The organism is Micromonospora musae (assembly GCF_003626635.1).
Taxonomy (GTDB): Bacteria; Actinomycetota; Actinomycetes; order Mycobacteriales; family Micromonosporaceae; genus Micromonospora; species Micromonospora musae.
Genome location: NZ_RAZT01000001.1, coordinates 1 through 113,320, shown reverse-complemented (window position 1 = coordinate 113,320; position 113,320 = coordinate 1). Strand labels below are relative to the sequence as shown.

Sequence of the window (113,320 nt, the reverse complement as noted above, 5' to 3'; positions counted from 1 at the left end):
GTACCGGGGTGGCCGGCGCGGTGACCCTCCGGCTGGCCATCTCCGCCGTGCTGCTGCTCGTCGTCTGCCGGCCGCGGCTGCGAGGCCACGAACGGGCCGACTGGATCGTGGCCGGGACGTTCGGGCTGACCCTCGCGGCGATGAACTCGATCTTCTACCAGGCAATCGAGCGGATCCCGCTCGGCCCGGCCGTGACCCTGGAGGTGCTCGGCCCGCTGGCGCTCTCCGTCTTCACCGCCCGCCGGGCGGCGAGCTGGGCGTGCGCCGGGTTGGGCCTGGCCGGGGTGGCTCTGCTCGGCCAGGGCGGCTTCGCCCGGCTCGACCCGCTCGGCGCCGCCCTCGCCCTGGTCGCGGGTGCGACCTGGGCGGCGTACATCGTGCTCAGCGCCCGGGTCGGGGCCCGCTTCCGGGGCGCCGACGGGCTGGCCGTGGCGCTCGTCGTCGCCGCCGTGCTGACCCTGCCGGCGGGGCTGGCGACCGCCGGGCGGGTGCTGCTGGACCCGTCGGTCCTGGCGCTCGGGGTCGTGCTCGCCGCGCTCGCCTCGGGACTGCCGTACACCCTCGAACTGGTCGCGCTGCGGCGGCTGCCCACCGCCACCTTCGCGGTGCTCATGAGCCTCGGTCCGGCAGTCGCCGCGCTCGCCGGCTACCTGGTGCTCGGGCAGCGGCTGACCGCGCTGGAGGTGGTGGCGATCGGCCTGGTCATCGCGGCGAGCATCGGTGCGGTACGGGTCAACGCAGCAACCGCAGCGCACCCGGCACGGCGGTGACGGTCACCGGCAGCTCCAGCGCCCGCTCGCCGTCGGCGTACGTCGTGATGCCCTCCGCGGCCAGCTCCACCGTGCGTACCCGGTGGCTGCTCACCAGCGGGTGCCGCAGGTGGGTGCCCTGGTAGATGCTCGGCTTGACGCGGATCAGGGTGCGCCGGTCGAGCCGGCCGCCGACGACCACGTCGAGCAGTCCGTCGGTCGGGTCGGCGTCGGGGCAGATCCGCATTCCGCCCCCGTAGCTCGGGCAGTTGCCCACGGCGACCAGCACCGCGTCCAGCTCGTACGGCACACCGTCGAGGCGCAGCTTGTAGCGACGCGGACGGAGCCGGGCCAGCTCGACCATGATCGCGAGATCGTACCGGCGGCCGCCGCGCGGCCACCGCATCCGGTTGGCCCGCTCGTTGACGATCGCGTCGAAGCCCGCGGCGAGCACCGCCCCGTACCAGCGTGGCGGGCCGGTGGGGCCGGTCAGGCGGGCCAGGTCCACCGGGCGGGTACGACCGGCGCGCAGCGCCTCGGCGATCACCTCGGCGGCGGCGAGCGGGTCGGTCGGGAAGCCGGTGTCGCCGGCGAAGTCGTTGCCGGTGCCCGCCGGGACCGGCCCGAACGGGATCGACGTCCCGGCCACGGCCTGCAACGCCCGGTGCACCGTGCCGTCGCCGCCGACGGCCACCAGCGCGGCCACTCCCCCGGCCACGGCGGTGCGGCACACCGTCTCGGCCTGGTCGGCGCTCTGCGCCTCCAGCAGCCGCACCTGCCGGCCGGCGCCGGCCAGCCTGGAGATCACCGGTGTGAGCAGGCCGCGGTGCCGACCCCGGCCGGCTGTCGGGTTCACGAGCACCGCGACCGGGCCTTCGGGATCGACGGAGGGGTGATCGGCCGCGGTCATGGCGAGCAACCTACCGGTACGGCGAACGCCGCCCTAGCTGGGCGGCGTTCGTCGTATCCGAGCTGTGCCACGGGCGGCTGAACCCGTGCGGAACACCGGTCAGGTCATGTCGTCGTAGCGGCGTTCGATCGGCGTCGGAGCGGTGATCGGCTCCGGCGCGTCGATCGGATCGCTCGCCTCGACCCGCGCCCCGGCCTCGACCGGCTCCGGGGTCGTGTCCAGCGGCGACACCTCGTCGTCGCCGACCCCGGCGTAGATCTCCTTGCCCCGCCCGCGACGCTTGTCGTTGATGAACGCGACGCCCACCGCGACGAAGTAGAGCAGGGAGAGCGACGCCGCCAGCAGCGTCATCCCGAACGGCCCCGGGTCGGGCGTGGCCACCGCCGCGAACGCGAACGACACGAAGATGACCACCCGCCACCAGCTCAGCAGCCGGCGGGCGCTCGCCACCCCGGTGAAGTTGAGCATCAGCAGGATGAGCGGGAACTCGAACGCCACGCCGAACAGCAAGATCATGTTCGTGACGAAGGAGATGTAGCGGGTGACCTCCAACTGGGTGTCGGTGCCCGTCACACCCGCTTCCAGCAGGAACGCGAGGCCCTTGTCCACCACCAGGTAGGCGAGGACCGCGCCGGCGGCGAAGAGCGGCGCCGCGATGGCGACGAAGACGTACGCCCACTTGCGCTCGTGCCGGTGCAGGCCGGGCGCGATGAACGCCCAGAGCTGGAAGAGCCAGACCGGCGCCCCGATGATCAGGCCGATCCAGAGCGCCAGCTTCAGCTTCAGGATGAAGCCGTCGGCCGGCGAGAGCAGCAGGAAGTTCTGGCACTTGCCGAAGGCGTCGATCGCGCCCGGCAGGCTGCAGTACGGCTCCTTCAGCAGGTTGAACGCCGGTTGCGCCAGGAAGAAGCCGACGAGCAGACCCGCCACGATGCCGAGCGAGGCACGGAAGAGCCGGTTACGTAGTTCCCGGACGTGCTCGATGAGGGTCATCGAGCCGTCGGAGGCCCGTTCGAAATTGCTCGGAGCGCGCTTGCGCAACGCGAAGGCCGCCACGGTCTTCGGGCCCCTCGATCAGTTGTCGCGGACGCGCTGCACCGGGTCGACGACCGGCTGCTGCTGCGGCGAAGCCTGGTAAGGGGCCTGCTGCGGCTGGGCGGCCTGCGGCGGCAGCGTCTGGTAGCCGGACTGCGCGTCGGCCTTCTCGGCCAGGTCGCGGTCGTCGTCGTGCAGGCTCTTGGTCTCCGCCTTGATGATCCGCAGCGAACGGCCGAGCGAGCGGGCCGCGTCGGGGAGCCGCTTCGCGCCGAAGAGCAGGATCAGCACGACCACGAGTACGGCGATGTGCCACGGCTTGAGGGCACCCATGGGAAGCTCCAGTCGCTTGTGAGACAGCAGGGGTGTAACGCAGCCATCGTACGTGCGTATCGGCCCGTTGCCACCCGCCGGGGCGGGGGTGGTTCGTCCCGGCGGGTGAAGTCTTGACCAACCCAGGACGTCTCGTCAACAGCCGGTGAGAGATCCGTTCCGGCACCGCGCCGGATCGTGTGCGGGTCGGCGGAGACGCGGTGACCTGCGAACCGGCCTCAACCGTGCCGCTTCGCCTTGACGAGCTCGATCCGCCGCTGGACGACGGTGAGCTGCCGCTGCAGCGCCTCGGACCGCTCCTGGAGCGTCTGGGCGGCCCCGGCGAGTTCGAGGGCTTCGTCCTGCCGCCGCTGCAGCTTCACGGCGGCCCGGCGCAGCCCGGGCAGGCGCGCGAGCACCCCTCGCACGGCCGCCGCGAGCAGGACGAGGGTGGCCAGCACCACCGCGAGCACGATCCACCACAGCACGGCGGTCAGCCTACCGGGAGCCCGCGGCCAGCGCCGGGTCGGCGGCGGTCGGCGCCGGGGCGCGTCGGGCGTCCGGCGCCGGCTGGGCGTACGCGTCGAGCGCGGCGCTCGCCGCGTCCCGTACCTGCTCGGCCAGCTCGGCCGGCGCGACCACTGTCACGTCCGGGCCGAGGCCGAGCACGAATCGGCGCGCCCAGCCCAGGTCGGTGACCCGCAGCGACACCAGCCAGTGGTCGGCGTCCCCGGCCCGGACCTCCTCGCACGGGTAGTACTCGGTGATCCACCGTTCGCCGCGACCGACCCGCAACGTGATCAGTGGCAGGTCCGGAGAGGGCCGGAACGCCCCGTCGCTGAGATCGTGCGGGCGGGCCTGCGGCGGCACCACCGCCGACTCGTCCAGCTCGGTGACCGCGTCGATCCGGTCGGCCCGGAACAACCGGACCGCCTCCGCCCGGCGGCACCACGCCTCCACGTACGCCCGGCCGCTGACCATCAGCATGCGCAGCGGATCGATGACCCGCTCGGTGGTCTCGTCCCGGGCCGCCGTGTAGTAGGTGATCCGCAGCGCCCGGCCGCCCTCGACGGCCCCGCGCAGCGCCTCCACGCGCCCGACGTCCGCCGGCAGCCGCACCTCCACGGGAGCGCCGACCAGGTCACCGGCCGCATTCTCGATCTTGGCGAGGGCGCGCTCCACCGCCTCCCGGTTGGCCACCCCGGGCGTCTCGGCGAGCATCCGCAGCGCCACCACCAGGGCGAGCGCCTCGTCCGGGGTGAGACGCAGCGGCCGGTCGATGCCGGCGTCGTAGGTGATGGTCACCCGATCACCGTCGAAGGCCATGTCGATCAGGTCACCCGGCCCGTAACCGGGCAGCCCGCAGACCCAGAGCAGCTCCAGGTCCTCGCGCAGCTGCCGTTCGGTGACGGCCAGGTCCCCGGCGGCCTCGGCGATCTCGATGCCGGGGCGGGCCAGCAGGTAGGGCACGAGGTTGAGCAGTCGCGCCAACCGGTCGGCGGAGGTACGGGAGCCGCCCTTGGCGGTGGGACGGGTCATCTGCTGCCTCCGGCGGTCGCCAGGTCGTCGTGCCGGGACGCGATCTCCTTCAGCCGCTGGATCACGGCCTCACGCACCTCCGGCGGGTCGAGCACGCGCACGTCCGGGCCGTAGCCGACGAGGTGGCGGGCGAGCGACTCCGGGTCGGCGTACGGCAGGACCAGCCGGTCCCCGTCCGGCCCGGCGACGACCTCCACCGCCCAGCGGCGCAGCCCGGCGGCCCGGCCCGGCGCGGCGAGGACGGTCGCCCGCCCGGTCCGCTCCACCGGCCCGGACCAGCGGGCGACATGACTGATCAGGTCGACCCCCGCCGGCGGCTCGTACGCGCTCGGGTCACCGGTGACCCGCACCGCGCCGACCACCCGGGAGAGCCGGAAGCACCTGGTCGCCTCCCGGTCCAGGTCGTGGCCGACGACGTACCAGCGGCCGCGCCAGCAGACCACGCCCCAGGGCTGGAGGCGGCGCCGGGTCGGCGCGTCCTGGTCGGGCACCCGGTAGTCGAAGCCGACCTCCCGGCGGTCCCGGGCGGCGGCGGTCAGCGGGGCGAAGGCCGGGTCCACGGTGACCATCGGCTCCAGGCCGAGGGTGGCCTGCGGGTCGACGTCCACCCCGGCGGCACGCAGCTTCGCCAGCCCCGAGGAGGCCGCGGCCGCCAGCCCGGCGTGCTGCCAGAGCCGCGCGGCGATCCCCACGGCGGCCGCCTCGTCGGGTTCGAGGGGAATGTCGGGCAGAGCGTACTCACGGCGGGCGATGCGGTAACCCGGCTCGGAGTCGAAGACGCTCGCGGTGCCGGTCTCCAGCGGGACGCCCAGCTCGCGCAGCTCGGCCTTGTCCCGCTCGAACTTGCGCTGGAACGCCTCGTGGTCACGGGCGTCGTCCGGATCGTGTTCGTAGCCGGGCACGGTCGCGGCGATCTGCGCGGCGGTCAGGAACCGGCGCGTGGAGAGTAGACAGATCACCAGGTTGACCAGGCGTTCGGTGCGGGTACGGGACACGCATAGACGCTAGCAGTCGACCCGACGCGGGCGCGCACCCACGCGGGCGCGGCGTGTGGTGGGCAACCACACCGTGGGTGCGGCTCCCGTCCGGCGGTCGACCGGCCGGGGCCATAGTGTTTTGCCATGGCACAACCGGAAGCCAAGAGCGAGAGCGTCGGCACCGTGATCATCGCCGGTGCGGCGAACCTCGCCATCGCGGCAGCGAAGCTGGTCGCGGGCCTGATCTCCGGCTCCGCGGCCATGCTCTCCGAAGCCGCCCACTCGGTCGCCGACACCACCACCGAGCTGCTGCTGTTCATGGCCCTGCGCCGAGGTGCCCGGCCGGCGGACGCCCGGCACCCGTTCGGCTACGGCAAGGAGAGCTACATCTGGGCCTTCTTCGCGGCCCTGTTCACCTTCGTCGCCGGCGCCGGCTTCGCGATCACGCACGGGATCACCACGATCCTCGTGCACGAACACAGCGGCGACTTCCTGGTCTCGTACGTCGTGCTCGCGGTCTCCTTCGTCATCGAGGCGATCTCGCTGGGCCGGGCGGTACGCCAGGTGCGCCGCGAGGCCCGCAGGTGGGGCACCACCGGGCGCCGCTACCTGCGCCTGACCGCCGACACCACGGTCAAGGCGGTCGTCCTCGAGGACAGCGCCGCGCTCATCGGCCTGATCCTGGCCGGGTGCGGCGTCGCGCTCTCCGAACTCACCGGCGACGAGCTGTGGGACGGGATCGCCTCGGTGCTGATCGGCGTGCTGTTGCTGGTGGTGGCCGCCACGCTGGCGTACAGCAACCTGTCGCTGCTGGTCGGGCGGGCGGTGCCGGAACGCCTGCAGGGCGAGATCGAGCGCTCCCTGGCCGGGCTGCCCGAGGTGACCCGGGTCGGCACGCTCTTCACCATGCAGCTCGGCCCGGAGGACATCCTCGTCGCCGCCAAGGTCGACTTCCGGGACGAGGCCACCGGCGCGGACATCGAGGCCGCCGCCGACGAGGCGGAACGGCGGCTGCGGGAGCGCTACCCGGAGGTCCGGTACCTCTTCCTCGACCCGACCCGGTCGATGCCCGGCGGCGCCCGGGCGGCCCGGGAACCGGAACCCCCGATCGAGGACGGCCCGGTCGACCCCGGCCTGCGCTGACCCGGCCCGGACAGACACACCGCCGGACGGCGGACACGATCCGCACCTGGACCCGGTGCCGGGCCGGCCGGCCCGCGGACGCTAGCGTGCCCGTCATGGTGCGATGGCGGTCCGGAACGGTGACGGCGCTGCGACGGCAGTGGGCCGGGGCGGTGGAGCTGGACGTGACGCTCGCCGACGGTTCGCCCATGCGGGCGCTGGCCTACCCCCACCTGGTCGGCCGGCCCGAGCCGGGCGACCGGGTGCTGCTCAACGCCGGCGCGCTGCTGATGGGCCTCGGCACCGGCGGGTACGCCCTGGTGGTGGCGCTGCCGGACCGGCTGCCGCCGGACCCGCCGCAGGCCGACGACACCCGCGACAGCGGTCACCTGGTCAAGGCCCGCTACACCCCGCTGCAGCCGATCCTGCTCGGCGTGGACGAGGAGGCCTCACCGCACCGGGCGCTCCTCGAGACCGCCGAGGACCTGGGCGGCATGCCCGTGGTCACGGCCGACCTGCACTCGGCCCTGCCGGCGATCGTCGCCGGCGTCCGCGCCGACGCCCCACACGCCCGGATCGCGTACGTGCTCACCGACGGCGGAGCCCTCGCCGCCTGGTTCTCCCGCACCCTCGCCGGGCTGCGCGACGAACTGGCCGGCACCATCACCGTCGGGCAGGCCTTCGGCGGCGACCTGGAGGCGAGCACGCTGCACAGCGGGCTGCTCGCCGCCCGCCACGTGCTCGACGCCGACGTGGCGGTCGTCTCCCAAGGCCCCGGGAACCTCGGCACCGGTACCCGCTGGGGCTTCTCCGGGGTGGCCGTCGGCGAGGCGGTCAACGCCATCGCCACGCTGGGCGGACGCCCCGTCGGGTCGCTGCGCATCTCCGACGCCGACGCCCGCCCGCGCCATCGCGGCGTGTCCCACCACAGCCTCACCGCGTACGGCCGGGTGGCGCTGGCCCCGGCCGAGCTGGTGGTGCCCGACGGTCTCGACCCGACGCTCGCCGCCGACGTCGACGCCGAACTCGCGCCGCTCGCCGCGCGGCACCGGATCGTCCGGGTACGCACCGACGGTCTCGACGCCGCGCTGCGGGCCACTCCGGTGCCGCTCTCCACCATGGGACGCGGCCTCGACGCCGACCACGCCTACTTCCTCACCGCCGCGGCCGCCGGTCGCCACGCCGCCACCCTGCTGGGCTGACCGCCACCGCCGCCGGACGACCGGCGAGACGGTGACACCCGCGGCGGTCAGCGGACCACGGGACGCTTCTCCTGCGGCAGCCCGGCGATCACCTCGGGTGGCAGGTTGACGGTGTCCGCCACCACCTCGGCCGGCGTGTTCGCCATCCACTGGGTCAGCGAGATGTCGGCGAACCGGGGTTTGCGGAACATCTCCAGGTAGACCAGCGGCTCCGAACCAAGGTTCTCGATGTAGTGGCCATAGGCGAACGGCACGTATCCCACGTCACCGGCCCGGAAGTCGAACGTCCGCGCCACGCCCGTGCTCGCGAAGACCCCCATCCGGCCCTGCCCGGAGATGTAGTACTGCCACTCGTCGTCGTTGGGGTGCCAGTGCATCTCGCGTAGGCCGCCCGGCTCCACCTCGACGAGGGCGGCGCAGATGGTGGTGGCCGCCGCGAAGGTGGAGACGTCGGCGACGCGGACCGTGCCACCGGGGAACCGCTGCGGTTGCTGGGCGAGCATCCGGTGGCTGAAGCTGCTCGGCACGTCGCCGGTCGGGCTGATCACCCGGTCCCGCTCCAACGGCGGCGGCAGCTGCCCGGCGAAGATGTACTTCTCCCGCTCCGGCAGCCGGTCCAGCAGCTCCGGGGCCCAGCCGAAGTTCTTCGCCAGCACCTCCCGCGGGGTGTGCGCGAACCAGTCGCTGATCAGGAACGTGCCGTTCTCCGAGAACGCCCCGTCGTCGAAGACCAGCAGGAACTCCACGCCCTCGTCGAGGGCCTGGATGTGGTGCGGCACGCCCTTCGGGAAGAACCACAGGTCCCCGGCGCGCACGTCGTCGAGGAAGTTGCGCCCCTCCTGGTCGACCGCGCTGATCCGGCAACTGCCGCTCAACACGTACGCCCACTCGGACTGCTTGTGCCAGTGCAGCTCCCGGTACGCCCCCGGCTCCAGGGCCATGTCCACGCCGCTGAGCTCCGTGGCGATCGGCAGCTCCCGCTGGGTTATCTCGCGGGTCCAGCCGCCCTGCTCGATGCGGGTGTGCGCGTCCGCGAAGGAGAACCGCAGGTTCGGTACGGTTCCGGCGTCCGTGGCGGGCGGAACGAGCAGGTCCGGGTTCTCCCGGTCCCGCGTCACGTCCCGCGGCCCGGGATCCCGCCAGCCCCCGCCGCCCCGCTCCGGCTGCGGCACCCTCATCTCGTTCATGATCGCCTCCCGCGTCGTGGCGTGCCCGGTCATCGCCGGGCCGACGGGCAGGCGCGCGCTGACCGTGCGGCGGCGACGACGGGGCCTACCCGACACCGCGACCCGGACGGGCCATTCGCTGGCCCGCCCGGGTCACCCGAACAGGAGGCCCGCCACGGAGGCGGGAGGAGGCGGCGCGGTGCGGCTCAGACGAGGAAGATCAGGGCGAGCCAGCCGCCGACGATCAGCAGCAGCGCGAGCGCGAGCACCCACGTCGGCACTCTGTACTCACCGCGCCGGTTCCGTTCGATCTCGTCGCGGATCTTCGTCCGGCGGCGCTCCACCCAGTTCTGGCGCTGCCGGCCACTGTCGGTGGGCTCTCGGCCCGACTGCGGGCCCGGGGATGTCGTCATGGCCCGGCCAGCCTACCGGGCGGTCCGGGCCGGCGGCGCGCCACCGCCGGCCCGGCCCCTCCACGGGGCTCACATGCTGGCGATCAGCCGCTCGACCCGCTCGTCGTACGCCCGGAACGGGTCCTTGCAGAGTACGGTGCGCTGCGCCTGGTCGTTGAGCTTCAGGTGCACCCAGTCGACGGTGAAGTCACGCCGCTTCTCCTGCGCGTGCCGGATGAACTCCCCGCGCAGCCGGGCACGGGTCGTCTGCGGCGGCGTCTCCTTCGCCTCGAAGATCTCCGGATCCGTCGCCACCCGGTCCACGTCGCCGCGCCGCTCCAGCAGCGCGTAGAGGCCCCGGCCGCGACGAAGGTCGTGGTAGGCCAGGTCCATCTGAGCCACCCGCGGATGCGACAGCGGCAGGTCGTGCTTGCGCTGGTAACGCTCGATCAGGCGCAGCTTCGTCACCCAGTCGATCTCCCGGGCCACCGGATCCAGGTCGCCGGTCTCCACCGCCCCCAGCACCCGACCCCACAGCTCCACCACCCGCTTGGCGGTCTGGTCGCCACCACGCCGCTCGACGAACTCGGTCGCCCTGGAGAGGTACTCCTGCTGGATCTCCAGCGCGCTGATCTCCTTACCGGAGGCGAGGCGCACCTTGCGCCGCCCGGTGATGTCGTGGGACACCTCGCGGATCGCCCGGATCGGGTTCTCCAGCGACAGGTCCCGCATCACCACCCCGGCCTCGATCATCCGCAGCACGATGTCGGCGGAGCCGACCTTGAGCAGTGTGGTGACCTCGTTCATGTTGGAGTCGCCGACGATCACGTGTAGCCGGCGGTAACGCTCGGCGTCGGCGTGCGGCTCGTCCCGGGTGTTGATGATGGGACGGCTGCGCGTCGTCGCCGAGGAGACCCCCTCCCAGATGTGCTCGGCCCGCTGCGAGAGGCAGTAGACGGCGCCCCGCGGGGTCTGCAGCACCTTGCCCGCACCACAGATCAACTGCCGGGTGACCAGGAACGGGATCAGCACGTCGGCCAGCCGGCCGAACTCGCCGTGCCGGGACACCAGGTAGTTCTCGTGGCAACCGTACGAGTTGCCGGCCGAATCGGTGTTGTTCTTGAACAGGTAGATCTCACCCGCGATGCCCTCGTCGTGCAGCCGCTTCTCCGCGTCGACGAGCAGCCCCTCGAGGATCCGCTCACCGGCGCGGTCGTGGGCCACCAGGTCGACCACCGAGTCGCACTCCGGAGTGGCGTACTCCGGGTGGGATCCGACGTCCAGGTAGAGCCGGGCCCCGTTACGCAGGAACACGTTGCTGGACCGGCCCCAGGACACGACCCGGCGGAAGAGGTAGCGGGCCACCTCGTCCGGGGAGAGCCGCCGCTGTCCGCGGTAGGTGCAGGTGACGCCGTACTCGGTCTCGAGGCCGAAGATTCGCCGCTCCATGGTGTGACATTAGCCGCCCGAAGCCCGGATTGGGCAGCGCTCAAGAGCGTGGCCTTCCCACGCGGCCGGCCGCCCACCGGACCGCCACCCGCGGACCCGGCCCCGCGCCACCGGCCGACCGGCACCTCGACAGCCGCGCAGACCCTCGTCGCCGGCGGCGCCGCGCCCCTCGACTCGGCGTCGAACCTGCGGCCGCTCACCGGCGCCGAGCCGCTACCGCACCCTGGCACCGCCACCCCTGATCGTCCACTTCGCCGCCGGGTCGCACGTCGCCGCCGAAGCCGCCCCGGCCGCCGAAACCGGGCGAGCCGCCGGCCGAGCCGACCGCAGGGCGGTCGACCGGGCCGGCGGCTCGTCGCGGACTCAGGCGCGGGCGTCGCTCAGGACTCGCCCTCGGACTCCCGGCGCTCCAGATCTGCCGAGGCGGCGGACGTGGTCGGCTTGTGCGCCTCCCCCGTCGGCGCCGTCGGCGTCTGCGGGCCACCCGCCGGCTCCTCGGCCACCCCACCGTCCAGCAACGCCGTCAGCGCCGCCCCGGTGATCCGGCGGAACGTACGGCCGATGCGGCGGCGGTCGAGGACCGCCACCTCCAGCTGGTTCGCGGCGATGGTCCGGGCGGCGCCGCCCTCGCCGCCGACGCTGCCCAGCGCCTTCACGGCCACCTTCACCGCCTCGCCGAGCGTCATGTCCGCCCGGTGCTCCGCCTTGAGCACACCGGTGATCGCCTCCGCCTGGCCGCCCATGGCCATCCGGCCGGGCTCGTCGTTGACCGAGCCGTCGTACGTGAGCCGGTAGAGCTCGTCGTCGTCGGGCGCCGCGCCGACCTCCGCCACGCAGATCTCCACCTCGAACGGCTTCGACTGCTCGGTGAAGATGGCGCCCAGGGTCTGCGCGAACGCGTTCGCCAGCGCCCGGCCGGTGACGTCGCGCCGGTCGTAGGAGAGCCCGTTCAGGTCGGCCATCCGCACGCCGGCCCGGCGCAGGTTCTCGAACTCGTTGTAGCGGCCCACGGCCGCGAAGCCGATCCGGTCGTAGATCTCACTGACCTTGTGCAGGGCGCTGGAGAGGTTCTCGGCGACGAAGAGCACCCCACCCTCGTAGCTCAGGACCACCGCGCTGCGCCCGCGGGCGATGCCCTTGCGGGCCAGCTCGGAGCGGTCGCGCATGATCTGCTCGGGCGAGGCGTAGAACTGCATGGCCACGGCGGCTGGTTCTCCTTAGCGCTGTGCGGAACGACTGCTGACGACTGCGGACGGCCGGTCAGCCGCCCGGGTTCTCCATCCGGGCGGAGACCACGGCCTCCGCGATCGCCCCCGTCTCGGCGTCGGTGAGCCGGTGCGTGCCCTCCGCGGTCGCGGTCATCACCACGGGGTAGATGCGGCGGGTCAGGTCGGGACCACCGGTAGCCGTGTCGTCGTCGGCGGCGTCGTAGAGCGCCTCGACCGCGAGCTTGGTGGCGTCGTCGATCGACAGCCCGGCCCGGAACCGCTTCTTGAGCGCGGACTTGGCGAACAACGAGCCGGAGCCGATGGCGTCGTAGCCGGTCTCCTCGTACGGGCCGCCGGTCACGTCGAAGCTGAAGATCCGACCGGCCCTCGCCGGGTCGGCGGCGGCCAGATCGAAGCCGGCGAAGAGCGGGATCACCGCGAGCCCCTGCATGGCGGCGCCGAGGTTGCCCCGGATCATCGAGGCGAGCCGGTTGGCCTTGCCGTCGAGCGAGAGCATGGCGCCCTCGATCTTCTCGTAGTGCTCCAGCTCCACCTGGAACAGCCGCATCAGCTCGATGCCGATACCGGCGGTGCCGGCGATGCCGACCAGTGAGTACGCGTCGGCCGGGTGCACCTTCTCGATGTCCCGCTGGGCGATCAGGTTGCCCATCGTGGCCCGCCGGTCGCCCGCCATCACGACGCCCCCGGCGGCGGAGATCGCCACGATGGTGGTCGCGTGCGGCGCCATGTCGGCCGCCATGCCCGGGGGCAGCGGCCGTCGGCCGGGCAGCATCTCGGGTGCCACCTTGCTCAGGAACGAGGTGAAGGAGGACGTCCCCGCGTTGGTGAACACATCTGGTAGACGCCCGGATGGATCAAAACCCGCTGCCACGTGGTTCCTCTCAGGTACGTGATCGCCCTGGCCAGCCGCTCTGGACTGTCCCGGAACTGGCCAAGACCACCGTTGCAGTTGAAGCAGAGTATCCCGCGCACCCACCCGGTGCGATGATCGTGGTCCAGATGTTCCGGATCGGGGGTACCGCAGACGGCGCACACCCCACCTTGCTCGGTCAGGAGTTCATCGAACTCCTTCTGCCCGACGCCGTACCGCCGCCGCAGGTGGTATTCACGACTGCCGCCGTAGAGCCGCTGCTTGGATTCACGGCCCCGCGCGTTGTGGCAGGGCTTGCAGTAGCTGTGCCGTCCGCTGGCATTGGTGGTCCGTGGAAAGTCCGCCAACGGCTTGATCTGCTGGCAGTCCGGGCAGCACTTCAGTCCATCCACGACCGGCGCGGCGGTCGTCCGCTGTGCGGCGATCCCGCGTTTACGGCGGCTCGCCGCGGAGCGGGCGGCCGCGCAGGTCTTACAGTAGAACGCGAGCCCGTCGGGCCGACGTTTGTTGCGGTGGAACGCCGACGCGGGAAGCGATTGACCGCACTGGGGACAGACCTTGTCCGTCGCCTCGGGCGAATCGGACATACCCCCTATTGTCCCCCTTTCTGGACGTATCCTCTCACAAACTCCTCGGCGTTCTCTTCGAGGACGGAGTCGATCTCGTCGAGCAGGTCGTCGACGTCCTCGGTGATCTCGGCGTGCCGCTCGGCGACCTCCGGGTTCGCCTCGGTGGTGACGTCCTCGATCTCCTCGTTCTGGCGGGACTTGCCCGACTGCGACTGACCGCCGCTGTCACGAGTGGCCATCTGGTGCCTCCTCCAACGATCTCTTGCGAGAAACTTACCTCGCGCGGGCGACGAAAAGCCCGCCGCGCGCCGTAGTCGACGCGCAGCGGGCTCGGCCGCGATCCGGGTCAGCCGCCGGTCAGCGTCTCCAGCAGGTCCTTCGCAGAGGCACACCTGTCGAAGAGGGCGCCGACGTGCTTACGGGTGCCCCGCTCCGGCTCCATCATCGGCACCCGTACCAGCGACTCCCGGCCCACGTCGAAGATGACCGAGTCCCAGCTCGCCGCGACCACCTCGGAGGCGTACTGGGCGAGGCAGCGGCCGCGGAAGTAGGCCCGGGTGTCCTCCGGGGGCTCGGTCATGGCGGTGCGGGTGTCCTCGTCGCTGAGCAGCGTCTTCATCGCGCCCCGCGAGACCAGGCGGTGGTAGAGGCCCTTCTCCGGCCGGACGTCGGAGTACTGCAGGTCGACCAGCTGGAGCTTGTGCGCCCCCCAGCCGAGCTTCTCCCGCTCCTGGTAGCCGTGGAGCAGCCGCAGCTTCGCCACCCAGTCCAGCTCGTCGGCGCAGAGCATCGCGTCCCGCCCGAGCCGGTCCAGCACGCTCTCCCAGCGGGCCAGCACGTCCTCGGTCTGGGCGTCCACATCGTCGCCGTAACGGTCGTCGACAAAGGAGCGCACGCGCTCGTAGTACGCCCACTGCACGTCCAACGCCGTGAGCCGCCGCCCGTCCCGCATCCGCATCAGGTGGGTGAGCGACGGATCGTGGCTGACCGCGCGCAGCTCGTTGACCGGGTCGGCGATGCCCAGGTCGGGGCCGAGCGCCTTCTCCTCGATCATCGTGAGGATCAGCGCGGTGGTGCCGACCTTCAGGTAGGTGGAGATCTCGGAGAGGTTGGCGTCACCGATGATGACGTGCAGCCGCCGGTACTTGTCCGCGTCCGCGTGCGGCTCGTCGCGGGTGTTGATGATCGGCCGCTTGAGGGTGGTCTCCAGCCCGACCTCGACCTCGAAGAAGTCGGCCCGCTGGGAGATCTGGAAGCCGTTCTGGCCGCCGTCCTGGCCGATGCCCACCCGTCCGGCGCCGCAGACGATCTGCCGGGTGACGAAGAACGGGGTCAGGTACGCGACGATGTCCGCGAACGGCGTCTGCCGCCGCATCAGGTAGTTCTCGTGGGCGCCGTAGCTGGCGCCCTTGTTGTCGGTGTTGTTCTTGTAGAGGTGGATGGGCTGGGTGCCGGGGATGGTGGCCGCCCGCCGGGACGCCTCGGCCATCACACGCTCGCCGGCCTTGTCCCAGCGCACCACGTCCAGCGGATTGGTGACCTCCGGAGTGGAGTACTCCGGGTGGGCGTGGTCGACGTAGAGGCGCGCACCGTTGGTCAGTATGACGTTGGCGAGCCCCAGGTCCTCGTCGGCGAGGGCCTCCGCGGGGTCGTACGCGGCGCCGGAGTAGGTGAAGCCCCGGGCGTCGCGCAGCGGCGACTCCTCCTCGTAGTCCCAGCGGGCGCGGCCACCGCGGTTGAGTTCCGGACGCGCCCCGTAGGCGTTCACCACCTGCGAGGAGGTCACCATCGGGTTGGCTCCGGCCTGACCGGGCACGGAGATGCCGTACTCGACCTCGGTGCCCATGATCCGTCGTACGCTCATCGACCTGCTCGCTCCGCTCGCCCGTCCGGTCCCCCGTCCCGTCGAGCGTAGTCGGCCACACGGCGTACGGGGGCGTGCCAGACGTCGCGCCGTCTGCAAATGGCGGGGAGGGTGCGCCGCGGCCGGGCCCGGCGGGCCGAGGCGGTCCGGCCGGGAGCGGACGTGGCGGTGGGGTCGGGCGCGGCGATCCACGGGGCCCGGGGCGTACGCCACCCCGAGCCCCGTCGTGTCGCGCTGCCGGTCAGAGGTACTGGCCGGTGTTGCTGGCGGTCTCGATGGACCGTCCGGCCTCGGCGCCCTTGCCGCCGGAGACGAGCGTGCGGATGTAGACGATCCGCTCGCCCTTCTTGCCGGAGATGCGGGCCCAGTCGTCCGGGTTGGTGGTATTGGGCAGGTCCTCGTTCTCCCGGAACTCGTCGACGCAGGCGTCGAGCAGGTGCTGCAGTCGCAGTCCCTTGCGGTTGGAGGTGAGGAACTCCTTGATGGCCATCTTCTTGCCCCGGTCGACGATGTTCTGGATCATCGCGCCGGAGTTGAAGTCCTTGAAGTAGAGGACTTCCTTGTCGCCGTTGGCGTAGGTGACCTCGAGGAAGCGGTTCTCCTCGGTCTCGGAGTACATCCGCAGCACGACCGCGTCGATCATCGCCGCCACGGTGGCCTGTGGGTCACCGCCGTGCTCGGTCAGGTCGTCGGCGTGCAGCGGCAGACCCGAGAGGATGTACTTGGAGAAGATGTCCTTGGCCGCCTCGGCGTCCGGCCGCTCGATCTTGATCTTCACGTCGAGCCGGCCGGGGCGCAGGATGGCCGGGTCGATCATGTCCTCGCGGTTCGAGGCGCCGATGACGATGACGTTCTCCAGGCCCTCCACACCGTCGATCTCGCTGAGCAGCTGCGGAACGATGGTGTTCTCGACGTCCGAGGAGACACCGGAGCCGCGGGTACGGAAGACCGAGTCCATCTCGTCGAAGAACACGATCACCGGGGTGCCCTCGCCGGCCTTCTCCCGCGCCCGCTGGAAGATCAACCGGATGTGCCGCTCGGTCTCACCGACGTACTTGTTGAGCAGCTCGGGGCCCTTGATGTTGAGGAAGAAGCTGGTGTGCTTCTCCTCGCCGCGCCGCTCGGCGATCTTCTTGGCCAGGGAGTTGGCCACCGCCTTGGCGATCAGCGTCTTGCCGCAGCCGGGCGGGCCGTAGAGCAGGATCCCCTTGGGCGGGCGGAGCTGGTGCTCCCGGAACAGGTCGGCGTGCAGGAAGGGCAGCTCCACCGCGTCGCGGATCTGCTCGATCTGCGACTGGAGGCCACCGATGTCGGAGTAGTCGACGTCGGGCACCTCCTCCAGGACCAGCTCCTCGACCTCGCTCTTCGGGATCCGCTCGTACGCGTACGCCGAACGGGGCTCGATCATGAGCGAGTCGCCGGCCCGGATCGAGGACCCGATCAGGCTCTCGGCGAGGTGCACGATGCGCTCCTCGTCGGAGTGGGAAACCACCAGCGCCCGGTCACCGGGACCGCCGCCGGGGCTCTCCAGCACCTCCTTGAGCATGACCACCTCGCCGACCCGCTCGTAACCGAACGCGTCGACGATGTTGAGCGCGTCGTTGAGCAGGACCTCCTGGCCGCGCCGCAGTTCGGCGACGTCCAACGACGGCGACACCGCGACCCGTAGCTTGCGGCCGCCGGTGAAGACGTCGACGGTCCCGTCGTCGTGTCGGGCGAGGAACACTCCGTAACCGCTCGGTGGTTGGGCGAGGCGGTCGATCTCCTCCTTGAGCGTCACGATCTGCGCGCGAGCCTCCTTGAGGGTGCTCACGAGCCGGTCGTTGTTCTCGGTCAGCCGCGCCAACTGCGCCTGGGTGGCGGCCAGCCGCTCCTCGAGCTGCCGGACGTGTCGGGGGCCTTCGGTCAACTTGCGCCGCACCAGGGCGAGTTCCTCTTGAAGGAACGCGACCTGCGTGGAGAGATCGTGGGCCTCCTTCTCCCACCGTGCGGCGCGCGAGTCCGCGTCGTCGCTGCGTGCCACGTCCCACCTCCCCGGGGGGCTTGAACGTTCTGCCCTAACACTAGCCGCTATGAGCCCGATTCGGTCCCGCGCAACGCCCCTGTCACTGAACCTTGATCGCTACGGGTGGGTCATCAGGACCGTTGCGGGCATTCGGGTACCGTCGGGGCGTGGGACGGGAGAACATGGGGGGTGCGCCGGTGGCGCAGGTCGCGACGGACCAGCTTCAGGTCTGGGTGGACCAGGATCTCTGCACGGGCGACGGGCTCTGCGTGCAGTACGCGCCGGAGGTCTTCGAGTTCGACGTCGACGGGCTGGCCTACGTCAAGGGCTCCGACGGTGAGCTGTTGCAGGCCCCCGGCAGCCGCGTCGACGTTCCGGAGCACCTGCGCCTCGAGGTGATCGACTCGGCGAAGGAGTGCCCGGGCGAGTGCATCCACGTCGTACGCGCCGGCGACGGCGTCGAGGTGGCCGGTCCCGACGCCGACTGAGCAGATACGAAGAGATGCCCGGCGGCGTGCCGCCGGGCATCTCTTCGTATCTGCCGCTGAGAGCATCGGCCGGTCTCCGGCCGGTCAGCGCATCGGCCGGTCTCCGGGCGGTCAGAGCATCGGTCGGCCGACGACCGAGGCGACCAGCCGGGCGAACTCCTCCAGCCGGGCGATCTGCCCGGCGCCGCCGTCGTCGAGGGTCTTGCCGAACCGCAGCGCGTCGTGCCGGGGCCCGCCGACCACCTCCTCGGGTGGCGGCGCCTCGTCGAGCGAGGTGAGCAGCAGGTAGACGTCGATGCTGTCGACGCGGACCGTACCGTTGTCGGCGCGGGTGAGCCGGCGGCGGCAGCCGACCTCGGTGACCGTGGAGACCGGCACCACCCGCAGCGACGAGGTCATCGACCCGGGCGGTCCCTCGCCCGGCGGCACGTCCTCGCCGTGCCAGAGGATCAGCCGGCTGCCGTCGCAGACGACGACCTCCTGCCAGACACCGTTGACCTCGTTGACGAACCGTTCCAACGTGAAGCCGAGCACCGACGCGCCGCGCAGCACCCCGCCGAACGCCTCCAGGGCGATGTCCGGGTCCCGCAGGTAGGCCCGCGCGGCCGACTCCAGATCCTGGTACGGCGACCAGTCCGGGAAGACCGCTGGCAGGTCACCGCCGCCGTAGCCCGGGCTACTCATGCCGCATCCTCCCTCTGGTCGGCGCCCCCGTGAACCGTTCGCGGACGGAACAACCGTGCACTCATGCCGGGCCGCCCGTCACGGCGTGTCCATCTCCTCCGCTGCGTCGGGACCTGTCACCGCTGCCTGGGCAGCTGCCTGCCGGGCGGCCTCCGCCTCCCGCAGCACCTGGCGGCGCTGCACGTACGCCTCGGTGCCCTTGCTCGGCTTGCGTCGCCGCGGCGGCGCGGTGACGCCGGGAGCGAGCTTGCGGGCGGAGACCAGGAACGCGGTGTGGGCGACCATCCGGTGGTCCGGGCGGACGGCGAGGCCCTCGGCGTGCCAGTCGCGCACCAGCGACTCCCAGGCTCGGGGCTCGGTCCAGCCGCCCCGCTCGCGCAGCGCCTCGACCAGTTCGGAGAGCTGCGGGGTCGTCGCCACGTAGCCGATGAACACCCCGCCGGGCAGCAGCGCCCGCTCGACCATGTCGAGGGTCTCCCAGGGGGTGAGCATGTCGAGGATGATCCGGTCGAAGCCGGTCTCCTGACACTGGGCGACGTCGCCGACGTGCAGGTTCCAGGCCGGGTGCGGGCCGTTGAAGAAGGACTCCACGTTGCGGCGGGCGATCTCGGCGAAGTCCTCGCGCACCTCGAACGAGTGCAGCTCCCCCTCGGCGCCGACCGCCCGCAGCAGCGAGCAGCTGAGCGCGCCGGAGCCCGCGCCGGCCTCGAGCACCTTGGCGCCGGGGAAGATGTCGCCCATCGCCACGATCTGCGCCGAGTCCTTCGGGTAGATCACCTGGGCGCCGCGGGGCATGGAGAGCACGTAGTCGGCGAGCAGCGGGCGCAGGGCGAGGAAGGCGGTGCCGCCGCCGGTGGTGGTGACCACGCTGCCGTCGGGCTGACCGATGAGCGCGTCGTGGTCGAGGATGCCGCGGTGGGTGTGGAAGGCCTTGCCGGGCTCCAGGGTGATGGTGTGCATCCGCCCCTTCGGGTCGGTCAGCTGCACCCGGTCGCCGACCTGGAAGGGGCCTCGGCGCGCCGGGGCCGGCCCGGGGCGGTCGGCGGGCACCGGGGTGCCGGGGGCGGCGGAGGGAGTTGCGCTCACGTGTTCATCTTCCGGTCGGGTTCGAGGAGCTGGGCGAGATCCGCGATGTGCAGAACGCCGACGACATCTTCGCCTGAGGTCACCACGTACCGTGCGCCCGGGTGGGTCTGCACGGCCTCCATCACGCGTTCCCCGTCGAGCCCGAGGGGAAGGGTGGGCAGCGCGGCGAGCGGCCGGGACACCGCGTCGACGGCGAGCCAGGGTCGACGCTCGACCGGCACCGCCGCCACCTCGGCCGGGTCGACCAGGCCGACGGGTCGACCGGTGCTGTCGGTGACGAGCAACGCCGCGTCGGCCCGGGCGTGCTCGGCTCGGCGCTGCGCCTCGGCGAGCGGGGTGCCGGTCGGCACCGGCCAGACCGGTCGGGCCAGGCGGGCCAGGTCGATCAGGGGGAAGCGCCGGCTGATCTTCGCGTACCGGATCGACTGGCCGGCGCCGCGCCAGAGGGTGAACGCCACCAGCAGCATCAGCGGCAGCGCCAGCGGGACCAGCCGGTGGGTGAGGGTGAGCACGGCGACCAGCGCCGCGGTGCCGGCCGCCACGATCCGGCCCACCCAGCCGGCCACCTCGGTGCCCCGGTGCCGGTCGCGGGTGACCGCCCAGACGGCGGCGCGCAGCGCCCGCCCGCCGTCGAGCGGCAGGCCGGGCAGGGCGTTGAAGACCGCGACGATCACGTTGCTCACCGCCAGCTGGAACGCGAGCTGGTTGGCGACGGTGTGGTCGGGCAGGGCGAGGGTGACCACGACGGCGACCGCGCCGAGGGCCGCGGAGACCGCCGGGCCGGCGAGCGACACCAGCAGGTCGACGCGGGGGGACGGGGCGTCGCGGTCCATCTCCGTGTAGCCGCCGAGCAGTTCGAGGGTGATCCCGCGTACGCCGATACCGTAGCGGCGGGCGGTGAGCGCGTGACCGAGCTCGTGCAGCAGCACCGAGCCGAGCAGGGAGACCACGAACCCGACGCCGATGACGTAACCGCTGAGCTGCGACAGGGCGAGCTGATTGCGGGCGAACTCGGCGTACAGGACGGTGACCAGCAGGGCGAGCAGGAGCATGGAGGCGTTGAGGCGCAGCGGCACGCCGAAGACCCGTCCCACGGTCAGGGCGAGGCTGCCGAGGGGCCGGCGCCGGGGCCGGGACGTCTGCTCCATCGGGTCGATGCTACGGACTGCACCTGAGACGGCGCGCGGCACGGCGGGCGCGGGAGGTGTCACACCGGTGCCCTAATCTTCCGGACATGACGGCGGATCAGGTGACCACCCGACAGCCCACGCCCACGGCGGGGGCGCCGGCGACAGTGCGGGCGTCGTTGTCCCCGTCGCGGGCGGCGGATTTCAAGACCTGTCCCCTGCTCTACCGCTTCCGCAGCATCGACCGGCTGCCCGAGCGGCCCACCGTCGAGCAGGCCCGGGGCACGCTGGTGCACGCGGTGCTGGAGCGGCTCTTCGACCTGCCCGCCGCCGGCCGGCATCCGGACGCCGCCGGCGACCTGGTCGCCCCGCAGTGGGACCGGCTCGTCACCGAGCAGCCGGAGCTGGCCGGGCTCTTCCCCGCCGACGGCGACCCGGCCGCCCTCGCCGAGTTCCTCCGGTCGGCCGCGGGGCTGCTGGAGGGCTACTTCGCGGTGGAGGATCCGCGCCGGCTGGAGCCCGCCGAGCGGGAGAGCCTGATCTCGGCGGTGGTCGACGACGAGCTGCTGATCCGGGGTTACCTCGACCGGCTCGACGTGGCGCCGGACGGGGCGCTGCGGGTGGTCGACTACAAGACCGGCGGCGCGCCGCGTGAGGCGTTCGAGGCGCGGGCCCTGTTCCAGCTGAAGTTCTACGCGCTCGTGCTGTGGCGTACCCGGGGGGTCGTCCCGCGGGTGCTGCGTCTGCTCTATTTGCGCGACGCCGAGGTCTGCGACTACACCCCCGACGCCGACGAGCTGGTCCGGTTCGAGCGGACCGTGGTGGCGTTGTGGCGGGCGATCGAGCAGGCCACCGCGCAGCAGGACTTCCGGCCCCGGCCGAGCCGACTCTGCGACTGGTGCAGCCACCAGGCGCTCTGCCCGAGCTTCGGCGGCACACCCCCGCCGTTTCCGGCGCACGCGGCGAGCGCCGACCCGCTGCTCGACGCGCGATCGCGGCCCGCGCAGCCCGGGGCGGACGAGTGAGCCTCCTCCCCGGGGAGGAGATCGGGCTCGTCTTCGACGACGATCAGCGCCGCCGGAAGGCGGCTAGCGTCTCGGTATGACCGAGCGCGTGTGGGTGCCTCTGCGTCGGCGCCCGCTCGCCGCCGACGCGCTGCTCGCCGCCGCCCTGGTGGCGATGGAGCTGGTGTTCGCGCTGATCACGCCGCGCGAGCTCTGGTCGCGGTCGCTGCCGGTGACGGTGGCCTGGAGCGTGGCGTGCGCGGCGCCGTTGGTGCTGCGCCGGGTGGCGCCCTGGCCGGCGATCGGCGCGGCGGTGGCCACGCTGGGGCTTCCGGCGGTGACCGGGCTGGGCGCCGGGGTGCAGGGGTTGACGTTCGCCGTGCTGACCTTCACGGTGGCGGCGCGGTGGCAGGCCCGGCGGGCGGCGGCCGCCGCAGCAGTGCTGTGGGTGCCGGTGGCGGTGGCCAACGTGGTCGCACCGGTCGACGGCCTGCTGGCCGTCAGCCCGACCCTGCTGGTGCTGAACAACCTGCTCGTGGGGCTGCTGTCGTACGCGGTGGGCCGGGTGGTGCAGGCCCGCCAGGCGGCCAACCGGGCGCTGCGGGAGCGGGCCCGGGTGGCCGAGGAGCGGCAGCGGTCGCTCGCGGAGCAGGCGGTCGCCGACGAGCGGCGCCGAATCGCCCGCGAGCTGCACGACGTGGTGGCGCACCACGTCAGCGTGATGGGTGTGCTGGCCACCGGGGCGCGGCGGGTGCTGCGCCGGGACCCGGACGCGGCCGACGAGGTGATCGGCACGATCGAGGAGACCGGCCGGGCCACCCTGCGGGAGCTGCGCCGGCTGCTGGACGTGCTGCGGACCGACGCGGAGCCGGACGCCGACCTCGCCCCCCAGCCGGGGCTCGCGGGCATCGAGACCCTGACCGAGCAGGTACGCGAGGCGGGCCTGCCGGTGACGCTGCGCGTCGACGGTGACCCGGTCGTGGTGGAGGAGGGCGTGGCGCTGGCGATCTACCGGATCGTGCAGGAGGCGTTGACCAACGCGCTCAAGCACGCCGGCGCGGCGACCGCCGAGGTGCGTATCGGCTACGACGGGGCCGCCGTGGTGGTGGAGGTCACCGACGACGGGCGGGGACCGGTTCCGGGTTCCCGCGGCGTGGGGCACGGTCTGGTGGGCATGCGGGAGCGGGTCGGCCTCTACGGTGGTGTCCTACAGGCCGGCGCGCGGACCGGCGGCGGGTTCCGGGTCCACGCGAGGATTCCGGTGGAGCAGCCGGGGCCGGTGCCGGCGTGACGGGTGAGCAGGGGGCGGCATGACCGATCGGACGGCCCGGCCGGTACGGGTCCTGCTCGTCGACGACCAGCCGCTGCTGCGTACCGGCTTCCGGATGGTGCTGGGCGCCGAGGAGGACCTGGACGTCGTCGCGGAGGCCGGTGACGGCGTGGAGGCGGTGGATCTGTCCCGCCGGCTGCTGCCAGACGTGGTGCTGATGGACATCCGGATGCCGCGGATGGACGGGGTGGCGGCGACCCGCGCGATCGTCGACGCCCGCCTCCCGGTGCGTGTGTTGATCCTCACCACCTTCGACCTCGACGAGTACGTGGTGGGGGCGCTGCGCGCCGGGGCCAGCGGCTTCCTGGCGAAGGATGTGCCCGCCGAGGACCTGGTCACCGCGATCCGCACGGTGGCCGCCGGGGAGGCGGTGGTGGCGCCGCGCATCCTGAAGCGGCTGCTGGACCGGTTCGCGGACGTGCTGCCCGACCCGTCGGCCACGCCGCCGCGTTCGCTGGCCGCGCTCACCGAGCGGGAGCGGGAGGTGCTGGTGCAGGTCGCCCGGGGGTTGTCCAACTCCGAGATCGCCGCGGAGCTGTCGGTGAGCGAGACCACGATCAAGACCCACGTCGGGCACGTGTTGACGAAGCTGGGGCTGCGCGACCGGGTGCAGGCCGTGGTGCTGGCGTACGAGACGGGTCTCGTACGCCCCCGGGGGTAGCGGGCACGTCCGGCTACTCCCTCCGTCGTATTCGAAGATCCGCCCTCGGCGCGAGGTAGCTTTTGCCGTCGTCACCTACCGTGACCGCAGACGGCCCGACGGGGTTGACTCTCACGCGGCGTCAACCCATAGCGTCCGGCCGGGCTGGTCGGCTGCGGCGACCCACCGTGCTCGATCAGCCCCGTCTCAGGGGCAACCCTGAGTCGGCATGGGGGGCACCCGCAGCACGGAAATCCGCACCGGCTCCGACCAAGGTCGGAGAGAACCGGGGTGACGAACGCGGAGGATGAGAGGGTCGCGCCGAATCCAGCGGGGGGCGGCGCGGACGGACCGAACGACAGAGGGAGAAGACGTGACCGCGACGGTAGGCCGGCAGGCGCAGGCCGCGGCCCGGGCGAACGACGTGTGGAAGGTGTACGGCAGCGGCGAGGCGCAGGTCATCGCGCTGCGGGGGGTCAGTGCCGAGTTCGAACAGGGCCGCTTCACCGCGATCATGGGCCCCTCGGGGTCGGGCAAGTCGACGCTGATGCACTGCCTGGCGGGGCTGGACACGGTGACCCGGGGGACGGTGTCGATCGGCGACACCACGGTCACCGGTCTGGGCGACGCCGGGCTGACCAAGCTGCGCCGGGACAAGGTGGGCTTCATCTTCCAGCAGTTCAACCTGCTGCCCACGCTCAGCGCCAAGGAGAACATCCTGCTGCCGTTGTCGATCGCCGGGCGCAAGCCGGACCCGGCCTGGTACGACATCGTGATCGACACGGTCGGGCTGCGGGACCGGCTGGACCACCGGCCGGCGCAGCTCTCCGGCGGGCAGCAGCAGCGGGTGGCGTGCGCCCGGGCCCTGGTCTCCCGCCCGGAAGTGATCTTCGCCGACGAGCCGACGGGAAACCTCGACTCCCGCGCCGGCGCGGAGGTGCTGAACTTCCTGCGCAACTCGGTACGTGAGCACGGCCAGACGATCGTCATGGTCACCCACGACCCGACCGCCGCCGCGTACGCCGACCGGGTGGTGTTCCTGGCCGACGGGCAGATCGTCTCCGAGTTGATCGAGCCGACCGCAGACACCGTGCTGGACACCATGAAGAAGCTGGACGCCTCGGCCGAGGTGAACGGCTGATGTTCCGGGCGACACTGAAGAGTCTCCTGGCGCGCAAGCTGCGGCTCACCCTCTCCGGGCTGGCCGTGGTCCTGGGAGTGATGTTCGTCTCGGGCGCGTTCGTGCTGACCGACACCCTCGGCCGGACCTTCGACGCGATCTTCGCCGACGCGTACGAGGGGGTGGACGTCAACGTCGCGGCCAAGCCGAAGATCGCGATGTCGGAGATGGAGGGCGAGCAGGCTCCTCCGCCGTTCCCGGCGAGCACGGTCGAGAAGGTCCGCGCGGTGCCCGGGGTGGCCGACGCGACGGGCGTGGTCGCCATCGACGGGGCCCGCCTGATCGGCAGCAACGGCAAGGCCGTCGCCTCGTTCGGTCCGCCGCAGCTCGGCGAGAACTGGACCGGCGAGACGGACCTGATCCAGCTGCGTGAGGGGCGCGGCGCGAACGCCGCCGACGAGATCGTCATCAACAAGGGGCTCGCCGACGCGGGCAAGGTGAAGCTCGGTGACCGGGTCGGGGTGCTCACCCCGCTGGAGCCGAAGCAGCAGTTCACCATCGTCGGGATCTTCGGCTACAGCGGTGGCCGGGACTCGATCGGCGGCTCCAACGAGATCATGTTCACCACGCCGGTGGCGCAGCGGCTCATGCTGGGCGAGCCCGACACCTTCAACAGCGTGAGCGTGCAGGCCGCCGACGGTGTCTCCCCCGAGTCGCTGCGCGACTCGGTGGCCGGCGCGGTCGGCGGCGGGTACGACGTGAAGACCGGCGAGCAGCTGTCGGAGGAGGCGGCGGCGGGCTTCAAGGAGGCCCTGTCGTTCTTCAACCGGATCCTGCTCGGCTTCGCGGCCGTGGCGCTGCTGGTCGGCACGTTCCTGATCCTCAACACCTTCTCGATCATCGTGGCGCAGCGCACCCGGGAGCTGGCGCTGATGCGGGCCATCGGCGCCAGCCGGAAGCAGATGATCGGCTCGGTGGTGCTGGAGGCGATCGCGGTCGGCCTGATCGCCTCGGTGCTCGGCCTGGGCGCCGGCATCGGCATCGGCGCGCTGCTCGCGTGGGCGTTCGGCAACCTGGCCGGCGGGCTCACCCTGGCCGGGCTCGGCATACCGATGAGCGCCGTGATCAGCGCGTTCGCGGTCGGCCTGGTCATCACCGTGGTGGCGGCGCTGCTGCCGGCGCTGCGGGCCTCGCGGATCCCACCGATCGCGGCGATGCAGGACGTGGCCACGCCGGACCGCCCGCTGACCCGGATCACGGTCACCGGCGGTGTGGTCAGCGCGATCGGCGCGGTGCTGCTCTTCCTCGGCCTCTCCGGCAACGCGGGGGACAGCACGCTGGTCACGATCCTGGGCGGGGTGCTCTTCGCGTTCATCGGTGTCGCGTTGCTGACCCCGCTGATCAGCCGACCGGTGGTCAGCGTGCTCGGGGCGATCTTCGCCTGGTCGGTGCCGGGCAAGCTGGGACGGCTCAACTCGGGGCGCAACCCGCGTCGCACCGCCATCACGGCGGCGGCCCTCATGGTCGGCATCGCCCTGGTGACCGGCGTGACGGTGATCCTGGACTCGGCGAAGAGCAGCATCAGCGGCCTCGCCCAGGACACCATCAAGGCCGAGCTGGTCATCGCCGGCGTGCAGAGCGGCCCCCGGCCGCCGACGTTCGACCCGGCGGTGCTGGAGAAGGCCGCGGCGATTCCCGGCGTCCAGCTGGTCGACGGCGAGTACGGCGACCTGGCCGTGGTCGGCGGGGAACGCACCTGGGTCGCCGCGAGCAGCGACGACGCCGCGCTCCGGCAGATCTTCGGGGTGCAGCCCACCGCCGGGAACATCGACCGGCTCGGACCGAACGAGATGCTGGTCAGCACGGACACCGCGGCGGACCGCGGACTCTCGGTCGGTTCTACGGTGCCGGTGCAGCTGGCCCGTGGCGAGCCCAGCACCTACACGGTCACCGGCATCTACGGCAGCAGCCAGCTGACCAACGGTGTCATCCTCCCGGCGGAGGCGGCCCGCGACTTCGCCATCCCGCAGCCGATCCAGGGCTTCATCCAGTTGGCCCCCGGCACCAACGTCGCCGACGTGCAGCCGCAGGTCGAGGCGCTGCTCGCCGACTCCCCGGAGGTGTCGGTGGCCGACCGGGACGCGTTCATCGAGCAGCAGGCCGGTCAGGTCGACGGGCTGCTCACGATGATCCAGATCCTGCTGGCGCTGGCCATCGTGATCGCGGTCCTCGGCATCGTCAACACCCTGGCGCTGTCGGTGCTGGAACGCACCCGCGAGCTGGGGCTGCTGCGGGCCATCGGGCTACGCCGGGCGCAGACCATGCGGATGATCACCGTCGAGGCGGTGGTGATCTCGGTGTTCGGGGCGCTGCTCGGCGTGCTCGTCGGCGCGGGCCTGGGCGCCGCCGTGGTCGAGGCGTTGAAGGACGAGGGCATCACCGACCTGGTGCTGCCGTGGACGCAGATCGGGGTCGCCCTCGGGCTCGCCGCGATCGTGGGGGTGATCGCGGCGATCCTGCCCGCGGCCCGGGCCGCCCGGATCAACGTGCTGGGCGCGATCGCCCACGACTGATCCGCGACCCGACGGTTGCCCCCGCACTCGGTACCGCGGGGGCAACCGGCACCGATCCGCACGAAGCACGACATCCGTGAGGGGCCGCGCCGACCGGCGCGGCCCCTCACCGCTTCAGGGGCCGGCGAGCACGGCGTCAGCGGCCGGCCAGCAGCGCGGCGAGGAACTCCAGGTCCACGGTGGTCAGGCTCTTCAACTGGTGTACGCCGTCGGTCGACGGCAGCGGCACCTCGGCCGGCACGGCCAGCACGGCGGCGCCGGCGGCCAGGGCACTGGCCACCCCCGTGGCCGAGTCCTCGATCGCCACGCACCGCTCGATCGGCACCCCCAGCAGCCGGGCGGCGGTCAGGTACGGCTCCGGGTGCGGCTTCGCCGCGACCACCTCGTCGCCGCAGACCACCACGTCGAAGTTCTCCCGGCCCAGGGTCTCCAGCGCCACCTCGACCAGCGGACGGCCGCTGGAGGTGACCAGCGCCGTCGGGATGCCGGCCGCGCGTACCGCCGTCAGCAGGGCCATCGCCCCCGGCCGCCAGCTCAGCCCGGTGCGGAACAGCTCCAGGATCCGGGCGTCGATCCAGTCGGCGCTGACCTTCAGGTCCCGCTCCGGCTGGCCGAGGTCCTCGTGCAGGATCCGCATCGAGTCCGCCATGACCGTGCCGACGATCGACCGGCGCGCGTCGTCGGAGAGGGTCCCGCCGTAGACGGCGGCGAGCTCCTGCAGCGCGACGTCCCACAGCTTCTCGCTGTCGACCAGGGTGCCGTCCATGTCGAAGAGCACGGCGGCGGGATGACGGCTGGTGTGCGGATCGCCCAGGGACATGCCGGGATCCTCTCAGGGGCACGGCGGGACGCTCGTCCCGGTGCCCGCCCGGGTGACCCACGCAATCGCCGGGCCCACCGCGGCCCGGCCGCCGGGATCAGCCGAGGTCGCAGGCGGCCAGCGACCGCTCGTAGCCGCGGAAGAAGGAGTCGGTCCGCTGCTCGGCGGTGCCGTGCGAGCCCTCGGCGAACCAGGGCTGGTCGGGGTCGTCGCCGACCGCCGCCAACCCCTCCCGGAACTCCTCCAGGTCACCCTCGCCGAGGGTCAGGGCGCCCGAGCGCACCGAGTCGCCGAGGTACGCCCCGGCCATGCAGTCGGCCTGCAGCTCCTGCTGGATGGTGAAGTCGTAGCGGATGCCGAGGCGTACCTGGATGCCGTGCGCGTACTCGTGGCCGAGCAGGTAGAAGACGAACGCGTCGCCGACCTGCCGGAACGCGGCCACGGACCAGGCGACGTCGTACGCGATGAAGTCGCCCTGCGAGCAGTAGACGGCGTTGTTGCGCGGCAACGCCTGCCCGCCACAGTAGACCTCCCCGGCCCGCTGGTAGGAGACGATCCGCCGGATCGGTCGGAACCCCTCCCCCGACGCCCGGAACTGGGCCGCCCAGTACCGCTCGGCCACCGCCTGCGCGTCGGCGACGTCCTGGGCGAACTCCTCGACGCTGGTGGTGCCGTCGGCGCGGGTGGCGGCCGTGCCCGGCGCCACCGTCGGCTCCGGCGGCGCGGGCTCACCGCCCTGCGGATCGCTCACCCCTCCGACGAAGCAGCCGCCGGCCGCCACGAGCGCCACCAGCAGGCCCGCCAGCGGCCCTCGGAACCGACCTGTCGCCCGTCTGTCCACATCGCCCTCCCCGGCAGCCCGCTCGCGCACGCGATACCCCGACGGTACGTGCTCCCTGCGCGCCGAGCGGCGCCACGGTGCCGGGATTCGAGGAGTGCGGCTGGGGCCGCTGTCGAAGTCGTCGGTGGAGCTGCGCCCGCCCGCCGCAGGCCGGTCCGGGTCTTTGACACCCGCAATAAGGTCACGTCGATGACCGACTTCGACGATCACGAACGTGGGCGGTGGGCCGGGCGCGCCGAGGCGTACGCCCGTAGCTTCGGCCGGCTCTGCGCGTACCCCGCGCCGGCCCTGCTGGATGCGGCTGGGGTGACCGACGGCGCCCGGATGCTGGACGTCGGCACCGGCCCGGGCACCGTGGCGGCGCTCGCCACCGCGCGCGGCGCGACCGTGACCGCCGTGGACGCCGAGGCCAGCATGATCGTCACGGCCCGTACGGCCCGCGCCGCGGGCCACTTCGCGCGGGCCGCGCTGCCCCTGCTGCCCTTCCCCACCGGCGCCTTCGACGTGGCGGTGGCGAACTTCGTGATCAACCACGTCGGCGACCCGCTCGCCGCCGTGTCGGAGCTGCGCCGGGTGGTACGCCCCGGCGGTCAGGTGGCGATCACCATCTGGCCGTACCCGCGGCCGCCGCTGCAACGACTCTGGCGGCAGGCGTACGAGGCGGCCGGCGGGCCACCCCGACCGGCGCTGCCGCAGGTCGACGCCGAGCGGAACTTCGACCGTACGCCGAAAGGGCTGACCGGGCTGCTGCGTGGCGCGGGGCTGGACCCGCTGCGGTGCGAGACGCTCTCCTGGGTGCACCGCACCGACCCGCAGGAGTGGTGGGCCGGACCGGAGGCCGGCATCGGAGAGCTCGGGCTGCTGCTCGACGGCGCACCGGCCGATCTCCGCCGGCGGGCCCGCGACGCCTACGACCGGCTCACCGCCGAGTACCTCGGCCCCGACGGGCTGCTCGGTCTGCCCACCGCGGCCCTGGTCGCGGCGGGTCGAACACGATGACCCGGGGCCGGGTGTCCGGAACCGGTGGACGGCTTCGACGTCACCGGTGAGCGGCGCCGCGGCGGCGCCGACGGAAGGAGCAGACCGTGAAGTACATGATCCTCCTGTACGGCTCGCAGCAGGACTACGACGTGCTCAGCGGGCAACCGGGCGACCGCCCAGCCATGACCCCCGAGCAGGTCGCGGCGATGCACGCGCACATGGAGAAGGTCCACCAGGCGCTCGTCGACTCCGGCGAGCTGGTCGACGCCCAGGGGCTCAGCGCGCCGGTGCACGCCCGCCGGGTCCAGGTCGACGGCGGGCTGCCGGTGGTGACCGACGGCCCGTACCCGGAGACGCAGGAGGTGCTCGCCGGCTACACGATCGTGGAGTGCGCCAGCTTCGACCGGGCCACCGAGATCGCCTCCGGCTTCGTGAACCCCGACGCCCCCGGCGAGTACGTCGACGTGCGGCCAGTGCTCGACGGCGTCGAGGACCTGGCCGGCTGACCAGTGCCCGAGCCGCGTGTCGAAGACCTGCTGCGTCGGCTGGCGCCGCAGGTCCTCGGCGCGCTCGTACGCCGCTACGGTCACTTCGACACGGCCGAGGACGCCACCCAGGAGGCGCTGATCGCCGCCGCGACCGGCTGGCCGCGTGACGGCGTACCGGAGAACCCTCGGGCCTGGCTGATCGCGGTGGCGGCCCGCCGGCTCACCGACCTGCTCCGCCGGGAACAGGCCCGGGCCCGGCGGGAGGACCTCGTCGCCCGCCGGGTGCTGCCCGCCGACCGGGTGGCGCCGGCCGCGGACCGGCCGCCCGACGACGGTGACGATAGCCTGATCCTGCTCTTCCTCTGCTGCCACCCGGCGCTCTCCCCCGCCGCGCAGATCGCGCTGACGCTGCGCGCGGTGGGTGGGCTCAGCACCGCCGAGGTGGCGCGAGCCTTCCTGGTGCCCGAGGCGACCATGGCCCGGCGGATCAGCCGCGGGAAGCAGCGCATCCGCGACAGCGGCTTACCGTTCCGCATGCCGACGGGCGTCGAGCGCCGCGAGCGGCTCGCCGTCGTCCTCCACGTGCTCTACCTGATCTTCAATGAGGGGTACACCCGCACGGCCGGGCCGGGCCTGCTCCGCGCCGACCTGGCCGCCGAGGCGATCCGGCTGGCCCGGCTGCTGCACCGGCTCCTGGCGGACGAAGCCGAGGTGGCCGGGCTGCTGGCGTTGATGCTGCTCACCGATGCGCGAGCACCGGCCCGGATCGGCGCGCACGGCGAGCTCGTGCCGATGGCCGAGCAGGATCGCAGCCGCTGGAAGGCCGACCAGATCGCCGAGGGCGTCGCCCTGGTCAGCGCGGCGCTGCCCCGCGGGCCGGTCGGCCCGTACCAGCTGCAGGCGGCCGTCGCCGCCGTGCACGACGAGGCGCGCAGCGCCGCCGAGACCGACTGGGCGCAGATCACCGCACTCTACGAGGTACTGCGAGACGTCGCCGACAGCCCGGTGGTGGCGCTCAACCACGCGGTGGCGGTGGCCATGAGTCGGGGCGCACCCGCCGGGTTGGCCCTGCTCGACGGCCTCGCCGCCGACAGCCGCCTCGCCGGCGATCCCCGGCTGCCCGCCGCCCGGGCGCACCTGCTGGAGCTGGTCGGTGACCGGGCCGCCGCCGAGGAGGCGTACCGGACGGCGGCCGGACGGTCGACGAACCTCGCCCAGCAGCGCTACCTCCACTCCCGCGCCAACCGCCTCACCGACTGACCCACTCCCGCCTCACCTCGCCTGACAGGCCCGTCGAGATCTTGGTGCGCCTCGCTGAGATCTTGGAACCTTTCGGCCCTCTTGGGGGCCGTTTCCTACCAAGATCTCGTGGCCAGGGCGCGGGGCGCTAGCTAGCACTCCCGACGCCGATCATCACCCGTTCCGCCCCGCGATCTTGGAAGGAAGCGGCCCTCAAGAGGGCCACAACGTTCCAAGATCTTCACGCTCACCTCACGGCGGAGAGACTGACATACCTCTGCGGCATGATCGCGTCTCGTGACGGACTACACCGACCTTCTGGCCCGCATCGCCGCACGGGCTCGCGAGGACGAGCCACTGACGCCAGTTGCCACCGGCCTGCCGGCTCCGCTTGCCCACGAGAAGGTCACCGACGCCGAGGAGCGACTGGGGTTCCAGCTACACCCCTTGCTGGCGGCGATCTACCGAGACTTCGCGAACGGCGGCTTCGGCCCGGATTACCAGCTACTCAGCCTGACCGAGGGACCGACGTCCGAACAGGCCGTCGACTGTTACATCGAAGCGAGACGCAGCTCCGCCAACACCGAGTGGGCCTGGCCTGAAGGAGTTCTTCCGATCCTGGACTGGGGTTGCGGCATGTACGCGTGCGTCGACTGCCGAAGCGAGCAGGGAACCGTCCTCCTCTTCGAACCCAACCCGGGAGACCCCGACGCCGCCTGGTGGATCGACTCTCCCAGCCTGACGACGTGGTTGGAGCACTACGTCAACGACACCGGGTGGTGGGTCAAGGCCGCGGAAGGTGACGACTTCGACGAACTGCCACCGTGGCCGGACGCCAAGGAACGCGCGGCCGGCTGATCATGAGGCCGTACTTGGCGTTGTATCGATTGTGGGCCCGAATATAGCCGATCAAACCGGACGAGACGTCCTGCGAATTGGGCCTGACCCCGTCAAGGAACTCCTCAGATGGGCACCTCAACGGCCTGAAGACTGGCATGATCTTGGAGGCTCACACGTCGTCGCCCGGCAGGTGAGCCGAACGCGGGTGTGCAACGATGATCGGCATGTCGACTCCCCGAAAGGGCAATGCCGCGTAGGCGCCCAGCACAACTGCGTGCCGACTCCATCTACCGGCGACCGCTTAACGGGTCGACCTCCGTCATCCCTGGGCTCTCGGCCCGCGGCTTGAGAACCATCGCCTACCTCGAACGCACCCGCCTCTGGAACCAGGCCGTCTCTGATGCACTGCGGACCTGGTCATGGTTCGTACGCCACCCCTGGCATCGCTTGTGGGACCCGACGGCCGGCTGCGGAGTGATGCAGTGCTGTCCCAACCCGCCCGAGTTGCGCTGGATCCTGGACGTCGCCGTTGCTGTTCTTCCACCACAGGACGCCCGGACCCTTCGCAAGCAGATCGCGGCGCTCGATGAGCTGTGGTGACCCGCCGGCCCCTGGCCTGCCCGGCGACTGCGGGCGTTGACGAAAATAGGGAGCGTCCGCATCGTGGGCAGCCGGCTGTCCTGCGCCGGTTGATGGTTGCACTGCGGCCTCGGTTGATGCTTGGCGTACGCGCGTCTCCTACCAGCGGAGTGTCAGTTGTTGCTGGGGCTCGCGATTCCGCGTCGGGCGAACGATCGGGCAACCTGATCGAAGATCGAGACGGCAAGGTGTGGTTGGTCGGCTGCTTCGGCCACGGCAAGTCCAACCTGCCCGTCGTAACCCACCAGTCGCGTGTGGCGCTCGACGATGAGGCCGAGTTGATAGATCAGTTTGACGATCGCCGCAGCGTCAGGGCCCTGGTACCAGTACGGAACGGTAATCCCTGCCTCATCGCCGTACAGGCTCAACTGGATGCCGGTCGGTTCATGGTCCAGTTGCAACAATTGCGCGTCAACGTCGCCCAGGAGTTGCCGCGCTTCGGCCACGATGTGCGCCCACGCTTCCGCGTCCGGCGATCCGGTGTCCGCGTCGTCCTCAACCCGTTCCTCCAAGGCATCAAGCGCTTGGTCCCAGGACTGGTCGTCATCCTTGGACAGGAACGTGATGTCGTAGCTCATGGGCGCGCACGATACCCATCCCGCAAGTGTTCTGCGACGCCCAGGTCGTTTCGCGGACGTCAGCGACGGCCGATGCTGATAGCCCGGGTGACGGCCTGTACGCCGGTGACGACCTGGAGACGGCACGATCGTGGTTCTAAGAGCGCCGCAGGGGGTGAAAGTGCTGGTCAGAGCACTCGCTCGGACTATTTGGCGTTGAAGTAGCTCGCCTCCGGGTGGTGCACCACGATCGCGTCGGTGGCCTGCTCCGGCATCAGCTGGAACTCCTCCGACAGCTGCACGCCGATCCGCTCCGCTCCGAGCAGCTCCACGATCTTGGCGCGGTCCTCCAGATCGGGGCAGGCCGGGTAGCCGAACGCGTACCGGCAGCCCCGGTAGTCGGTGCGCAGCAGGCCGGCCAGGTCCGCCGGATCGTCGGCGGCGAGGGTACGCCCACCGGGCAGCGTCAGCTCGGCACGGACCCGCTTGTGCCAGTACTCGGCGAGCGCCTCGGTGAGCTGGACGGAGAGTCCGTGCACCTCCAGGTAGTCGCGGTACTCGTTGCGGGCGAAGAGCTTCGCGGCGTACTCGCTGACCGGCTGGCCCACCGTGACCAGCTGCAACGCCACCACGTCCAGCTGGTCGCCGCGTGGCCGGAAGAAGTCGGCCAGGCAGAGCCGCCGCTCCTGCCGCTGCCGGGGGAAGGAGAACCGGGCCCGCTCGCTCTGCCCGTTCTCGTCCAGCACCACCAGGTCGTTCCCCTCGCTGTACGCGGGGAAGTACCCGTACACCACGGCCGCCTCGAGCACCTGGTCGGCGATGAGCCGGTCCAGCCAGTACCGCAGCCGCGGCCGCCCCTCGGTCTCCACCAACTCCTCGTACGACGGTCCCTTGCCGCCCCGGGCACCGCGCAGCCCCCACTGCCCCAGGAACGTGGCCCGCTCGTCGAGCAGCGACGCGTAGTCACCGAGCGGCACGCCCTTGACCACCCGAGTGCCGAAGAACGGCGGGGTGGGGACCTCCACGTCCCGGGCCACGTCCGAGCGGACCGACGCGTCGTTCAGCTCCGGCAGCGACTCGACGACCATCGTCCGCTGCCGTTCCCGGCGGGCCCGCCGCGCCGCCAGAGCCGCCTCCCGCTCCGGGTCGACCACCGGCGCGCCACCGCGCTTGGCGGTCATCACCCGGTCCATCAGGGACAGCCCCTCGAAGGCGTCCCGCGCGTAGTGCACCTGCCCGGGGAACATCGACCGCAGGTCGTCCTCGACGTACGCCCGGGTCAGCGCCGCACCGCCCAACAGGACCGGCCAGCGGTCCGCGACCCCGCGACTGGCCATCTCGGCCAGGTTCTCCTTCATGATGACCGTGCTCTTGACCAGCAGCCCGGACATCCCGATCGCGTCGGCGCGGTGCTCCTCGGCGGCGTCGAGGATGGCGCTGATCGGCTGCTTGATGCCGATGTTCACCACGTCGTAGCCGTTGTTGGACAGGATGATGTCGACCAGGTTCTTACCGATGTCGTGCACATCGCCGCGCACGGTCGCCAGGACGATACGGCCCTTGCCGCCGTCCTCGACGGCCTCCATGTGCGGCTCCAGGTGCGCCACCGCGCTCTTCATCACCTCGGCCGACTGGAGCACGAAGGGCAGCTGCATCTGACCGGAGCCGAACAGCTCACCGACGACCTTCATCCCGTCGAGCAGGATGTCGTTGATGATCGACAGCGGCGCCCGTCCCTCGGCCATCGCCGTGTCCAGGTCGGCCTCCAGGCCGTTGCGCTCACCGTCGATGATCCGCCGCTTGAGCCGCTCGTCCAGCGGCAGCGCGGCCAACTCCTCGGCCCGACCGGCGCGCGCCGAGGCGGCGTCGACCCCCTCGAAGATCTCGATGTAGCGCTGCACCGGGTCGTACCCCTCGCGGCGCCGGTCGTAGACCAGGTCGAGGGCCGCCTCGCGCTGCTCGTCGGGGATCTTCGACATCGGCAGGATCTTGCTGGCGTGCACGATCGCCGAGGTGAGCCCGGCCTGTACGCACTCGTGCAGGAAGACCGAGTTGAGCACCTGCCGGGCCGCCGGGTTCAGGCCGAACGAGACGTTGGAGACGCCGAGGGTGAAGTTGACCCCCGGATACCGCTGCGCGATCTCCCGGATCGCCTCGATCGTCTCGATGCCGTCGCGGCGGGTCTCCTCCTGACCGGTGGCGATCGGGAAGGTCAGCGCGTCGATCAGGATGTCGGAGCGGTCCATCCCCCAGCGGCCGGTCAGGTCCTCGATCAGCCGCTCCGCGACCCGGACCTTCCATTCCCGGGTACGGGCCTGCCCCTCCTCGTCGATGAGCAGCGCCACCACCGCCGCGCCGTGCTCCTTGACCACCGGCATCACCCGGGCGTAGCGGGACTCCGGGCCGTCGCCGTCCTCGAAGTTCACCGAGTTGACCACGCAGCGGCCACCGAGCATCTCCAGGCCGGCCTCGATCACCGCCGGCTCCGTCGAGTCCAGCATGATCGGCAGCGTGGAGGCGGTCGCGAACCGGCCCGCCAGTTCTCGCATGTCCTGGGTACCGTCCCGGCCGACGTAGTCGACGCAGACGTCCAGCAGGTGCGAGCCGTCCCGGGCCTGGCTGCGGGCGATCTCCACGCAGGCCCGCCAGTCCCCGGCGAGCATGGCCTCCCGGAACGCCTTCGAGCCGTTGGCGTTGGTCCGCTCCCCCACCATCAGCACCGAGGCGTCCTGGGCGAAGGGCACCGGGTGGTAGACCGACGAGACGCCGGCCTCGTGCTGCGGGGTACGCGGCGCGGCGCTGACCCCTTGCAGCCGCTCGGCGAGCACCTCGATGTGTTCCGGGGTGGTGCCGCAGCAGCCGCCGACCAGCGAGACGCCGTACTCGGTGGCGAAGCGCTCCAGCGCGTCGGCCAGCTCCACGGGGGTGAGCGGGAAGTACGCCCCGTCGGCGGTGAGCACGGGCAGACCGGCGTTCGGCATCACCGACAGCGGGGTACGCGAGTGCTGGGAGAGGTAGCGCAGGTGCTCGCCCATCTCGGCCGGGCCGGTCGAGCAGTTCAACCCGATCAGGTCCACCCCCAGCGGCTCGATCGCCGCCAACGCCGCGCCGATCTCGCTGCCCACCAGCATCGTGCCGGTGGTCTCCACCGCGACGTGACAGATGATCGGCACCACCCGGTCGAGCTCGGCCATCGCCCGCTTCGACCCGACGATGGCCGCCTTCACCTGGAGCAGGTCCTGACAGGTCTCCACGATCAGCGCGTCGGCGCCGCCCTCGATCAGCCCGGCCGCGTTCTGCTGGTAGGCGTCCCGCAGGTCGGTGTACGGGGCGTGGCCGAGGGTGGGCAGTTTCGTGCCGGGACCGATGGAGCCGAGCACGAAGCGGGGCCGCTCGGCGGTGCTGTACGCGTCGGCGGCCTCCCGGGCGAGCCGGGCGCCGGCCTCGGAGAGTTCCCGGATGCGGTGCGGGATGTCGTACTCGGCGAGGTTCGGCAGGTTCGCGCCGAACGTGTTGGTCTCGACGCAGTCCGCGCCGGCGGCCAGGTACGCCTCGTGCACGCCCCGGACCACGTCCGGCCGGGTCACGTTGAGGATCTCGTTGCAGCCCTCGAGCCCGTCGAAGTCGTCCAGGGTGAGGTCGGCGGCCTGCAACATCGTCCCCATCGCCCCGTCGGCGATGAGGATCCGGTCGGCCAACGCGTCGAGAAACGAGATCCGCACGGCCTTAAGGCTAGTGCGGGACCGGGCGTCGCGATCCTCCCCGGCGCGCTGTCCCACATTCTGTCGCCGGGATCACTCTGTCCGGTTCGACCCCCGCTGCGCGCCGGCGGCCCCCCTGACCGGCGCGGCCGACGGGCCGCATGCCGGCCCGGGACGTAGGCTGACGGACGTGAAGGAGAACAGGGACGCCACCATGCACCACCGGCGGACGAGCGGGTTCGGCCCGATCCGCCGCAACGAGCACAGCGAGGTGACGGCGTGACCGAGTTCGACGGGCTGCCGGTGCTGCGTTCACCGGTGGCGATCGCGGCGTTCGAGGGCTGGAACGACGCCGCGGACGCCTCCACCGCAGCGGTGGAGCATCTGGAGCAGGTCTGGCAGGCCCGGCAGGTGGCCGAGCTGGACCCGGAGGACTTCTACGACTTCCAGGTGAGCCGACCGACGATCACGATGGCCGAGGGCGAGACCCGCCGGGTCGAGTGGCCCACCACCCGGTTCATGGTCGCCAGCCCGGAGGGCACCGAGCGGGACGTGGTGCTGATCCGCGGCATCGAGCCGAGCATGCGCTGGCGCACCTTCTGTGAGCAGGTACTGGAGATCTGCCACAGCCTGGAGGTCGAGCGCGTCGTGCTGCTCGGTGCGCTGCTGGCCGACGTGCCGTACACCCGGCCGCTGCCGATCAGCGGCAGCGCGTCGGACGCGCAGGCGGCCGAGCGTTACCAGCTCACGCCCACCCGCTACGACGGTCCGACCGGCATCGTGGGGGTCCTGCACGACGCGTGCAGCCGCGCCGAGGTCGACGCGGTCTCGTTCTGGGTGCACGTGCCGCATTACGCGAACAACCCGCCCTGCCCGAAGGCCACCCTGGCCCTGCTGCACCGGGTCGAGGAGGTGCTGGACCTGCCGGTGCCGATGGCCGACCTGGCCGAGGAGGCCGCCGAGTGGGAACAGCGGGTACGCAACGCGGCAGAGCAGGACGCCGAGCTCGGCGAGTACGTCCGTGAGCTGGAGGAACGCGTCGGCGACGCGGGTATCACCCCGCTGACCGGCGACGAGATCGCCCAGGAGTTCGAGAAGTACCTGCGCCGCCGCGGTGGCTCCGCGGGCCCGACCGCCGGCTCCTGGTAGCCGCCACTCCCCCGCGCCAAGCCCGGGCGGTACGACATCTCGTCGTACCGCCCGGGCTTTTTGCTGGCGTCGTCGGCCTGCTGGCGTCGTCGGCCGCGGGTTCGACCGGTGCGTCGTCGTGTCGGGGGCCGATGATTCTGCGTGTCGGGGTGGCGCAGCGCACCACCGCTAGGGCATCCTAGGAACCTAGATGTGATCAAGGAGGCGGGCATGCAGATCAACCCGGGGGCGGCCGAGTTCCCGCACCGGCAGATCGCCGCGCAGCTCACGACGCGCATCCGGCGGGGAGACTGGGCGCCGGGCGAGCGGCTGCCGTCCATCCCGGCGATGGCCGAGATGTTCGGCGTCGCGAAGCAGACCGTGCAGCGCGCCGTCGACCAGCTGCGGGGCGAGGGCGTCCTCATCACCAAGCCGGGCTCCGGCACCTACGTCCGGGGCACCCGCCGGCGGCTCAACCGCCTCTCCCGGGGACGATACGGCGGCTTCCGCGGCTACCACACCGATCTCGCCGCCCGGTACCGACAGCAGCTGGTCTCGGTCGGCCGCTCCCCCGCCCCGCCCGAGGTGGCCGACGCGTTCGGCGTCTCCGACGGCACGGAGCTGGTCTGCCGCAGGCACCTGGTCCGCACCGAGGACTCCCCCGTCGAGGTCGGCGCCTCCTGGTTCCTGCCGGCCGACGCGGCCGGCACCTCGCTGGAGCGCGCGGAGGCCTTCGGCCGGCCGCTCTACCAGGAGGCCGAGGAGGCGACCGGTCGGCGGTACGTCACCGCCACCGACACGATCAGCGCCCGCCAGCCCAGCCGGGAGGAGGCGGAGACCCTCCAGATCCGGCCCGACACCCCCGTGCTGCACCTGCTGCACGTCGCGTACGACGGCGCCCACAAACCGATCGAGGTCGCCCAGGCGACCTGGCCCGGCCCGATGACCACCCTCACCGAGGAGTACCAGGTCCCCGCCCCGGCGGCCGAGCCGGACCCGGACCCGGGGCTCGTCCTCGGCTGAGCCCCGCGCGGCCGCAGTGTCGGCCCGGACCGGAGACGTCGACCCGGATCTGGGGCGGCGGCGCGAACCCGCGAGGCCCGAACCGGTGGCGTCGGCGGGGCGGCCACGGCGCGCCGCGCGGCCGTAGCGTCGGCCCAGACCCGCGGCGTCGGCGCGCGGCCGCGGCGAAGGTCCAGACCCGCGTCATCGGTGCGTAGCCGCGGCGTCGGCCCGAGCCCGCAGCGTCGGCTCGGTCCCCCCGTCGTCGGCGCGCGGCGGCAGCGTCGACGCCGCGCCCACCGGCGGGACGAACCGGCGGGCGCGTGGCGAACGTCGGTCCCCGCCGGCGCGGTCAATACCCGCCGGTGACCTGGTTGCGCAGCGGCTCGCCGGCCAGGTACCGGCGCAGCTGCGCGGCCACCAACCGGTACACGCGCGGCAGCAGGCCGTGCACCTGGGCGCCCACGTGCGGCGTGATCAGGACGTTCGGCAGGTGCCACAGCGGGTCGCCGGGCGGCAGGGGCTCCGGGTCGGTGACGTCGAGCACCGCGGAGATTCGACCGGTGGCGAGTTCGGCGAAGAGCGCCGTCGGGTCGGCGACCGGGCCGCGGGCGGCGTTGACCAGCATCGCGCCGTCGGCCATGGCGGCGAGGAAGCGGGCGTCCACGAGTCGACGGGTCTCGGTGGTGAGCGGCACGAGCAGGACGACGATGTCCGCGGCCGGCAGCAGGCGCGGCAGGTCGGTGACCGCGTGCACCCCCTCGGCCGGGCGCGCGCTGCGTGCGACGAAGGTCAACTCCACCTCGAACGGGGCCAGCCTGGCCGCCACCGCGGACCCGATCGAGCCGGCCCCGATGATCAGAACCCGCTTGCCGGCGAGTTCGTCGGTCGGCAGGTACGGCTCGGTGGTCCAGACGCCCCGATCCTGGGCGCGCAGGAACGACGGGAAGGCGCGCAGCTGCGACAGGATCCCGGTGACCACCCACTCGGCGGTGGAGGAGTCGTGCACGCCCCGGGCGTTGCAGAGGATCACCCCTGCCGGCGTCCGGTCGACCCAGGCTTCCGCTCCCGCACTCGGCAGCTGCACCACCCGCAGGTCCGGCAACTCGGTGATGAGGTGGCTCGTGTCGTGGGGCATACCGATGAACGTCGGCAGCCAGAACTCGACCCCGTCCGGCGCCGAGGGGAGGTTCTGCGGATCGTCGGCGACCTCGACGACCACACTGTCGGGCAAGTCACCAAGAACCGGAATGCCGAACTTGTGAGGAATCCACACCTTCATGTTTGGCGACGCTAGCCAACCAAGGCCGTTCGATCCCTGTGGGGCCGACCGAATGTGCTGGTAAACAGCTTGTGAGGTCCGTCCTAGCGGAATGCCCGAAGCGCCGGACCGACGCCGAAAAGCGGCACCGACGTCCGGTCCCGGGATGGCGGCGCGCCACGCCATCCGACGCCGACGCCCCCGGTCCGAGACGGAACCGGGGGCGTCGGTCTACGACGGGCCGGGCGACCGAGCGGGTCCCCGGCGGGAGAATCAGCTGACGGCGGGGTCAGCGGCGGAACGGGTCAGAGGCGGACGCCGAGGAGGGCGTCGACGGTGTCGGCGAAGAGCGCGGGCGCGCTCGGGTCGCCGCCTGCGCCGGCCAGCGCCTGCTCGGCCCAGGCGTCGGCGAGCTGGAGCGCGCCCGGGCTGTCGAGATCGTCGGCGAGGCGGGCGCGTACGCCGGCCAGCAGCTCGGCCCCGGACGGACCGGCGGGCGCGGCGGCGGCCTGCCGCCAGCGGGCCAGCCGCTCCTGCGCGGCGGTCAGCAGCTCGTCGGTCCAGGTGCGGTCACTGCGGTAGTGGCCGGACAGCAGCGCCAGCCGGACCGCCATCGGGTCGACCTGGTCCGCGCGCAGCCGGGAGACGAAGACCAGGTTGCCCCGGGACTTCGACATCTTCTCGCCGTCCAGGCCGATCATGCCGGCGTGCACGTAGTGCTGGGCGAACGGGGCCTCGCCGGTCAGCCGCTCGGCGTGCGCCGCGGACGCCTCGTGGTGCGGGAAGAGCAGGTCGTTGCCGCCGCCCTGCACGTCGATCCGGTCACCGAGCAGGTCCAGGGCGATCACCGCGCACTCGATGTGCCAGCCGGGACGCCCGGCGCCCAGCTCGCCGCCCGGCCAGGAGGGCTCGCCCTCCCGGGCGCCCCGCCAGAGCAGCGGGTCGAGCGGGTCGCGCTTGCCGTCCCGGTCCGGGTCACCGCCGCGCTCCGGGAAGATCTCCAGCATCTCGGCGCGGCTGAGGTTGGACTCGTAGCCGAAGCGGGGCGAGGCGGAGATGTCGAAGTACACGTCGCCGGTGCCGTCGTCGAGGCGGTAGGCGGCCCCGTCCTTGAGCAGCAGCTGCACCTTCTCGGCGATGTCCGGGATCGACTCGACCGCGCCGACGTAGTTTGCCGGCGGGATGATCCGCAGGGCCTCCATGTCCTCCCGGAACAGGGCGGTCTCCCGCATGGCGAGGACCTTCCAGTCCTCACCGTCGCGCGCGGCGCGCTCCAGCAGCGGGTCGTCGATGTCGGTGACGTTCTGCACGTACCGCACCGTCCGCCCGGCGTCGCGCCACACCCGCTGCACCAGGTCGAACGTGATCATGGTCGCGGCGTGACCGAGGTGGGTCGCGTCGTACGGCGTGATGCCACAGACGTACATCCGCGCCACGTCGGCGGGATCGCTCGGGTGGAGGCCCTGCCGCGCCGAGTCGTACAACGCAAGCGGTCCGCCCCTACCGGGCAGCCGCGGCACCTCATGTCCCGCCCACGGTTCCATTCCGTCAGCCTATCCAGCCGCAGGACGACGGACGGGAGCGCCACCGAGTGATCAACATGACAGCGGCCGTACGCCTCGGCATCCGCGCGGCACCGGCCGGTCGGGGAGTACGCGGGGTCAGATCGGCGGCCAGGGGACCGCGGGCCACTCCTCCGGGGGCAGCGGGAACCGGCCGCTGTCCCGCAGCCGATCGATCCGGGCCGCCAGCTCGACGATCTCGCTGATCGTCAGATGCTCGGCCAGCTCCTCCCCGAGCGCTCCGGCGACCTGGCCGGCGAGCGCGTCGAGCACCTCCAGCGCGTCCGGCGGCAGCTGCCGGCCCGCCCAGCCCCAGAGCACCGTCCGCAGCTTCTCCTCGACGTGGAAACTCACCCCGTGATCCACGCCGTAGATCCGGTCCTCCGTGCCCAGCAGCACGTGCCCGCCCTTACGGTCCGCATTGTTGATCACCGCGTCGAGCACCACGAGGCGGGCCAGTCGGGGGTCGTCGGCGTGCGCCAGGGCGTACGGGGTGCCGTCGTCGTCCCGCGCCGCCGCGATCGGGAACCAGCGGGGCGGCAGCGCGTCGGCCGGCACGAACCCGACCAGCGGCTCCGCGTCGGCGGGCTCGTCGATCCAGAGCTGGCAGGAGCCCGTTCCGAAGGGCCCGTCGCGCAGCACGGTCGGCGGGATCAGGTCCCAGCCGGTGGCCCGGGAGACCAGGTACGCCGCGACCTCACGGCCGGCGAGGGTGCCGTCGGGGAAGTCCCAGAGCGGACGCTCCCCGCGCACCGGCTTGTACACGCAGTGGGCGCTCACCCCGTCGAGGGTCAGCACCCCGCGCAGCGTGGCGTTCGACGCGTCGACGAGCCGCCCCTCGAGGGTCAGCTCGCCGTCGCGCAGCAACCGGAGCGCCGCGCTGCCGTCCTGTCGTGGCTGGATGCCGGACGACGTCACCGGTGGTAACCGTTGTGCCGCGGGCAGAGGTGCCCGGCGGGGTCCAGTGGCTGGCCGCAGAGCGGGCACGGCGGACGGCCGGCATTGACCACCCGGCGGGCGCGCTCGATGAACTCCCGGGTCGCCTGCGGGGTCAGCCGGACCCGAAGACGGTCGAGGTCCTCGTCCGGCTCGTCGTCGGAGTCCTCCTCCTCGTCGCCGAGCTCGACCTCGGCCTCCGCCTCACCGGCGGCGATCGCCTCGATCACCACGGTCGCCGTGTCCACGTCGAAGGCCAGGCCGAGGGTGCCGACGCGGAACTCCTCGTCGACGGGCGTGTCCAGCGGGTCGTTGTCGCCGACCGCCCGGGGCGCCTCGGGCAGCTCCACCCCGAACCGGCGGTGCGCCTCGGTCAGCAGCTCCTCGAGCTTCTCGGCGAGCAGGGACACCTGGACCTTCTCCAGCGCGACGCTGACCAGCCGACCGCCACCGCGGGCCTGGAGGAAGAACGTCCGCTCCCCCGGCGGCCCGACGGTCCCGGCGACGAACCGCTCCGGCGGCTCGAAGGCGTGCACCTGGTGGCTCATACTCACGACCCTATCCGGCCCGTCCTGGCGTCGCGCACCCCACCGACCCGAATCGCCACCGCGCGCCACACCCCGCGCACCGACGTGTGACGCCCGACTCCCGGGGCGTCACCGCGCCTACCGTACGTGATCATCGAGTGCTGCCGGCGCCACCGCCCACCGCCGCGTCCGAGTCGACCCGGCGGGCCGCCCGCCGCCGCTTCGGCCGCGGCGGAACCAGGCCGCTCAGGTCGCCACCGGTGTCGTTGAGCCGGGTCAGGAACGGGCGCAGCGGGGTGTAGCGGATCACCGTCACCGACGCCGGGTCGGCCACGATCCGCTGAAAGAGATCCAGGTGTACGCCGAGCGCGTCCGCCACGATGGCCTTGATCACATCGCCGTGGCTGCACGCCAGCCAGAGCGCCTCGGGACCGTGCTCGGCGGTGACCCGGGCGTCCCAGGAGCGCACCGCCGAGACGGCGCGCGCCGCCATGGCCGCCATCGCCTCCCCCTCGGGGAAGACCACGGCACTCGGGTGCTGCTGGACGACCGGCCAGAGCGGGTCCTTCGCCAGCTTCTTGAGCGGCTGCCCCTCCCAGCTGCCGTACCCGCACTCGATGAGCCCCTCCTCGACCACCGGGGAGGCGTCCGGCAGCGCCAACTCCAGGGTCTGCCGGCAACGGATCAGCGGACTGGTCACCACCGCCGCCAACGGCAGGCCGCGCAGCCGCTCCCCCGCCGCGGTCGCCTGCGCGCGGCCGGTCTCGTCCAACTCCACCGGTTGCCGCCCGGCAAGGCCGCCGTCGGCGTTCGCGGTCGTCCGGCCGTGTCGCAGAAGCAGAAGGGTCGCCACGGTCACCACCCTAGGGCCTCCCCCGTCGCCCCGGGCCACCGCGCGACCGCTGTCCCGACCACGACCCCCCGACTTCCTTTTAGATCGGCTTGATGTCGGGGTGTCCGGGTCGTCCGGATGCCCCGACATCAAGGAACCCGAGTTGACCATGGGGCGCGGATCGGGCGGGCTGCATGTGACTGGATCGCGCTCGCGGTTCACTTCCGTCGAGTCGCTGTCGCGGGTCGCCGTCGGCGCGCTTGCTGGGCTGATCGACGCGAGGTGCCTGATGTCGGGACGCCCCGGCGGGATGATGCGACGACCGTACGGCCCTCGAATGGAACTTCGCGCGGATCAGGCCGGCACCCCCGCGCAGAGCCCGGTCGCTGGCGCCTATCCGCCGCCCCGCCAGGCGCGCAAACCAGACACATCGCGTTCATCGCCCCGTGCGCGCCGATTGATCGACTCGGTTTCCTTGATGTCGGGGTGTCCCGTTCGCGTGATGCCCCGACTTCAAGGACCCCGAGTCGATCACGAGCGGCGCCTGGGGTGATTCGCGAACGGTGTCCGGTTCGCGGCCGCGCGGGCCCTCGAACGGACCTTCGCGCGGATCGGGCCGGCACCCCCGGGCAGGGCCCGGCGCTGGGCACTACCCCGCAGCCCCTCCAGGCGGGCAAATCGGACACATCGCGTTCATCGCCCCAAGCGCGCCAATGATCGACTCGGGTTCCTTGATGTCGGGGTGTCCCGGCCGCGTGATGCCCCGACTTCAAGGACCCCGAGTCGATCACGGGTCGCGCCTGGGGTGAATGGCGCGCAATGTCCGGTCCTCGGCCAGCGCGGTCTGGGACGCGGCCAACCAGCCTGGGCGGTTCCGGGCGGTTTCGGGGTGTGACCGGTGGCATCCTCAGGCCGGAATCGTGGCCGGGTCGCGGGCGTTGAACAGCCCCGACGGCCGAGGTAGCAGCCCGCCGCCCGGTAGCGCATCCGACCGGGCCGGGCACGGCAAAGGCCCCCGGGAATGATGGTGGGCCGCCGGTCGTTGAACACGGTCCCGCCGCACGACCTCTCCGGGTCGCAGCGGGCCACGGTCACCAAGCCCCCGAGACCCCCGGGCATGTCGCCAGGAATGATGGCGGGTCGCCGACCGTTGAACACCGTCCCGGCGTGGTGAAGCCCCCCGCCTCACCCCGGGACCCCGGCCCCGCGAACACCCCCGGTTCGCGCAGGCGCCGACCGACCACAAACTTTTCCCCCTTTCTGTGAAGCGCCCGAGCGTGGCGCTGACCTGCACCCCCCCCGGGTGTGGGTCATCACCCCCGAAGGAGCTTTGACATGAACACGATCATGCGTAAGAGCGTTCTCGGTATCGCTGGTCTCGCGTTCGCCGGTGGTGTCATCGGTGGCCCCGTCGCCGCCCACGCCGCCACCCCCACCATCGACGCCAAGCCCGTCGCTGTCGTGCACGTCGACAAGCCGGCCGTGGACAAGGGCAAGCTGATGCCCAACGGCACCCACGGCACCCAGTCCCGCATCAACCTGAACGACGAGCAGACGGCCAACGTGAAGGCGATCATCGCCGCCACGAAGAAGTCGGACATGAACGAGCGGGCCGCGGTCATCTCCATCGCCACCAGCCTGCAGGAGTCGAAGCTGCACAACCTGGGTCACCTGGGTGACGCCAACGACCACGACTCGCTGGGCCTGTTCCAGCAGCGCCCCACCTCCGGCTGGGGCACCCCGGAGCAGATCACCGACCCGCAGTACTCCACCACCGCGTTCCTCAAGGGCCTCAAGCAGGTCGACGGCTGGCAGGACATGCCGCTGACCGACGCCGCCCAGACCGTCCAGGTCTCCGCCTACCCCGACGCCTACGCCCAGTGGGAGCAGCAGGCCGCCGACCTCGTGGCCCAGTACTGGAACAGCTGACAACCAAACAGCACGACCAACCGCTGGCCGGCACCCCACACGGGCGCCGGCCAGCGGCGTATCCGCCCCACAAAACGGAAGCCCAAGCAGCGCGCCGCGGCGCGTATGAGGGTGCAGAGCAAGACGGAGTGCAGAGCAAGCGGTCGGCAGCGCAACAGCACGACGGCCGGCACCCCAGGGCGGGGTGCCGGCCGTCGGCGTAACGGGTCGGCGGTCAGGTGGCGCTGATGGTGCCGGTCATCAGCAGCGCGAGGACCAGCGTGCCCAGCGCCACCCGGTAGAGCACGAAGACGTACAGGGTGTGGTGGGCGACGTAGCGCAGCAGCCAGGCGATCGCCGCGTACCCGACGCCGAAGGCGATGATCGTGGCCACGACCAGCATGGCGACGGTCGGGGCTGCCGTGCCGGGCGCCGCCGGCTCGAACACGTCCCCGAGGCTGAACACGCCGGAGAGCACCACCGCCGGAATGGCCAGCAGGAACGAGTAGCGGGCCGCCGTCTCCCGGGTGAGGTTGAGCAGCAGGCCGGCGGTGAGCGTGCCGCCGGACCGGGACACTCCCGGGATGAGCGCCATGGCCTGGGCGAAGCCCATGACGACGCCGTCGCGCATCCGGAAGTTCTCCAGGGAGCGGGTCTGGCGGCCCCAGTACTCGGCGAAGGCGAGCACGAAGGCGAAGACGATCAGCGTGGTGGCCACCAGCCAGAGGTTGCGGCCGGCGGTGCGGATCTGGTCCTTGAACAGGAAGCCGAAGATGCCGATGGGGATCGTACCGACGATCACGTACCAGGCCATCCGGTAGTCCAGGCTGGAGCGCACGGACTTGTCCCAGATTCCGACGACCCAGGTACGGGTGATCCGCCAGATGTCCTTCGCGAAGTAGATCAGCACGGCCGCTTCGGTGCCCAGCTGGGTCACCGCGGTGAACGACGCGCCGGCGTCCCGCCCGAAGAAGAGCTCGGAGGTGATCCGTAGGTGCCCCGACGAGCTGACCGGCAGGAATTCCGTGAGCCCCTGGACCAGGCCCAGGACGATGGCCTCAACCCAGGTCACTCGCCAACTCCAGCAAGCTCGAGCGCCTCGGCGACGGTACGAAGGGTCTGCACACCGCTCTCCCGATCCGCCACGAAGAGCGTGACCGACAGCGTGGTCACACCGGCGGCCGCGTACTCCCGCAACCGGTCGGCGATGCGTTCCTTCGGCCCGAGCAGCGACGTACGGTCGATGAACTCCAGCGGCACCGCGGCGGCGGCGTCCCGATGCTGCTTGCCCAGGTAGAGGTCCTGCACCTCGCGGGCGGCGTCACCGTAGCCCATCCGGGTGGCCAACTGGTTGTAGAAGTTCTGCTTGCGGCTGCCCATGCCGCCGACGTAGAGCGCCGCATACCAGCGGACCAGTTCGGCGCAGGCGGCGACGTCGTCGCCGACGACCACCGGCACGGACGGCACCACGTCGAAGCCGGCCAGCTCCTTGCCGGCCCGCTCCCGGCCGGCGCGTACGGCGGCGAGCTGCTCCTGCGCGAACTCGGGGGCGTAGAAGACGGCGAGCCAGCCGTCGGCGATCTCACCGGCGAGTTCGAGGTTCTTCGGGCCGACGGCGGCCAGGTAGATCGGTATGTGGTCGCGGGGCGGATGGAAGCTCAACCGCAGCGCCTTGCCGGGGCCGTCGGGCAGCGGCAGGGTGTAGTGCTCGCCGTCGTAGGCGACCTCCTTGCGCGCCACGGCGAGCTTGACGATGTCCACGAACTCGCGGGTGCGGGCGAGGGGCTTGCCGAAGCGGACACCGTGCCAGCCCTCGGAGACCTGCGGCCCGGACACCCCGAGACCCAGCCGGAACCGGCCCGCGGAGAGAGTGTCGATGGTCGCCGCTGTCATCGCGGTGGCGGCGGGTGTGCGGGCGGGGATCTGCATCACCGCGCTGCCCAGGTCGATCCGTTCGGTCTGCCCGGCGATCCAGGCCAGCATGCTGGGCGAGTCGGAGCCGTACGCCTCCGCCGCCCACACCACCGAGTAACCGAGCCGGTCCGCCTCCTGGGCGAGGGCCAGGTGATCGGCCGGTGTGCTCCATGCCGTCTGGTATCCCAGGCTGAGCCCGAGTCGCAATGGTCCTCCCCCATCGGCTCCACAGGTCGCATCAGGTTACGCAATGCCGGTGAACGACTGGATCACCGGCTCACCGAAACGGCGATGGAGTGGGCGGATTCGGGCGCGACAGCGGCAGGAACACCGGCAGAACCCGGGAGACATGACGGGAGCGAGGATATCGGTTGCGCCGTGTTCGAAATAAGGTTCACCCATGCAACAGCGACCGCTCGGCCGAAGCGGGCTGGCGGTTTCGCGGCTCGCGCTCGGCACCATGACCTGGGGTCGGGACACCGATGCCGACGATGCGGCCGCCCAGCTGAAGAGTTACCTCGACGCGGGCGGCAACCTGATCGACACAGCCGACGTCTACGGCGACGGCGACGCCGAGTCGGTGATCGGGTCGCTGCTCGGCGCTCTGGTGCCCCGCGACGAGCTGCTGATCGCCACGAAGGCGGGACTGCGACCGGGTAACGGCCGCCGCCGCGACAACTCCCGAGGCCATCTGCTGCGTACGCTCGACGCCTCGCTGCGCCGCCTCGGCACCGATCACGTCGACCTGTTCCAGGTGCACGGCTACGACCCGGACACCCCGCTGGAGGAGACCCTGGCCACGCTCGACCACGCCGTGGCCAGCGGCCGGGTCCGGTACGTCGGCGTGTCGAACTTCTCCGGCTGGCAGACCGCCCGCGCGGCGGCCTGGCAGGCGGCCTGGCCGGGGCGGTCGCCGGTGGTGGCCGCCCAGGTGGAGTACTCGCTGCTGGAGCGGGGCGTGGAGCGGGAGGTGCTGCCCGCCTGCGACGCGCTCGGCCTGGGGGTGCTGCCCTGGTCTCCGCTGGGGCGGGGGGTGTTGACCGGCAAGTACCGGCACGGCCGCCCGGCCGACTCCCGGGCCGCCTCGCCGCACTTCGAGCGTTTCGTCGCCACCTACCTGGAGCCGCGCTGCTCGAGCATCGTGGAGGCGGTGGCCACCGCGGCCGGCGGGCTGGGCGTCTCGCCGCTGGAGGTGGCGCTGGCCTGGGTGCGGGACCGGCCCGGCGTGACGGCGCCCATCCTCGGCGCCCGCACGGTGGGCCAGCTGCTCGGGGCGCTTCAGGTGGAGCGGATGACGCTGCCGGAAGAGATCATCACCGCGTTGGAGGATGTCTCGGCGGTGCCGGTCGGCTACCCCGAGCGCGACAGCTGAGGCGGCGAACCGGCCAGGGTGCCACCTGTGGGCACGAAGCGCCCGCGGCAGCGGTGTCGATCACCCCGCCGGGGGTGGCAAACCACCGCCGGCCTGGGCAGCATAGGGAACATGGACTACGAATACGCGCCGCTGCGGTTGCCATCGAACGTCGACCGGCTGACCGCCGCGGCGCAGCTGGCAATCCAGGCGGAGTTCTCCGGATGGGAGCTGGCCCGGGTGCGGCTGTTCCGGGACGGCACGCGGCAGGTGATGCTGCGTCGCCGCCGGGTCAACCAGCCGCAGCCGGGCCTCTCGTACTGAACGAACCGCCAGGCGTACGCCCCGGGGCCCGTGCCGTACGGCCGGACCCCGGGGCGGCATCGCCTAGGGCATATGCCAAAGTCCCTGGCCGGCCTGCGGCGGGCCCAGACGACGACCGGCGGCGTCGGCGCTTCGTCCGGATACAACACCGGTATCCGAACGAATCCCCGCCTTGCCGGACCGCCGCCTGGACTCCGCCTCGGCTCGACCGAGGACTTCGACACACGCCCTAGTGGACGTGGTCGTGCTCGTCGTCGAGCTCGAGGAACGGGTGCTCGTCGAGGCGGCCGATCAGCCGGTCGTCGGCGGCCGGCTGGAACGGGCCGACCGCGTCGTCGTCCTCGAACGACTCCAGGTCGACCGGGGTGCCGACCTCGCTGACCATCACCACCCCGTCGAGCGGTTCCAGCTCGGGGATGTCCAGCGCGCTGAGCGAGCCGTCGCCGCTCTGCAGCAGCTCCAGCACCGCCTCGCCGACCCCCTCGACCGGCGCCGGCTCGTCGTCCTCCGGGGTGCTGTCCCGGCGGGCCACCTCGGCGACCCGCATCAGCGCGGAGACGCTGGGCACCCGGTAGTCGCGGCGCTGGCGTACCGAGATCACCCGCGGGTGCGGGTCGGTGGCCTCGATCGCCTCGGCGCCGCCGGCGAAACGCTCGTCGGCCTCGTCCGGGTCGATCGCCTCGACGTCCCAGGGGGTGACTTCACCGAAGGCGTCCAGGAGACGCTCGTCGTAGGCGTGGGAGGCGTTGTTCAAAGCGACGTACGCCTGCCAGACGTCGTCGTCGTCGATGCGGCCGTCGGCGGCGCGTACCGCGGACAGGTGGCGACGGGCCGCGTCGATCACCCGCTCGAGAGCAGCGTCCAGCTCACCGTGCTGGTCGGTCATGCGAGGTGTTCCCTTCACGATGGGAGGTGCCGCGCGGGCGCAGCAACCGGAGGCGGGTCAGCAGGTACGCAGGAACCGGTCGAGAACCCGCACGCCGAACTGTAGCCCGTCCACCGGAACCCGCTCGTCAATGCCATGGAACAACGCGGAGAAGTTCAGGTCGGCCGGCAGTCGCAGCGGGGCGAAACCGAAGCAGCGGATGCCGAGTTGGGCGAAGGCCTTCGCGTCGGTGCCGCCGGAGAGCATGTACGGCACCGGGTGCGCGCCCGGGTCCTCGGCGCGCAGCGCGGCGGACATCGCGTCGACCAGGTCACCGTCGAAGGTGGTCTCGATGGCCGGCTGGCGCTGGATGTACTCGATGGCGATGTCCGGCCCGATAAGCGCGCGGAGCTGCTCCTCGAGCAGCTCCGACTGGCCGGGCAGGCTGCGGCAGTCGATGGTGGCGGTGGCCCGGCCGGGGATGACGTTGTCCTTGTAGCCGGCGGTCAGGCGGGTGGGGTTGGCGGTGTTGCGGATCGTGGCGCCGATGATGTTGGCGATCGGCCCCAGCTTGGCGATCGCGGCCTCCGGGTCCTCCGGGTCCAGCTCGATGCCGAGCAGCTCGGAGACCTCTTCGAGGAAGGCCCGTACGGTCGGGGTGACCACCACCGGGAAGCGGTGCCGGCCGATGCGGGCGACGGCCTCGGCGAGGGCGGTGACGGCGTTGTCGTCGTGGACCATCGAGCCGTGCCCCGGGCGGCCCTTGGCGTGCAGCCGCAGCCAGTCCACGCCCTTCTCGGCGGTCTCGATGAGGTAGAGCCGCCGGGCGTCGTCGACGGAGTAGGAGAAGCCGCCGACCTCGCCGATCGCCTCGGTGCAGCCGTCGAAGATGTCCCGGTGGTGGCGGGTGAGGAAGTGCGCTCCGTAGTCACCGCCGGCCTCCTCGTCGGCGGTGTACGCGAGCACGATGTCGCGGGTGGGGCGTACGCCGGTGCGCTGCCAGTGCCGCACGACGGCGAGCACCATCGCGTCGAAGTCCTTCATGTCGATCGCGCCGCGACCCCACAGGTAGCCGTCGCGGATCTCACCGGAGAACGGGTGCACCGACCACTCGTCGGCGTCGGCCGGCACCACGTCCAGGTGGCCGTGCACCAGCAGCGCGCCGCGGCCGGGGTCGGTGCCGGGGATCCGGGCGACGAGGTTGGCCCGGCCGGGGGCGGACTCGTGGAGCTGGGATTCGACGCCGACCTCGGCGAGCTTCTCCGCCACGTACTCGGCGGCGGCGCGCTCGCCCGCGCTGGTGTCGTTGTCACCGGTGTTGGAGGTGTCGATCCGGAGCAGGTCACGGCAGAGGTCGACGACCTCGTCGGTGAGGGCGGGTCGGGCGGAGGTGGCGTCGCTCGTCATCGCTTCTTCATACCAGCCGCGGCGTCCGATCGACTCGCCGCGGCCGGGTCGGCGGTCGTGCGCCACCGTCTCCCGCGGCGGGTCGGCGGTGGGCGCGGTTTCGCGATCCGCCGCCCCGGGTACCGCCGCCCGCGACCGCACGTCCCCGATCCGCACCCCCGGCCAGACGAGGAGAGCACGATGACCGTTCCCCTGCCTCCGCTGCCACCCGCCCCCGACGAGGGCTACCGGCCCGGTGGTCGCAGCGTCGCCGACATCGTCGGGCAGGAGCACCGGCAGCTGCTGGAGCTCGTGGCGCGGCTGACCGGGCCGGACCCCACCGCCGACGAGCAGCTGGCGGTGCTGACCGCCGCGCTCTCCCGGCACCTCTCCGCCGAGGAGCAGTACCTGCTGCCGGCGGTGCGGTCGGCGGTGCCCGAATCGGCCGATCGGGTGGACCGGATCCTCGACGCGGACGCCGCGCTGCTGGGCGCGCTGCGCACGCTCGCCGAGGACGACCTCAACGACGTCGCCGAGCGGGTCCGCCGCCACGTCGAGGAGGTGGGCGCGCTGGTCGTGGAGCTACGCGCGGTGGCGACCGAGGAGGAGTTGATCCGGCTCGGCAACCGCCTGGAGATCGCCGAGGAGGCCGCGCCGACCCGGCCGCACCCGGACACCCCGGCCACTCCGCCGTGGAACCGGGTGGTCGAGCCGGCGCTGGGCGTGGTGGACAAGGTCCGCGACGTGGTCAGCGGCAGGCCCACCTACCTCGCCGACCTTCCGGAGCAGCCGCGCGGCTGACCGCCGACCTTCATCCATAATCGCCGATCCATCCGGCTCTTCCGGAGAACCGGAGCGGGGTCATACCGTCACGGTATGAATCTGGAGCTGCGACACCTTCGGGTGGTGTGCGCGATCGCCGAGACGGGAAGCGTGACCAAAGCGGCGTCGACGCTCGGCCTGGCCCAGCCGGCGCTCACCGCCCAGCTCCAACGGATCGAACGCACACTGGGCGGCCCACTCTTCGAGCGGGACCGTCGCGGCGCCCGGCCGACCGCGCTCGGCGAGCTCGTGCTCGCTCGGGCCCGGGTGCTGCTGCCCGCGATGAAGGGGTTGCAGGACGAGGCCGCCCGTCTCGCGGGGGCGACGGACGCGCCCCGGCGGTACCGGTTCGGCGGGGTGAACAGCCCATTCCTCGGCCGGCTCGTGCACCGGGTCGCGGCCGCGCAGCCTCAGGCGCAGATCACCACGTACGCGTCCTGGTCGGTGGACGAGCTGGCGCAGCTGGTCGTCGGCGGTCGGCTGGATTTCGTGCTGACCGGCGTCTGCGGCGACTCCAGCCCGTCGGCCGAGTGCGGGCTCAGCTGGCGGGAGGTGTCGGTCGACCCGGTGCTGGTGCTCTTGCCGGAGTCGCATCCGCTGGCCGAGCGGGAGGAGGTGCGGCTGGTGGACCTGCGGCACGAACAGTGGGTGGCGGCGCCGGGCGACGGCTGCTTCGGCGACTGCTTCGCGGCCGCGTGCGCCCGCGCCGGCTTCACGCCCCGCAAGCTCTACGAGACGGATGTGCGCGGCTGCGTGGACCTGGTGGACGCGGGCGAGGCGGTGGCACTCTGCCAGGCCACCTTCCGGCCACCCGCCGGCCTGGTCACCCGCCGACTGGCCGGGGTGCCGCTGCGCTGGCGGTTGATGTTCGGCTGGCATCCCGACTCCCCCGCGGCGCGGGCCGCCGAGTGGGTACTGCAGACGGCGAAGGCCGCCTACGACGACTCGCTGGCCCCGCACCCGGCGTACCTGGCCTGGTTGGTGGCGAATCCGGAGTTCGGCGTGCGCCGGTCGGCCGTGCTGGCTCCGGTCGCCGACGCGAACGGGGTGCGAACCGCGTAGCGACGGGTATCAGGGCCCCATGACCGACGTTTCTCCCGCCGCGGACGACCGTGACCTGCTGCGCCGTGCCGCCGCCGCGCACACCGCCGCCGCCCAGGACCTCGAGGCCTTTCTGCGCCGGCTGCCGGAGGTGCCGGGGCCGGCGGAGCTGACCGAGTACGCCAACCTGGTGACCCGGGAGGAGCGGATGCGCGCCGACCGGGAGGCGGCCGCCGACGCCGCCGGGCTCACCCTGGGCAGCCTGGAGTCCGACCAGGGCACCTGAGGCGGGGCGGTCGCGGCCGGTCAGCGTTCGATCAGGATGTCGTGGCCGAGGTCCAGCAGGGAGTGCCGCCACTCGTCGTCGGCGTTGCCGCGCGGCGGCCGGGCGTCCACCAGGGCCTGGATCCGGTCGACGGCGTCCTGCATCACCTCGATGTCCTCCGGGGTGAGGTCGACCTTCCGTTTGGTCAGCACCTTGAGGATCTGCCGCCCCGGCTCCGGCAGGTTCAGGTCCGGGTCGGGGCCGAACGCCTCCTCGCCCGAGCCGCGGGTCAGCAGCCACTGTCGCAGCTGTTCGGACGGGACGTTGACCTGGGCGTGGAAGTCGTCCCAGAGCACCGCAACCTCGGGATCGAGCCGCTGCTCGCGTACCATCAGGTCTCCTCTCCGGGTGGCGGCCCGGACGTCTCCGGGTCCCCTTCGTCGGTCTTGCGGCGCCAGCCTTCCGCCGGCATGCGGACCCGCGCCGGGTTGGCCGTGGGCCGGGCCTGGATAGGTTCGGGGTGTTCGGCGTCCTCCCGGGACTCCTCGGTCTCGGCAGGCTGCTCCGCCTCGGGAGGCTGCTGCGGCTCGGGCGGCTCCGGGCGACTCATCGCGGATGCGACGTCGTGGCCGCGGTGTAGCCTCGCTCGCCGGCGCCGACGTCGAAGGTGAGCGCGCCGTCGCGAGCGTCGACAGTGACCTTCTGGCCGGGCGAGATCTCCGACGCCAGCAGCATCCGGGAGAGCTGGTTGTCCACCTCCCGCTGGATCACGCGGCGCAGTGGCCGGGCGCCGAACTCCGGCTGGTAGCCGTGCTCGGCGAGCCAGTCGACGGCGGCGGTGGTGACGTCCACCTCGATGTCCTGGGCGTGCATCCGGCGGCGGGTCTCCTCCAGCAGCAGCTCGGTGATCTGACGCAGCTGCGCGGCCTCCAGCCGACGGAAGATGATCACCTCGTCGATGCGGTTGAGGAACTCCGGCCGGAAGTTCTCCTGCAGCCGGCGCATCAGCCGGTCCCGCAGCTCGTCGCTCTCCTGCTCGCTGCCCGGCTCGCCGGCGCCGAAGCCGACGGCACGCTGCGCGCCGGTGATCAGCTCCGAGCCGAGGTTGCTCGTCATGATCAGGACGGTGTTCTTGAAGTTGACCGTCCGACCCTGCCCGTCGGTGAGCCGCCCGTCGTCGAGCACCTGGAGCAGGATGTTGAACACGTCCGGGTGCGCCTTCTCGATCTCGTCGAGCAACACCACCGCGTACGGGCGGCGGCGGACCGCCTCGGTGAGCTGCCCGGCCTCCTCGTAGCCGACGTATCCCGGCGGCGCGCCCACCAGACGGCTCACGGTGTGCCGCTCCTGGAACTCGCTCATGTCGACCCGGACCATCCGGTCCGACTCGCCGAAGAGCGCCTCGGCGAGGGCGCGGGCCAGCTCGGTCTTCCCGACGCCGGTCGGGCCCAGGAAGAGGAAGCTGCCCATCGGCCGCTCCGGGTCGGCGAGACCGGTACGCGAACGGCGGACCGCCTCGGCGACCGCGGAGACCGCGTCGTCCTGCCCGACCACCCGCTCGTGCAGGTGCCCCTCGAGGCGCAGCAGCCGGTCCCGTTCCTCCTCGGTGAGCTGGTTGACCGGGATGCCGGTGGCACGGGACACCACCTCGGCGATCTCCTGCGGCCCCACCTCGGGCACCTGTGAACCGCCGTTGCCGTCCTCGCCGTGCGCCCGGCGGACCTGCTCCTCCAGCTCGGCGATCCGGTCGCGCAGGGCGGAGGCGCGCTCGTACTTCTCGTCGGAGACCGCCTGCTCCTTGTCCCGGCGTACCTCGTCGAGCTGCCGCTCCAGGTCCCGTACGTCGGCGGCCGGGGTCCGGGTGCGCAGCCGGACCCGGGCGCCGGCCTGGTCGATCAGGTCGATCGCCTTGTCCGGCAGGAACCGGTCGGTGACGTACCGGTCGGAGAGCTCGGCGGCGGCGATCAGCGCCTCGTCGGTGAAGCGCACCTGGTGGTGCGCCTCGTACCGGTCGCGCAGTCCGCGCAGGATGGCGATGGTGTCGTCGACGCTCGGCTCCGGCACCAGCACCGGCTGGAACCGGCGGGCGAGCGCCGCGTCCTTCTCGATGCTCTTGCGGTACTCGTCGAGCGTCGTCGCGCCGATCACCCGCAGCTCGCCGCGGGCCAGCGCCGGCTTGAGCATGTTGCTCGCGTCCATGCCGCCCTCGCTGCCGGCGCCGCCCGCCCCGACCAGGGTGTGGATCTCGTCCAGGAAGATGATCAGCTCCTCCCGGTGGGCCCGGATCTCGTCGATCACCTTCTTCAGCCGCTCCTCGAAGTCACCGCGGTAACGCGTGCCGGCGACGAGCCCGGCCAGGTCCAGCTGGATCACCCGCTTGCCGAGCAGGGTCTGCGGCACGTCGCCGTCGCAGATCCGCTCCGCCAGCCCTTCGACGATGGCGGTCTTGCCGACACCGGCCTCGCCGATGAGCACCGGGTTGTTCTTCGTACGCCGAGAGAGGATCTCGACGGCCTGTTCGATCTCGTCGGCGCGGCCGATGACCGGGTCGATCTGGTCGTTGTGGGCCAGGTCGGTGAGGTCCTGCCCGTACTGGTCAAGGGTCGGTGTGCCGCGGTCCGGCTTCGGGCCGGTCATCGGCCCGCGCTCGGCGTTGGCGGCCTGCAACGACTCGGGTTGGATCCGCCCCGCGGCGAGCATCCGACCGGCCGGCGACTCCGGGTTCAGCGGCAACGCCATCAGGATGTGCTCGGGGCCGATGTAGTTGGCGCCCATCGCGCGGGAGAGCTGGTGGGCGTCGAGCAGCGCCCGCTTCGCCGCCGGGGTGAGCGACAGATTCGGCGGCACCTCCCCACGGGGCGCCCCGTCGCCCTTGCCGCCGAGGGCGTTGAGCAGGGTGTCCGGGTCGGCGCCGGCCCGTCGTACCAGATCGCGCAGCGGCTCGCGTTGCAGCGCCGCCCAGAGCAGATGGTCGGTGTCCAGGTCGGTGCTCTGTCGCTGCGCCGCGCGCCGGGCCGCGTCGGCCAGCGTCTCCCGCGCGTCGGCGGTCATCAGCCGAGTGATGTCGACCCGGTGCGGCGGTCGGCGCCCGCCCTCGCCACGGCCGAAGTACCGGGCCAGGAACTCGTCCCAGGGGTCGGTGCCGAAGTCGCCGGGTCCCATCATCTCTGTCCTCCGCAGTAGCGTGCGGCACGGTCGGCAGGGGCTACCCGGCGGTCGGCCCGACAAACGCCGCGCGGAGGCCGCCGGGGCGGGCACGACGGCCGGTCCCCGCGTCGGTGCGGTGGCGCACGGCGCGCCGGTGGCGGCGGTTCGGCGGCGCGCAGCGCGCCGGTGGCGGCAGCGCGGCGCGCCGGTGGCGGCAGCGCGGCGCGCCGGTGGCGGCGGCAGCCGGGTCGGCGGGCGCCCGCGGTGGCAGGCTGGGGTGATGGACGTACGGCCGCTGCTGATCGTGGACGCCGCGAACGTTGTCGGCTCGCGCCCGGACGGGTGGTGGCGGGACCGGGCCGGGGCGACCGCCCGGTTGCGGGACTCGCTCGCCGGGCTGGGCGAGGTCGGGCTGCCCCCGCAGCTGTTGCCGCCGGTGGTGGTGGTGCTGGTGGTGGAGGGTCGCGCGCGGGACGTTGCGGCGGTGCCGGGCGTCGAGGTGGTCGGCGCCCGGGGCTCGGGCGACGACGCGATAGTCGACCTGGTCCGCGCGGCCCCGCAGCGCCGGCGCGTCGTCGTCACGGCCGACCGTGAGCTGCGCAATCGGGTCGTGGCCGAGGGGGCCGAGGTGTACGGGCCGCGCTGGCTGCGCGAGGGTTCGGAGGGCCGCATGGCGGGTCCGGCGGTCCGGGCGCAAGATGCGGCCAGTCCCGCCAATCGGACTCCCGGCGCTTCAGGGTGACAAGCGGTCACCGGGGCAGGAACACTGACAGGGCGGATGACTTCCCGCCGTACCCATAGGCTCTAATGAAAGCCTCCCTGCCCCCAGGAGGTAACCCCCGTGGCGAGCGTCGCCGAGCTCAAGGCAGCCATCGACGTGGCACTCCAGCAGATCGGCGACGGCCAGAGCGCCGTGCAGGCCGCCGGCGAGAAACTCACCGAGGCGCAGCAGACCCTGGCCGGGGCGCTGGAGGGCAGCGGGCACGAGACGGTCGAGGCGGCACAGGCCTCGCTGACCCAGGCCGGTCAGGAGCTGGAGGAGTGCCTCGCGGCGACCCTGGTCGCCGTCGAGCAGGCGCAGCTCTACGTCGCGGCCCTGTAGGCGACGGCCGTGTCGATCGTCGAGGATGTCGGCGCCCAGGTCCGCGCCGCCGCCGAGGAGCTGCCGCTCGGCCTGGTCGCCCAGGCGTTGGAGAAGTTCGGGTTGGCCAGCGAGCGACTGCGCTGGGTACGTCAGGAGTCGGCCAACCCGATGGGGGTGCCGGAGCTCTCCTCCGCCACCGAGCACATCGAGACCGCCGGATACGCGTTGCGGCTGGCACAGGAGCAGCTCGCCGCGTACCTGGCCGCCATCGGGCTCGGCGCCGGTGGCACCGCCCCGGCCCAGCCACGCGACTCCGAGCGGCCCCGGCACGACGCGCCGCGGGACGCCGCCCCGGTCGTCGTACCACCCGAGCCGGCCGAGCAGGTGCGGCTGCGGCGGTGGTGGTCGGTACGGGTGGCGGAGCTGACCGGCGGCGCGGAGGGCGCGGACGAACCGGACGAGCAGATCAACGACTCCACCGAGCTGCTGCGCCGGGTGGTGCGCGGGGTACGCGCCGGTGACCGGGACCGGCTGCGTACCGAGCTGCGCCGGGCACACGCCGACGTCGGGCTGGGCATGGCCGCGCTCGCCCCCCAGCTGCTGCGGGAGTTCGCCACCGAGCTGCTCGGCCATCCGCCCCGCTCGGACGATCTGGGCCGGCTGCGCAGCGCCCTGGACGGTCGGGTGCGGGATCTGCTGCCCGGCCTACCGGCGCCGGTGCTGGAGACGCTGCTGACCCGGCTGTGCCGGATGCCCCCGCCGCGCCGCTCCGGCGAGGCCCCGCACGCCGCGGACTCGGCGGTGGCCGGCGGTGTGCTGACCGGCGTGCTCCTCGCCCGTCTCGGGCGGGACCTGCCCGAGGCGGCAACGGCGGATCGCCGGGCGACCGGCGACTCGGCGCCGACGGGCGCAGGCAACGGCGGCCGGGCGGGCGAGCGGGTCGGCGCCGACCGTGGTGGGCGTTCCACCCCGGGTCGGGCCGCGCCGGGCGAGCTGACCGGCGCCGGCGCGAACCGGGCGCAGTCGGGTGGGCTTCCCGACCGGACGGCCGCGGGCACCGGTACCCGTCCGCGGCGGCCGGGTCCGTGGGTCGACGCGCCCCGGCGCCGGGGCAGCGATGGCTGACCGGCGCGCGCAGCTGGTCAGCCGGGTCCGGGGCACGCTCGCCGACGCGCTCGGCGCGGCCCGCACCCGGCTCTTCGCCGCGCAGACCGAGCTGGCCGCTGGGCGGGAGCGGCTGACCCGGGTACGCCGGGCCGCCGCCGAGGTGCCGGGGCGGGTCGGCGCGGAGCGCGACCGCCGCCTCGCCGAGATCGACGAGCGGCACGCCGCGCGCATCGCCGAGCTGGCCCGGCGGGCCGCCGACGCCGCCCGCTGGGAGGCGCCCGGCGCCGCCGCCGAGGAGTGGTCCCGCTGGCGCGCCACGCCGGCCGAGCGGTCCGAGCCTCCCGGCGCGCTGCGGATCGGCACCCTCGGCATTGCGGGCGCCGAGCCGGTGCCGGCCCTGGTGCCGCTGCTCGATGCGGGACACGTCGAACTCTCCGGCGCCGACCGGGACGGCTGCGACGCGGTGGTCGGCGCGCTGCTGCTGCGCGCCCTGGGCCGGACGGACGCCGGCACCGTCCGGTTGATGGGGTACGACCCGGAGCACCTGGGTGGCGGGCTGGCCGGTTTCGCCCCGCTCGGCACCGCCGGCTTGCTGACCTTCGTCGGGCCGGGTGGGCTGGGTCGGTTGCTCGACGACCTCGTCGAGCAGATCCGCCGGATCAACGAGACGGTGCTGGCCGGGGAGCACAGCTCGCTGCGGGAGTTGGCCGCCGCGACGGGCCGCCGGCCCGAGCCGTGGCGGGTGGCGGTGCTGCTCGGCGGCGACGAGCTCTCCCGCCACGAGCGCGGCCAGCTCGACCGGGTGGTCCGTACGGGCGCGGCGTGCGGGGTGCACCTCGTGGTGCGGGGCGTGGCGCTGCCGGACGATCCGACGGTCACCCGGGTGGTGGCCGAACCGGACGGCGCGCGAGTCGGCGCGTCGCCGGGGCTGCCGGTCCGGCTCGACCCGCCGCCGCCGGCGCCCCTGGTCACCGAGACCTGCCGGGACGTGGCGGCCCGGGTCAACGCCGGTCCCGCGCCGACGCCCTTCACGGACCTGCTGCCGCCGCCGGAGCGGATGTGGCGGGAGGACTCGGCCACCGGCCTGACGGCACCCATCGGCGAGGGGCCGCAGGGCCGCCCGGTGCTGCTGACGTTGGGCGACTACCCGCCGCACGCGCTGATCGGTGGCCCGTCCGGCACCGGCAAGACCAACCTGATCTTCACCTGGATCGGGGCGCTCGCCGCCCGCTACTCCCCCGCCGAGCTGGAGTTCTACCTGCTCGATTTCAAGGAGGGGGTGTCGTTCGCCCGGTTCGCGCAGGGCCGGCGTGACCCGAGCTGGCTGCCGCACATGCGGCTGGTCGGGATCAACGTCAACACCGACCGGGAGTTCGGGCTGGCGCTGCTGCGGTTCCTCGCCGAGGAGCTGCGCCGGCGCGCCGACGCGGCGAAGAAGCACGAGGTCACCAAGCTCGCCGAGCTGCGCGCGGTGGACCCGACCGGCCGCTGGCCGCGCATCGTGGCGGTGGTCGACGAGTTCCAGATGCTGCTCGCCGGGCGCGACGTGGTCGCCCGGGAGGCCGCCGAGCTGCTGGAGGACCTGGCCCGCCGGGGTCGCTCGCAGGGCATCCACCTGGTCCTCGCCTCGCAGGACGTGCGCGGGATCGAGGCGCTGTGGGGGCGGCCGGCGCTGGTCGCCCAGTTCACCCTGCGGATCGCGCTGCCGAAGGCACTGCGGATCCTCGCCGAGCGCAACGACGCCGCCCAGTCGCTGCCGCGCTGGCACGCGGTGGTCAACGCCGAGTCGGGGCTGCCGGAGGGGAACCAGGTCGCCCGGATCCCGTCGGCGAGTGACTGGGAGACCTGGAGCGGCCTGCAGCACCGGCTGTGGCGGATGCGCCCGCAGGACGCCGCGCCGGCCCGGCTCTTCGACGGTGACGCGATCCCGCGGCTCGTCGACGCGCCGGACTTCCGGGCGCTGACGAGCGGCGACGGTACGACCCGGGGCCCGGTCGCGCTGCTCGGCGAGATCATCGACGTGCAGGCCCGGTCGGCGGCCTTGCGGCTGCCTCGCGCGCCGGGACGGAACCTGGCGGTGCTCGGCACCCGGGTCGACGAGGCGTGCGCGGTGCTCGACGCGGCGGCCCGCTCGCTGGCCCGGCAGCACCGCCCGGGCACGGCACGGTTCTCCATCGCCTGCCTCGACCCGGACGCGGACCCGATCGCCCGTGCCCTCTACGAGGAGCTCGCCGAGGACGCCGCCTGGTACGACGAGGAGACGGTCGCCGAGCTGATGACCGAGACGGCGGACGGGTTGGCGAGCGCCGGCGATCCGCACTACCTGCTGCTCTTCGCGGTGGACGCGGCGGCGGGCGCGTTGGCCGCCCGAGCCGGGGGGCGTACCGGGTTGGAGCGGCTGCGCGGGATCCTGCACGACGGGCCGGAGCGGCGTACGCACGTGCTGGCCTGGTGGCGGGGCGTGGCCCGGATGCGGGCGGACCTGGGCGGCCCGGCGGCGCGCACCGATCAGATCGGCGCCTGGGTGGCGCTCGACACGCACGGCGGCGAGCTGGGCTCGTCGCTCTATCCGGGCACCGGTGGCCCGGATTGGTACCCCCGCCCGTGGCGTGGGCTCTTCTTCGACCGAGCGGTGCACCGCACCGGCCAAGTGATCATCCCCTATGGACCGTCCCGATGAACCAGCCGGTTGCCAGCGAGACGTACGCGGCGCAGGTGCGCAGGCTCGCCGATGTCAGCGCCCGCGTGCACGCCCAGCGGGAGGAGGCGCAGAGCTGGCACGAGCGGCAGTGCGTCGCCGCGGACCGGGCCGTCGCCGAGGCGGAGGAGCAGGTGGAGCGGGCCGAGCGGGAGCTGGCCGACGCGCGGGAGCTGCAGGAGCGGGTGGACGCGGAGGCGGCGCACCTGTGGCAGCTGCTGCGTGAGCGGCTCGGCTCCGCCGGGCGCCGGCTGACCGGGGCGCCCGCGCCGACGGCCGGCGTCGACGCCGATCCGGTGCTGCTGCTGGGCCAGGTGCGCGAGCTGCTCGACCGCACCCGCCAGCCGGGTGAGCTGCCCGGCTCGGTCAACCCGCTGCTCGCCGCCTGCGGCGTGGCCGGCGCCGTGCTGGCGTACGCCCTCGGTGCGGTGGCCCGTGCGGCCGGGGTGGGCTACGGCGGCGACCTGGCGGTCGGGATGCCGGTGCTGGCGCTGGTGGTGACGCTCTTCGGCCCGCTGGTCGGGTTGGTGCCGGCGAAGATGCTGGCGGATCGGCGTAATGCCGTGCTGGGTCCCCGCCCGATCACCGTGGTGCTCGCCGCCGGGCTGGCGGCCACCGTCCTACTGCTGGTCCTCTTCCGCTGACCGGCGCGCCGGTCGTCGACCGGGCGGCTGGTCGGCTGCTCGGCTCAGCCGGGGACGACCACCGCCTCGCGGAGCAGTCGGCGGGCCAGCACGAGCCGGTCGGCGTCGTCCGGCAGGCCGGGCAGGTCCCCGACCCGGCCGACCGCGCCGGTGAGCAGGGCGCGGACCGCCGGTTCGCACTCGGCGGGCAGGCTGACGGTCCGGTCGAACAAGCGCAGCGCGACCCGGTCCGCGGCCTCGGGGACGAGCTGCCAACGGAGCCCGGGACGCAGGGTGAGCCGGCTGTCGACGTCGAGGGTGTCGATGGCGGCGGCCTGGGCGAGCGGCCGGATCGGCGCCGGGCGCGCGGCCGGCCAGGACCGCCGCCGCAGCCGGTCGGCGAGCGCGGTCGGGTCGACGCGCAGCAGCCAGTCCCGCAGCGCCTCGACCGTCTCGGTGAGCTCCGGCTCGACGGCGTCGGGGTCGGAGAGGTCGATGCCGAGCGGCAGGCCGGCCCGCAACCGGCGGTCCTCGACGGCGAGCGCCAGCAGCTCCTCGACCAGCGCGTAGCGGGTGAGGGCCCGCACGCCGACGGTCAGGTGCAGCGACGAGGACTCCTGGGCCTGCGCGCTGTGCAGCCAGCCGCGGGGCAGGTAGAGCGCGTCCCCCGGGGCGAGCACCACGTCCAGCGCGGCCGGCCCCTGCGCGGTGGCGGCCACCTCGTCGGCCCGGCCACCCCAGGACTGCTTCTCCAGCGGGTCGGGCAGCACCGGCGGGTGGATCCGCCAGTGTTTGCGGCCGTCGACCTGCAGGACGAAGACGTCGTGGGTGTCGTAGTGGGTGGCGAAGCCCTGGTTTCCGGCCGGGGTGAGGTACGCGTTGACCTGCAACGGCTGGCCGATCGCGAGACCCAGGTCGCGGGCGAAGTCGATCAGTGGCGGCCAGTTGCGGTGCAGGCCCTGCAGCACCAGGGTCGCGCCGGCGGCGTACTGCTCCAGCACCCGCTCGTCGAGCACCTGGTCGCCGATCTCGGCTCCGGCGCCGCCGCCGCCGGTCCAGCGGACCGGCGGCACGAGTTCCCCGTCGCGGGCGATGCGCAGGAAGGGGGTGCGCAGGCCGCGCCGGCTGAGCAGCTCGTCGGCGTCGCCAGGGCTGAACAGGTCGGTGAAGCCGGCCGGGTCGGGTAGCTCGTCGGCGCGGGAGAGCAGTGGGGTCTGGCCCCAGTGCGCGGCGGCGAACTTCGCCGGTTCGACGGCCACGCACCGGGCGAGCGCCGCGGACGCGCTCGCGGGCTGCGCCGCCGGGCGGCCGTGGCCGCCCGGCGGGTCGAGCTGCGTGACGCCCATCGCTCAGCGGGCGGGGCCGTCGGCGCCGCCGTCCTGCTTGCCGGGGGTCGCGCCCCCGTCGGCCGGTCCCTCCGCCCCACCGTCGGCGCCGCCGTCCTGCTTGCCGGGCGTCGCACCGCCGTCCGCCGGTCCCTCCGCGCCCTGGTCCGCGCCGCGGTCCATGCCGCGTTCGGCGCCCTGGTCGGCGCTGCCGTCCGCGCCGCCGTCCCGCTTGCCCGGCGTCGCGCCACCGTCGGCGGGGCCCTCGTCGCCTCCGGCGCCCATGGTGGTCATGTCGTCGTCGCTGAGTGCCATCGGTGCTCCCTCGTGCCGGCCCCGCCGTACGCCGGGGTCTCTGTGCAGCGAGTGCTACCCCCACGCTCGCTTCCTAACCTCACGGTAGACGTCCGACATGGCGGACATCGGTGGTTCGGGGTCAGCGTCAGATCGGCCGCGGAACGCCGGTCTCGGCGGCAGCGGGGAGACGGCCGCGGTGGCAGGATGGGGCGGACGAAGGCGCAGGAGGTGTCGATGACCGAGCCGGCCGTGACTCCACTCGAACCGGTGACCGAGCAGTGGCAGCGGGCCCTGGCCGTGGTGGCCCACCCCGACGACCTGGAGTTCGGCGCGGCGGCGGCCGTGGCGCGCTGGACGGGGCAGGGCAAGCAGGTCGTCTACTGCCTGGTCACCAGCGGCGAGGCCGGTATCGACGGGCTGGCGCCGGAGCAGGCCCGCCGGGTCCGCGAGCAGGAGCAGCGGGCGTCGGCGGCGCTCGTCGGGGTCGACACCGTCGAGTTCCTCGGCCTGCCCGACGGGATCCTCGAGTACGGTGTGCCGCTGCGCCGGGCCCTCGCCGAGGTGGTGCGCCGGCACCGTCCGGAGATCGTCATCACGAACAACTTCCGCGACACCTGGGACGGCGCGTACGCGCTGAACCAGGCCGACCACATCGCCACCGGCCGGGCGACGCTGGACGCGGCCCGTGACGCGGGCAACCGCTGGATCTTCCCGGAGCAGTTGACCGACGGGGTGCAGCGGTGGGACGGGGTGCGGGAGGTCTGGGCCGCCGGATCGCCGCAGGCGACGCACGGGGTGGACGTCACCGCGACGTTCACGCAGGGGGTCGAGTCGCTACGGGCGCACTCGGCGTACCTGACCGGGTTGGGCGACGGCGGCTTCGACGCCGAGGAGTTCCTGGAGGGTTTCGCCCGGCCGATCGGCACCCGCCTCGGGATCCGCTACGGTGCCGCGTTCGAGGTCTTCCCGCTGCAGCTCTGGTAGTCCGGCGGTGATCCTGCTCGGCACGTCGGGATGGCAGTACCGCGACTGGCGGGGCCGGTTCTACCCCGACGGCCTGCCGCAGCGGCTCTGGCTGGAGCACTTCGCCGAACGGTTCGCCACGGTGGAGGTGAACAACGCCTTCTACCGGCTGCCGGAGCGGGACACGTTCGCGGCGTGGCGCGCCCGTACGCCCGACGACTTCTGCGTGGCGGTGAAGATGAGCCGCTACCTCACCCACATCAAGCGCCTGCGGGATCCGGCCGAGCCGGTGTACCGGTTCCTCGACCGGGCCTCGGCGCTCGGCGACCGGCTCGGGCCGGTGCTGCTGCAACTGCCGCCCACCCTCGCCGCGGACGTTCCGCTCCTCGACGCCACCCTGCGCCTCTTCCCGCCGCAGGTGCGGGTGGCGGTGGAGCCGCGGCACGCCTCCTGGTGGACCGCCGCCACCCGGGCGACGCTGGAGCGGCACCGGGCGGCGCTGGTCTGGGCGGACCGGCTCGGCCGGCCCGTGACGCCGCTGTGGCGTACCACGGACTTCGGCTACCTGCGCCTGCACGAGGGGCGGGCCCGCCCGCACCCGCGCTACGGCCGGGCCGCCCTGACGTCGTGGGTGCGCCGGCTCGCCGACACGTTCGGCGACGCGCCCGTGTACGTCTACTTCAACAACGACCCGGGCGGCGCGGCGATCGCCGACGCGGTCGCCTTCGCCGCCCGGCGTCGCCGGGACGGACTTCAGGTGAGCCGCGTCCCGGCGGGGTGACCCGCCCGCCCCGGAACGGGGCGGGCCGGCGTCACCTCACGGCATCATCCGGGCGAGATCCCGCGGCATGGTGTCCTTGACGTCTTCCCACTCACCCTGGGTGACGTGCCGGCGCAGCGTGTCGAGCACCACCTGCACGACCCGCTCGGTGCCGCCCTGCACGTCGTACGGGAAGCCCTGCCGCACCTCGTAGAGGAAGTCCTCCCGGTTCAACTTCACCGGTACGTCGGACGGCTTCCACCCGTCGAAGTAGATGCCCCGGACGAGGATCGGCAGTTGCTGCGCGAACTCGACGCTCTCCTGCACCGGCATCCGGTCCCGCAGCAGGTGCAGCACGGTGCGCAACGCGGCATAGGACTGGTTGCGCTGCTCCTTGGGCCAGCCGTAGGCGCTCTCGATGTCCTTCAGGATCAGGTTCGTCTTGTCCAGCGAGGACTCGACCGCAGATATGAACTGCTCAGCCATCTTCCCACCCCCGTTCGTCGTTGACCCAGCGTCGATCGTCGTCGCGCCGCGGCGGCCCCGCCGGGCCGGGCCGGGCCCGAAGGGGGCTCCGTCGACCCGCCTGCCGGGCTGCGCGCGTGTCACGCGACCCACCGACCACGTGCAGCACGGCCCCGCGTCGCGGATCCATCACCACCCGAGCCGTCATTGCCGGTCACCTCCTCGTGGTGCGCCGGTCGCCGCACCGACCGCACGCAGCCTCCACGGTGTCCCGCGCCCGGGTGACTCGTCCTCACCCTTCGCGGGTGACCCGGCTGGGCGGCCGGCGTCACTCCGCCCCGAGCAGGCCGGCGAGGGTGGCCGCGTTGGTCTGCGCGTAGTCCCGATAACAGTTGTTCATGAGCACGTGGGTCCGCTGGGCGGAGTCGGCCAGCTCGCGCAGCTTCGGCGCCCAGTCGCGCAACTCCCGGTCGGAGTAGTGGTAGCCGAACTTCTCGTGGATGTCGGTGCTCGTCCACTTGTCGCTGTGCCCGTGGAACCGCACCACCGCGAGGTCGGCGGTCGCCGCCAGCACCGGCGGCACCGAGGAGCGGTGCCCCTGGGGCATGTCGACGCAGACGTACGGCAGGCGGTGCTTGCGCAGGAACTCCACCGTCTCGTCCCGGTTGTCGCCGTCGAACCAGGAGGCGTGCCGGAACTCGTACACCGGCCGCAGCGGAGAGCAGCGCTTCGCGACCTCCAGCAGGTACTGCTTGTTGTCCCGCTTGATGGTGAACCAGGGTGGGAACTGGAACAGCAGCGCGCCGAGCTTCCCCACCTCGACGAGCGGGTCGAGCGCCGAGAGGAAACGCGTCCACACCTCCTCGTACGCCTGCGGGGCGAGGTCGTCGGGGTAGACGTTGCGCTTCTCGGTCTCCGGTCGCAGGTCCTTGTAGAGGGCGTTGACCCGGGTCGGATGTCGGGTCAGCAGGCTGAACGCCTTGACGTTGAAGGTGAAGCCGGCCGGGGTGCGCTCGGCCCAGAGCCGCGCGGTCCGCTCCGCGGGCGGTGAGTAGTAGGTGGCGTCCACCTCGACCAGCGGGAACTGCCGGGCGTAGTACGCGAGCCGCTTCTCCGGCGTGTCGGCGGTCTGCGGATACCAGCCGGAGTCCAGCAGCGTCCGGTCGGTCCAGGAGGCGGTGCCCACCAGGATGTCACCCATCTGTGGAGTTCACCGCGTTCCGGACCGACCGGCAACCGGACGCTGCGGTCAGGCCGCCCGCCGCTCGCGGGTCTGCTTGCAGGTGACGCAGGTGGTGGCGGAGGGGAAGATCTCCAGCCGCTCCACGGGAATCGGCGCCGTGCAGCCTTCGCAGAAACCGTAGGTGCCCTCTTCGAGCCGGGCGAGGGCGTGCTCGTACTGGGCGCGGCGGTCGAGGATCGTACGCAGCAACGACTGCGCGGTGTCCCGCTCGGCGGTCTTGGTTCCGCTGTCGGCCTGGTCGTCGCCGGCGGTGTCGCCGACCTCGACCAGCCGCAGTACCTGACTCTGCAGCACCGCCTGCTCGTACTCCGCGGACAGCTCGTCGTAGCGCGATTGGAGGGACTGCCGGATCTTCCCGGTCTCCGCCTCGGTTCGGCCCGTTCCTACCGTGTCGTGGACGAGCATCGCTGCCTGCCTTTCCTGCCTCTGGTCAACCGGGGGCCCGGCGCGCGGCGGCCCCGGTCACGGTCGCGTCCGGTGCACGGGCGATCACCCGTGCGCTGTGAGCCGGGCGAATACCCACCGGATCCGGCGATCAAACCGGGGATTTTCCGGTCAGGCGAGGTCGTTCGGGCACCGGTTTTTCAGGCGGGTGCCGCGTACTCGACGAGGGCGGGGTGACGGGGGTCGTCGACGCGTACCACGACGTCGGCGAAGGAGGCCGGGGCGACTTCGGCGGCGTACCTGTCGAAGGCCGGCAGCGTCCACTGCTGGTCGGCGTCGGTGCGTCGGTGCAGGGCCGCCGGGGAGAGCAGCAGGTGGACGGTGACGTCGAGGGGCAGGCCGCCCCCGAGCAGCAGCGGACCGCTGAGCAGCACGACGCCGCCGGGTGGCAGTTCGACGTACGCCGCCCGGCTGGCGCGGTCGGCGGTGGCGTCCCAGAGCGACGGCAGCAGACGGCCGGAGCCGCCCGGCCCGGCCGGGTCGAGCACCTCCCGGCGTAGCCCGGCCTCGTCCGTCCAGCCCTCGTAGTAGGCGTCCGGGTTCCTCCGACCGTGTTCGAGCCGGACGGAGGCGGGCCGCAGGAAGTTCTCGGCGCGTACGTGCAGCACCGGGCGACCCCGCGCGCGCAGCGGGTCGACGAGCGCGGCGGCGAGTTCCTCCGGTCGCGCGGCGCCCGGACCGTCAACGCCCACCCGCAGCCGGCCGGGCGGTGCGGTGTCGGCCTGCGCGGCGAGCCGGTCGGCCAGCTCGGTGACGAGTCGCTCGGGCGAGATGGGGCGGATGCGCACGCCACCATCCTGCCTGGCGGTGGTGGCGGTCAGCCGCTGCGGTCGAGGGTGACCCGGGCGTCGTCGGCGAGCCGGTAGCCGACGCCGTAGACCGTGGTGACCAGTGGAACGTCGACGCCGACCTTGCCGCGCAACCGGCGTACGTGCACGTCGACGGTGCGTACGCCGGCGTGCTCGTAGCCCCAGACGGCGTTGAGCAGTTGCAGCCGGGTGAAGACGCGGCGCGGGTGGGCGACGAGGTGCAGCAGCAGGTCGAATTCGAGCCGGGTCAGCGGCAGCGGCTCGCCGTCGCGCAGCACCGAACGGGACGAGGCGAGGATGTGCAGGGCGGGGGCGGCGGCGAGCGAGCGGGACGCCGCCCGGTTGGCCGGTACGTCGACTCGCCGCTCGGTGGTGGGGGCGGGCAGGGTCACGGTGCATTCGCCCCGCTCGATCAGCTCGCGGGCGGCGTCGAGCAGTCGGCGGGCCGGCGGGGTCAGCGACTCCTCGCACGTCAGCGGGATGGAGAGGGTGACGGTGAGCACCGGCGCGGGCGTGTTCGCCGGGCGGCGTTGACCGCCGGGAGGCCGGCCGGGTACCACGGGTTGGGCCGTATGCCATCCGGCGCGCGACGAGGCGGGGCTGACCGACATGGTCCTCCTTGGCTGGTCGGGAGATCTCCCCACGGCCCGGGACGCCGCTTCATCGATGCTTCCCGGCACCCGTGCGAGGGTCAAGAGGCCGCTACGTTGCATGAATGTGACATTTGACGAACACATCGGAGCCGAATGCTCGCTCTGCGTACGAGGTTTGATGATTACAGCAGAGTCGCCCGGATGACCCGATACAGGGGGTCCCCACCGGGTTCACATTCGGTCACCGGCGGCCGGAGAGGTGGGCCAGCTCCACCTGGGCACGCTCCCAAGAGGAGCGACAGTCGCGATGGGCGTCAGCGGCGGGCCACACCGGCGGCCATCGGGAGCGGCGACGCCGGCAGCGGGGTCGGGCCGAGGGCCGGCAGGCCGGCAATGCGCCAGGCGGCGAAGCCGCCCACCACGTCGGTGGCGCGCCAGAGCCCGAGGTCCTTCAGCGCGGCGGCGGCCAACGAGGAGGTGTAACCCTCCTGACAGAGGATCACCACCGGCAGGTCGTAGCCGACGGCCTGGGGCAGCCGGGCGGGACAGCGCGGGTCGAAGCGCCACTCGAGGACGTTGCGCTCCACGGCGAGGGAGCCCGGGACGGTGCCGTGCGCGGCGCGCTGCGCGGCCGGCCGGATGTCGACCAGCAGGGCGCCCGCCCGGTAAGCCAGGTGTGCCCGCTCGGGATCGAGACGGTCGAGCCGGGCTCGGGCGGCGGCCAGGATCTCGTCGATTCCTCGGGAGCCCGGCGGGGGAACCGGAGCGGGCGAGTCGGTGGTGCGGGGCTGGTGCACGAGGGTTCCTTCCGACGAGGACGGACCGGCGGACGCGAGGCGGGGGCGCCGAAGGTGTGACTGGGCGTGCCGCGCACCGGCGTCGGTGCCGGCCCGAGAGCAGACCGGGATCACCAGGCCACGCCCGCCTCGGCCACCTCGGCGACCCGCAGCCGGCCGCCGGTGAGGTGGTAGCGGGTCATCCGGCGCAGCGCGGGCCGGTAGACGTGCACGCTGACGGCCGGAACGTCACCCCGGTTGGTCACGGCGTGCACGTGCCGGGAGCCGAAGCGGCGAGCGGAGCCGGCGGGGAGCCGGTGCGGGCGCAGCCGCCCGCCGGCGACCGTCTCCTCGGTGAGCACACCCGCCACGACGAGCAAGGCGCCCGCCGACCCGCCGTGGTCGTGCAGGTCGGTGCCCTGCCCGGGCAGCCAGCTCAGCGCCCACACCTCGTGGTCGGCGTCCGCGGCGAGCCGGGCGTACCAGCGCTGCACGGGGTCGAAGCGCAGCGGCACCGGCCAGCCGGCCGGTTCGGCCGCCCACCGGGCGGCGACGGCGAGCGGGTCGGGTTCGGAGCGGCGGCTCATGGCGTCCTCACGGGTCCGGCGGTACGGCCACCTCGAACTCTAGTCGGGAAAACCTATAGGTTTAGTAGGTATTTCGAATGCTGAGACAGCACCTCTCACGACGAGGGCCGGTCAGCGCAGGACGGGCGGCTCCACCCGGTAGCCCGGCACGGAGGGCCAGCGGACGGTGAGCACCACGGACTCCTGCTCGGCGAACCAGGAATGGTCGACCCCGGGACCCCACACGACGTAGTCACCGGGTGCGCCGAGCACCACCGTACGATCGCGCAACTCGACCCGGAAACGACCGCTGACCAGCACCAGCAGAGCCGTACGCTGCTCTCCGGTCGCCCACCGGGCCCGGGTCTCCCCCGGCGGATGCACCCCCCACTTGATCTCGACGTCGGTGCTGTGCCGGACCTCGCCCTTCGGCATGAAGTGCCCGAGCAGCCAGCCGCCGTTGGTGGCGCCGTCGGCCCCGGCGTTGCCCACGTAGACCGTCTCGTCCATCGTCCTCCCCCAAACGCCGCAGACCGTATCAAGCGCGCCGGGATCTTCGACCCGGCCCGGACCGGCATCCGCGGCGACCTCGATGCCGGCAAGGGCGGGGTGTCCGCGAGCGGGCCGTGACCGGGCCCGGGTATACAGGGGCGGTGGAAGATCCGCTACCCGAGCAGATGCGAGCGGCGGCCGGCGCGCTGCTGTCGGCGCTCGACGAGCCGGCGAGGGCCGGCGTCTCCTACCGCTTCGACGACACCGGCGCCCGGCGCTGGCTGGAGTACCGCCCCCGGCCCCGGCCTGGGGTGTGCCTGGACGACCTCGACCGCGCCGGGCGCAAGGCCGCGCACCGGCTGCTGGCCACCGCGCTGAGCCCCGCCGCGTACGCCCAGGCGATGGCGATCGTCGCGCTCGAGGAGGTGCTCGACCGGGCCGAGGGCTGGCGGCTGGGCCGGCACAGCGGCGACTACTGGGTGGCGATCTTCGGTGACCCGGAGCGCGACGACCGCTGGGCGTGGCGGATCGAGGGGCACCACCTCTCGGTCAGCATGACCGTGGTGGACGGTCAGGTCTCCCCCGCGCCGATCTTCTTCGGCGCGAACCCGGCGGCCGTACGCCACGCCGGGCACCCGGTCTCCCGCCCGCTCGGCGTCGAGGAGGACCTGGCGCGGGCGTTGCTGGAAGCGATGGGCCCGGCGGCCCGCGACGCGGCGATCATCGCCGACCGGGCGCCCGACGACATCATCAGCGCCACCCGGCCCCGGGTCGACGGCCCGCTGGAGCCGCTCGGCGTGCCGGCGGACCGGCTCGGGCCGACCGGACGGGCGCTGCTGGAGCAGCTGCTCGCCGTCTACCTGGATCGGCTCCCACCGGAGCTGGCGGTCCGCGAGGAGCGCCGGCTCGACGGCCGCGAGCTGCACTTCGCCTGGGCCGGCCCGACCGGCACCGGCCAGCGGCACTACTACCGGGTCCAGGGCGACGACCTGCTGATCGAGTACGACAACACCTCCGACGACGGCAACCACGCGCACACCGTGCTGCGCCGCCCGGGCAGCGACTTCGGCCAGGACGTGCTGGCCGCGCACCGGACCGACGCCCACTGACGCAGCCCGCCCGGTCAGGGGCGGCGGGCCTCGGACCGGCGGGTCAGGGTGTGCCGACCTCCGGGCTGGGACGGACGATCTCCGGAGCCGTTCCGGTCACCGCGCCCAGGGCGTCGAAGGTGGTGGCCTCGGCCCGTCCCTCGTCGAACCGGCGCACCAGCCGGGCGCCGAGGCGTACCCCCACCACGCCGATGCCGAGCGCCACCAGCTCGGTGCCGAGCAGCACGGATGACGCGCCGTTCTGCGGGGCGTCCGCCCGGATCAGGCAGACGAGCAGGAACAACCCGGCCATCGCCAGGTTCACCAGGTTGAAGGCGATGGCGGTGCGCCGGGTCCGGTCGCCGGGCACGTCCCACAGGTCGACCATGCCGGCCACCGCCGCGAGCGCGGCGGCGACCAGGGCGGCCACCGCGCTCCAGTAGCCGACCTCGCCGAGGAACGCCGGCCCGCCCAGCACGTCGGCCAGGTCGAAGATGACGGCGGTGGCGAAGAGCCCGTACGGGAACGTCACCAGCATCGGTTGGATCGGGTGCCCCTGGACCCGCAGCCGGCTCTGCATCGTTCCCTCCCCGGGTTCGCGGCGCGTGAACCCAGAGTGCTACCCGGGCGCACGCGGGGTGAAACGACGCGCGGTGGGAGGAGGGTGCGAAGCGGCTCAGTTGTCCCGGGCGCGGGAGACCGTCCGGACCAGCCGCTGCGCCACTTCCCGTAGCGGGATGTCCAGCGAGGCCGCGGCGCTGCGCAGCACCTCGAGCGCCTCCTCGGCCGGGCAGCCACGCTGAGTCATGATCACCCCGATGGCCTGCCCGACGACCCCGCCGTCGAGCAGGGAGGAGTCGCGCTCGTCGGCGACCTCGAGCTGGCGGGCCCGGTCCCGGACGGCGGCCAGCAGCAGGCCGGCGTGCTCCGCGAGCAGCATCGCGGTGAGCTGGTGCCCGGTGGTGAGCACGTCGGACTCGCCGGCGTACAGGTTGATCGCGCCGAGCACCTGGTCGTCGACGTCGAGCGGAGCGGAGATCACCCCGTACACGCCGAGGTCGACCGCGCGGGGCGTCCAGTCCGGCCAGCGCCGCTCACGCCCGAGGTTCTCCGACAGCACCATCTCCCGGCGGCGGATCGCGTCCATTGCCGGCGAGTCGGGGCCGTACCGGAGGTCGTCGAGGCCGGCCAGGGTCGGATCGGAGGCCGCCGCCCCGGCCGGCTGGCCGGCCCGCAGGACGGTGAAGCCGGAGAAGCTCACCCCGGCCACCGCGTCCCGGGTGATCCGGACCAGCGCGGTCAGCGCATCATCGAAATCGGTCACCGCGATAAGGCCGGCGGTGAGTTCCCGCAGCAGCGCGGCTGTCTCCAGCACGCCGACGGTGGGCACCGCCGGCTGGTCGGTGTCGAGGTTCACGGGCGTGCAGCCCCCGCCCCGCGGCCTGTCACGGCACGCCCGGCCGGTGCCATCACCTGTGTCATGTCTGCTTCTCTCCCGAGTCTTCGGACCCGCCCTACTACCCGGCGTCACCCGGGTCGAAACGGGCTGAAGCCCAGGTCCGGCCGGCGGTGCCGGCGCCGGCCGGTGCCCTGGGAACGTCAGCGGGAGGCGCCGGTGAGCCGACGCCCCACCGAGGCGATCAGCCGGTCCAGCTCCGAGCCGAACGGGTTGTCGTGCACGAGGTACGTCCAGGTGGCGCTCGGCCGGGTCAGCTCGGCCTCGTCCGGCTCCCAATCCTCATCGAATTCGGTCTCGGTGAAGGTCGCGAGCGTACGCGCCTCGATCTCCGGGACCAGCTCGTTGAAGGCCGGCACGGCGGCCCGGTGGAACTCGTCCAGCGGATCCAACCGGCCCAGCGCCCGCAGGTGCACGCCCTCGCGCACCTCGGAGAGTTCGGCGAGGTGCGCCGCCCAGAGCCGGTCGAGGTGGTAGAGCGCGATCGAGCGGGCCACCTTGGCGAGCAGGTCCTCGTCCATCTCGCCGGCCTTCTCGGGCATCTTGTCGAGCAGCATGAGGGCGGCCACGTCGCTGGTGAGCAGACGTTCCCGCCGCTCGGCGAGCGCCTTACGCTGCTGCTCGATCACCACGCTGTAGCGCCAGGTGTTGCGGTGGATCTCGTGGTTGACGCCTTCGGCGACCCGCTGGGCGTGCTCGACGGCGTAGTCGACCTGGTCGTCGGTGACCAGACCGTCGGCGTTCATCCGGGGCGACGGCGGGACCGCGTCGGCGGCGTGCCGGACGACCAGGTCGTCCTCGAGACTGACGAAGAAGACCGACCCACCGGGGTCGCCCTGCCGACCGGCCCGGCCGCGCAGCTGGTCATCGACCCGGCGGCTGTCGTGCCGGCCGCTGCCGATCACGTACAGGCCGCCCAGCTCGGACACCTGCAGCCGGTCGGCCTGGTCGCTGCCGCCGAGCCGGATGTCCACACCACGACCGGCCATCTGGGTGGAGACGGTCACCGCGCCGTGCGCGCCGGCCTCGGCGATGATCGCCGCCTCCTCGTCGTCGTTCTTGGCGTTCAGCACGACGCACGACACGCCGGCGGCGTGCAGGCCCGCGGCGAGCTGCTCGGACTCCTTCACGTCGAGGGTGCCGACCAGCACCGGCCGGCCGGCGGAGTGGCAGCGCTTGATCTCGTCGATCAACGCCTCCTCCTTCTCCGCCCGGGTGGCGTAGATGCGGTCCGGCTCGTCCTGGCGGATGCACGGGGTGTTCGGCGGGATCACCGCCACCTCGAGATCGAAGAACTCGCGCAGCTGGTCGCCGACGAGGACCGCCGTCGCGGTCATGCCGCAGACCTTCGGGTAGAGCGCGATGTACGCCTGGACGGCGATGGTGCCGAGCACCTCGCCCTCGGCCGTGGCGTCCAGCCCCTCCTTGGCCTCGACCGCCGCCTGCAGCCCGTCCGGCCAGCGCCGGCGCTGGGCCACCCGGCCGCGCATCTCGTCGATCAGCTCGACCGAGCCCTCCCGGACGATGTAGTCCACGTCGCGGTGCAGCAGCGCGTGCGCGTGCAGGGCGACGTTCACGGCGGAGAGCTGCTCGACATGCTGCTCGTCGTAGAGGTCGATGCCGAGCTTGGCCTCGACGGCGGCGAGCCCGGCCGAGGTGAACGCGACGCTGCGGCCGTCCTCGGCGACCGTGTAGTGCCGCCCCTTGCGCAGCCCGCGCACCAGCGCGGCGGCGGCGTGCACCGGGTCCTGCTCGCCGGGGACCGCGCCGGCGAGCACCATCGGCACCCGCGCCTCGTCGATCAGGATCGAGTCGGCCTCGTCGACGATCGCGGTGGAGAGCGGCCGCTGGACGCGGTCTTCGATGTCGGTGACGAGCTGGTCGCGCAGGTAGTCGAAGCCCGCCTCACTGACCGAGACGTACGTGACGTCACAGGCGTACGCCTCGCGCCGCTCCTGCGGCGTGGAGGCCTCGTTCACCCAGCCCACGGTGAGGCCGAGCAGGGTGTAGACCGGCTCCATCCACTGGGCGTCGCGGCGGGCCAGATAGTCGTTGACGGTGAGCACGTGCACCGGCCCGTTGCCGATCCGCACGTGCCCGTAGGCGGCCACGGTCGCGGTGAGCGTCTTGCCCTCACCGGTGGCCATCTCGGCGACCTTGCCGGAGAGCAGCGCCATCGCGCCGAGCAGCTGGACGTCGTACGGGCGCTGGTCGAGCCCACGACGGGCGGCCTCCCGGCCGATCGCGCAGATCTCCTCATAGCCCGCGGCCTGGCCGGCGGCCTCGGTGAGCTCGGCGTCGTCAAGCGCGCGGAGGTCCCCCTCGCGCGCCTCGATCGCCGGCAGCAGCTTCTCCAGCGGAGCGAGGTCCACCGTCGTCCCCGGGCGCTGGAGGAACCGCCGGAACCTGCTCTTGAACCGTTGCGAGACACCCATGAGCGGCAACGGTACGCGAACCCGGGGGGCTTCCGCGTCCCGCCCGGGCGGCATGTCGCATCCGCGCGGTGACCGGTCGGTCACACCGCGAGGACGACCTGCAGCTCCCGCCTGCGGCGCTCGGCGAGATCGGTCAACAGAGCAGGGGCGTCGTCGAACGGCACCACCGCCGTGACGAGGTGCTTGCGGATCACGTCGCCGTCCCCGCGCAGCAGGTCGATCGTCTCCGCCGAGAGGCGCTCCCGGTCCCAGACCGAGCCCAGCCCACGGGGGACCCGGCCGATCTGGGCGCACCGGACGGAGAGGCCGTTGTGGTGAAATTCCTCGCCGAGCCGAACGCTCTCCGCCCCACCCTGGTAGAAGGCCAGGTCGATCACGGCGCCCTGCGGGCGGAGCAGGCGCAGCGCCAGGTTCAGCGCCCAGGCCTGTCCCCGGCACTGGAACACGACGTCGGCGCCGCGGTCGCCGGCCGTGTGCGCCCAGCGGGTCTTGAGCACCACGGCCGGATCGTCGGCGTCCGGGTCGAGGGTCTCCAGCCCGAGCGCCTCGGCGGCCTGGCGGCGCTGCGGCGTCGGGTCCAGCACCACCACCGAGGCGGCGCCGTGGCGCCGGGCGAGCAGGGCGGTGAGCAGGCCCACCACGCCGCCGCCGACGACCGCCACGCGCCGTCCGCGGACCCCGTCCCCGAGGGAGCGCACGTCGCTGCCGTGCAGCTCGGCCGCGGCGTGCAGCAGCCCGTTGGCGCAGATCGGACCCATGTGCGCCACGTAGACGCCGAGCAGCGGGTCCAGGTCGGCGGGGAGCGGCACGAAACGCTCGGCGAGCGGGTCGGCGACCCAGCCGGTGCGGTGGCCGTAGGTCATCGCACCGACCGAGCCCTCGGCGACGGCGGGGGTCGCGCTCTCCACCACCCGGCCCACCTGCATGTAGCCCAGCCGGGTCACCGGGTACGGGGTGCTCGGCTCGCCCGGCCGGAACAGGCCGAGGTCGGCGTCCCAGGTGACGTTGAGGTAGGGGTTCGTGCCCTTGACGTAGCTGAGCTCGGTGCCCGCGGAGACCCCGCTGAACAGCGTCCGCACCCGGAACGTGCCCGGGCGCAGCGGCGCGGGGTCCTGCTCGACGAGGCCCACCCGACCGGGCGCCTCGACCACCACCACCCGGTCACGCATCGACGGTCACCCCGGCGCTCTCCAGCGTCGTCGTGGCCGGCGCGTCGAGGCGTACCGGCCGGCCGGTGCGGGCCGAGTCGGCCACCGCCAGCGCGAGCCGGTGGGTGGCGAGCGCCTCCGCGTACGGCACGCGCACGTCGTCGCCGATGCCGCGGACCGCGTCGACGAAGGCCCGGTCGACGGCCGTCCGGGCGGTCTCCGGGTCGGCGGGCAGCCGGCGCTCCCCGTCGGCGTCGCAGACCAGCAGCCCCTCCTCGGTCAGCGTCAACGCCAGACCGTCGGCGAGGATCTCCAGCCCGGCCCGGTGCTTCCAGCCGAGCACGCAGGCGGCGCTGAGGGTGCCCACGGCGCCCCCGGCGAAGCGCAGGGTGGCGGCGGTCACCGAGTCGACGTCCGCCCCGTCGACCGGTGGTGGGGCGCCGTCGCCGTACGCGGTCACCTCGGTGGCCTCGCCGACCAGCAGCCGGATCAGGTCCAGCACGTGGGCGGCCTGCTCCACCACCTGGCCGCCGGAGCGGTCCCGCCGGCTCCACCACTCGACCGGTGGAACCTTGTCCCACCAGGCGCCGGAGACCATCCGGACGGTACGGCCGGCGAGCAGGTCCCGGGCGTGCTGCACCACCGGCAGGTACCGCCAGTGGTGGCCGACCGCGGTGAGCAGCCCGCGCCGGGCGACCAGGCCGGCGATCCGCTCGGCGGTGACCAGGTCCACGGCGACCGGCTTCTCCACGAACATCGGCACCCCGGCGGCGACCACGGCCCCCTCGACCGCGCCGTGCGCGAACGGCGGCACGCAGACGTACACGGCGTCCGGCCGGGCCGCGAGGAGAGCCTCGACGTCGGGGTAGGTCCGGCTGCCGTGCAGGCCGGCGAGCGCGGCGGCCGCGGCGGGCCGTACGTCCGTCACCCCGATCAACTCCGTGTCGTCGAACCCGGCCAGTACCCGGGCGTGACGCTGCGCCACCCCGCCGGCCCCGACCAACCCCACCCGGCACCTGTCCATGGCCCCGCCTCTCCGCCCGATCCCGCACGTTGTGCGGCAAGCACTCCCCGCGCGGCCGTTCGGTCAAACGTCCACCGCGCGTGGTCCCCGGCAGGAACGTCGCGATCCCGCTGTTGGGCATGATTGGTTAGCGCGAGGCCGGCGGTGGGAAAAAGGACGTTCGTTCTCGCCACGATCTGGGGGGTGCCCGTGCGGCAGACTGATTCGAGCGTCTCACCGGTGGTGGAGGCCTGGGCCACCTACCGCACCACCTCGGCGGCCGACTGGAACGCCCGGCGTCTGCTGCGGGCCAAGGGCGAGACCCGCGTGAGTGTGGTGCTGCCCGCGCGCAACGAGGAGGCGACCGTCGGCGCGATCGTGTCGACGATCCGTGAACACCTGGTGGACCGGGTCGCCCTGGTCGACGAGCTCATCGTGGTGGACTCCCGGTCCACCGACCGGACCGCGCAGGTGGCCCGGGCCGCGGGCGCGGAGGTGGTCGGTCAGGACGAGATGACCCGCGGGCTGCCCCGCCTCGCCGGCAAGGGCGACGCGCTCTGGGCGGGTCTCGCCGCCGCGGGGGGTGACGTGGTGGCCTTCGTCGACGCCGACCTGCGGGAGTTCCGTCCGCACTTCGTGACCGGGCTGCTCGGCCCGCTGCTCACCGACTCCTCGGTTGACTTCGTCAAGGGCTTCTACCACCGCCCCCTGGTCGGTACGACGAGCGTGGAGCCCGACGGCGGTGGGCGGGTGACGGAGCTGATGGCCCGGCCGCTGCTGAACCTCTTCTGGCCGGAGCTGGCGGGCTTCGTGCAGCCCCTCGCCGGTGAGTACGCGGGCCGGCGCGACGTGCTGGCCCAGGTGCCCTTCGTCTCCGGTTACGGGGTGGAGACGGCGATGCTCATCGACCTGCTGGAGCTGGTGGGGCTCGATGCGCTGGCGCAGATCGACCTCGGCGAGCGCAAGCACCGGCACCAGGACACGGCGGCGCTGGGCCGGATGTCCGCGCAGATCCTGCTGACCGTCTGGTCCCGGCTGCAGCGGCGGGGCTGGGCGGCCCCGGGCGTCGACCCGACCCCGCTGCTGACCCAGTTCCGCCGGGGCGGCTCGGAGGGGCTGCCGAACCTGGAGCGGGAGATCGTGGTCAGCGACGTCTCCGTCCAGGAGCGGCCGCCCCTGGCGGAGCTGCAGGACCGGCTGCCGGGCCGACGGGTGGCGGCGGCGTGACCGCCGGGCCGGTTCGGCGCGGCCGTCGCAGGGTCTCCGGTGTCCCGCGCGGCACGTCGATCGGTGTCCCGCGCGGCACGTCGATCGGTGTTCCGCGCGGCACGTCGATCGGTGTTCCGGCCGCGGCCGGTGCCGTCGCCCGGGAGAGGGGCCGGGCCTGATGAGCCTCACCGTCCTGATGAACGCCGGTCCGTGGCTCTCCGTCCCGCCGTCCGGCTACGGCGGCATCGAGAACGTGATCGCGACCCTGGTGCCGGAGCTGCGCCGCCTCGGTGTCCGGGTGGTGCTCGCCTCGGTCGGCGAGAGCACCCTGCCGGTCGACGAGCTGGTGTCGGTCTTTCCCGACGGGCAGTTCGGCGCCCTGCAACGGCCGTACAACCAGGTGTGCGGCGTCGCCCAGGCGCACCTGGCCGGGGTGGTCCGAGAGCTGCGCGCCCGCGACGACATCGACCTGGTGCACGACCACGTCGAGGCGGTGGGGTTGGCCACCCTGACCGCCATGGGCCCGGACGGGCCGCCGGCGCTGCACACCCTGCACTGGGACCTGGCCAAGCATCCCGCCCTCTACGGCAACCTGGACGGCGGGGACCGGGTCCGGGTCAACGGGGTCTCCGCGTCGCAGCTGGCCCGCGCCCCCCGCGCCCTGCGGGACCACTCGGTGGGGCACGTGCACCTCTCCACCCCGCTCGCGGTGGGAGCGGAGCGCCGGTCCCGGCCGGAGAAGGGCGAGCACGTGGTGGTGCTCGGCCGGATCAACCCGGGCAAGGGGCAGGACCTGGGCGCGCGGCTGGCCCGGCAGGTGGGTTTCCCGCTGGTGCTGGCCGGACCGGTGGGGCCGTACCACCGGCCGGAGGACCTCGCCGCCGCCGGTGCGGAGGCCCGGCAGAACCCGGACGTGCGCTTCTTCCACGACGAGGTCGCGCCGTACCTGGACGGGGAGATGGTCCGCTGGGTCGGGACGGTCGCCGGACGGGAGCGCGACGACCTGCTCGCCGGGGCCCGCGCGGCGCTCTTCCCGCTGCGGTGGGAGGAGCCCGGCGGCACCGCGGTGGTCGAGGCGCTGGCGTTGGGCACCCCCGTGGTCGCCACCGCGCGGGGCTGCCTGCCCGAGCTCGTCGAGCACGGCCGTACGGGGCTGCTCACCACCGACGAGGAGGAGCTGGGTGAGCTGGTGCTCGCCGCCGGCCTGCTCGACCCGGACGAGTGTCGCCGGGAGGCGGCGGCCCGCTTCACCCCGGCCGTGATGGCCGAGCGGTACCTCGCGCTCTACGAACGGGTCCGGCACCTGACCCCGGCCGCCGACCTGCAGCCGGCCTGACCCGGACCGCGGCGGATCCCCGATCGACGGCGGAGCCGGGGGCCCGTCCGGCCCGCCCCCGGCCCTCGGTTTGGGCGGCCGGTTCGCGGGTAGCCGCGGCTGGCCGAGGGCGGTGGCGGGAGGAGGCGTCGGTGATCGGACCGCTGGCGCACTCCCGAGCCCGACCCAATCCGGCCGACGGCAAGGCGCCGGTACGCCGGGCCGCCGGCGTGGTGGCTGTCGTCTTCGTCGTCATCGGGGTGCTCGGCTTCATACCGGGTGTCACCAACCCCTACGACGAGCTGCGCTTCGCCGGGCACCACTCGGGGGCCGCGCTCTTCGACACGTTCCAGGTGTCGGTGCTGCACAACCTCGTCCACCTCGCGTTCGGGGTGGCCGGGCTGGTGCTCTCGCGGACGGTCACCCGGGCCCGGGCCTACCTCGTCGGCGGCGGGGCCGTCTACCTCGTGCTGTGGCTCTACGGCGTGGTGATGGACGCCGGCAGTGGGGCGAACTTCCTCCCGCTCAACGACGCCGACAACTGGCTGCATCTGGGTCTCGGCCTCGGCATGGTCGCGCTCGGCCTGTCGACGGCACGGCGAGCGCCGGGGTGACGGCGGCCCGGCGAGCGCCGGGGTGACGGCGTCGACGGTTTCGTCGATTCGGGCCGAGGGTATTTCCTGAGTCCCACCGATGAGACGCGAAAGGCTTGGGGCCAGATGTCGAGCCGGATCACCTGCGAGGTGCACGACGAATCGCCGGTCACCGTCGTCCGGCTCGCCGGGACTCTCGACCTGGCGACGATGCGGTCGGTGTACCGCCGGCTGGACGCCTGCCTGGCCGCCCAGCCCGACGCGCTCGTGGTCGACCTGGGCGCGGTGGCCGTACGGGACCGGTTGGCGCTCGCCGTCTTCGCCGCGACGTTCCGCCGGGCCGAGGAGTGGCCGGCCGTACCCGTGGTGCTCTGCGCCCCGCCCCCGAACACCACGCGCTGGCTGGCCGAGACGACCGCGTGCCGGGTGTTGCCGGTGCGGCGGGACTGCGCCGAGGCGACCCGGGCGGCCGGGGAAGCCGCCGCACCCCGGCTGCGGGCCCGGCTCGAACCGGTCGCCGAGGCGTGCCGGCGGGCCCGCGAGTTGGTGGTCGACGCCTGCGCCCGGTGGCAGCTGCCGGAGGTCGCCGGGCCCGCCTCGGTGGTGCTCAGCGAGCTGGTCGGCAACGTGGTCCGGCACGCCGGCACCCCGATGCAGGTCACGCTGACGCTACGCCGGCCGTATCTGCACATCGCGGTCGTCGACGGCAGCCGGCGGGCCGTGCGTACGCGCGTCCCGGACGCGCGGTCGGAGGGTGGCCGGGGCCTGCTGCTCGTGCGTGAGCTGGCGAAGCGGTGGGGCTGCGTCCCGGCCGGGGACGGCAAGGCCGTCTGGGCGATGGTGCCGGCGACCTGACGCAACCTCGGACCCGACGTCGCGAATTGACCCGATACGCCCCTTCAGCCTGGTTTCATAGGGCAGGGGGTGGGGTAGGCACGCCCGTCCCCTTACGCGACGACGGGGTGAAGCCATGCCCAAGCGGGTCACGACGGAGCCAGGCCGAGACAGAGGACCGGCGATCCTCGCGCCGGCACAGTTCGGCGGCTATCCCGGCTCGTTCCGCGAAGTGGTCCGCGGTAGCACCATCATCAAACTTCTCGGCACCACCGACGCCAAGCTCATCGGCCTGATGTACCTCACGACGTCGTTCGCCTTCTACGTGATCGGCGGCGTGATGGCGATGCTCATGCGAGGGGAGCTGGCCCGGCCCGGGCTGCAGTTCCTCTCCCCCGAGCAGTACAACCAGCTCTTCACCATGCACGGCACGATCATGCTGCTGCTCTTCGCCACCCCGTTGGTCTTCGCGTTCGGCAACTACGTCGTACCCCTCCAGATCGGCGCCCCCGACGTCTCGTTCCCCCGGCTCAACGCGCTCGCGTACTGGCTCTACCTGTTCGGCGGGTCGATCGTGGTCGGGGGCTTCCTCGTCCCGGGCGGCGCGGCCGACTTCGGCTGGTTCGCCTACGCGCCCCTCTCCGACATCGAGCACTCCCCCGGCATCGGCGGGAACATGTGGCTCATCGGCCTGGTCGTCTCCGGGCTGGGCACCATCCTCGGCGCGGTCAACATGATCACCACGATCCTGACCCTGCGCGCACCCGGGATGACGATGTTCCGGATGCCGATCTTCACCTGGAACATCCTGCTCACCAGTGTGCTGGTGATCCTGGTCTTCCCGCTGCTCGCCGCGGCGCTGCTCGCGCTCGGCGCGGACCGGCTGCTCAACGCGCACGTCTTCGACGCGGCGACCGGCGGTCCGATGCTCTGGCAGCACCTGTTCTGGTTCTTCGGCCATCCCGAGGTCTACATCGTGGCGCTGCCGTTCTTCGGCATCATCACCGAGATCATTCCCGTCTTCTCCCGCAAACCGATCTTCGGGTACCTGGGTCTGGTGCTCGCCACCGTCGCGATCACCGTGCTGTCGATGACCGTCTGGGCGCACCACATGTTCGCCACCGGGCAGGTGCTGCTGCCCTTCTTCAGCATCCTGAGCTATCTGATCGCCGTGCCGACCGGCGTGAAGTTCTTCAACTGGATCGGCACCATGTGGAAGGGGCAGCTCACCTTCGAGACGCCGATGCTCTTCGCGGTCGGCTTCCTGGTGACCTTCCTGCTGGGCGGGCTCACCGGGGTGCTGCTGGCCAGCCCGCCGGTGGACTTCCACGTCTCCGACTCCTACTTCGTCGTCGCCCACTTCCACTACGTCCTCTTCGGCACCATCGTCTTCGCCGCGTTCGGTGGCGTGTACTTCTGGTTCCCGAAGATGACCGGGCGGCTGCTCGACGAGCGGCTGGGCAAGGTCCACTTCTGGACGATGTTCGTCGGCTTCCACGTCACGTTCCTCGTCCAGCACTGGCTGGGCAGCGAGGGCATGCCGCGGCGCTACTCGGACTACCGGGCCGAGGACGGATTCACCGTCCTGAACACGATCTCCACCCTCGGGTCGTTCGTGCTCGGCGTCTCCACCCTGTTCTTCATCTACAACATCTGGAAGACCTGGCGGTACGGGTCGCAGGTGACGGTGGACGATCCCTGGGGGTTCGGCAACTCGCTGGAGTGGGCCACGACCTGCCCCCCGCCGCTGCGCAACTTCGACCGGATGCCCCGGATCCGCTCCGAGCGACCCGCGTTCGACGCCAAGTACGGCCCGCTCGTCTCCGACCTCGGCCGGGACCTGCCGCAGCGCACCACCCGGCCGCCGCAGGAGTTCCGTGAAGAGTTCCGGCACGTCACGCAGGTACCCGAGTCGCCCGCCGCCGAGGGCGCGCACGGCACGCACGAGGTCAACGAGTACATGCCGGCGCCGCAGTCCGGCGCCCGCCCGGTGGAGGTACCGGATCCGGAGCAGGTTCGCCGGCCGAGCTTCGAGGAGACCGACGAGCCGGACGACAATCCGCTGGGCGCGCAGCGGGCGCCGCAGGAGAACGACGAGTGGCGCCACCCGCGCAGCCACGGCGACCAGCCGGATCGGTGACGGGCGCGCCCGCGCCGACACCAAGGGGCTCTCCGCGACGCCGGACGTCGAGGAGAGCCCCTTGCGGCTGCCCGACACGTCCGGACGGGCTTCGCGGTCGGGTCGGACGGGCTTCGCGGTCACGGGTCGGACGGGCCGCGCGGTCACGGGTCGGACGGACCGCACGGTCGCGAGTCGGACGGGCGGCGCGGTCGCGAGTAGGACAGGCTGCGCGGTCGCGAGTCGGATAGACCGCGCAGCACCGGGTCGGTGGAGGCCGGACGGGCCGCTCAGTCGCGGGCCGGTGGCAGGCCGGCGGCGGTGAGCGAGCGGCGCACCGCGGGCTGCACCCGGGTGAGCCGGAGCGGGACACCGGTGCGGGCGGCCGCCTCCCGGCCGGCCACCAGCGCGGCGATCCCACCGGCGTCCACCCCGCCCGCGCCGACCAGGTCGACGACGACCTCGCTCGGCTGGCCGGTGACCGCCTCCAGCATCGCCCGGCGCAGCTGGTCGGCGCCGTCCCGGTCGACGTCGCCGCCGACCTCGACCACCACCCGGTCGCCGTTCTGCCACACCGAGATGCGCGGCTTGCTCGCCTCGGTCTCGGCCGCGCCGTTCTGCCACGGCGGCGGAGTGTCGGCGAGCATCGCCTGACGCAGCCAGGTCAGCGCCCGGGACAGCAGCCGGGAGACGTGCATCTGGGAGATGCCGAACCGGGCGGCGATCTCCGCCTGGGTCTGGTTGCCGTAGAAGCGCATCGCCAGGATCCGCCGCTCGCGCCAGGGCAGGCGGTGCAGCAGCCCGCTGACCGTGACCCGGTCGTCGACGGATTCCAGCGCATTGTCGGACTCGCCGACCAGGTCACCGAACTCGGCCGAGCTCTCCCCACCGACGGGCGCGTTGAGCGAGGCGGGGCTGTAACCGGCCGCCGACTCCAACGCGGCGAGGATCTCCTCCTCCGGCGTCTCCAGTCGTGCGGCCAGCTCGGCGACGGTCGGGGCCCGGGACAGCTCGCTGGTCAGGGACGCGGTGGCCTGCCCGACCTCGAGGATCAGGTCGCGTAGCCGGCGGGGTACGTGTACGCCCCAGGTCCGGTCCCGGAAGTGCCGCTTGATCTCACCGACGATGGTGATAGCCGCGTACGCGGTGAAGGAGCCCCGTTCCGGGTCGTACCGGTCGACGGCGTTCACCAGCCCCAGCCGGGCCACCTGCTCCAGATCCTCCAGCGGTTCCCCCCGGCCCCGGTAACGGCGCGCGAGCCGGCCAGCGAACGGCAGGGCGAACCGCACGAGGTCGTCGCGAGCCTCCTGCCGCCGTTCGGGTGGCACTCCCTCGATCCGCGCCGCATAGGCCAGTGCGGCCGCGTCGAGGTCTTCCAGACCCCGCTCGGTCGGTGGTGGCGTGCTTGTGGTGGTCTGTCCGAACATCCGCGCCTCCCTCAGGAAGGTCCCTCGCCCGGATCGGGAAAGCCGGTCGTGCGCGTGGTCGGACCACGCACCGGGCCGGAGTTGGGTTACGTGACTGGGACGCCAGCGGGCGACGACATCACACTGCGCAAGGTGATCAGTCCGTCGCAGCCAGCGATGTTCCCGCTCCGTAGGTACTCAATCACGGGATCCCGGGTTCGCGAGGATGTTTCGCTGGGCTTGCCTCAAGAGACGAGCAACCCCTGGTGGGTGCCGCTGTCGCGGAAGACCGCCAACGTCTCCGCCACGGTCAACGGGGGCGGCACGGGCAGGTCGTACGGCTGCGCCCGTAGCACCTCGGTGGCCCGGCGGGTGGGTACGGAGGTGACCGGGTAGCCCCGCGCGGAGGCGCGGTCCAGGGCCCGGCGTCGCCGCCCGAAACCGGCCACCGCGAGCCACTGCGGCAGCCCCGCCAGGGCGGGCGAGCGGACGCCGGGCGGCTCGGGCAGCACGTCCACGGAGTTGTACGGCTCGCTGCCGGCGAGCCACCACTCGGCCTCCTCCACGCTGCGCCTCGTCGCGTTCTCGCACCAGTACGGCACCAGCCCCGCCCGCACCACCTGCCACGGGTCGAGCAGCCGTCCGCACTCCACCACCAGCCGGTCGCCGGTCTTGCCCGCCGCGCGCAGCCACCGGCGGTAGAGGTCCGCCACCACGGCGCTGAGCCCCTCCGGGCGAGGGAAGAGCACCCGGTGCAGGGTTCGTTCGGAACGCCCGGCCCAGTCCCGGGCGCTCAGTTCGAAACCGGACTCCACGCCGTGCTCGGCGTACCCGGACGGGGAGGAGACCTCCGGCGGCTCCCAGCGGGCGGCGTCCCCGCCCGCGGAGCGGAGCACCTGCCGCAGGGCGTGGCTGTCCGGGTGGAAGTCGACGGGGTCGAGCCCGCTGCCGGGACAGCCGACCTGGAAGCTGTGCCGCTGCCCCGCCTCCACCACCGGCCACGTCCGCGCGTCTCGCAGCAGGAGCACCGGCGCTCCCGGGGCCAGCCGGTCGGCCAGGAACCGCCGGTACGCGGCCGGAAGCGTCCGCCAGCGGGCCGCGAGCAGGATCGTCGCCCCCGCCAACACGCCGCGGCTCGCCGGGCAGTGCACCTGGCGTACGTGCAGATCGTCGTTGCCGTCGAGCAGCCGCGCGGTGAGCGTCGCGCCGTGCTCCAGCGCGGTGGCGGGGCGGTCCACCGCACCCTGCGCCCAGTGCACGGTCATCTCGAAGCCGGCGGGCAGCCAGGGCACACCGAGGGCGACCGCCAGGTGCGCCGCCGCGCCGTGCGGCGAGCCGAGCACGACCCCCGGGTACTCGCGGCGGGGGTACTGGTCGACGAACCAGCGCGCGACCCGCTCCGCGTCGACGTCGGCGAGCTGCGCGGGGGTGAGGGCGACCCGGCCGGCGGCCCGGGTGATCGCGGCTCGACGGACGGGATCGGGGGCGCCCGGGAAGCGGGACACCGGGCCCTGATGTCCCAGGTCGGCACAGTCGGTGCCACGTAGGGCGCGGGCCGTGGCGGCGACCAGGACGCGGGCCGCGCTGCCGGCCGTGACGACCCGGTCGCCGGCCAGACCGGCGTCCGCCGCCACGAGCCCCTCGTGCACCTTGTGCACCGGCCCCACCTTGCCTCGTTCGCTCACCACGCGGCCCGGCTTCCCGTCCCGATGCGGTTCAAACGGGCCCTCCTCCACCTGCCGGGTCCAATCCGCTGATCGGGGGCACTTCGCCGATACCGGCCAGTTGGCGGTCTCCCGTCCGTCTCGGGAGGGCTGTCCGGGCCGTACGCGATCGACCGGCGACCGCCGTACCCGCCCGTTCCCACCGGCTGCCGGACGGCGTTGGGAGGGGCGCGGTGCAGGGTGGCTCCGGCCGGACCTCGGGCGCGGCGCCGGATTTCCTGGGGCCGGCGAATCCGCCGGGTTCGGAGTTCGGGGTCGGCAGCCTTTAGAGCTGATGTCGTGAACGCATCGACTTCGATGTCGTAAGCGACTCAGCTCCAAAGGGACCGCGCAGCGGTACCGAGACCCCGGAGACACGCCGCCGCACGCCGCTCCACGGCGCACGCCGGGTGGAGGGCGGATGGGGGGCGGGTGGGGCGGGGGGCTAGACGATGTCGTCCGCGGCGACCGAGAGTTGGCGGTCGACCTGCTCCCGGAGCCGGCGGGCGGCGTCTCCGTCGGCGAAGAGGCCCCGCAGGTCGGCCAGCGCCGGTTCGGGAGGCGCGAGCGGCACGGCGGCGTCGACGACCGCCTCCACGACGCAGGGGCGGTCGGCGGCGAGCGCCTCGTCCCAGGCGGCACCGACCAGCTCGGGCCGGTCCACCCGTACGCCGTGCAGCCCGAGCAGCCGCGCCCAGCCGGCGTACGGCACGTCGGGGCGGCGCTGGGCAGGGTCACCCGCCGATTCCCGGCCGGCGGCGAGCCCGGACTGGTCGCGGTTGTTGAGCACCAGCACCACCAGGCGCGGATCCTGCCAGCGGGTCCAGTGGTGCGCCACGGTGATCAGCTCGGCCAGCCCGTTGAGCTGCATGGCGCCGTCGCCCAGCAGCGCGACCACCGGCTGGTCCGGTGCGGCGAGCTTGGCGGCCACCGCGTACGGCAGCGCGCAGCCCATCGCGCCGAGCGTGCCACAGAGCTGCGCGTTCATCCCCGGCGGCAGCTCCAGATGGCGCGCGTACCAGTAGACGACCGAGCCGACGTCCACCGCCACCGCCGTGGTCCGGGGCAGCCGGGGCGAGAGCTCCTGGAGCACCAGCTGCGGGTTCACCGGCTCGGCCGGTGCGGCGGCCCGGTCGACCAGCTCACGCCGCCACCGGTCCACGGAGTTCTCGACCGTGGCCCGCCACTGCGGGCTCGGCCGGTCCGGCACCCGCGCCAGCAACGCCCGCAGCGTCTCGGCCGCGTCGCCGACCAGCGGGACGTCCACCGGGTAGCGACTGCCGACGCGCCGGCCGTCGATGTCGATCTGCACCGTGCGCACCTGCCCGGGCATCGGCAGGTAGCCGGTCCACGGATCGTTCGTGCCCACCAGCAGCAGCGTGTCGCAGCCGCCCATCAGCTCGGCGGCGGCCCGGGTGCCGGCCTCGCCGAGCACGCCGGCGTGGTAGGGCAGCCGCTCGTCGACGACCGGCTTGCCCAGCAGCGAGCAGGCCACCCCGGCGCCGAGCCGGTCGGCGAGCGCCACGACCTCGTCCACCGCGCCCCGGGCGCCCTGCCCGACCAGGATCGCCACCCGCCGGCCGCTGCCGAGCAGCTCCGCGGCCGCGGCCAGGTCCGGCTCGTGCGGAAGCACCCGGGCCAGCGGCTCGCCGGGGGTCGCGGTGATCACGCCGCCCGCGGCGTACGTCCGGAGGTCGGGCACGGCCGCCTCCTGCACCTGTCGCGGCAGCACGACGCAGACCGGGCTGCGGGTCGCGGCGGCGGTGCGGAACGCCTGGTCGAGCAGGGCTGGCACCTGCCCGGGGCCGCGCGCGTAGCGGACGAACTGGTTGCACACGTCGGCGAAGAGGCGGGTCAACCCGATCTCCTGGTGCGCGTCGCCCAGCGGGCCGGAGACGTCCTCGCCGACGATCGCCACGACCGGCTTGCTGTCCAGCTTGGCGTCGTAGAGGCCGTTGAGCAGCTGCACCGCGCTCGGCCCCTGGGTGGCGAGGCAGACCCCGATCCCGCCGGTGAACTTCGCGTGCCCGGTCGCCATGAAGGAGGCGGCTTCCTCATGTCGCGCCGGCACGAACGCCGGATCGCCGCCGGCGCGGTCCAGCGCCGCGACGAGCGGGGCGAGGGCCGCGCCGGGACAACCGAAGACCCGGGGCACCCGCCAGGCGCGCAGGCGCTCCACCACCAGGTCGGCGGCGGTCCGGTCAGCCATCGCCCCGTCCCGGCGTGCTGGCGTCCGCGTATCGCAGCACCGCGCCCACGCCGTCGGTCAACTCCGGTGCCTCGTCCGGGCCGAGCACGGTCAGCTCGGCGCCGGTCCCCACGAGCGCGCGGACCAGGGCCGCGTCGGCGCGTACCCGCAGCGGGTCGTCGACGCGCATGGCGTCCAGCTGCCCCGGGTCGACGGCGATCTCGGTCGGTTCCGGACCGATCCAGAGTTCGCCGTTGGCGGACGGGTCGTCGACGATCAGCATGTTGTCGACCTGGTTGCGTTGCAGCGCGGCGACCACGGCGTCCAGCCCCGCGCCGACGTCCTCCTGCATGCCGAACCGGTCCAGGGCCAGGGTGATCCGCTGGTCTGCCACCTCGGCGATGGTCTGCACGGTCAGGTCGTCCAGGAGCGTCTGGTCGGCGCCACCGGCCCGGGAGCCGGCGTCGGTCCGGACGACCAGGTCCTGCCATCGGGGCGGCATCTGCGCGGCGATCACTCCGGTGGCCCGGACGTCCCCGGCGACCACCACCACGTCCGCGCCGACCTTCTCGGCCAGCTCGACCGTTGCGGCCGTGACGTCACCGGCGTTGTGGTGCCACGCCTCCATGGCCGCCCGCTGGTAGCGCGACTGCGACCAGCCACCCGGCTGCACCCGGCGCAGCCGGAAGTCCTCGCGGCCGACGACGTGCGCCCGGCGGGGCACTCCCCCGGCGCTGACCGCCACGGCGTCCGCGCCGGTCCGGTCGGCGAGCACCCGCACCCAGGCGACCTGCTCGCCGCGCTGGGCGAGCAGCGGCATCACGTGCGGCAGCGGCGCGTACGCGGCGAGATCGCGCAGCGGCGGCGCCGAGAGGTACTCGGTGAGCACCACCCGCCCACGGGTGGCGAAGACGGCCAGGCCGTAGTCCCCCGCGACCGGGTCGTGTCCCCGGATCACCCGGTCCAGCGCGGCGACCGTCGGCTCGTCCGCGCCCTGCTCGACCAGTTGGCCCTGCAGTGCCCGCCAGCGCAGGTCGAGCGCCGGGTGGGCGTCGTGCGTGTCGGCCGACGCGTCCAGGTACACCGAGCACCACGGCCCGGGTCGGTCGTAGAGCGGCCGCAGGAAGGACAGCTGCATGCTCGACCCCTTTCCAGCTCGGCCCTGCGCATACCCGTGCCGCCCGGAATGTCACCTGGCCGGACATGAGTGCGTGACCAGGTTTCATTCACGCCGTTCAACCCGTGGCACGGATACCATCAGTGAACGGATCAGGACTCTCGGTGGTGGTCATGGACAGCGGACTCGATACCCGGCGCATCGCTCATCCGACGCAACGGATCTTCACCGGCCGGGTGGTCCGGTTCCTGGAGGGCTACACCCGCGAGATCGCCATCGGCAAGCCGGTCCTGGTGGCCGTCCTGGCGGCGGCCGGCGTGGGCGCGCTGTTGATGCTGGTGGTACGCGCGATCCTGCCCGGCAGCGGCGGCGGAGCCCGACGGCGCTGGAAGGATCTGACCAAGGGCCCCGAATACCTGGTCACCCCGGTGCGGCTGCGCGACGGCGCCGGCGGGCTCTACGAGGTCGAACTGCACGGACATCTGGCGCAGAGCGCGGTGCACCCCGCCGACCACGTGCAGCTGACCCTGCGAGCGCAGCGCGACCCGGACCTGCCACCGCGGATCGAGCGGATCGTCAACCTCACCACCGGGCAGCTGCTCACCCCGCGCACCGCGACGCTCTGGTCTCACCTGGGCCCACCGCTGCTGCTCCAGGCCACGCTCGGAATCCTGCTGCTGCTCGGCATCGCCGCCTGGTCGGCGCTGACCTGACGCGACCTCCGGGGTCGCCGCAGGTTCCGCCGACGACCGCCGGGGCGGCCGCGTGCTCAGCGCACGGTGGCGGGCTGCGGAGGCGCCACGGCCTCCGTCACGCCGAGCATCCCCCGGCGGCGCGCCCAGCGCTCGTAGACGAGGGTCGCGAACGGGGGCACCGCACAGGCCAGCGCCACCCCGGTGGCGAGCAGGCTCCACCGGTGCCGCCGGGCCACCAGCAGGACCAGCAGCAGGTAGACGACGAAGAGGCCGCCGTGGATCGGCCCGAAGATCTTCACGCCCAGCTCGTTGCCGGGCGGGCCGTACTTCACCGCCATCCCGACCAGCAGACCGAGCCAGGAACAGGCCTCGGCGATCGCCGCACCGACGAACAGCTTCGTCACCCTGTCGCGCATCCCCACCGCCACCACCTCTCGGGCGGCCATGCTAACGGCGCTGGGCCGCGAAGCCGGGCCCGACCGGCCGGACGCGACGGGAATCACCCGATGCGTGGACGGGTAGAGGAAGGTTCCACGGGCTCTTCCCCCTTCCCGCGCCGCCGTGGGAGGTTAGGAGGACCAGCGGTGACTCGGGCGGTGACCATGGGCGAAGACGTCGGCACGCACACCTTCAGCCGGGACGACCGGGCGCGCTACCGGGACAAGGTCCGCCGGTGCCTGGACGTCTTCGCCGAGATGCTGCGCGAGTCCCGCTTCGATGTGGACCGCCCGATGACCGGGCTGGAGATCGAACTCAACCTCGTCGACGGCGAGTCGCAGCCCACGATGCGCAACGCCGAGGTGCTGGCCGCCATCGCCGACCCGAGCTTCCAGACCGAGCTGGGCCAGTTCAACCTGGAGATCAACGTCGAGCCGCGTCGGTTGACCGGCACCGGCACGGCGCAGTTCGAGGAGCACGTCCGGGCCAGCCTGAACGCCGCCGAGGAGAAGGCTCGCCCGCTCGGCGCGCACATGGTGATGATCGGCATCCTACCGACGCTGCTCCCGGCGCACCTGAACGCCGGCACGCTCTCCTCAAATCCCCGCTACGAGCTGCTCAACGAGCAGATCTTCGCCGCGCGGGGCGAGGACCTGCGGATCTCCATCAACGGGGTGGAGCGGCTGGCGGTCACCGCCGACACGATCACTCCGGAGGCGGCCTGCACCAGCACCCAGTTCCACCTCCAGGTGAGCCCCGCGCAGTTCGCCGACTACTGGAACGCCGCCCAGTGCATCGCCGGCGTGCAGGTGGCGGTCGGCGCGAACTCGCCGCTGCTGTTCGGCCGGGAGTTGTGGCGGGAGACCCGCATCCCGCTGTTCCAGCAGGCCACCGACACCCGACCGGAGGAGATCAAGGCGCAGGGCGTACGTCCCCGCGTCTGGTTCGGCGAACGCTGGATCACCAGCGTCTTCGACCTCTTCGAGGAGAACGTCCGCTTCTTCCCCGCCCTGCTGCCGGTCTGCGACCCGGAGGATCCGGCGGAAACCCTCGCGGCGGGCGGAGTGCCGAGCCTCGCCGAACTGCGCCTGCACAACGGCACGGTCTACCGCTGGAACCGCCCGGTCTACGACGTGCTGCGGGGCCGGCCGCACCTGCGGGTGGAGAACCGGGTGCTGCCCGCCGGCCCGACCGTGGTGGACACCATCGCCAACGGCGCCTTCTACTTCGGCCTGGTCCGGGCGCTGGCCGAGTCCGACCGGCCACTGTGGTCGCAGATGTCGTTCAGCGCGGCCGAGGAGAACTTCACCAACTGTGCCCGGCACGGAATCGACGCGCAGGTCTACTGGCCGGGCCTGGGCTACCTTCCGGTCACCGAGCTGGTGCTGCGTCGGCTCCTGCCGCTGGCCCACCACGGGCTGGACCAGTGGGGGTTGGACCCGCGGGAGCGGGACCGGCTGCTCGGCATCATCGAGCAGCGCTGCCTGACCGGGCGCAACGGGGCGAGCTGGCAGGTCGGCACCCTGCACCGGCTGGAGACCGCCGACCACCTGGACCGGCCGGCGGCGCTGCGCGAGGTGCTGCGCCACTACGTCGACCTGATGCACAGCAACCGTCCGGTGCACGAGTGGCCGCTGCCCTGAGGGCGCTGCTCAGCGGCGGGCTGCGCTCAGTCCCACGGTGACGGGTCGTCGCGCAGTCGGCTGTAGAGGTAGCCGTCACGCCACCGCCCGGCCCGGAACTCGCAGGCCCGGACCACCCCCTCCAGCTGGAAGCCCGCCTTCTCCAGCGAGCGCTGCTCGGGCAGGTTCTCCGGGTGGGTGCCGGCCTGGATGCGCTGCACAGGGGTGTGCGCGAAGAGGTAGTCGCAGAGCAACGCTTGCGCGCGCCAGCCGACGCCCCGCCCGCGCCACTGCGGCAACAGGGCGATGCCGATCTCCCAGTAGTCGGCGCGCGGGGCGTACTGACCGGCCCGGTAGCTCACGAAACCCGCCGCGACCGCATCGGGCCCGGCCTCGACGACGAGCCGACCGTCCTGCGCGCTGAGCATCCCGTCGACCGCGAAGCGTCGCACTGACTCACCCGGGTCGCGGAAGCCACCCCAGTCGAGGCCGATCAGCCCGGGCTCGGTGCAGAACCGCCGGAACATGGCGAGGTCGGGCTCGGTCACCGGGCGCAGCCGCACGACGTCGCCGTCGCTCTCGTGAGCGATGCCGGGCACGGGCACCGGCGGGTAGCGGCCCTCCACACCGGACACGTTAGCGCTCGGCGCGCCGGCTCACCGCCCCGTGCCGCGCGTGCGCGTCCTCGCGGTCGATGCGCAGCTCGCGCTCCAGCTCGGTGATGACGGCGCGCAGGTCGTCCAGCCGCTGGGTCAGCGCGATGCGGTCCACCTCGTCGGGCACCCCGTCGCCGTCCTCGTCGTACCCGGGCGCCAACCGCTCGGTCATCTCCAGGCGACGCGCCTCCTCCATCGAGTTCACGATGACCGCGATCAGGATGTTGAGCAGCAGGTTCACCGTGATGATCACGTAGCTGACGTAGTAGAGCAGGGTCCACGGGGAGATGGCCAGGCCCTGCTCCATCAGGTCGGGCAGCGTCTCCAGGGAGAGCAGCACGAAGAGCGTCAGCAGGGACCGCCCGATGTCGCCGTACTGCTCCGGGTACGTGTCACCGAAGATCAGCCAGCCGGCCATGCCGTAGACGTACAGGGTCACCATGGCCAGCGCGAGGAAACCCGCGACGCCGGGGAGGCTGCGCAGCAGCGCCGCCACGATCGTCCGCAGCCCCGGGGAGAACCGGACGAGCCGCAGCACCCGGGCCACCCGCAGTACGCGCAGCAGTGCCGAGTCGCCGTGCAGACCAGGGATGAAGATCGCCAGCGTGACCAGGAAGTCGAAGATGTTCCAGCCGTGCCGGAAGAAATCCTGGGGGCGTCGCCCGTAGGCGAGCACCCGGATGACGATCTCGGTGACGAACGCGGCCCGGAACGCCAGCTCCAGCCAGCGCAGGACGGGCCCGGCCGCCCCCAGGTGCGGAAAGGTCTCGATGCCGAGGACGACCCCGTTGGCCACGATGAGGACGATGATCGCGATCTCGAACGGCCGGGACCGCACGGCGCGGGCACACCGGTCGGAGATCCGGGTGAAGGTCGACGGCGACGCGGCGGCGGCCCGCCGCTGGCGGGGCGGCTGGGTGCGACTCACAACCGGACGGGCCCCGCCGTCAGCACCTCATGATCGGGCGTCCGGGTCGCGACGGGCATGCCGACACCCTACCGAGGTCGCGGGTCGGCAGACGCGGCCGCGGTCCAGGACCGCCGAGCGGCCGACCGAGCGCGGTCAGGCGGTGAGCAGCACCTTGGAGCACTCGTCCTGCTTCTTCTGGAAGAGCTTGTAGCCCTTCGCGGCGTCCTTGAGCGGCATCCGGTGGCTGACGATGAAGCTCGGGTCGATCTCTCCACGTTGGATGCGCTCCAGCAGCGGCCGGAGATAGCGCTGCACGTGGCACTGCCCGGTACGCATGGTGAGGGACCGGTTCATGAACGCGCCCATCGGGAACTTGTCGACGAATCCACCGTAGGCGCCCACCACCGAGACGACCCCGCCGCTACGGCAGGCCAGGATCGCCTGGCGCAGCGCGGGCGGGCGCTCGGTCTCCACCCGGACGCCCTGTTTCACCCGGTCGTACGCGTAGATGGCCGCGTTGCCGTGGTGACCCTCGAGGCCCACAGCGTCGATGCACGCGTCCGGGCCACGGCCGGCGGTCAGCTCGTTGAGCGTGTCCAGCACGTCGCTCTCTTCGTAGTTGATGGTCTCGGCGCCGGCATGTTCGCGTGCCAGCCGCAGCCGGTACGGATACCGGTCGATGACGAAGACCCGCTCCGCGCCGAGCAGCCGGGCGCTGGCGGCGGCGAGCAGCCCGACCGGGCCGGCTCCCCAGACGGCGACGAGCTGCCCGGGTTTGATGTCGCACATCTCCGCGCCCATGTAGCCGGTCGGGAAGACGTCGGCGAGCATGACCGCCTGCTCGTCGGGCACCTCGTCGGGCAGCTTGAGCGGTCCGACGTCGGCGAAGGGCACCCGCGCGTACTCGGCCTGGCCGCCGGCGTAGCCGCCGAGTAGATGGGAGTAGCCGAAGATACCCGCCGGCGAGTGGCCCATGATCTTCTCGGCGATGCCGGCGTTGGGATTGGAGTTCTCGCAGACCGAGTAGAGGCCGCGCTGGCAGGAGATGCAGTGTCCGCAGGCGATCGGGAAGGGCACCACCACCCGGTCCCCCGGGCGCAGGTTGCGCACCTGCGGACCGACCTCGACCACCTCGCCCATGAACTCGTGCCCGAGGATGTCGCCCTTGCGCATCGCCGGGATGTAGCCGTGGTAGAGGTGCATGTCGGAGCCGCAGATCGCGGTCGTGCTGATCCGCACGATCGCGTCCCGGGGGCTCAGGATCGTCGGGTCCGGCACGTCGATGACCTTGACGCTGTCGCGGCCCATCCAGGCGGTGGCCTTCATCCCTGCTCCTCCTCGCGCATCGAGCGGCTCAGCGGCGGAAACCGTTGGGCAGCGGCTGGGCGGGGCGCTGCATGACCTGCTGTCGTACCGAGATGCCGTCCGGGCTGCTGTCGGAGCGGACCACGTCGCCGGTCTCGAGTACCTGCTTGAACCGGCGCAGGTCGTCGCGGACCTGCTGCTCCGGCTCCTCGCCGAAGACCTTGGCCACGGCCCGGCCCACCGCTCCGGCCGGGGGCACGTAGCCGAGCTGGACGCGTACCTCGGTGCCCCGCTCCCCCGGAGCGGGCACGAATCGGACCCGACCGGCGTTGGGCACCGGCGTGCCGGGCAGCGACCGCCAGGCGATCGACCGGTTCGGCTGGTCGTCGACGATCTCCGCATCCCACTCGACGTGCCGACCGGCGGGCCCCCGCACCGTCCAGTGCGACCGGCGCAGGTCGATGGTGCGGATCGCCTCCACGTGCGACATGAACCGGGGCAGGTTCTCCATGTCCCGCCAGTACCGGTACGCCTCGGCCGGGGTGCGGTTGACGGTCACCGCCATGTCGATGCGGATGGTCCGGTCGCGGGTCCGGCGGGCGCGCCCGGCGCTGAGCGCGGCGAGCACGTCGAGGGCGGTGATGCCGGCGACCACGGCCGTGGTGAGGGCGAGCCGGCGGCGTCGCTCACCGCTGCGGTCGGTCATCGCCCAGCCGAGCAGGCTCAGGTCCATCGCGTCGCCGGCGACCCGGGTCCAGGCCCAGCCGGAGGGTCGGCGTCCGGCGACCAGTCCGAGCCCGTGGCCCAGTTCGCGGGCGCCGAGGGCCGGGATGACCGTGCCGGCCGCCGGCGAGTCGTCGATGCCGGTGAGCCGAGCGAGCGGGCCGGGTGCGGCCACGGCGCTCGCCCCGAGGGCGAGGCTCAGCCAGCCGAGGGCCCGGGGCAGGTGCGGATCGCGGACGGGTGAGTCCAGTTCGGGCAGGAGCACTCCGTCGATTGGGTTCACGTCGGTCCCTCCGCAGGGCGTGGCCGCCGGTCGGGCGGTGCGGCGGTGGTGGTGCCCGCCACCGTGACGCTATGCCGTACGGGGGTCCGGTGTGCCCGGTTCCAGGGAGAACGTCCGGGTTGCTCGAGAGCGTCGGAAGCGCGATCAGCGAGGGCTCGGTGAAGTCGGGGCATCCGCGGCCCCCGGAGACCCCGACTTCGAGGAAGCCAAGTCGATCACCGTGCCAACCATTACGATTCGCGAAGAAGTTACCGATTCATCCCTGGCTCGTCCGCTTCGAGCCGTTCCCACCCTGGAGGGGCAGATGACCCGGACGCGAGCACTTCGCAGGTTGATCTCGACGAGTGTCACCGGCGCGCTCGCCCTCGCCCTCATCGCGCCCGGTCCGGTGGACGGTCCCCCGCCACCGAAGCCGACCCCGGCCGGCAACGCCGCCCCCGCCGACGAGACGACGGTCGCCGGCCTCGGGCAGGCGGCGGGCGTCCCACCGGTCTTCGAGGAGCCCCGCCCGCCGCTGCTGCCGGCCGACTTCCGGGGCGAGGGCCGCTACGTCGTCCGCGACCTCGGCATCGACGTGCCCTTCACCTGGCAGGGCCGGGGCGGCGACAGCCAGATGATCGCGGGCGGCCCGGAGCACCCGATCTGGTTCACGAACATCATCTACCGCAACACGCTCTACACACTCACCTACAAGTGGCCCGGCATCCCGGCGACCCCGCCGCGCCAGTGCGACCGGGTCGGGTTCTTCAACCGCCAGATCCTCAACGACCTGCTGAAGACCGCACGCTACGTCGGGCCGGAGATCCTCCAGGGGAAGAAGGACCGGCGCGTCGACCACTGGCGGGTCGGCGTCGTCGGGGGCTCCACCCAGCCGGGAGAGAACCCCCGGTTCCCCATCGCGCTCGGCGACGTCTACGTCGACCAGCGCAACCCGGGCCAGTGGTGGCAGGTGCTGCAATTCGGCTTCCAGAACCTCTTCGATCCCGCGCTCGACGAGTGGTTCACCCTGACCACCTTCAGCCACCAGCCGGGAACCGTCACCCTCCCCGACCGCTGCCCGCCACCGCTCTGAGCCGCAGCAACCGGCCTCCGCGACGGGGCCGCAGCCCGGATCGCGGTATCGCCCGCGACGCGACATGAAGCGCCCTAGGCTCTGGACAGGTGGCTCCGCCACCGTTGGCGCCCCGGGCAGGACCGGGCAGCGGGCGCCTGGGCGCCCTCGGCCGACCGGGTGTCCACCCGCGTCGACGGCGTCCCACCGAGGGCAGCGACCAGGGCGAGGCCACGCATCGGCGGGGTACGCACAAGGCTGCGCGGCCAAGCCGAAGACTCTGCTCGGCCGCAAGAACCTGCGAGGAGAGGTGGCCCGCATGGCCGTCAAGACCGAAGCCCGGCCGGGCGTCGCGGAGATCAGGCCGTTCACGGTGGAGATCCCCGAGAGCGAGCTGACGGCGCTGCGTACCCGGATCGCCGCGACGCGCTGGCCGGAGCGGGAGACCGTCCCGGACCAGTCGCAGGGCGTGCAGTTGGCGACGATCCAGGCGCTCGCACGCTACTGGGAGAAGGAGTACGACTGGCGCCGGGTCGAGGCGACCCTGAACTCCCTGCCGCAGTTCATCACCCAGATCGACGGGGTGGACATCCACTTCCTCCACGTCCGCTCGAAGCACGCGGACGCCTTGCCGCTCATCGTCACGCACGGGTGGCCGGGCTCGGTCATCGAGCAGTTGAAGATCATCGGCCCGCTCACTGATCCGACGGCGCACGGCGCACCGGCGTCGGACGCCTTCCACCTGGTCATCCCGTCGATGCCCGGCTACGGCTTCTCCGGCAAGCCGACCGACCCCGGCTGGGGGCCGGACCACATCGCGAGCGCCTGGACGGAGCTGATGCGGCGCTTGGGCTACTCGCGTTTCGTGGCGCAGGGCGGCGACTGGGGAGCGGTCATCACGGACCTGCTGGGCGCGCAGGCACCGCCGGAGCTGGCCGGCATCCACTCCAGCATGCCCTGCGTCGTTCCCGCCGACATCGACAAGCTGTTCCAGTCCGACATCACCGGGTTGAACAACGCGATGGGTCAACTGCCCTCCAACCTGTCGGCGGACGAGATGCGCGCCTGCGAACAGCTGAACTTCTTCTGGAAGCACGCCGCGTACGCGCTGATCATGGGCACCCGCCCGCAGACCCTGACGGCCCTGGCGGACTCACCGGTCGGCCTGGCGGCCTTCATGCTCGACCACGACGCGAGCAGCCTCGACCTGATCTCCCGCGCCTTCGCCGGGAACGAGGGAGGCCTGTCGCGGGACGACGTCCTCGACAACATCACGCTCTACTGGCTGACGAACACCGGGGTCTCCTCGGCCCGCCTCTACGCGATGAACGCGTACTCCTTCTTCGCCCCCAAGGGCGTCACCATCCCGGCGGCCGTGAGCGTCTTTCCCACCGACCTGTTCCAGGCCCCGCTGAGCTGGGCGCAGCAGGCGTACCCGAACCTCGTCCACTACAACCGGCTCGACATCGGTGGGCACTTCGCGGCCTGGGAACAGCCCCACCTGCTCACGCAGGAGATCCGCGACGGCTTCCGGTCACTGCGCTGACCGACCGGGCTCGGGGACGGCCGTTCACCGGGTGAGGCCGACCAGCGTCGCCAGGCGCGCCACGCCGGCCGGCGCCGGGTGCGCCCGAGCCACCTCGGCGATCACCGTACGCGCCGAAGGCCGGCACCGGACCTCCGCGGGCGCGATGCTGTCCGCGTCGACCAGGCTGCGGGCCGCGCCGCGCACGTCACCCAGTTGGAGGTACGCCCGCGCGACGTCGAGCAGGTAGGCGCCCCGGCACTCGGCCGGCAGCAGCCGCCACCCCGCCCGCCGGACGACTGCCGGGTGCCGCCGCACCGCCGCCCCGGCGTCACCCCACTCGGCGGCCGCCACGACCCGGGCCAGCTCGACGGTGACCGGCCCGAAGCCGGTGCGGTGCGCATCGTCGTACCCCCGAAGCCGCCCGGCGATCCCGGCGGCCCGCTCGGTCAGCTCCTCAGCGCGACATGTGTCGCCGCAGCCGGCGGCGGCCAGCGCGGCCTGGAGCAGCAGCGTCCCGCCGACCGCCCACTCCCCCGGCGGCCGCCGCCGATCGACCTCCAGGTGCTCGGCGGCGGCGAGGGTCGCGGCGAGGGCCAGCCGCCCCCGGCCCAGCGCGCGCAGTGCCTGCCCGACCGAGACAGCCGCCGTCGCCGACAGCACCGGGTCGCCGCCCGTGGCGGCCATCGCCCGGTCGGCGGCCAGCCAGCCCAGGTCGGCCTCGCCGAGCTTCACCAGCAGCGACGAGGTGATCCGGTACGCCTGCACCAGCAGCTCCGAGGTCTGCGTGCCCTGGGCGGCGTCGAGCAGACCGGGCAGCACCCGCACCAGCTGCGGGTAGTGCGCGTGCTGGTAGCTCAACCAGGCGTGCCCGACCAGCCGCCGCAGCTGCTCTGCCTCCCCGGCCGGGGCCGGCCGGGTGTCGTAGCGGGCGAGCGCGGCCCGGAGGTCGTCCACCCCGTCCAGCGTGCCCACGGTGACCGGCCGCTGCCGGCCGAGCAGCAGCTCCGGGTCGATCCGCAGCACCTGGGCCAGCTCCTGGATCACCGAGTACCGGTCCAGCGGACGGACTCCCCGCTCCACCTTGTCCACCCAGCTCTTCGACCTGCGCAGCCGGTCGGCCAGCATCTGCTGGGTCAGCTGCCGCCGGACCCGCCAACGCGCCACCCGGCGGCCGATCGGCAGCTCGTCAGCGGTCACGCCGCCACCGCCGGTCCGGGACGGCGCGGGTGGTCTCCTCCACCGGTACGCGATCCGCCTCCGCCTGCGCCAGGAGTCGCCGCTTGGCGGCTTCTCGCTCGGCCGCCTCGGACTCCTCGCCCCGGCTCTCCGAAGTGCTGTCACCGTGATCGCTCATCTCCGCCTACTCCGTGAAGGAGCAACGGTGATCCCTCGCGCCGATCACCGCCGCACCAGCCAGCGGACGCGCTCGCGCCCCGAATCGGACACTAGGGCCGATTGGTGATCGGGTGATTACTGCCAGTTATGCGACCAGGTCGATGCCGATCCGACCGGCGAGCAGCCGCAGCTCGTCCGGGATGGCACGGCGCTGGGCGCGCTGCGCAAGAGCCACCACCGCGTCGCGGGCCAGGGGGTTGATGGCGAACGGCACCGGCGCGGCCCGCTCGGCCTGCACGAACGCGGCGAGGGCCTCGGCGTCCCGGCGGCCCCCGTCCGCCAGCGCCCGACCGAGATCGAGCCAGTAGGACTGTTGACGGATGGAGGCTGCGAGAACCTGCGGCCGTACCGTCCGGGACAGCTCGATCACCCGGCCGGAATCGCCCTGCTCGGCCGCGATGGACATCTCCCAGAGCCCGACGTTGGTCGGACCGAATCCACAACCGTTGAAGCCGGCGCCGTCGGCTGGATCCCCGAGGGTTGCCGCCTCGCGCGCCGCCTCCGCAAGGTGATCACGGGTGGCGTCCGACCGGCCGCTCACCGCCGAGGTCAACGCGGCCGAGAGGTGGAGTTGGCCGAGCATCTGCCGAACCCGCTCGTCGGCGGCGTCGGCCTGAAGCTCGGCCAGCGACCGGTCAGCCGCGCGGGCGGCGACCGCCGCGGATTCGATCGGCAGGCTCTGCGCGTACGCGAACCGGGAAGCGCCGATCCACGCCGGATCGTCGGTGTCCTCGGCGGCCGACACGGCGACCCGGACGGCGTTGAGCGCCAGGTGTCGGTAACCGAGGTGCCGCAGGCAGGTGGATGCCTGGTACGCGACCTGGGCGAGCGCGGTCCCGCCCACGGCGGCGGCTTCGAGCAGCAGAGCAGGGAGCAGACGAGCCATCGCCGGATAGTTGCAGGAGGCGCGGAGTTGATCGCTGCGAGCGATCTCGGCGGTCAGCCGCTCCCTCGGGTAGGTCGCCGGGCGGCGTTCGCCGTCCTCGATCTCGATCAGCGCCGACCAGATCGCCGGAACGCATTCGGCGGCGCTCTCCCGTGCGGGATCACCGGACTCGGTGCCCTGACCGAGCAGGTCGGCCACCGTGACCTGGAGGGCGGCCGCGAGAGCGACCAGAGTGGAGCGACGGTCGATCGTCTTGCGCCCCGACTCGACCTGCGACACGTACGACTGGGTCACACCGGCGAGCCCGGCGAGGACGGCCTGGGTCATCCCGCCACGGCGCATCCGCCAGTACCGGATCCTGGCACCGATGGTGTCCGGCTTCTTCACCATGGCTTCGCCCGCTCCCGAGTAGAGGACTGGGACAGCGGTCACCGACCGCTACGCCTGCACCACTGGACGGTACACCGACAGAGTTCCAAGCGATGACGCTGAGTGCCCGAGAAGCGTCGCTCCGCGCAGTCACACCTGTACGCCGCCCCCGGTAGCAGGGGCCGGCGAGGTCCAGCACCCCCGGGTCGACCGCGACCAGCGCAGTCAGCTGGCCTCGTGGTTCCGCTCCGGCTCAGACCTGTCTGTGCGCGGCGACCCGGACTCGCCGCTCGGTCCCTGTCCGGCCCCGCCGGTCGGGTCCGGCCCACCCTGCTCGCCGGTCAGCTCCGTGTCGGGCTGATAGCGGTACGCCGCCTCCCGTACCGCCGAGTCCGACTCCAGTCCGGCGCCGAGCGCGCCGCCGACCGTCGCCAGCGAGCTGACCAGCCAGCCCAGCTTGACCTGATGGGCGACGCCGGCCGGTCGGCCGGTGGATTCACCAAGCAGGTCCCAGGGGACGAGGGCGATCGCCCCGATGATGGCCAGCACGGCGAGCGCCACGTACAGCGCGAGGACACCGATCACCACGGTGAGCACGGTGACCACGTTGAACAGGACGACCTGCTCACGGGCACCTGAATCGCGCGGAACCCGCTCCCAGAGGCGCGCGCCGAGCAACATGGTCAGCACCACCGCCAGGACGGAGCCGCCCGCGAGCAGGCCGAGCCGGAGGTTTCCCAAGGCCGCCGACAGCTGCCAAATATCGGCGCTCACCAGGGCGAGGACGGCGGTCGCGAAGGCACCGACCAGCAGCCGGGAGAGCCGGACGGCCAGCCGCCACGGCCGGTTCGCCCGAAGCATACCGAGCAGCAGCCGCAGGTTGCCGCCGATCACCCCGGCCAGCAGGCCGATGCCGGACGCCTGGTGGTTCACCCGTGCGCCGAGTCCCCGGGCCCGCTGTCCGGTGGCGAGGCGCCGGCGGCGCGGTCCGGCCCGTACCGGGTCGCCGACCGCGTCGGTATCGCCGAGCAGTGCCGCGAGGAGCCGGTCTCCGGCCTCGGCCATCCGCCGAGCCACGGCGACGGGGCCCAGCGCGGGCACGGAAAGCACCGCGACGCCGTGGGTGGTGCTGGCGTGCGCGACCACGGGCCGCCGCGCGGTCTGCAACGGCAGGTCTGTCACGCAGAGGACGAGACCCCAGCCCTCGGCCAGCATCCTGCGCCGGGTTGCCTCGATGAGCTGGCTGAGGTCGGCCGGCCCTTCGACGAGCCGCGCTACCTGGAGGCGTACCGCCCAGTCGGCCTCCGGGACCCGGTTGCGGAGCCGGTCGGCGAGCTCCGGGATGGCCTCCCGCGCCAGGTCGGCCGCGGCCCCGGGGGCGGCCACGACACCCACGACGACGGACCCGCGCCCGGTCACCGCACTCCCGGAGCCTGCCCGGCCGCTCCCCCGGGCGCGGCGCCCTCCACCTCGGTGCAGTCCCGGTCGACGCTCATCGCCGCCTCTCGCCCCTTTCGGCGTAGGCCGTGTCCTGTCGACAGGGCCTGGTCCAGCTAGTCCCCGGTAGGCGCCGACTCATTCATCGGCGCCCGCCGGCCACGCCGGAACCGATGGTCAGGGCTGGTACTGGCTGCGGGTGCGGGGCAGCCACTGGGGGTGCTGGTCGCGCAGGTAGCGGACCAGTCCCTCGCGCAGGTCGCACCGTAGGTCCCAGGCGCTGGCGCCGTCCGCGGCCGAGGCCTGCACCTGGATGACCACGGTCTGCGGGGTGGCGTCGACCATCTGGAGCACCCACTGGTCTCGATCCCACAGCGGTGAGGACTCGACCAGTCGGCGTGCCTCCCGGCGCAGGGCGTCCAGGTCCGCGGTGTGGTCGACATGTAACTGGATCTTGCCGACCACCCGAAACTCGTTCCGGGTCCAGTTCTGGAACGGCCGCTCGGTGAAGTACGTGGTCGGCAGGATGAGCACCCGCTCGTCCCAGAGCCGGATCACCACGTTGGTCAGCTTCACCTCCTCCACCCGACCCCATTCGCCGTCCACCACCAGCACGTCGCCAACGTGCATCCCGTCGGCGAAGGCGACCTGGATGCCGGCGAACGCGTTGCCGAGCGCGGTCCGGGCGGAGAGGCCGATCACCGCGCCGACCACCCCGGCTGAGGTCAAAATGGAGAGGCCGAAGAGGCGTACCGGCCGGAAGGTGATCAGGATCAGGCCGACCGCGACGACCGTGACAACGGCCACCGTGAGCCGCCGCACCGGACGGATCTGGGTACGGGCCCGCCGGACCCTCCGGCTCGTGACCGGATCGCTCGGCAGCCGGCTGAACGCGACCGCTTCGGCGACGTGCAATGCCTTGATCACCAGCCACGCACAGACGCCGACCAGGACCAGCAGGATGGCGTGCCGCAGATAACGCTGCCACGCGTCCGGTCCGGGCGGCAGCGCGTAGAACAGCGTTGCGACCAGCAGGACCGTGGCCGCCGGGCGGCGGCAGGCGTGCCGCAGCGGCTCCAGCAGCCAGCTATAGCGGCCACGGGCAACCCGGCGGACCAACACGCCGGAGACCAGGTCCACGACCACGGCCGCCGCCAGCGCGGCCAACACGATCAACGCGGTACGCATCAGAAGCCGTTCACCCTGATCCCGATACCGCCTCTCCCGGGTTCGCGACCGCACTCACCGCGATCAGGGTGTCATCAGATCCGTTGGCAAGCGGTGGATATCGAGAATGTCAGACGGCCGTGACCGGCGTCGGGCTGCTGCCGAGCGAGACGGTCGGCCGCCATCAGCCGCTCCTGGGTGTGCCGGGACCTGCGACCCGGTGCCGCACCCCGAGGCGCGGCGCGCGGCCGAGCGCTGGCTGGCCGGGGCAGGCAACGCGCAGCTGGCGGCGTATGTCGCGGGCGAACCCACGCCCGCCGAGGTACCGCACGACGAGCTTTCCATTCGTCGACTCGCACTGCTGGCTCCTGCCAAGGGCGTCGACATGAACCTCAAAGGGCGACGATCGCCGCCGTCTCCGCAGGTAGCTGGATCCGGTCGCGCATCACCGTGACGCCCTCCCCCGTCGCGAGCAGCACCTTCCGCGCCACCCCCGGCAGGGAGATCCCCTGCGCCCGGTCGGCGAGGTTCGCCGCGACGAGCGTGTCGCCCCGGCGCATCACCAGGAACTGGTTGCCGTGCTGGACCTTCACCGCGTTCAACCGTGGATCGGAGAGGTCCGACCGGCTCTTGCGCAGCGCGATGAGTCGCCGATAAAACTCCAGCATCTCGCGGTGCTCGGGCTTGTCCAGCTCCGCCCAGTCCAACCGGGACCGGGCGAACGTCTGCGGGTCCTGCGGGTCCGGCACCTCCCCCGCCGGCCACCCGTGCGACGCGAACTCCCGCCGCCGCCCGGTCACCACGGCGGCCGCCAACTCCGGCTCCGGATGCGAGGTGAAGAACTGCCACGGGGTGCTGGCCGCCCACTCCTCCCCCATGAAGAGCATCGGCGTGAACGGGGCGGTCATCAGCAGCGTCGCGCCGACCCGCAGCAGGCCGGGCGAGAGCGAGGCGGAGATGCGGTCGCCGGTGGCCCGGTTACCGATCTGGTCGTGGTTCTGCAGGTACGCGACGAAACGGTGCCCCGGCGTCCGCGGATCCACCGGCCGCCCGTGGTGCCGTTGCCGGAAGCTCGACCAGGTGCCGGTGTGGAAGAACGCGCCGGTCAGCACGTCGGTGAGCGCCTGCAGCGACCCGAAGTCGCCGTAGTAGCCCTGCCGCTCGCCGGTCAGCAGGGTGTGCAGGGCGTGGTGCGCGTCGTCGTTCCACTGGGCGTGCAGGCCGTACCCGCCCGCCTCGCGCGGGGTGATCAGCCGGGGGTCGTTGAGGTCCGACTCGGCGATCAGCGACAGCGGCCGTCCGAGGTGGGTGGCGAGGGTCTCCACCTCGACGGCCAGCTCCTCCAGCAGCGGCACGGCGCGGGTGTCCGGCAGTGCGTGCACGGCGTCCAGCCGCAGCCCGTCGACGTGGTAGTCGCGCAGCCACATCACAACGCTGTCGGTGATGTAGCGGCGTACCTCGTCGGAGTGCGGGCCGTCGAGGTTGACCGAGCGCCCCCACGGGTTCGCCGACTCGGCGAGATACGGGCCGAACCTCGGCGCGTAGGCCCCGGAGGGCCCGAAATGGTTGTAGACGACATCGAGGATCACCCCCAGTCCCTTGCCGTGCGCGGCGTCCACCAGCCGTTTCAGCCCGTCCGGGCCGCCGTACGGCTGGTGCGGGGCGTACCAGCAGACGCCGTCGTAGCCCCAGTTGTGCTCGCCGTTGAACGCGTTGACCGGCAACAACTCGATCAGGTCCACGCCGAGCGCGACCAGATGGTCGAGCCGCTCGATCGCCGCGTCGAAGGTGCCCTCCGGGGTGAAGGTGCCGACGTGCAGCTCGTAGAGGACGCTGCCGGGCAGCTGCCGCCCGGTCCACGCGCCGTCGCTCCAGCCGAAGGCCGTGTGGTCGTAGCGGCGGCTCGGCCCGTGCACCCCGTACGGCTGCCAGGCCGATCGGGGGTCGGGCAGCGGCTGTTCGTCGTCGTCGAGCAGGAACGCGTAGTCGGTGCCGGGGCCGGCGTCGGGCACCTCGACCCGCCACCAGCCGTCCGGCCCGCCGCTCATCTCATGGTCGGTGCCGCCGGTGAGGCGCAGCCGGACCCGGGCGACTTCGGGCGCCCACACCGTGAACTCGGTCATGCGGCAGCCTCCACGTGATCGACGGGAGCGAGGAGGGCGACGGGATAGGTGCTCAACAGATCTTGTAGGAGCAGCTCAGACCCACTGTAGACCCGCCCGGTGAACACGTCGGTCACATTGTGTACAGGAAGCGACAGAACGGTGTCGCGCCAGCCGCCGTCGCGGGCCAGCCGCAGCGGCAGCCGGGTGGCGACGGCGACCGCGCCGCCCCGGTCGAAGGCGACCACGTGCGGGGCCGCCGGCCCGTGCGCCGGAACGGGGCGGTAGCCGGTGAAGAGGTCGGGCCGGCGGCGGCGCAGCCGCAGCGTGCGGGAGACCACGAGCAGCTTCGCCGCGCCGCCGGCGTCGACCGGCGGCCGCCAGCCCGCGTCGAGCCGCGCCAGCAACTCCCGGCGTACGGCGAAGTCGACCGGGCGGCGGTTGTCCGGGTCGACGAGGGAGTTGTCCCACAGCTCGGTCCCCTGGTAGGTGTCGGGCACCCCGGGCATGGCGAGCTGCACCAGCTTCTGCCCGAGCGAGTTCGACCAGCCCGCCGGGGTGATCTCGGCGGCGAACCCGGTCAGCTCGGCGTGCAGCCGAGGATCGTCGTACATCCGGTCGACCACCGCGTGCATCGCCCGCTCGAAGACCGGGTCGGGGTCGGCCCAGCTCGTCGAGACCGACGCCTCCCGGGCGGCCTTCTCCACGTACGCGTGCAGTCGCTCGCGTTCGATTGGCCAGGCGCCCACCGCGGTCTGCCAGAGCAGGTGCGCGAACGCCGGGTCTGGCAGCGGGGCGACCCCCATCCACTCGGTGACCTGCTCGGCCCACCGCTGCGGCAGCTCGCTGAGCACGGCGAGGCGGGCGCGGACGTCCTCGCTGCGCTTCGTGTCGTGGGTGGAGAGCGTCGTCATGCCGGTCGGCCAGCGGACGTGCCGAGCGGTCGCGAAGCGGTGGAACTCCGCCGGGGGCACGCCGAAGTGCGCGGGGCTGCCGCCGACCTCGTTGAGGGCGACGAAGCGGCTCCACCGGTAGAAGGCGGTGTCCTCGACGCCTTTCGCCATCACCGCGCCGGTGAACTGGGGGAAGCGGGCGGCCAGCTCGTCGTCCGGGTCGCGGAGCCGCCGGGTGAGCGCGTCCAGCGCGCCGGTGAGGTCCGGGCGTCGACGGCCGGCTTCGGCGCGGGCCGCCGCGAGATGCCGGGCGCCGTGCGGCGGGTAGCCCCGGTAGACCGGGAAGGCGGCGGCGAGCTCGGCGAGGGCCGCCCGGGCCGCCGCCGGCGCCACCTCCGGCGCGAGGGCGGCCAGCCGGGACAGCTCGGCGGCGAGCAGCCGGGTGGCGGCGGCGAGCTTCGTGTCGTGCGTCAGGTCCTGGTAGGAGGTGTGGCGGCCGACGAGCCGGGCGTCCAGCGCGGTGAAGTCACCCTCGGCGGTCGGGTCGACGAAGAGCCCGGAGACCGCCGCCAGCGCCTCGTAGCCGGTGGTGCCGTCGACCGGCCAGGCCGGCAGCTCCTCGCCGTACTCCAGGATCTTCTCCACCACCAGCCAGGCGGCCGGCGCGGCGGCCCGCAGCCGGGCCAGGTAGCCGGCGGGGTCGCGCAGCCCGTCGGGGTGGTCGACCCGGATGCCGTCGACCTCGCCGGCCGACGCCCACCGCAGGACCAGCTCGTGGGTGGTGGCGAAGACCTCCGGGTCCTCCACCCGCAGGCCGGCCAGGTCGCTGACCGCGAAGAAGCGGCGGTACGTCAGTTCGGCGTCGCCGCGCCGCCACGACACCAGCTCGTAGTGCTGCCGATCGTGCACCTGCCGAGGGGTGCCGCCCGTGGTGCCGTCGGCGATCGGGAAGCGGTGCTCGTGGTAGCGCAGCTCCCCGTCGGCGATCTTGAGGTCGTCGAGGGCGTCGGGCGTCTCCGCCAGCACCGGCAGCAGCAGCCGGCCGCGCTCCCAGTCGATGTCGAACCAGCGGGCGTACGCCGACGCGCGGCCCCGGCGCAGCACGTCCCACCACGGCGGATTGGCGGCCGGCACGGCCACCCCGGCGTGGTTGGGCACGATGTCCACCACCAGGCCGAGCCCGGCCGCGCGGAGCGCGCGCAGCAGACGCCGCCGACCGGCCTCCCCGCCCAGCTCCGGGTTGACGGCCCGGTGGTCGACCACGTCGTAGCCGTGCGCCGAGCCGGGGGTGGCGGTGAGCAGCGGTGCGCTGTAGAGGTGCGTCATGCCGAGGTCGGCGAGGTAGCCGGCGAGCCCGGCGGTGGCGTCCAGGTCGAATCCGGGGCGTACCTGCACCCGGTAGGTGGCTCCGACCCGGGCGGTCGGCGTCGCGTTCGTTCCGTCCGTTCGGGGGGCCGCGGACATCGTCAGACCGTCCTCTCCAGGACCACCAGGGAGCGGTCCGGCACCCGGACGGCGCCGCCCGCGCTGATCACCGTGACCTCGCCCTGGTCCGGCTCGGCGGTGCTGATCACCAGTTCCCACTTCTGCCCGAACTCGCTGCCGGGCACTGTGAACTCCAGCGGCGCGTCGTGGGCGTTGAAGCAGAGCAGGAACGAGCTGTCGTGGTGACGCTGGCCGTACTGGCCGCGCTCGCGGATGCCCTCGCCGTTGACGAAGAGCGCCACCGAGCGGCCGAAGTCGTTGCCCCAGTCCTCGCCGGTCATCTCCCGGCCGTCCGGGGTGTACCAGGCCAGGTCCGGCAGGGGCGCGTCGACCTCCCGGCCGCCCACCGGCAGGCCGGTGAAGAACCGGCGGCGACGGAACACCTGGTGCCGGCGGCGGAACGCGACGAGCGTGGCGACGAACTCCAGCAACTGCTCGTCGGTGTTCTCCCAGTCGACCCAGGAGAGCTCGCTGTCCTGGCAGTACGCGTTGTTGTTGCCCTGCTGGCTGCGGCCCAGCTCGTCGCCGTGGCCGATCATCGGCACGCCCTGGGAGAGCATCAGCGTGGCGAGGAAGTTGCGCCGCTGCCGGGCGCGCAGGGCGAGCACCGCGTCGTCGTCGGTCGGCCCCTCCACCCCGCAGTTCCACGACCGGTTGTGGCTCTCGCCGTCGCGGTTCTCCTCACCGTTGGCCTCGTTGTGCTTGTCGTTGTAGGAGACCAGGTCGGCGAGGGTGAACCCGTCGTGGGCGGTGACGAAGTTGATGCTGTGGAACGGGCGGCGCCCGTCGTCCTGGTAGAGGTCGGCGGAGCCGGAGATCCGGGACGCGAACTCGGCCAGGGTCGCCGGCTCGCCGCGCCAGAAGTCCCGCACGGTGTCCCGGTACTTGCCGTTCCACTCCGTCCACTCCGGCGGGAAGTTGCCCACCTGGTAGCCGCCCGGCCCCACGTCCCACGGCTCGGCGATGAGCTTGACCTGGCTCACCACCGGGTCCTGCTGCACCACCTCGAAGAAGGTGGAGAGGCGGTCGACCTCGTAGAACTCCCGGGCCAGGGTGGCGGCGAGGTCGAAGCGGAAGCCGTCGACGTGCATCTCGGTGACCCAGTACCGCAGCGAATCCATGATCAGTTGGAGTGAGTGCGGGCTGCGTACGTTGAGGCTGTTGCCGGTGCCGGTGTAGTCGACGAAGTACCGCCGATCCTCCTCCGATAGGCGGTAGTAGCTCGGCGCGTCGATGCCCTTGAAGCTCAGCGACGGCCCGAGGTGGTTGCCCTCGGCGGTGTGGTTGTAGACCACGTCGAGGATCACCTCGATGCCGGCCGAGTGCAGCGCCTTCACCATGCCGCGGAACTCCTGCACCTGCTGGCCCTGCCGGCCCATCGCCGAGTAGCCGTGGTGCGGGGCGAAGAAGCCGATGGTGTTGTAACCCCAGTAGTTGCGAAGCCCCAGGTCGGCGAGGCGGTGGTCGTGCACGAACTGGTGCACCGGCATCAGCTCGATCGCGGTCACCCCGAGCCGCGTCAGGTGCTCGATCATCGGTGGTGAGGCGATGCCCGCGTACGTGCCGCGCAGCTCCTCCGGGACGTCCGGGTGGCGCATGGTCAGCCCGCGTACGTGCGCCTCGTAGATGACCGAGTGGTGGTACGGGGTGCGTGGCGGCTTGTCGTTGCCCCAGTCGAAGTAGGGGTTCACCACCACCGACTTGGGCATGAACGGCGCCGAGTCGACCTCGGACATCCGCTCCGGGTGCTCCAGGTCGTAGTCGTAGACCGCCGGGTCCCACGTCACGTCACCGTCGACCGCCTTGGCGTACGGGTCGAGCAGCAGCTTGTGCGGGTTGCAGCGCACCCCGAACGCCTGGTCGTACGGCCCGTGGACGCGGTAGCCGTAGCGCTGCCCCGGCTCGACGCCCGGCAGGTACGCGTGCCAGACGTAGGCGTCCACCTCACGCAGCTCGACCCGGCGCTCGGCGCCGGTGTCCCACTCGTCGAAGAGGCACAGCTCGACCTTCTCGGCGCGCTGGGAGAAGATCGCGAAGTTGGTGCCCATCCCGTCGTACGTGGCGCCGAGGGGGTAGCGCTCACCCGGCCAGACCTGCATGTCGCTCCTTCGGTTCTGATCATGAGCGCCCCGCGTCATGAGCGCACCGCACGGCGGGCCGCACGCTGCGCACGGCGGTAATGCCCCGCGCCCGCCGCGGCCAATCCATCCTTTCGGCCGACGGGGAAATCCGTCCGAGTCGGACAGGCGGGCCGTTCAGGTGTCGTCCGTCACCTCTGACCCTTTTCGGGATGCGATCGGCCGCCGGATGGCTTTTCCTGGTGCAGGGGACGCGCACGTACCCGCGCCTCGATCCCGCCCACCTTCCTGCCTACGCCGCCATCGCCGCCGGCGCGTACGCCCCTGCCTGGACGGAGACAGTTGTGACCACTCTGCGGGTCGGCGAGCCGCTCGCCGTCGCCTCGGACCGCACCTGCCGGCCCACCCTGACCCGTACCCAGATCCCGCAGCCCGGTGGTCCGGGGGCCGCCCCGGCGGCGCAGCGGATCCTGATGCTCTCCTGGGAGTATCCGCCCGTCCTCGTCGGTGGCCTCGGCCGACACGTACACGCCCTCTCCGTCGCCCTCGCCGCCGCCGGCCACGACGTCACCGTCGTCACCCGCCACGCCGACGGCGCCCCACTCGAGGAGTACGCCG

At 72.8% G+C, this 113,320-nt stretch carries 106 protein-coding genes (1 of these 106 cut by a window edge); 40 read left to right on the top strand and 66 right to left on the bottom strand.

Annotated features, from left to right (window positions below; all coding sequences use genetic code 11):
* Window positions 1-770 carry the 3' portion of an EamA family transporter gene (locus D7044_RS00525; RefSeq protein WP_120681513.1) on the top strand. The gene continues 142 nt to the left of window position 1, outside the view, so 770 of the gene's 912 nt are visible here — the last part of the coding sequence; its start codon lies off the left edge, out of view; the stop codon is at window positions 768-770.
* On the opposite strand, the gene D7044_RS00520 is transcribed toward D7044_RS00525, so the two are convergent.
* From D7044_RS00520 to D7044_RS00495, 6 genes are all read right to left on the bottom strand, one after another.
* Window positions 733-1,659 carry a diacylglycerol kinase gene (locus D7044_RS00520; RefSeq protein ID WP_120681511.1) on the bottom strand — a complete coding sequence of 309 codons (927 nt, stop codon included), beginning with the start codon at window positions 1,657-1,659 and terminating at the stop codon, window positions 733-735. The two genes, D7044_RS00525 and D7044_RS00520, sit on opposite strands and share 38 nt — an antisense overlap.
* 99 nt (window positions 1,660-1,758) lie before the next feature.
* On the bottom strand, window positions 1,759-2,652 hold the full coding sequence (tatC, locus tag D7044_RS00515) for a twin-arginine translocase subunit TatC (protein WP_120681643.1): 894 nt from the start codon (window positions 2,650-2,652) through the stop codon (window positions 1,759-1,761).
* 81 nt (window positions 2,653-2,733) lie between these two features.
* Window positions 2,734-3,027 carry a Sec-independent protein translocase subunit TatA gene (gene tatA / locus D7044_RS00510; RefSeq protein WP_120681509.1) on the bottom strand — a complete coding sequence of 98 codons (294 nt, stop codon included), beginning with the start codon at window positions 3,025-3,027 and terminating at the stop codon, window positions 2,734-2,736.
* Between the two features lie 218 nt (window positions 3,028-3,245).
* Entirely contained in the window at window positions 3,246-3,494 is a 249-nt protein-coding gene (locus D7044_RS00505; RefSeq protein WP_120681507.1) for a hypothetical protein, read from the bottom strand.
* Window positions 3,495-3,504: 10 nt separating this feature from the next.
* A complete protein-coding gene (locus tag D7044_RS00500; RefSeq protein WP_120681505.1) occupies window positions 3,505-4,545 on the bottom strand; it encodes a helix-turn-helix transcriptional regulator in 1,041 nt (346 codons plus the stop codon).
* Window positions 4,542-5,540 carry a helix-turn-helix transcriptional regulator gene (locus D7044_RS00495; RefSeq protein WP_120681503.1) on the bottom strand — a complete coding sequence of 333 codons (999 nt, stop codon included), beginning with the start codon at window positions 5,538-5,540 and terminating at the stop codon, window positions 4,542-4,544. Before D7044_RS00495 ends, D7044_RS00500 begins: the two co-directional genes overlap by 4 nt.
* Before the next feature lie 126 nt (window positions 5,541-5,666).
* On the opposite strand from D7044_RS00495, the gene D7044_RS00490 reads away from it, so the two are divergent.
* Window positions 5,667-6,665 (top strand): cation diffusion facilitator family transporter, encoded by a 999-nt coding sequence (locus D7044_RS00490; RefSeq protein WP_120681501.1) that lies wholly within the window; start codon window positions 5,667-5,669, stop codon window positions 6,663-6,665.
* A 95-nt stretch (window positions 6,666-6,760) separates the two neighbouring features.
* Window positions 6,761-7,846 carry a DUF3866 family protein gene (locus tag D7044_RS00485; protein WP_120681641.1) on the top strand — a complete coding sequence of 362 codons (1,086 nt, stop codon included), beginning with the start codon at window positions 6,761-6,763 and terminating at the stop codon, window positions 7,844-7,846.
* A gap of 47 nt (window positions 7,847-7,893) precedes the next feature.
* Here D7044_RS00485 and D7044_RS00480 read toward each other — a convergent pair whose 3' ends face one another.
* The 9 genes from D7044_RS00480 to arc all read right to left on the bottom strand — a co-directional run bounded on the left by D7044_RS00480 (window position 7,894) and on the right by arc (window position 17,409).
* Window positions 7,894-9,033 (bottom strand): oxalate decarboxylase family bicupin, encoded by a 1,140-nt coding sequence (locus D7044_RS00480; protein WP_120681639.1) that lies wholly within the window; start codon window positions 9,031-9,033, stop codon window positions 7,894-7,896.
* Between the two features lie 185 nt (window positions 9,034-9,218).
* Window positions 9,219-9,425, bottom strand: coding sequence for a hypothetical protein (locus tag D7044_RS00475; RefSeq protein ID WP_120681499.1), 207 nt, complete (start codon window positions 9,423-9,425; stop codon window positions 9,219-9,221).
* Between the two features lie 69 nt (window positions 9,426-9,494).
* Window positions 9,495-10,853 carry a Pup--protein ligase gene (gene pafA / locus D7044_RS00470; RefSeq protein ID WP_120681497.1) on the bottom strand — a complete coding sequence of 453 codons (1,359 nt, stop codon included), beginning with the start codon at window positions 10,851-10,853 and terminating at the stop codon, window positions 9,495-9,497.
* 380 nt (window positions 10,854-11,233) lie between these two features.
* On the bottom strand, window positions 11,234-12,055 hold the full coding sequence (gene prcA, locus D7044_RS00465) for a proteasome subunit alpha (RefSeq protein WP_120681495.1): 822 nt from the start codon (window positions 12,053-12,055) through the stop codon (window positions 11,234-11,236).
* Between the two features lie 58 nt (window positions 12,056-12,113).
* Window positions 12,114-12,953 carry a proteasome subunit beta gene (prcB, locus tag D7044_RS00460; RefSeq protein ID WP_187398906.1) on the bottom strand — a complete coding sequence of 280 codons (840 nt, stop codon included), beginning with the start codon at window positions 12,951-12,953 and terminating at the stop codon, window positions 12,114-12,116.
* Complete coding sequence (locus D7044_RS00455) at window positions 12,872-13,540, bottom strand: endonuclease VII domain-containing protein (protein ID WP_120687610.1); 669 nt, start codon at window positions 13,538-13,540, stop codon at window positions 12,872-12,874. Before D7044_RS00455 ends, prcB begins: the two co-directional genes overlap by 82 nt.
* Before the next feature lie 5 nt (window positions 13,541-13,545).
* A complete protein-coding gene (locus D7044_RS00450) occupies window positions 13,546-13,761 on the bottom strand; it encodes a ubiquitin-like protein Pup (RefSeq protein ID WP_120681488.1) in 216 nt (71 codons plus the stop codon).
* Window positions 13,762-13,868: 107 nt separating this feature from the next.
* Window positions 13,869-15,386 carry a depupylase/deamidase Dop gene (gene dop / locus D7044_RS00445; protein WP_120681486.1) on the bottom strand — a complete coding sequence of 506 codons (1,518 nt, stop codon included), beginning with the start codon at window positions 15,384-15,386 and terminating at the stop codon, window positions 13,869-13,871.
* A gap of 241 nt (window positions 15,387-15,627) precedes the next feature.
* Window positions 15,628-17,409, bottom strand: coding sequence for a proteasome ATPase (arc, locus tag D7044_RS00440; RefSeq protein ID WP_120681484.1), 1,782 nt, complete (start codon window positions 17,407-17,409; stop codon window positions 15,628-15,630).
* A gap of 179 nt (window positions 17,410-17,588) precedes the next feature.
* Here arc and D7044_RS00435 point away from each other — a divergent pair, with 179 nt between their 5' ends.
* Window positions 17,589-17,879 (top strand): ferredoxin, encoded by a 291-nt coding sequence (locus tag D7044_RS00435; RefSeq protein ID WP_120681637.1) that lies wholly within the window; start codon window positions 17,589-17,591, stop codon window positions 17,877-17,879.
* Window positions 17,880-17,990: 111 nt separating this feature from the next.
* Here the strand turns inward: D7044_RS00435 and D7044_RS00430 are convergent, their stop codons facing one another.
* The 3 genes from D7044_RS00430 to D7044_RS00420 all read right to left on the bottom strand — a co-directional run bounded on the left by D7044_RS00430 (window position 17,991) and on the right by D7044_RS00420 (window position 20,701).
* Window positions 17,991-18,563, bottom strand: a complete 573-nt coding sequence (locus D7044_RS00430) for a hypothetical protein (protein WP_120681482.1) — start codon at window positions 18,561-18,563, stop codon at window positions 17,991-17,993.
* Window positions 18,564-18,641: 78 nt separating this feature from the next.
* Window positions 18,642-19,649 carry a tRNA (adenine-N1)-methyltransferase gene (locus D7044_RS00425; RefSeq protein WP_305069447.1) on the bottom strand — a complete coding sequence of 336 codons (1,008 nt, stop codon included), beginning with the start codon at window positions 19,647-19,649 and terminating at the stop codon, window positions 18,642-18,644.
* Window positions 19,646-20,701, bottom strand: a complete 1,056-nt coding sequence (locus tag D7044_RS00420; RefSeq protein ID WP_233564851.1) for a M50 family metallopeptidase — start codon at window positions 20,699-20,701, stop codon at window positions 19,646-19,648. Before D7044_RS00420 ends, D7044_RS00425 begins: the two co-directional genes overlap by 4 nt.
* Window positions 20,702-20,883: 182 nt before the next feature.
* Between D7044_RS00420 and D7044_RS00415 the strand changes: the two genes are divergently transcribed.
* The 5 genes from D7044_RS00415 to D7044_RS00395 all read left to right on the top strand — a co-directional run bounded on the left by D7044_RS00415 (window position 20,884) and on the right by D7044_RS00395 (window position 27,443).
* Complete coding sequence (locus D7044_RS00415) at window positions 20,884-21,801, top strand: RecB family exonuclease (RefSeq protein ID WP_120681476.1); 918 nt, start codon at window positions 20,884-20,886, stop codon at window positions 21,799-21,801.
* Window positions 21,802-21,877: 76 nt separating this feature from the next.
* Entirely contained in the window at window positions 21,878-23,071 is a 1,194-nt protein-coding gene (locus D7044_RS00410) for a sensor histidine kinase (protein WP_120687607.1), read from the top strand.
* 19 nt (window positions 23,072-23,090) lie between these two features.
* Window positions 23,091-23,771, top strand: a complete 681-nt coding sequence (locus D7044_RS00405; RefSeq protein WP_120681472.1) for a response regulator — start codon at window positions 23,091-23,093, stop codon at window positions 23,769-23,771.
* Between the two features lie 352 nt (window positions 23,772-24,123).
* A complete protein-coding gene (locus D7044_RS00400; RefSeq protein ID WP_120681471.1) occupies window positions 24,124-24,891 on the top strand; it encodes an ABC transporter ATP-binding protein in 768 nt (255 codons plus the stop codon).
* Window positions 24,891-27,443, top strand: coding sequence for an ABC transporter permease (locus D7044_RS00395; protein WP_120681469.1), 2,553 nt, complete (start codon window positions 24,891-24,893; stop codon window positions 27,441-27,443). Before D7044_RS00400 ends, D7044_RS00395 begins: the two co-directional genes overlap by 1 nt.
* Before the next feature lie 136 nt (window positions 27,444-27,579).
* On the opposite strand, the gene D7044_RS00390 is transcribed toward D7044_RS00395, so the two are convergent.
* Window positions 27,580-28,221, bottom strand: coding sequence for an HAD family hydrolase (locus tag D7044_RS00390; RefSeq protein WP_120681635.1), 642 nt, complete (start codon window positions 28,219-28,221; stop codon window positions 27,580-27,582).
* Between the two features lie 139 nt (window positions 28,222-28,360).
* Window positions 28,361-29,104, bottom strand: coding sequence for a neutral zinc metallopeptidase (locus D7044_RS00385; protein ID WP_120687606.1), 744 nt, complete (start codon window positions 29,102-29,104; stop codon window positions 28,361-28,363).
* Between the two features lie 189 nt (window positions 29,105-29,293).
* On the opposite strand from D7044_RS00385, the gene D7044_RS00380 reads away from it, so the two are divergent.
* From D7044_RS00380 to D7044_RS32080, 5 genes are all read left to right on the top strand, one after another.
* On the top strand, window positions 29,294-30,103 hold the full coding sequence (locus D7044_RS00380; protein WP_120687605.1) for a class I SAM-dependent methyltransferase: 810 nt from the start codon (window positions 29,294-29,296) through the stop codon (window positions 30,101-30,103).
* 95 nt (window positions 30,104-30,198) lie between these two features.
* Window positions 30,199-30,591 carry a YciI family protein gene (locus tag D7044_RS00375; protein WP_233564850.1) on the top strand — a complete coding sequence of 131 codons (393 nt, stop codon included), beginning with the start codon at window positions 30,199-30,201 and terminating at the stop codon, window positions 30,589-30,591.
* Window positions 30,592-30,594: 3 nt separating this feature from the next.
* Window positions 30,595-31,833 (top strand): RNA polymerase sigma factor, encoded by a 1,239-nt coding sequence (locus D7044_RS00370; RefSeq protein WP_120687603.1) that lies wholly within the window; start codon window positions 30,595-30,597, stop codon window positions 31,831-31,833.
* Between the two features lie 276 nt (window positions 31,834-32,109).
* Window positions 32,110-32,670: an SMI1/KNR4 family protein gene (locus D7044_RS00365; RefSeq protein ID WP_120681459.1), complete on the top strand. Its 561-nt coding sequence runs from the start codon at window positions 32,110-32,112 to the stop codon at window positions 32,668-32,670.
* Window positions 32,671-32,997: 327 nt separating this feature from the next.
* Window positions 32,998-33,252, top strand: coding sequence for a hypothetical protein (locus D7044_RS32080; protein ID WP_147434553.1), 255 nt, complete (start codon window positions 32,998-33,000; stop codon window positions 33,250-33,252).
* Window positions 33,253-33,404: 152 nt separating this feature from the next.
* On the opposite strand, the gene D7044_RS00360 is transcribed toward D7044_RS32080, so the two are convergent.
* Together D7044_RS00360 and metH are read right to left on the bottom strand one after the other, a co-directional pair.
* Complete coding sequence (locus D7044_RS00360; protein WP_120681457.1) at window positions 33,405-33,869, bottom strand: hypothetical protein; 465 nt, start codon at window positions 33,867-33,869, stop codon at window positions 33,405-33,407.
* A gap of 185 nt (window positions 33,870-34,054) precedes the next feature.
* On the bottom strand, window positions 34,055-37,570 hold the full coding sequence (metH, locus tag D7044_RS00355; RefSeq protein ID WP_120687602.1) for a methionine synthase: 3,516 nt from the start codon (window positions 37,568-37,570) through the stop codon (window positions 34,055-34,057).
* Window positions 37,571-37,828: 258 nt separating this feature from the next.
* On the opposite strand from metH, the gene D7044_RS00350 reads away from it, so the two are divergent.
* On the top strand, window positions 37,829-38,698 hold the full coding sequence (locus D7044_RS00350; RefSeq protein WP_120681453.1) for a PAC2 family protein: 870 nt from the start codon (window positions 37,829-37,831) through the stop codon (window positions 38,696-38,698).
* A gap of 210 nt (window positions 38,699-38,908) precedes the next feature.
* Window positions 38,909-39,700, top strand: a complete 792-nt coding sequence (locus D7044_RS00345; RefSeq protein ID WP_120687881.1) for a GntR family transcriptional regulator — start codon at window positions 38,909-38,911, stop codon at window positions 39,698-39,700.
* A 331-nt stretch (window positions 39,701-40,031) separates the two neighbouring features.
* Here the strand turns inward: D7044_RS00345 and D7044_RS00340 are convergent, their stop codons facing one another.
* From D7044_RS00340 to D7044_RS00320, 5 genes are all read right to left on the bottom strand, one after another.
* Entirely contained in the window at window positions 40,032-40,961 is a 930-nt protein-coding gene (locus tag D7044_RS00340; protein WP_120681451.1) for a 2-hydroxyacid dehydrogenase, read from the bottom strand.
* 284 nt (window positions 40,962-41,245) lie between these two features.
* On the bottom strand, window positions 41,246-42,484 hold the full coding sequence (gene mshC, locus D7044_RS00335) for a cysteine--1-D-myo-inosityl 2-amino-2-deoxy-alpha-D-glucopyranoside ligase (protein ID WP_120687601.1): 1,239 nt from the start codon (window positions 42,482-42,484) through the stop codon (window positions 41,246-41,248).
* Window positions 42,485-42,601: 117 nt separating this feature from the next.
* A complete protein-coding gene (locus D7044_RS00330; RefSeq protein WP_120687600.1) occupies window positions 42,602-43,420 on the bottom strand; it encodes an SCO1664 family protein in 819 nt (272 codons plus the stop codon).
* Window positions 43,417-43,986 carry a DUF3090 domain-containing protein gene (locus tag D7044_RS00325; RefSeq protein WP_120681445.1) on the bottom strand — a complete coding sequence of 190 codons (570 nt, stop codon included), beginning with the start codon at window positions 43,984-43,986 and terminating at the stop codon, window positions 43,417-43,419. Before D7044_RS00325 ends, D7044_RS00330 begins: the two co-directional genes overlap by 4 nt.
* A 130-nt stretch (window positions 43,987-44,116) precedes the next feature.
* Window positions 44,117-44,827 carry a histidine phosphatase family protein gene (locus tag D7044_RS00320; RefSeq protein ID WP_120681443.1) on the bottom strand — a complete coding sequence of 237 codons (711 nt, stop codon included), beginning with the start codon at window positions 44,825-44,827 and terminating at the stop codon, window positions 44,117-44,119.
* Window positions 44,828-46,132: 1,305 nt separating this feature from the next.
* On the opposite strand from D7044_RS00320, the gene D7044_RS00315 reads away from it, so the two are divergent.
* Window positions 46,133-46,726 (top strand): hypothetical protein, encoded by a 594-nt coding sequence (locus tag D7044_RS00315; protein WP_120687599.1) that lies wholly within the window; start codon window positions 46,133-46,135, stop codon window positions 46,724-46,726.
* Between the two features lie 214 nt (window positions 46,727-46,940).
* Here D7044_RS00315 and D7044_RS00310 read toward each other — a convergent pair whose 3' ends face one another.
* Window positions 46,941-47,777, bottom strand: a complete 837-nt coding sequence (locus D7044_RS00310; protein WP_120687598.1) for an undecaprenyl-diphosphate phosphatase — start codon at window positions 47,775-47,777, stop codon at window positions 46,941-46,943.
* Window positions 47,774-48,826 carry an LLM class F420-dependent oxidoreductase gene (locus D7044_RS00305; protein WP_120687597.1) on the bottom strand — a complete coding sequence of 351 codons (1,053 nt, stop codon included), beginning with the start codon at window positions 48,824-48,826 and terminating at the stop codon, window positions 47,774-47,776. Before D7044_RS00305 ends, D7044_RS00310 begins: the two co-directional genes overlap by 4 nt.
* Before the next feature lie 193 nt (window positions 48,827-49,019).
* On the opposite strand from D7044_RS00305, the gene D7044_RS00300 reads away from it, so the two are divergent.
* Window positions 49,020-49,991, top strand: a complete 972-nt coding sequence (locus D7044_RS00300) for an aldo/keto reductase (RefSeq protein WP_120687596.1) — start codon at window positions 49,020-49,022, stop codon at window positions 49,989-49,991.
* Between the two features lie 111 nt (window positions 49,992-50,102).
* Window positions 50,103-50,294 carry a DUF5703 family protein gene (locus D7044_RS00295; RefSeq protein WP_120682271.1) on the top strand — a complete coding sequence of 64 codons (192 nt, stop codon included), beginning with the start codon at window positions 50,103-50,105 and terminating at the stop codon, window positions 50,292-50,294.
* Window positions 50,295-50,523: 229 nt separating this feature from the next.
* Here the strand turns inward: D7044_RS00295 and D7044_RS00290 are convergent, their stop codons facing one another.
* Window positions 50,524-51,180 (bottom strand): hypothetical protein, encoded by a 657-nt coding sequence (locus tag D7044_RS00290; RefSeq protein ID WP_120682273.1) that lies wholly within the window; start codon window positions 51,178-51,180, stop codon window positions 50,524-50,526.
* 57 nt (window positions 51,181-51,237) lie between these two features.
* Complete coding sequence (locus D7044_RS00285) at window positions 51,238-52,566, bottom strand: M20/M25/M40 family metallo-hydrolase (protein ID WP_120682458.1); 1,329 nt, start codon at window positions 52,564-52,566, stop codon at window positions 51,238-51,240.
* 180 nt (window positions 52,567-52,746) lie between these two features.
* Here D7044_RS00285 and D7044_RS00280 point away from each other — a divergent pair, with 180 nt between their 5' ends.
* The 3 genes from D7044_RS00280 (at window position 52,747) to D7044_RS00270 (ending at window position 54,694) form a co-directional block, all read left to right on the top strand.
* Entirely contained in the window at window positions 52,747-53,346 is a 600-nt protein-coding gene (locus tag D7044_RS00280; RefSeq protein WP_120682275.1) for a hemerythrin domain-containing protein, read from the top strand.
* Between the two features lie 75 nt (window positions 53,347-53,421).
* Complete coding sequence (locus D7044_RS00275) at window positions 53,422-54,429, top strand: LysR family transcriptional regulator (RefSeq protein ID WP_120682277.1); 1,008 nt, start codon at window positions 53,422-53,424, stop codon at window positions 54,427-54,429.
* 19 nt (window positions 54,430-54,448) lie between these two features.
* Window positions 54,449-54,694: a hypothetical protein gene (locus D7044_RS00270; RefSeq protein WP_120682279.1), complete on the top strand. Its 246-nt coding sequence runs from the start codon at window positions 54,449-54,451 to the stop codon at window positions 54,692-54,694.
* Window positions 54,695-54,714: 20 nt separating this feature from the next.
* Here the strand turns inward: D7044_RS00270 and D7044_RS00265 are convergent, their stop codons facing one another.
* Genes D7044_RS00265 through D7044_RS00255 form a run of 3 tightly spaced genes read right to left on the bottom strand, consistent with a single transcriptional unit; the run spans window position 54,715 to window position 57,838 of the window.
* Window positions 54,715-55,065 carry a DUF3140 domain-containing protein gene (locus D7044_RS00265; RefSeq protein WP_120682281.1) on the bottom strand — a complete coding sequence of 117 codons (351 nt, stop codon included), beginning with the start codon at window positions 55,063-55,065 and terminating at the stop codon, window positions 54,715-54,717.
* Window positions 55,065-55,283 (bottom strand): hypothetical protein, encoded by a 219-nt coding sequence (locus D7044_RS00260; protein ID WP_120687595.1) that lies wholly within the window; start codon window positions 55,281-55,283, stop codon window positions 55,065-55,067. The genes D7044_RS00265 and D7044_RS00260 overlap by 1 nt, the downstream gene beginning before the upstream one ends.
* A complete protein-coding gene (locus tag D7044_RS00255; protein WP_120682285.1) occupies window positions 55,280-57,838 on the bottom strand; it encodes an ATP-dependent Clp protease ATP-binding subunit in 2,559 nt (852 codons plus the stop codon). The genes D7044_RS00260 and D7044_RS00255 overlap by 4 nt, the downstream gene beginning before the upstream one ends.
* Window positions 57,839-58,100: 262 nt before the next feature.
* On the opposite strand from D7044_RS00255, the gene D7044_RS00250 reads away from it, so the two are divergent.
* The 5 genes from D7044_RS00250 to D7044_RS00230 all read left to right on the top strand — a co-directional run bounded on the left by D7044_RS00250 (window position 58,101) and on the right by D7044_RS00230 (window position 63,353).
* A complete protein-coding gene (locus tag D7044_RS00250) occupies window positions 58,101-58,562 on the top strand; it encodes a hypothetical protein (RefSeq protein WP_233564822.1) in 462 nt (153 codons plus the stop codon).
* Between the two features lie 99 nt (window positions 58,563-58,661).
* Window positions 58,662-58,922: a hypothetical protein gene (locus D7044_RS00245; protein WP_120682287.1), complete on the top strand. Its 261-nt coding sequence runs from the start codon at window positions 58,662-58,664 to the stop codon at window positions 58,920-58,922.
* Window positions 58,923-58,931: 9 nt separating this feature from the next.
* Window positions 58,932-60,029 carry a hypothetical protein gene (locus tag D7044_RS00240; RefSeq protein WP_233564821.1) on the top strand — a complete coding sequence of 366 codons (1,098 nt, stop codon included), beginning with the start codon at window positions 58,932-58,934 and terminating at the stop codon, window positions 60,027-60,029.
* Window positions 60,022-62,691, top strand: coding sequence for an FtsK/SpoIIIE domain-containing protein (locus tag D7044_RS00235; RefSeq protein ID WP_120687880.1), 2,670 nt, complete (start codon window positions 60,022-60,024; stop codon window positions 62,689-62,691). Before D7044_RS00240 ends, D7044_RS00235 begins: the two co-directional genes overlap by 8 nt.
* Window positions 62,688-63,353, top strand: coding sequence for a hypothetical protein (locus D7044_RS00230; RefSeq protein WP_120687594.1), 666 nt, complete (start codon window positions 62,688-62,690; stop codon window positions 63,351-63,353). Before D7044_RS00235 ends, D7044_RS00230 begins: the two co-directional genes overlap by 4 nt.
* A 44-nt stretch (window positions 63,354-63,397) precedes the next feature.
* On the opposite strand, the gene D7044_RS00225 is transcribed toward D7044_RS00230, so the two are convergent.
* Both D7044_RS00225 and D7044_RS00220 read right to left on the bottom strand, forming a co-directional pair.
* Window positions 63,398-64,678 carry a cupin domain-containing protein gene (locus D7044_RS00225; protein ID WP_120687593.1) on the bottom strand — a complete coding sequence of 427 codons (1,281 nt, stop codon included), beginning with the start codon at window positions 64,676-64,678 and terminating at the stop codon, window positions 63,398-63,400.
* A gap of 3 nt (window positions 64,679-64,681) precedes the next feature.
* Window positions 64,682-64,972, bottom strand: coding sequence for a hypothetical protein (locus D7044_RS00220; RefSeq protein WP_120682293.1), 291 nt, complete (start codon window positions 64,970-64,972; stop codon window positions 64,682-64,684).
* Between the two features lie 216 nt (window positions 64,973-65,188).
* Here D7044_RS00220 and D7044_RS00215 point away from each other — a divergent pair, with 216 nt between their 5' ends.
* Together D7044_RS00215 and D7044_RS00210 are read left to right on the top strand one after the other, a co-directional pair.
* Window positions 65,189-65,938, top strand: a complete 750-nt coding sequence (locus D7044_RS00215; RefSeq protein ID WP_120687592.1) for a PIG-L deacetylase family protein — start codon at window positions 65,189-65,191, stop codon at window positions 65,936-65,938.
* 7 nt (window positions 65,939-65,945) lie between these two features.
* Window positions 65,946-66,698: a DUF72 domain-containing protein gene (locus tag D7044_RS00210; protein ID WP_120687591.1), complete on the top strand. Its 753-nt coding sequence runs from the start codon at window positions 65,946-65,948 to the stop codon at window positions 66,696-66,698.
* A gap of 36 nt (window positions 66,699-66,734) precedes the next feature.
* Here the strand turns inward: D7044_RS00210 and D7044_RS00205 are convergent, their stop codons facing one another.
* The 8 genes from D7044_RS00205 to D7044_RS00165 all read right to left on the bottom strand — a co-directional run bounded on the left by D7044_RS00205 (window position 66,735) and on the right by D7044_RS00165 (window position 72,083).
* Window positions 66,735-67,163, bottom strand: coding sequence for a DUF2267 domain-containing protein (locus D7044_RS00205; RefSeq protein ID WP_120682297.1), 429 nt, complete (start codon window positions 67,161-67,163; stop codon window positions 66,735-66,737).
* 307 nt (window positions 67,164-67,470) lie between these two features.
* Entirely contained in the window at window positions 67,471-68,343 is an 873-nt protein-coding gene (locus D7044_RS00195; protein ID WP_120682301.1) for a DUF72 domain-containing protein, read from the bottom strand.
* Between the two features lie 48 nt (window positions 68,344-68,391).
* Window positions 68,392-68,790, bottom strand: coding sequence for a TraR/DksA family transcriptional regulator (locus D7044_RS00190; RefSeq protein ID WP_120682303.1), 399 nt, complete (start codon window positions 68,788-68,790; stop codon window positions 68,392-68,394).
* A gap of 179 nt (window positions 68,791-68,969) precedes the next feature.
* A complete protein-coding gene (locus D7044_RS00185) occupies window positions 68,970-69,617 on the bottom strand; it encodes a nucleoside/nucleotide kinase family protein (protein WP_120687590.1) in 648 nt (215 codons plus the stop codon).
* A 29-nt stretch (window positions 69,618-69,646) separates the two neighbouring features.
* Window positions 69,647-70,249, bottom strand: coding sequence for a winged helix-turn-helix domain-containing protein (locus D7044_RS00180; protein ID WP_120682307.1), 603 nt, complete (start codon window positions 70,247-70,249; stop codon window positions 69,647-69,649).
* Between the two features lie 296 nt (window positions 70,250-70,545).
* The gene (locus D7044_RS00175; RefSeq protein ID WP_120687589.1) at window positions 70,546-71,028 is read right to left on the bottom strand and encodes a rhodanese-like domain-containing protein; all 483 of its coding nucleotides are present in this window, start codon (window positions 71,026-71,028) and stop codon (window positions 70,546-70,548) included.
* Window positions 71,029-71,138: 110 nt separating this feature from the next.
* Window positions 71,139-71,594, bottom strand: a complete 456-nt coding sequence (locus D7044_RS00170) for a cysteine dioxygenase (RefSeq protein WP_120687588.1) — start codon at window positions 71,592-71,594, stop codon at window positions 71,139-71,141.
* Between the two features lie 111 nt (window positions 71,595-71,705).
* Window positions 71,706-72,083, bottom strand: coding sequence for a cupin domain-containing protein (locus D7044_RS00165; RefSeq protein WP_120682313.1), 378 nt, complete (start codon window positions 72,081-72,083; stop codon window positions 71,706-71,708).
* Between the two features lie 143 nt (window positions 72,084-72,226).
* Between D7044_RS00165 and D7044_RS00160 the strand changes: the two genes are divergently transcribed.
* Entirely contained in the window at window positions 72,227-73,174 is a 948-nt protein-coding gene (locus D7044_RS00160) for a DUF3500 domain-containing protein (protein ID WP_199716403.1), read from the top strand.
* Window positions 73,175-73,217: 43 nt separating this feature from the next.
* On the opposite strand, the gene D7044_RS00155 is transcribed toward D7044_RS00160, so the two are convergent.
* From D7044_RS00155 to D7044_RS00135, 5 genes are all read right to left on the bottom strand, one after another.
* Entirely contained in the window at window positions 73,218-73,733 is a 516-nt protein-coding gene (locus tag D7044_RS00155) for a DUF2231 domain-containing protein (protein WP_120687586.1), read from the bottom strand.
* A 96-nt stretch (window positions 73,734-73,829) separates the two neighbouring features.
* Window positions 73,830-74,570: a GAF and ANTAR domain-containing protein gene (locus D7044_RS00150; protein WP_120682319.1), complete on the bottom strand. Its 741-nt coding sequence runs from the start codon at window positions 74,568-74,570 to the stop codon at window positions 73,830-73,832.
* A 182-nt stretch (window positions 74,571-74,752) separates the two neighbouring features.
* Complete coding sequence (secA2, locus tag D7044_RS00145) at window positions 74,753-77,044, bottom strand: accessory Sec system translocase SecA2 (protein WP_120687585.1); 2,292 nt, start codon at window positions 77,042-77,044, stop codon at window positions 74,753-74,755.
* Between the two features lie 80 nt (window positions 77,045-77,124).
* Entirely contained in the window at window positions 77,125-78,213 is a 1,089-nt protein-coding gene (locus tag D7044_RS00140; RefSeq protein ID WP_120682324.1) for a zinc-dependent alcohol dehydrogenase, read from the bottom strand.
* Window positions 78,206-79,216 carry a Gfo/Idh/MocA family protein gene (locus D7044_RS00135; protein ID WP_120687584.1) on the bottom strand — a complete coding sequence of 337 codons (1,011 nt, stop codon included), beginning with the start codon at window positions 79,214-79,216 and terminating at the stop codon, window positions 78,206-78,208. The genes D7044_RS00140 and D7044_RS00135 overlap by 8 nt, the downstream gene beginning before the upstream one ends.
* Window positions 79,217-79,438: 222 nt before the next feature.
* Between D7044_RS00135 and D7044_RS00130 the strand changes: the two genes are divergently transcribed.
* The 5 genes from D7044_RS00130 to ctaD all read left to right on the top strand — a co-directional run bounded on the left by D7044_RS00130 (window position 79,439) and on the right by ctaD (window position 85,286).
* Window positions 79,439-80,422: a glucosyl-3-phosphoglycerate synthase gene (locus D7044_RS00130; protein WP_233564849.1), complete on the top strand. Its 984-nt coding sequence runs from the start codon at window positions 79,439-79,441 to the stop codon at window positions 80,420-80,422.
* Between the two features lie 160 nt (window positions 80,423-80,582).
* Complete coding sequence (locus tag D7044_RS00125; protein WP_120687583.1) at window positions 80,583-81,740, top strand: glycosyltransferase; 1,158 nt, start codon at window positions 80,583-80,585, stop codon at window positions 81,738-81,740.
* Window positions 81,741-81,871: 131 nt separating this feature from the next.
* Window positions 81,872-82,333, top strand: a complete 462-nt coding sequence (locus tag D7044_RS00120; protein WP_120687582.1) for a DUF4383 domain-containing protein — start codon at window positions 81,872-81,874, stop codon at window positions 82,331-82,333.
* Between the two features lie 105 nt (window positions 82,334-82,438).
* On the top strand, window positions 82,439-83,167 hold the full coding sequence (locus tag D7044_RS00115) for an STAS domain-containing protein (RefSeq protein ID WP_120682332.1): 729 nt from the start codon (window positions 82,439-82,441) through the stop codon (window positions 83,165-83,167).
* A gap of 115 nt (window positions 83,168-83,282) precedes the next feature.
* Window positions 83,283-85,286 carry an aa3-type cytochrome oxidase subunit I gene (ctaD, locus tag D7044_RS00110; protein WP_120682334.1) on the top strand — a complete coding sequence of 668 codons (2,004 nt, stop codon included), beginning with the start codon at window positions 83,283-83,285 and terminating at the stop codon, window positions 85,284-85,286.
* 269 nt (window positions 85,287-85,555) lie between these two features.
* Here ctaD and D7044_RS00105 read toward each other — a convergent pair whose 3' ends face one another.
* The 4 genes from D7044_RS00105 to D7044_RS00090 all read right to left on the bottom strand — a co-directional run bounded on the left by D7044_RS00105 (window position 85,556) and on the right by D7044_RS00090 (window position 91,700).
* Complete coding sequence (locus D7044_RS00105) at window positions 85,556-86,692, bottom strand: SigB/SigF/SigG family RNA polymerase sigma factor (RefSeq protein WP_120682336.1); 1,137 nt, start codon at window positions 86,690-86,692, stop codon at window positions 85,556-85,558.
* Between the two features lie 224 nt (window positions 86,693-86,916).
* Window positions 86,917-88,329 (bottom strand): hypothetical protein, encoded by a 1,413-nt coding sequence (locus D7044_RS00100; protein ID WP_120682466.1) that lies wholly within the window; start codon window positions 88,327-88,329, stop codon window positions 86,917-86,919.
* 490 nt (window positions 88,330-88,819) lie between these two features.
* A complete protein-coding gene (locus tag D7044_RS00095) occupies window positions 88,820-90,583 on the bottom strand; it encodes a thiamine pyrophosphate-binding protein (protein ID WP_120687581.1) in 1,764 nt (587 codons plus the stop codon).
* Window positions 90,576-91,700 (bottom strand): baeRF2 domain-containing protein, encoded by a 1,125-nt coding sequence (locus D7044_RS00090; RefSeq protein WP_120682340.1) that lies wholly within the window; start codon window positions 91,698-91,700, stop codon window positions 90,576-90,578. Before D7044_RS00090 ends, D7044_RS00095 begins: the two co-directional genes overlap by 8 nt.
* A gap of 143 nt (window positions 91,701-91,843) precedes the next feature.
* Between D7044_RS00090 and D7044_RS00085 the strand changes: the two genes are divergently transcribed.
* Window positions 91,844-92,392, top strand: a complete 549-nt coding sequence (locus D7044_RS00085) for a hypothetical protein (protein WP_199716425.1) — start codon at window positions 91,844-91,846, stop codon at window positions 92,390-92,392.
* A gap of 56 nt (window positions 92,393-92,448) precedes the next feature.
* Here the strand turns inward: D7044_RS00085 and D7044_RS00080 are convergent, their stop codons facing one another.
* Window positions 92,449-92,820, bottom strand: a complete 372-nt coding sequence (locus D7044_RS00080; protein ID WP_233563477.1) for a DUF3817 domain-containing protein — start codon at window positions 92,818-92,820, stop codon at window positions 92,449-92,451.
* 156 nt (window positions 92,821-92,976) lie between these two features.
* On the opposite strand from D7044_RS00080, the gene D7044_RS00075 reads away from it, so the two are divergent.
* Entirely contained in the window at window positions 92,977-94,455 is a 1,479-nt protein-coding gene (locus D7044_RS00075) for a glutamate--cysteine ligase family protein (protein ID WP_120687580.1), read from the top strand.
* A 26-nt stretch (window positions 94,456-94,481) separates the two neighbouring features.
* Here the strand turns inward: D7044_RS00075 and D7044_RS00070 are convergent, their stop codons facing one another.
* From D7044_RS00070 to D7044_RS00055, 4 genes are all read right to left on the bottom strand, one after another.
* Window positions 94,482-95,060: a GNAT family N-acetyltransferase gene (locus tag D7044_RS00070; RefSeq protein ID WP_233563478.1), complete on the bottom strand. Its 579-nt coding sequence runs from the start codon at window positions 95,058-95,060 to the stop codon at window positions 94,482-94,484.
* A gap of 10 nt (window positions 95,061-95,070) precedes the next feature.
* On the bottom strand, window positions 95,071-96,018 hold the full coding sequence (locus D7044_RS00065) for an ion transporter (RefSeq protein WP_120682342.1): 948 nt from the start codon (window positions 96,016-96,018) through the stop codon (window positions 95,071-95,073).
* 135 nt (window positions 96,019-96,153) lie between these two features.
* On the bottom strand, window positions 96,154-97,326 hold the full coding sequence (locus D7044_RS00060; protein ID WP_120682344.1) for a zinc-dependent alcohol dehydrogenase: 1,173 nt from the start codon (window positions 97,324-97,326) through the stop codon (window positions 96,154-96,156).
* Between the two features lie 28 nt (window positions 97,327-97,354).
* Window positions 97,355-98,311 carry an SRPBCC family protein gene (locus tag D7044_RS00055; protein WP_120682346.1) on the bottom strand — a complete coding sequence of 319 codons (957 nt, stop codon included), beginning with the start codon at window positions 98,309-98,311 and terminating at the stop codon, window positions 97,355-97,357.
* A gap of 304 nt (window positions 98,312-98,615) precedes the next feature.
* On the opposite strand from D7044_RS00055, the gene D7044_RS00050 reads away from it, so the two are divergent.
* Together D7044_RS00050 and D7044_RS00045 are read left to right on the top strand one after the other, a co-directional pair.
* A complete protein-coding gene (locus D7044_RS00050) occupies window positions 98,616-99,383 on the top strand; it encodes a hypothetical protein (protein ID WP_147434552.1) in 768 nt (255 codons plus the stop codon).
* A 298-nt stretch (window positions 99,384-99,681) separates the two neighbouring features.
* Window positions 99,682-100,908, top strand: a complete 1,227-nt coding sequence (locus D7044_RS00045) for an epoxide hydrolase family protein (RefSeq protein WP_120682350.1) — start codon at window positions 99,682-99,684, stop codon at window positions 100,906-100,908.
* A gap of 24 nt (window positions 100,909-100,932) precedes the next feature.
* Here D7044_RS00045 and D7044_RS00040 read toward each other — a convergent pair whose 3' ends face one another.
* From D7044_RS00040 to glgX, 8 genes are all read right to left on the bottom strand, one after another.
* Window positions 100,933-102,087, bottom strand: a complete 1,155-nt coding sequence (locus D7044_RS00040; RefSeq protein ID WP_120682352.1) for a transcriptional regulator — start codon at window positions 102,085-102,087, stop codon at window positions 100,933-100,935.
* Window positions 102,077-102,244: a hypothetical protein gene (locus tag D7044_RS32530; RefSeq protein ID WP_199716402.1), complete on the bottom strand. Its 168-nt coding sequence runs from the start codon at window positions 102,242-102,244 to the stop codon at window positions 102,077-102,079. Before D7044_RS32530 ends, D7044_RS00040 begins: the two co-directional genes overlap by 11 nt.
* A gap of 126 nt (window positions 102,245-102,370) precedes the next feature.
* Complete coding sequence (locus D7044_RS00035) at window positions 102,371-103,561, bottom strand: helix-turn-helix domain-containing protein (protein ID WP_120687579.1); 1,191 nt, start codon at window positions 103,559-103,561, stop codon at window positions 102,371-102,373.
* A gap of 204 nt (window positions 103,562-103,765) precedes the next feature.
* The gene (locus tag D7044_RS33200; RefSeq protein ID WP_199716401.1) at window positions 103,766-104,959 is read right to left on the bottom strand and encodes a hypothetical protein; all 1,194 of its coding nucleotides are present in this window, start codon (window positions 104,957-104,959) and stop codon (window positions 103,766-103,768) included.
* Window positions 104,960-105,154: 195 nt separating this feature from the next.
* Window positions 105,155-106,165, bottom strand: coding sequence for a mechanosensitive ion channel family protein (locus D7044_RS00025; RefSeq protein WP_120682354.1), 1,011 nt, complete (start codon window positions 106,163-106,165; stop codon window positions 105,155-105,157).
* Window positions 106,166-106,536: 371 nt separating this feature from the next.
* Window positions 106,537-108,267, bottom strand: a complete 1,731-nt coding sequence (treZ, locus tag D7044_RS00020; RefSeq protein ID WP_120687578.1) for a malto-oligosyltrehalose trehalohydrolase — start codon at window positions 108,265-108,267, stop codon at window positions 106,537-106,539.
* Window positions 108,264-110,603, bottom strand: a complete 2,340-nt coding sequence (gene treY, locus D7044_RS00015) for a malto-oligosyltrehalose synthase (protein WP_120687577.1) — start codon at window positions 110,601-110,603, stop codon at window positions 108,264-108,266. The genes treZ and treY overlap by 4 nt, the downstream gene beginning before the upstream one ends.
* 2 nt (window positions 110,604-110,605) lie before the next feature.
* The gene (glgX, locus tag D7044_RS00010; protein ID WP_120682360.1) at window positions 110,606-112,723 is read right to left on the bottom strand and encodes a glycogen debranching protein GlgX; all 2,118 of its coding nucleotides are present in this window, start codon (window positions 112,721-112,723) and stop codon (window positions 110,606-110,608) included.
* 323 nt (window positions 112,724-113,046) lie between these two features.
* Here glgX and D7044_RS32525 point away from each other — a divergent pair.
* Window positions 113,047-113,320: glycogen/starch synthase (locus D7044_RS32525; RefSeq protein WP_147434551.1), on the top strand; the 274-nt coding region annotated here is incomplete at its 3' end.

What these genes read in the sequence shown, in the direction of transcription:
- D7044_RS00430 (WP_120681482.1), bottom strand. Translation starts at nt 18,563, where the DNA reads ATGAGTAGCCCGGGCTACGGCGGCGGTGACCTGCCAGCGGTCTTCCCG.
- D7044_RS00325 (WP_120681445.1), bottom strand. Translation starts at nt 43,986, where the DNA reads ATGAGCCACCAGGTGCACGCCTTCGAGCCGCCGGAGCGGTTCGTCGCC.
- D7044_RS00205 (WP_120682297.1), bottom strand. Translation starts at nt 67,163, where the DNA reads ATGGCTGAGCAGTTCATATCTGCGGTCGAGTCCTCGCTGGACAAGACG.
- tatA (WP_120681509.1), bottom strand. Translation starts at nt 3,027, where the DNA reads ATGGGTGCCCTCAAGCCGTGGCACATCGCCGTACTCGTGGTCGTGCTG.
- D7044_RS00045 (WP_120682350.1), top strand. Translation starts at nt 99,682, where the DNA reads ATGGCCGTCAAGACCGAAGCCCGGCCGGGCGTCGCGGAGATCAGGCCG.
- D7044_RS00340 (WP_120681451.1), bottom strand. Translation starts at nt 40,961, where the DNA reads ATGAAGGTGTGGATTCCTCACAAGTTCGGCATTCCGGTTCTTGGTGAC.
- D7044_RS00250 (WP_233564822.1), top strand. Translation starts at nt 58,101, where the DNA reads ATGGACGTACGGCCGCTGCTGATCGTGGACGCCGCGAACGTTGTCGGC.
- D7044_RS00165 (WP_120682313.1), bottom strand. Translation starts at nt 72,083, where the DNA reads ATGGACGAGACGGTCTACGTGGGCAACGCCGGGGCCGACGGCGCCACC.
- D7044_RS00050 (WP_147434552.1), top strand. Translation starts at nt 98,616, where the DNA reads ATGACCCGGACGCGAGCACTTCGCAGGTTGATCTCGACGAGTGTCACC.
- D7044_RS00190 (WP_120682303.1), bottom strand. Translation starts at nt 68,790, where the DNA reads ATGCTCGTCCACGACACGGTAGGAACGGGCCGAACCGAGGCGGAGACC.
- D7044_RS00285 (WP_120682458.1), bottom strand. Translation starts at nt 52,566, where the DNA reads ATGACGAGCGACGCCACCTCCGCCCGACCCGCCCTCACCGACGAGGTC.
- mshC (WP_120687601.1), bottom strand. Translation starts at nt 42,484, where the DNA reads ATGGAACCGTGGGCGGGACATGAGGTGCCGCGGCTGCCCGGTAGGGGC.
- D7044_RS00500 (WP_120681505.1), bottom strand. Translation starts at nt 4,545, where the DNA reads ATGACCCGTCCCACCGCCAAGGGCGGCTCCCGTACCTCCGCCGACCGG.
- D7044_RS00290 (WP_120682273.1), bottom strand. Translation starts at nt 51,180, where the DNA reads ATGACCGACCAGCACGGTGAGCTGGACGCTGCTCTCGAGCGGGTGATC.
- D7044_RS00450 (WP_120681488.1), bottom strand. Translation starts at nt 13,761, where the DNA reads ATGGCCACTCGTGACAGCGGCGGTCAGTCGCAGTCGGGCAAGTCCCGC.
- D7044_RS00375 (WP_233564850.1), top strand. Translation starts at nt 30,199, where the DNA reads ATGATCCTCCTGTACGGCTCGCAGCAGGACTACGACGTGCTCAGCGGG.
- D7044_RS00155 (WP_120687586.1), bottom strand. Translation starts at nt 73,733, where the DNA reads ATGCAGAGCCGGCTGCGGGTCCAGGGGCACCCGATCCAACCGATGCTG.
- D7044_RS00215 (WP_120687592.1), top strand. Translation starts at nt 65,189, where the DNA reads ATGACCGAGCCGGCCGTGACTCCACTCGAACCGGTGACCGAGCAGTGG.
- D7044_RS00395 (WP_120681469.1), top strand. Translation starts at nt 24,891, where the DNA reads ATGTTCCGGGCGACACTGAAGAGTCTCCTGGCGCGCAAGCTGCGGCTC.
- D7044_RS00105 (WP_120682336.1), bottom strand. Translation starts at nt 86,692, where the DNA reads ATGTTCGGACAGACCACCACAAGCACGCCACCACCGACCGAGCGGGGT.
- D7044_RS00405 (WP_120681472.1), top strand. Translation starts at nt 23,091, where the DNA reads ATGACCGATCGGACGGCCCGGCCGGTACGGGTCCTGCTCGTCGACGAC.
- D7044_RS00275 (WP_120682277.1), top strand. Translation starts at nt 53,422, where the DNA reads ATGAATCTGGAGCTGCGACACCTTCGGGTGGTGTGCGCGATCGCCGAG.
- D7044_RS00380 (WP_120687605.1), top strand. Translation starts at nt 29,294, where the DNA reads ATGACCGACTTCGACGATCACGAACGTGGGCGGTGGGCCGGGCGCGCC.
- D7044_RS00180 (WP_120682307.1), bottom strand. Translation starts at nt 70,249, where the DNA reads ATGTCGGTCAGCCCCGCCTCGTCGCGCGCCGGATGGCATACGGCCCAA.
- treZ (WP_120687578.1), bottom strand. Translation starts at nt 108,267, where the DNA reads ATGACCGAGTTCACGGTGTGGGCGCCCGAAGTCGCCCGGGTCCGGCTG.
- D7044_RS00115 (WP_120682332.1), top strand. Translation starts at nt 82,439, where the DNA reads ATGTCGAGCCGGATCACCTGCGAGGTGCACGACGAATCGCCGGTCACC.
- D7044_RS00225 (WP_120687593.1), bottom strand. Translation starts at nt 64,678, where the DNA reads ATGGGCGTCACGCAGCTCGACCCGCCGGGCGGCCACGGCCGCCCGGCG.
- tatC (WP_120681643.1), bottom strand. Translation starts at nt 2,652, where the DNA reads ATGACCCTCATCGAGCACGTCCGGGAACTACGTAACCGGCTCTTCCGT.
- D7044_RS00135 (WP_120687584.1), bottom strand. Translation starts at nt 79,216, where the DNA reads ATGGACAGGTGCCGGGTGGGGTTGGTCGGGGCCGGCGGGGTGGCGCAG.
- D7044_RS00485 (WP_120681641.1), top strand. Translation starts at nt 6,761, where the DNA reads ATGGTGCGATGGCGGTCCGGAACGGTGACGGCGCTGCGACGGCAGTGG.
- D7044_RS00080 (WP_233563477.1), bottom strand. Translation starts at nt 92,820, where the DNA reads ATGGCCGCCCGAGAGGTGGTGGCGGTGGGGATGCGCGACAGGGTGACG.
- D7044_RS00140 (WP_120682324.1), bottom strand. Translation starts at nt 78,213, where the DNA reads ATGCGTGACCGGGTGGTGGTGGTCGAGGCGCCCGGTCGGGTGGGCCTC.
- dop (WP_120681486.1), bottom strand. Translation starts at nt 15,386, where the DNA reads ATGAGCGTACGACGGATCATGGGCACCGAGGTCGAGTACGGCATCTCC.
- D7044_RS00410 (WP_120687607.1), top strand. Translation starts at nt 21,878, where the DNA reads ATGACCGAGCGCGTGTGGGTGCCTCTGCGTCGGCGCCCGCTCGCCGCC.
- D7044_RS32530 (WP_199716402.1), bottom strand. Translation starts at nt 102,244, where the DNA reads ATGAGCGATCACGGTGACAGCACTTCGGAGAGCCGGGGCGAGGAGTCC.
- D7044_RS00415 (WP_120681476.1), top strand. Translation starts at nt 20,884, where the DNA reads ATGACGGCGGATCAGGTGACCACCCGACAGCCCACGCCCACGGCGGGG.
- D7044_RS00025 (WP_120682354.1), bottom strand. Translation starts at nt 106,165, where the DNA reads ATGCGTACCGCGTTGATCGTGTTGGCCGCGCTGGCGGCGGCCGTGGTC.
- D7044_RS00315 (WP_120687599.1), top strand. Translation starts at nt 46,133, where the DNA reads ATGAACACGATCATGCGTAAGAGCGTTCTCGGTATCGCTGGTCTCGCG.
- D7044_RS00260 (WP_120687595.1), bottom strand. Translation starts at nt 55,283, where the DNA reads ATGAGTCGCCCGGAGCCGCCCGAGCCGCAGCAGCCTCCCGAGGCGGAG.
- D7044_RS00090 (WP_120682340.1), bottom strand. Translation starts at nt 91,700, where the DNA reads ATGCAGCTGTCCTTCCTGCGGCCGCTCTACGACCGACCCGGGCCGTGG.
- glgX (WP_120682360.1), bottom strand. Translation starts at nt 112,723, where the DNA reads ATGCAGGTCTGGCCGGGTGAGCGCTACCCCCTCGGCGCCACGTACGAC.
- D7044_RS00295 (WP_120682271.1), top strand. Translation starts at nt 50,103, where the DNA reads ATGGACTACGAATACGCGCCGCTGCGGTTGCCATCGAACGTCGACCGG.
- D7044_RS00125 (WP_120687583.1), top strand. Translation starts at nt 80,583, where the DNA reads ATGAGCCTCACCGTCCTGATGAACGCCGGTCCGTGGCTCTCCGTCCCG.
- D7044_RS00270 (WP_120682279.1), top strand. Translation starts at nt 54,449, where the DNA reads ATGACCGACGTTTCTCCCGCCGCGGACGACCGTGACCTGCTGCGCCGT.
- treY (WP_120687577.1), bottom strand. Translation starts at nt 110,603, where the DNA reads ATGTCCGCGGCCCCCCGAACGGACGGAACGAACGCGACGCCGACCGCC.
- D7044_RS00455 (WP_120687610.1), bottom strand. Translation starts at nt 13,540, where the DNA reads ATGTCCGATTCGCCCGAGGCGACGGACAAGGTCTGTCCCCAGTGCGGT.
- D7044_RS00265 (WP_120682281.1), bottom strand. Translation starts at nt 55,065, where the DNA reads ATGGTACGCGAGCAGCGGCTCGATCCCGAGGTTGCGGTGCTCTGGGAC.
- D7044_RS00490 (WP_120681501.1), top strand. Translation starts at nt 5,667, where the DNA reads ATGGCACAACCGGAAGCCAAGAGCGAGAGCGTCGGCACCGTGATCATC.
- D7044_RS00235 (WP_120687880.1), top strand. Translation starts at nt 60,022, where the DNA reads ATGGCTGACCGGCGCGCGCAGCTGGTCAGCCGGGTCCGGGGCACGCTC.
- D7044_RS00255 (WP_120682285.1), bottom strand. Translation starts at nt 57,838, where the DNA reads ATGATGGGACCCGGCGACTTCGGCACCGACCCCTGGGACGAGTTCCTG.
- D7044_RS00075 (WP_120687580.1), top strand. Translation starts at nt 92,977, where the DNA reads ATGGGCGAAGACGTCGGCACGCACACCTTCAGCCGGGACGACCGGGCG.
- D7044_RS00475 (WP_120681499.1), bottom strand. Translation starts at nt 9,425, where the DNA reads ATGACGACATCCCCGGGCCCGCAGTCGGGCCGAGAGCCCACCGACAGT.
- D7044_RS00520 (WP_120681511.1), bottom strand. Translation starts at nt 1,659, where the DNA reads ATGACCGCGGCCGATCACCCCTCCGTCGATCCCGAAGGCCCGGTCGCG.
- D7044_RS00300 (WP_120687596.1), top strand. Translation starts at nt 49,020, where the DNA reads ATGCAACAGCGACCGCTCGGCCGAAGCGGGCTGGCGGTTTCGCGGCTC.
- D7044_RS00170 (WP_120687588.1), bottom strand. Translation starts at nt 71,594, where the DNA reads ATGAGCCGCCGCTCCGAACCCGACCCGCTCGCCGTCGCCGCCCGGTGG.
- D7044_RS00360 (WP_120681457.1), bottom strand. Translation starts at nt 33,869, where the DNA reads ATGAGCTACGACATCACGTTCCTGTCCAAGGATGACGACCAGTCCTGG.
- pafA (WP_120681497.1), bottom strand. Translation starts at nt 10,853, where the DNA reads ATGGAGCGGCGAATCTTCGGCCTCGAGACCGAGTACGGCGTCACCTGC.
- D7044_RS00420 (WP_233564851.1), bottom strand. Translation starts at nt 20,701, where the DNA reads ATGCTCCTGCTCGCCCTGCTGGTCACCGTCCTGTACGCCGAGTTCGCC.
- D7044_RS00035 (WP_120687579.1), bottom strand. Translation starts at nt 103,561, where the DNA reads ATGGTGAAGAAGCCGGACACCATCGGTGCCAGGATCCGGTACTGGCGG.
- D7044_RS00280 (WP_120682275.1), top strand. Translation starts at nt 52,747, where the DNA reads ATGACCGTTCCCCTGCCTCCGCTGCCACCCGCCCCCGACGAGGGCTAC.
- D7044_RS00195 (WP_120682301.1), bottom strand. Translation starts at nt 68,343, where the DNA reads ATGGGTGACATCCTGGTGGGCACCGCCTCCTGGACCGACCGGACGCTG.
- D7044_RS00220 (WP_120682293.1), bottom strand. Translation starts at nt 64,972, where the DNA reads ATGGCACTCAGCGACGACGACATGACCACCATGGGCGCCGGAGGCGAC.
- D7044_RS00480 (WP_120681639.1), bottom strand. Translation starts at nt 9,033, where the DNA reads ATGAACGAGATGAGGGTGCCGCAGCCGGAGCGGGGCGGCGGGGGCTGG.
- D7044_RS00060 (WP_120682344.1), bottom strand. Translation starts at nt 97,326, where the DNA reads ATGAAGGCCACCGCCTGGATGGGCCGCGACAGCGTCAAGGTCATCGAC.
- D7044_RS00345 (WP_120687881.1), top strand. Translation starts at nt 38,909, where the DNA reads ATGCAGATCAACCCGGGGGCGGCCGAGTTCCCGCACCGGCAGATCGCC.
- ctaD (WP_120682334.1), top strand. Translation starts at nt 83,283, where the DNA reads ATGCCCAAGCGGGTCACGACGGAGCCAGGCCGAGACAGAGGACCGGCG.
- secA2 (WP_120687585.1), bottom strand. Translation starts at nt 77,044, where the DNA reads ATGGGTGTCTCGCAACGGTTCAAGAGCAGGTTCCGGCGGTTCCTCCAG.
- D7044_RS00095 (WP_120687581.1), bottom strand. Translation starts at nt 90,583, where the DNA reads ATGGCTGACCGGACCGCCGCCGACCTGGTGGTGGAGCGCCTGCGCGCC.
- D7044_RS00230 (WP_120687594.1), top strand. Translation starts at nt 62,688, where the DNA reads ATGAACCAGCCGGTTGCCAGCGAGACGTACGCGGCGCAGGTGCGCAGG.